The 115343-nt window shown below is 70.9% G+C and carries 93 protein-coding genes; 51 read left to right on the top strand and 42 right to left on the bottom strand.

Annotated features, from left to right (window positions below; translation table 11 throughout):
* Positions 1–37 precede the first annotated feature (37 nt).
* The 3 genes from ACIG5F_RS18400 to ACIG5F_RS18390 form a co-directional block, all read right to left on the bottom strand.
* Complete coding sequence (locus ACIG5F_RS18400; RefSeq protein WP_396518915.1) at positions 38–1621, bottom strand: antibiotic biosynthesis monooxygenase; 1584 nt, start codon at positions 1619–1621, stop codon at positions 38–40.
* Between the two features lie 90 nt (positions 1622–1711).
* Positions 1712–3619, bottom strand: a complete 1908-nt coding sequence (locus tag ACIG5F_RS18395) for a thioesterase domain-containing protein (protein ID WP_396518914.1) — start codon at positions 3617–3619, stop codon at positions 1712–1714.
* Complete coding sequence (locus ACIG5F_RS18390) at positions 3616–4842, bottom strand: NAD(P)-binding domain-containing protein (RefSeq protein WP_396518913.1); 1227 nt, start codon at positions 4840–4842, stop codon at positions 3616–3618. The genes ACIG5F_RS18395 and ACIG5F_RS18390 overlap by 4 nt, the downstream gene beginning before the upstream one ends.
* A 350-nt stretch (positions 4843–5192) precedes the next feature.
* On the opposite strand from ACIG5F_RS18390, the gene ACIG5F_RS18385 reads away from it, so the two are divergent.
* The 5 genes from ACIG5F_RS18385 (at position 5193) to ACIG5F_RS18365 (ending at position 13883) form a co-directional block, all read left to right on the top strand.
* The gene (locus tag ACIG5F_RS18385) at positions 5193–6143 is read left to right on the top strand and encodes a GNAT family N-acetyltransferase (protein ID WP_396518912.1); all 951 of its coding nucleotides are present in this window, start codon (positions 5193–5195) and stop codon (positions 6141–6143) included.
* A 121-nt stretch (positions 6144–6264) separates the two neighbouring features.
* Entirely contained in the window at positions 6265–8265 is a 2001-nt protein-coding gene (locus tag ACIG5F_RS18380) for a phosphocholine-specific phospholipase C (protein WP_396518911.1), read from the top strand.
* Positions 8266–8273: 8 nt separating this feature from the next.
* Positions 8274–8957 carry a GNAT family N-acetyltransferase gene (locus tag ACIG5F_RS18375; RefSeq protein WP_396518910.1) on the top strand — a complete coding sequence of 228 codons (684 nt, stop codon included), beginning with the start codon at positions 8274–8276 and terminating at the stop codon, positions 8955–8957.
* A gap of 112 nt (positions 8958–9069) precedes the next feature.
* Positions 9070–11976, top strand: a complete 2907-nt coding sequence (locus tag ACIG5F_RS18370; RefSeq protein ID WP_396518909.1) for a BTAD domain-containing putative transcriptional regulator — start codon at positions 9070–9072, stop codon at positions 11974–11976.
* Between the two features lie 89 nt (positions 11977–12065).
* A complete protein-coding gene (locus tag ACIG5F_RS18365) occupies positions 12066–13883 on the top strand; it encodes a M1 family aminopeptidase (RefSeq protein WP_396518908.1) in 1818 nt (605 codons plus the stop codon).
* Between the two features lie 70 nt (positions 13884–13953).
* Here the strand turns inward: ACIG5F_RS18365 and ACIG5F_RS18360 are convergent, their stop codons facing one another.
* Positions 13954–14679, bottom strand: coding sequence for a S1 family peptidase (locus tag ACIG5F_RS18360; RefSeq protein ID WP_396518907.1), 726 nt, complete (start codon positions 14677–14679; stop codon positions 13954–13956).
* Positions 14680–14944: 265 nt separating this feature from the next.
* On the opposite strand from ACIG5F_RS18360, the gene ACIG5F_RS18355 reads away from it, so the two are divergent.
* The 4 genes from ACIG5F_RS18355 (at position 14945) to ACIG5F_RS18340 (ending at position 17766) form a co-directional block, all read left to right on the top strand.
* Positions 14945–15292, top strand: a complete 348-nt coding sequence (locus tag ACIG5F_RS18355; protein ID WP_396518906.1) for an STAS domain-containing protein — start codon at positions 14945–14947, stop codon at positions 15290–15292.
* A gap of 5 nt (positions 15293–15297) precedes the next feature.
* Positions 15298–16851 (top strand): SpoIIE family protein phosphatase, encoded by a 1554-nt coding sequence (locus tag ACIG5F_RS18350; RefSeq protein ID WP_396518905.1) that lies wholly within the window; start codon positions 15298–15300, stop codon positions 16849–16851.
* A 16-nt stretch (positions 16852–16867) separates the two neighbouring features.
* Positions 16868–17311: a pyridoxamine 5'-phosphate oxidase family protein gene (locus tag ACIG5F_RS18345; RefSeq protein WP_396518904.1), complete on the top strand. Its 444-nt coding sequence runs from the start codon at positions 16868–16870 to the stop codon at positions 17309–17311.
* A gap of 65 nt (positions 17312–17376) precedes the next feature.
* Positions 17377–17766 carry a PPOX class F420-dependent oxidoreductase gene (locus tag ACIG5F_RS18340; RefSeq protein WP_396518903.1) on the top strand — a complete coding sequence of 130 codons (390 nt, stop codon included), beginning with the start codon at positions 17377–17379 and terminating at the stop codon, positions 17764–17766.
* Here the strand turns inward: ACIG5F_RS18340 and ACIG5F_RS18335 are convergent.
* On the bottom strand, positions 17763–18437 hold the full coding sequence (locus ACIG5F_RS18335) for a TetR/AcrR family transcriptional regulator (RefSeq protein WP_396518902.1): 675 nt from the start codon (positions 18435–18437) through the stop codon (positions 17763–17765). The genes ACIG5F_RS18340 and ACIG5F_RS18335 overlap by 4 nt on opposite strands.
* Before the next feature lie 792 nt (positions 18438–19229).
* The gene (locus tag ACIG5F_RS18330; protein ID WP_396518901.1) at positions 19230–20330 is read right to left on the bottom strand and encodes a DUF222 domain-containing protein; all 1101 of its coding nucleotides are present in this window, start codon (positions 20328–20330) and stop codon (positions 19230–19232) included.
* 123 nt (positions 20331–20453) lie between these two features.
* On the opposite strand from ACIG5F_RS18330, the gene ACIG5F_RS18325 reads away from it, so the two are divergent.
* Genes ACIG5F_RS18325 through ACIG5F_RS18310 form a run of 4 tightly spaced genes read left to right on the top strand, consistent with a single transcriptional unit; the run spans position 20454 to position 24081 of the window.
* Positions 20454–21836, top strand: coding sequence for a ferric reductase-like transmembrane domain-containing protein (locus ACIG5F_RS18325; protein ID WP_396518900.1), 1383 nt, complete (start codon positions 20454–20456; stop codon positions 21834–21836).
* Between the two features lie 11 nt (positions 21837–21847).
* Positions 21848–22099 (top strand): hypothetical protein, encoded by a 252-nt coding sequence (locus ACIG5F_RS18320; protein WP_396518899.1) that lies wholly within the window; start codon positions 21848–21850, stop codon positions 22097–22099.
* A 9-nt stretch (positions 22100–22108) separates the two neighbouring features.
* Positions 22109–22795, top strand: a complete 687-nt coding sequence (locus ACIG5F_RS18315) for a response regulator transcription factor (RefSeq protein ID WP_396518898.1) — start codon at positions 22109–22111, stop codon at positions 22793–22795.
* Positions 22792–24081, top strand: a complete 1290-nt coding sequence (locus ACIG5F_RS18310; RefSeq protein ID WP_396518897.1) for an ATP-binding protein — start codon at positions 22792–22794, stop codon at positions 24079–24081. Before ACIG5F_RS18315 ends, ACIG5F_RS18310 begins: the two co-directional genes overlap by 4 nt.
* On the opposite strand, the gene ACIG5F_RS18305 is transcribed toward ACIG5F_RS18310, so the two are convergent.
* The 4 genes from ACIG5F_RS18305 to ACIG5F_RS18290 form a co-directional block, all read right to left on the bottom strand.
* Complete coding sequence (locus tag ACIG5F_RS18305; protein ID WP_396518896.1) at positions 24065–24370, bottom strand: hypothetical protein; 306 nt, start codon at positions 24368–24370, stop codon at positions 24065–24067. The genes ACIG5F_RS18310 and ACIG5F_RS18305 overlap by 17 nt on opposite strands.
* 40 nt (positions 24371–24410) lie before the next feature.
* Positions 24411–25562, bottom strand: coding sequence for a DUF5624 domain-containing protein (locus ACIG5F_RS18300; protein WP_396518895.1), 1152 nt, complete (start codon positions 25560–25562; stop codon positions 24411–24413).
* A gap of 1 nt (position 25563) precedes the next feature.
* Entirely contained in the window at positions 25564–26643 is a 1080-nt protein-coding gene (locus tag ACIG5F_RS18295; RefSeq protein WP_396518894.1) for a hypothetical protein, read from the bottom strand.
* 74 nt (positions 26644–26717) lie between these two features.
* A complete protein-coding gene (locus tag ACIG5F_RS18290) occupies positions 26718–27638 on the bottom strand; it encodes a LysR family transcriptional regulator (protein WP_396518893.1) in 921 nt (306 codons plus the stop codon).
* A gap of 114 nt (positions 27639–27752) precedes the next feature.
* Here ACIG5F_RS18290 and ACIG5F_RS18285 point away from each other — a divergent pair, with 114 nt between their 5' ends.
* The 5 genes from ACIG5F_RS18285 to ACIG5F_RS18265 all read left to right on the top strand — a co-directional run bounded on the left by ACIG5F_RS18285 (position 27753) and on the right by ACIG5F_RS18265 (position 31971).
* Positions 27753–28628 carry an amidohydrolase family protein gene (locus ACIG5F_RS18285; RefSeq protein ID WP_396518892.1) on the top strand — a complete coding sequence of 292 codons (876 nt, stop codon included), beginning with the start codon at positions 27753–27755 and terminating at the stop codon, positions 28626–28628.
* 285 nt (positions 28629–28913) lie between these two features.
* Positions 28914–30110, top strand: a complete 1197-nt coding sequence (locus ACIG5F_RS18280) for an FAD-dependent monooxygenase (RefSeq protein WP_396518891.1) — start codon at positions 28914–28916, stop codon at positions 30108–30110.
* Complete coding sequence (locus tag ACIG5F_RS18275; RefSeq protein WP_396518890.1) at positions 30107–30517, top strand: RidA family protein; 411 nt, start codon at positions 30107–30109, stop codon at positions 30515–30517. Before ACIG5F_RS18280 ends, ACIG5F_RS18275 begins: the two co-directional genes overlap by 4 nt.
* Positions 30518–30544: 27 nt before the next feature.
* Positions 30545–31354, top strand: coding sequence for an SDR family NAD(P)-dependent oxidoreductase (locus ACIG5F_RS18270; RefSeq protein WP_396518889.1), 810 nt, complete (start codon positions 30545–30547; stop codon positions 31352–31354).
* A gap of 38 nt (positions 31355–31392) precedes the next feature.
* A complete protein-coding gene (locus ACIG5F_RS18265) occupies positions 31393–31971 on the top strand; it encodes a TetR/AcrR family transcriptional regulator C-terminal domain-containing protein (RefSeq protein ID WP_396518888.1) in 579 nt (192 codons plus the stop codon).
* Here ACIG5F_RS18265 and ACIG5F_RS18260 read toward each other — a convergent pair.
* A complete protein-coding gene (locus tag ACIG5F_RS18260; RefSeq protein ID WP_396518887.1) occupies positions 31968–33629 on the bottom strand; it encodes a CocE/NonD family hydrolase in 1662 nt (553 codons plus the stop codon). The two genes, ACIG5F_RS18265 and ACIG5F_RS18260, sit on opposite strands and share 4 nt — an antisense overlap.
* Before the next feature lie 349 nt (positions 33630–33978).
* Between ACIG5F_RS18260 and ACIG5F_RS18255 the strand changes: the two genes are divergently transcribed.
* Entirely contained in the window at positions 33979–36165 is a 2187-nt protein-coding gene (locus ACIG5F_RS18255; RefSeq protein ID WP_396518886.1) for a LuxR C-terminal-related transcriptional regulator, read from the top strand.
* Here ACIG5F_RS18255 and ACIG5F_RS18250 read toward each other — a convergent pair.
* The 5 genes from ACIG5F_RS18250 to ACIG5F_RS18230 form a co-directional block, all read right to left on the bottom strand.
* A complete protein-coding gene (locus ACIG5F_RS18250) occupies positions 36162–38882 on the bottom strand; it encodes an AAA family ATPase (RefSeq protein ID WP_396518885.1) in 2721 nt (906 codons plus the stop codon). The genes ACIG5F_RS18255 and ACIG5F_RS18250 overlap by 4 nt on opposite strands.
* A gap of 73 nt (positions 38883–38955) precedes the next feature.
* On the bottom strand, positions 38956–39582 hold the full coding sequence (locus tag ACIG5F_RS18245) for a response regulator transcription factor (RefSeq protein ID WP_396518884.1): 627 nt from the start codon (positions 39580–39582) through the stop codon (positions 38956–38958).
* A 252-nt stretch (positions 39583–39834) separates the two neighbouring features.
* On the bottom strand, positions 39835–40515 hold the full coding sequence (locus ACIG5F_RS18240) for an NADPH-dependent F420 reductase (protein WP_396518883.1): 681 nt from the start codon (positions 40513–40515) through the stop codon (positions 39835–39837).
* Positions 40516–40631: 116 nt separating this feature from the next.
* Positions 40632–42245: a thiamine pyrophosphate-binding protein gene (locus tag ACIG5F_RS18235; RefSeq protein WP_396518882.1), complete on the bottom strand. Its 1614-nt coding sequence runs from the start codon at positions 42243–42245 to the stop codon at positions 40632–40634.
* Entirely contained in the window at positions 42242–43003 is a 762-nt protein-coding gene (locus ACIG5F_RS18230; RefSeq protein WP_396518881.1) for a cyclase family protein, read from the bottom strand. The genes ACIG5F_RS18235 and ACIG5F_RS18230 overlap by 4 nt, the downstream gene beginning before the upstream one ends.
* 50 nt (positions 43004–43053) lie before the next feature.
* Between ACIG5F_RS18230 and ACIG5F_RS18225 the strand changes: the two genes are divergently transcribed.
* Positions 43054–43686: a hypothetical protein gene (locus ACIG5F_RS18225; RefSeq protein ID WP_396518880.1), complete on the top strand. Its 633-nt coding sequence runs from the start codon at positions 43054–43056 to the stop codon at positions 43684–43686.
* 43 nt (positions 43687–43729) lie between these two features.
* Positions 43730–44269, top strand: coding sequence for a DinB family protein (locus ACIG5F_RS18220; protein WP_396518879.1), 540 nt, complete (start codon positions 43730–43732; stop codon positions 44267–44269).
* Here the strand turns inward: ACIG5F_RS18220 and ACIG5F_RS18215 are convergent.
* Entirely contained in the window at positions 44202–45878 is a 1677-nt protein-coding gene (locus tag ACIG5F_RS18215; RefSeq protein WP_396518878.1) for a carboxylesterase/lipase family protein, read from the bottom strand. The genes ACIG5F_RS18220 and ACIG5F_RS18215 overlap by 68 nt on opposite strands.
* Positions 45879–46091: 213 nt before the next feature.
* On the opposite strand from ACIG5F_RS18215, the gene ACIG5F_RS18210 reads away from it, so the two are divergent.
* Complete coding sequence (locus ACIG5F_RS18210; RefSeq protein WP_396518877.1) at positions 46092–46754, top strand: LuxR C-terminal-related transcriptional regulator; 663 nt, start codon at positions 46092–46094, stop codon at positions 46752–46754.
* Here the strand turns inward: ACIG5F_RS18210 and ACIG5F_RS18205 are convergent.
* Both ACIG5F_RS18205 and ACIG5F_RS18200 read right to left on the bottom strand, forming a co-directional pair.
* Positions 46734–49514, bottom strand: coding sequence for a BTAD domain-containing putative transcriptional regulator (locus ACIG5F_RS18205; RefSeq protein ID WP_396518876.1), 2781 nt, complete (start codon positions 49512–49514; stop codon positions 46734–46736). The two genes, ACIG5F_RS18210 and ACIG5F_RS18205, sit on opposite strands and share 21 nt — an antisense overlap.
* 81 nt (positions 49515–49595) lie before the next feature.
* On the bottom strand, positions 49596–51131 hold the full coding sequence (locus ACIG5F_RS18200; protein WP_396518875.1) for a CocE/NonD family hydrolase: 1536 nt from the start codon (positions 51129–51131) through the stop codon (positions 49596–49598).
* Positions 51132–51319: 188 nt separating this feature from the next.
* On the opposite strand from ACIG5F_RS18200, the gene ACIG5F_RS18195 reads away from it, so the two are divergent.
* The 8 genes from ACIG5F_RS18195 (at position 51320) to ACIG5F_RS18160 (ending at position 57607) form a co-directional block, all read left to right on the top strand.
* Positions 51320–52753, top strand: a complete 1434-nt coding sequence (locus ACIG5F_RS18195; protein WP_396518874.1) for an MFS transporter — start codon at positions 51320–51322, stop codon at positions 52751–52753.
* Entirely contained in the window at positions 52750–53121 is a 372-nt protein-coding gene (locus tag ACIG5F_RS18190; protein WP_396518873.1) for a DoxX family protein, read from the top strand. The genes ACIG5F_RS18195 and ACIG5F_RS18190 overlap by 4 nt, the downstream gene beginning before the upstream one ends.
* Positions 53122–53230: 109 nt before the next feature.
* On the top strand, positions 53231–53917 hold the full coding sequence (locus ACIG5F_RS18185; protein ID WP_396518872.1) for an alpha/beta fold hydrolase: 687 nt from the start codon (positions 53231–53233) through the stop codon (positions 53915–53917).
* 62 nt (positions 53918–53979) lie between these two features.
* Positions 53980–54942 (top strand): phosphotriesterase, encoded by a 963-nt coding sequence (locus tag ACIG5F_RS18180; RefSeq protein WP_396518871.1) that lies wholly within the window; start codon positions 53980–53982, stop codon positions 54940–54942.
* Positions 54943–55046: 104 nt separating this feature from the next.
* Complete coding sequence (locus ACIG5F_RS18175; protein ID WP_396518870.1) at positions 55047–55352, top strand: antibiotic biosynthesis monooxygenase family protein; 306 nt, start codon at positions 55047–55049, stop codon at positions 55350–55352.
* Entirely contained in the window at positions 55349–56098 is a 750-nt protein-coding gene (locus ACIG5F_RS18170) for a cupin domain-containing protein (protein ID WP_396518869.1), read from the top strand. Before ACIG5F_RS18175 ends, ACIG5F_RS18170 begins: the two co-directional genes overlap by 4 nt.
* Positions 56095–56547: an ester cyclase gene (locus tag ACIG5F_RS18165; protein WP_396518868.1), complete on the top strand. Its 453-nt coding sequence runs from the start codon at positions 56095–56097 to the stop codon at positions 56545–56547. Before ACIG5F_RS18170 ends, ACIG5F_RS18165 begins: the two co-directional genes overlap by 4 nt.
* Position 56548: 1 nt before the next feature.
* Positions 56549–57607, top strand: coding sequence for an alkene reductase (locus ACIG5F_RS18160; protein WP_396518867.1), 1059 nt, complete (start codon positions 56549–56551; stop codon positions 57605–57607).
* On the opposite strand, the gene ACIG5F_RS18155 is transcribed toward ACIG5F_RS18160, so the two are convergent.
* Both ACIG5F_RS18155 and ACIG5F_RS18150 read right to left on the bottom strand, forming a co-directional pair.
* Positions 57586–58026, bottom strand: coding sequence for a MarR family winged helix-turn-helix transcriptional regulator (locus ACIG5F_RS18155; protein WP_396518866.1), 441 nt, complete (start codon positions 58024–58026; stop codon positions 57586–57588). The two genes, ACIG5F_RS18160 and ACIG5F_RS18155, sit on opposite strands and share 22 nt — an antisense overlap.
* A gap of 12 nt (positions 58027–58038) precedes the next feature.
* On the bottom strand, positions 58039–59418 hold the full coding sequence (locus tag ACIG5F_RS18150; RefSeq protein WP_396518865.1) for an FAD-binding oxidoreductase: 1380 nt from the start codon (positions 59416–59418) through the stop codon (positions 58039–58041).
* Between the two features lie 351 nt (positions 59419–59769).
* Here ACIG5F_RS18150 and ACIG5F_RS18145 point away from each other — a divergent pair, with 351 nt between their 5' ends.
* From ACIG5F_RS18145 to ACIG5F_RS18130, 4 genes are all read left to right on the top strand, one after another.
* A complete protein-coding gene (locus ACIG5F_RS18145; RefSeq protein WP_396518864.1) occupies positions 59770–60594 on the top strand; it encodes an alpha/beta fold hydrolase in 825 nt (274 codons plus the stop codon).
* Between the two features lie 332 nt (positions 60595–60926).
* Positions 60927–62102 (top strand): FAD-dependent monooxygenase, encoded by a 1176-nt coding sequence (locus ACIG5F_RS18140; protein WP_396518863.1) that lies wholly within the window; start codon positions 60927–60929, stop codon positions 62100–62102.
* Positions 62099–63226 carry an NAD(P)/FAD-dependent oxidoreductase gene (locus ACIG5F_RS18135; RefSeq protein WP_396518862.1) on the top strand — a complete coding sequence of 376 codons (1128 nt, stop codon included), beginning with the start codon at positions 62099–62101 and terminating at the stop codon, positions 63224–63226. The genes ACIG5F_RS18140 and ACIG5F_RS18135 overlap by 4 nt, the downstream gene beginning before the upstream one ends.
* On the top strand, positions 63157–63459 hold the full coding sequence (locus ACIG5F_RS18130; RefSeq protein ID WP_396518861.1) for a hypothetical protein: 303 nt from the start codon (positions 63157–63159) through the stop codon (positions 63457–63459). The genes ACIG5F_RS18135 and ACIG5F_RS18130 overlap by 70 nt, the downstream gene beginning before the upstream one ends.
* On the opposite strand, the gene ACIG5F_RS18125 is transcribed toward ACIG5F_RS18130, so the two are convergent.
* Both ACIG5F_RS18125 and ACIG5F_RS18120 read right to left on the bottom strand, forming a co-directional pair.
* Entirely contained in the window at positions 63460–64443 is a 984-nt protein-coding gene (locus ACIG5F_RS18125) for a helix-turn-helix transcriptional regulator (protein WP_396518860.1), read from the bottom strand. It abuts the gene before it with no gap.
* Positions 64444–64501: 58 nt separating this feature from the next.
* Positions 64502–67549 (bottom strand): NACHT domain-containing protein, encoded by a 3048-nt coding sequence (locus tag ACIG5F_RS18120; RefSeq protein WP_396518859.1) that lies wholly within the window; start codon positions 67547–67549, stop codon positions 64502–64504.
* Positions 67550–68058: 509 nt separating this feature from the next.
* Between ACIG5F_RS18120 and ACIG5F_RS18115 the strand changes: the two genes are divergently transcribed.
* Together ACIG5F_RS18115 and ACIG5F_RS18110 are read left to right on the top strand one after the other, a co-directional pair.
* Positions 68059–69453, top strand: a complete 1395-nt coding sequence (locus ACIG5F_RS18115) for an amino acid permease (protein ID WP_396518858.1) — start codon at positions 68059–68061, stop codon at positions 69451–69453.
* A gap of 20 nt (positions 69454–69473) precedes the next feature.
* A complete protein-coding gene (locus tag ACIG5F_RS18110; RefSeq protein WP_396518857.1) occupies positions 69474–70190 on the top strand; it encodes a DNA alkylation repair protein in 717 nt (238 codons plus the stop codon).
* Here the strand turns inward: ACIG5F_RS18110 and ACIG5F_RS18105 are convergent.
* From ACIG5F_RS18105 to ACIG5F_RS18090, 4 genes are read right to left on the bottom strand one after another with little or no spacing between them, the layout of a single operon-like run.
* Positions 70164–70232 carry a hypothetical protein gene (locus ACIG5F_RS18105; protein WP_396519187.1) on the bottom strand — a complete coding sequence of 23 codons (69 nt, stop codon included), beginning with the start codon at positions 70230–70232 and terminating at the stop codon, positions 70164–70166. The genes ACIG5F_RS18110 and ACIG5F_RS18105 overlap by 27 nt on opposite strands.
* A 32-nt stretch (positions 70233–70264) precedes the next feature.
* Positions 70265–71080 carry a carbohydrate ABC transporter permease gene (locus ACIG5F_RS18100; protein ID WP_396518856.1) on the bottom strand — a complete coding sequence of 272 codons (816 nt, stop codon included), beginning with the start codon at positions 71078–71080 and terminating at the stop codon, positions 70265–70267.
* Positions 71077–72042, bottom strand: a complete 966-nt coding sequence (locus tag ACIG5F_RS18095) for a carbohydrate ABC transporter permease (protein WP_396518855.1) — start codon at positions 72040–72042, stop codon at positions 71077–71079. The genes ACIG5F_RS18100 and ACIG5F_RS18095 overlap by 4 nt, the downstream gene beginning before the upstream one ends.
* Position 72043: 1 nt before the next feature.
* Positions 72044–73318 carry an extracellular solute-binding protein gene (locus ACIG5F_RS18090; protein WP_396518854.1) on the bottom strand — a complete coding sequence of 425 codons (1275 nt, stop codon included), beginning with the start codon at positions 73316–73318 and terminating at the stop codon, positions 72044–72046.
* Positions 73319–73521: 203 nt separating this feature from the next.
* Here ACIG5F_RS18090 and ACIG5F_RS18085 point away from each other — a divergent pair, with 203 nt between their 5' ends.
* Positions 73522–74724 (top strand): RNA-guided endonuclease InsQ/TnpB family protein, encoded by a 1203-nt coding sequence (locus ACIG5F_RS18085; RefSeq protein WP_396518853.1) that lies wholly within the window; start codon positions 73522–73524, stop codon positions 74722–74724.
* 46 nt (positions 74725–74770) lie between these two features.
* On the opposite strand, the gene ACIG5F_RS18080 is transcribed toward ACIG5F_RS18085, so the two are convergent.
* Positions 74771–75721 carry a carbohydrate kinase family protein gene (locus ACIG5F_RS18080; RefSeq protein WP_396518852.1) on the bottom strand — a complete coding sequence of 317 codons (951 nt, stop codon included), beginning with the start codon at positions 75719–75721 and terminating at the stop codon, positions 74771–74773.
* A 107-nt stretch (positions 75722–75828) separates the two neighbouring features.
* Between ACIG5F_RS18080 and ACIG5F_RS18075 the strand changes: the two genes are divergently transcribed.
* From ACIG5F_RS18075 to ACIG5F_RS18065, 3 genes are read left to right on the top strand one after another with little or no spacing between them, the layout of a single operon-like run.
* Complete coding sequence (locus ACIG5F_RS18075; RefSeq protein WP_396518851.1) at positions 75829–76581, top strand: DeoR/GlpR family DNA-binding transcription regulator; 753 nt, start codon at positions 75829–75831, stop codon at positions 76579–76581.
* Positions 76578–77933, top strand: coding sequence for a 6-phospho-beta-glucosidase (locus ACIG5F_RS18070; protein WP_396518850.1), 1356 nt, complete (start codon positions 76578–76580; stop codon positions 77931–77933). Before ACIG5F_RS18075 ends, ACIG5F_RS18070 begins: the two co-directional genes overlap by 4 nt.
* Complete coding sequence (locus ACIG5F_RS18065) at positions 77926–81024, top strand: alpha-mannosidase (protein WP_396518849.1); 3099 nt, start codon at positions 77926–77928, stop codon at positions 81022–81024. The genes ACIG5F_RS18070 and ACIG5F_RS18065 overlap by 8 nt, the downstream gene beginning before the upstream one ends.
* Positions 81025–81041: 17 nt before the next feature.
* Here the strand turns inward: ACIG5F_RS18065 and ACIG5F_RS18060 are convergent, their stop codons facing one another.
* Positions 81042–81866, bottom strand: coding sequence for a helix-turn-helix domain-containing protein (locus ACIG5F_RS18060; protein ID WP_396518848.1), 825 nt, complete (start codon positions 81864–81866; stop codon positions 81042–81044).
* A 112-nt stretch (positions 81867–81978) separates the two neighbouring features.
* On the opposite strand from ACIG5F_RS18060, the gene ACIG5F_RS18055 reads away from it, so the two are divergent.
* The 6 genes from ACIG5F_RS18055 to ACIG5F_RS18030 all read left to right on the top strand — a co-directional run bounded on the left by ACIG5F_RS18055 (position 81979) and on the right by ACIG5F_RS18030 (position 91136).
* Entirely contained in the window at positions 81979–82572 is a 594-nt protein-coding gene (locus ACIG5F_RS18055; protein ID WP_396518847.1) for an NADPH-dependent FMN reductase, read from the top strand.
* Between the two features lie 75 nt (positions 82573–82647).
* Positions 82648–84321, top strand: a complete 1674-nt coding sequence (locus ACIG5F_RS18050) for an FAD-dependent oxidoreductase (protein ID WP_396518846.1) — start codon at positions 82648–82650, stop codon at positions 84319–84321.
* A complete protein-coding gene (locus ACIG5F_RS18045; RefSeq protein WP_396518845.1) occupies positions 84318–85745 on the top strand; it encodes an ATP-binding protein in 1428 nt (475 codons plus the stop codon). The genes ACIG5F_RS18050 and ACIG5F_RS18045 overlap by 4 nt, the downstream gene beginning before the upstream one ends.
* Positions 85742–86086, top strand: coding sequence for a UBP-type zinc finger domain-containing protein (locus ACIG5F_RS18040; RefSeq protein ID WP_396518844.1), 345 nt, complete (start codon positions 85742–85744; stop codon positions 86084–86086). Before ACIG5F_RS18045 ends, ACIG5F_RS18040 begins: the two co-directional genes overlap by 4 nt.
* 69 nt (positions 86087–86155) lie before the next feature.
* Complete coding sequence (locus ACIG5F_RS18035; protein ID WP_396518843.1) at positions 86156–89830, top strand: Ig-like domain repeat protein; 3675 nt, start codon at positions 86156–86158, stop codon at positions 89828–89830.
* A 61-nt stretch (positions 89831–89891) separates the two neighbouring features.
* The gene (locus ACIG5F_RS18030) at positions 89892–91136 is read left to right on the top strand and encodes a cytochrome P450 (RefSeq protein WP_396518842.1); all 1245 of its coding nucleotides are present in this window, start codon (positions 89892–89894) and stop codon (positions 91134–91136) included.
* 136 nt (positions 91137–91272) lie between these two features.
* On the opposite strand, the gene ACIG5F_RS18025 is transcribed toward ACIG5F_RS18030, so the two are convergent.
* The gene (locus ACIG5F_RS18025) at positions 91273–92286 is read right to left on the bottom strand and encodes a tetratricopeptide repeat protein (RefSeq protein WP_396518841.1); all 1014 of its coding nucleotides are present in this window, start codon (positions 92284–92286) and stop codon (positions 91273–91275) included.
* 160 nt (positions 92287–92446) lie between these two features.
* Positions 92447–93019, bottom strand: coding sequence for a chloramphenicol phosphotransferase CPT family protein (locus ACIG5F_RS18020; protein ID WP_396518840.1), 573 nt, complete (start codon positions 93017–93019; stop codon positions 92447–92449).
* Between the two features lie 161 nt (positions 93020–93180).
* Between ACIG5F_RS18020 and efeU the strand changes: the two genes are divergently transcribed.
* A complete protein-coding gene (gene efeU, locus ACIG5F_RS18015; protein WP_396518839.1) occupies positions 93181–95121 on the top strand; it encodes an iron uptake transporter permease EfeU in 1941 nt (646 codons plus the stop codon).
* A gap of 13 nt (positions 95122–95134) precedes the next feature.
* Positions 95135–96304 carry a Dyp-type peroxidase gene (locus ACIG5F_RS18010; RefSeq protein WP_396518838.1) on the top strand — a complete coding sequence of 390 codons (1170 nt, stop codon included), beginning with the start codon at positions 95135–95137 and terminating at the stop codon, positions 96302–96304.
* Here the strand turns inward: ACIG5F_RS18010 and ACIG5F_RS18005 are convergent.
* Positions 96219–96869 carry a phosphatase PAP2 family protein gene (locus ACIG5F_RS18005; protein WP_396518837.1) on the bottom strand — a complete coding sequence of 217 codons (651 nt, stop codon included), beginning with the start codon at positions 96867–96869 and terminating at the stop codon, positions 96219–96221. The genes ACIG5F_RS18010 and ACIG5F_RS18005 overlap by 86 nt on opposite strands.
* Before the next feature lie 167 nt (positions 96870–97036).
* Positions 97037–98407, bottom strand: coding sequence for an FAD-dependent oxidoreductase (locus ACIG5F_RS18000; RefSeq protein WP_396518836.1), 1371 nt, complete (start codon positions 98405–98407; stop codon positions 97037–97039).
* Positions 98408–98712: 305 nt separating this feature from the next.
* Here ACIG5F_RS18000 and ACIG5F_RS17995 point away from each other — a divergent pair, with 305 nt between their 5' ends.
* Entirely contained in the window at positions 98713–99126 is a 414-nt protein-coding gene (locus ACIG5F_RS17995) for a ribonuclease domain-containing protein (RefSeq protein WP_396518835.1), read from the top strand.
* 76 nt (positions 99127–99202) lie between these two features.
* On the opposite strand, the gene ACIG5F_RS17990 is transcribed toward ACIG5F_RS17995, so the two are convergent.
* The 7 genes from ACIG5F_RS17990 to ACIG5F_RS17960 form a co-directional block, all read right to left on the bottom strand.
* Positions 99203–100780, bottom strand: a complete 1578-nt coding sequence (locus tag ACIG5F_RS17990) for an alpha/beta hydrolase (protein WP_396518834.1) — start codon at positions 100778–100780, stop codon at positions 99203–99205.
* A gap of 90 nt (positions 100781–100870) precedes the next feature.
* On the bottom strand, positions 100871–102058 hold the full coding sequence (locus tag ACIG5F_RS17985) for an ATP-grasp domain-containing protein (protein ID WP_396518833.1): 1188 nt from the start codon (positions 102056–102058) through the stop codon (positions 100871–100873).
* A 3-nt stretch (positions 102059–102061) separates the two neighbouring features.
* Positions 102062–103309 carry an ATP-grasp domain-containing protein gene (locus tag ACIG5F_RS17980; protein WP_396518832.1) on the bottom strand — a complete coding sequence of 416 codons (1248 nt, stop codon included), beginning with the start codon at positions 103307–103309 and terminating at the stop codon, positions 102062–102064.
* Positions 103310–103320: 11 nt separating this feature from the next.
* Entirely contained in the window at positions 103321–105042 is a 1722-nt protein-coding gene (locus tag ACIG5F_RS17975) for a hypothetical protein (protein WP_396518831.1), read from the bottom strand.
* A 37-nt stretch (positions 105043–105079) separates the two neighbouring features.
* Positions 105080–106300: an ATP-grasp domain-containing protein gene (locus ACIG5F_RS17970; protein ID WP_396518830.1), complete on the bottom strand. Its 1221-nt coding sequence runs from the start codon at positions 106298–106300 to the stop codon at positions 105080–105082.
* A complete protein-coding gene (locus ACIG5F_RS17965; RefSeq protein ID WP_396518829.1) occupies positions 106297–107529 on the bottom strand; it encodes an MFS transporter in 1233 nt (410 codons plus the stop codon). Before ACIG5F_RS17965 ends, ACIG5F_RS17970 begins: the two co-directional genes overlap by 4 nt.
* Positions 107530–107804: 275 nt before the next feature.
* Positions 107805–111179: a phosphodiester glycosidase family protein gene (locus tag ACIG5F_RS17960; RefSeq protein WP_396518828.1), complete on the bottom strand. Its 3375-nt coding sequence runs from the start codon at positions 111177–111179 to the stop codon at positions 107805–107807.
* Positions 111180–111695: 516 nt separating this feature from the next.
* Between ACIG5F_RS17960 and ACIG5F_RS17955 the strand changes: the two genes are divergently transcribed.
* Positions 111696–112499 carry a family 16 glycosylhydrolase gene (locus ACIG5F_RS17955; protein WP_396518827.1) on the top strand — a complete coding sequence of 268 codons (804 nt, stop codon included), beginning with the start codon at positions 111696–111698 and terminating at the stop codon, positions 112497–112499.
* Positions 112500–112589: 90 nt separating this feature from the next.
* Here the strand turns inward: ACIG5F_RS17955 and ACIG5F_RS17950 are convergent, their stop codons facing one another.
* On the bottom strand, positions 112590–113339 hold the full coding sequence (locus ACIG5F_RS17950) for an MHYT domain-containing protein (protein ID WP_396518826.1): 750 nt from the start codon (positions 113337–113339) through the stop codon (positions 112590–112592).
* A gap of 249 nt (positions 113340–113588) precedes the next feature.
* On the opposite strand from ACIG5F_RS17950, the gene ACIG5F_RS17945 reads away from it, so the two are divergent.
* A complete protein-coding gene (locus ACIG5F_RS17945; RefSeq protein ID WP_396518825.1) occupies positions 113589–113984 on the top strand; it encodes a hypothetical protein in 396 nt (131 codons plus the stop codon).
* A gap of 87 nt (positions 113985–114071) precedes the next feature.
* On the opposite strand, the gene ACIG5F_RS17940 is transcribed toward ACIG5F_RS17945, so the two are convergent.
* Entirely contained in the window at positions 114072–114644 is a 573-nt protein-coding gene (locus tag ACIG5F_RS17940) for a ferric reductase-like transmembrane domain-containing protein (protein ID WP_396518824.1), read from the bottom strand.
* Positions 114645–115343 lie beyond the last annotated feature (699 nt).

Raw genomic sequence — 115343 nt, 5'->3', positions numbered from 1 at the left:
GCCGGCGGTCGAGATCATCCACCGGCCCAGCACGCGCCTACCTCGGGCGGCGGCCCTTGGCGATGGCCAGCGGGTCGCGGTCGGGGCGCGGGACCTCGACGTCGCCGAACAGCTCCCGCTTCTCCGCGGCGGACAGCTCCACGTCCGACTCGGGCGGGGCCTCGCGCCTGCGCTCCGACGAGGCCTGCGGCTGTTCGACCTCACGCTCGGCCTGCCGCTTGCGGCCCCAACGGCGGCGGCCCGACCCACCGGCGGCCAGCCGGAGACTGGGCTGCTGCCAGTCGGACTCAGCCGGCCGGACCGGCTCCGGCGGGTTGCCCACGGCTCGCTGGGCCGCCTCCCTCAGGGAGGCTTCCCGTTGCGCAGCCTCGTGTTGCGCCGCCTCACGCTCGGCCGCTTCCCGCTCCGCCTGCTCGTACTGGGCGATCTCCCGCTGGGCCGCTTCCCACTCGGCCCGCTCCGCCGCCTCACGCTCGGCGGCCTCGCGCTGGGCCATCTCCCGCTGGGCCGCTTCGCGCTGGTCGGCCAGCCGCTGCTCGGCCTCCCACTTGTCCATCTCCCGCTGGGCGCGTTCCCACTGGACCGTGCCGGGGCCGGGCAGCGGCTGGGAGTGCGGCACGGGATCGAGCGCGCTCGGGGCCGGACCCCAGCCCGACTCCCGCGCGACCAACTCGCGGAACTCCTCGTCCCACTGGTCCGGCTCCCACTGCGCCGACGCCCGCTGCGCGCGGTCGATCCGCGGCGGGTCGACGCGGGGCGGCGTGGGCCGCGGGCGCTCGACCGGAGGCCGGGGCGGCTGCTGCATCTGGGGGCGCTCGTACTGGCCGGACCGCTGCTGCTTCTGCTGGGCGAGGTCCCGCATGCGGGCGGCGTCCATGACCTGGGTGGCGTTGACCGGCGTGTCCTCGGGACGGGGCGCCTCGTACTGGCCGGACCGCTGCTGGGCCGCCAGTTCGCGCATCCGGGCCGCGTCCATCACCTGCGTCGCGTTGGCCGGGACCTCCTCGGGGCGCGGCTTCTGGTACTGGCCCGACATCTGTTGGGCCACCTGGCGGATCCGCGGGTCCATGACCTGCGTGGCGTCGGCCGGGACGGGCTCGGGGGCGGGCGGCACCTCGGGCCGGACGTGTCGGCCCGAGGGCTGCTGGGCGGAGGGCTGTTGGGCGGCCAACGGACGCATCCGCGCGCTGACCTCGGCCGCCTCCACCGGCACGGTCTCCGGCTCGACCGGCGCGGGATCCCGCCGCCGAGGCGCCCTGGCCGCCGGGGCGGCCGTCGCGGTCGGCTGGCGCCGGACCGGCTCTACCGGCGACACGTGCTGGCCAACCTCGTGCTGGCCGACCTCGTGGTGGGCGTCCGAGCGGGTGGCGAACTTCTCCACGTACTCGATCCACCGGGCGTACGCGTGCGACTGCTCCCATTCGGTGAGGGAGTCCTGGTCCTCGAACCGGTAGAAGATCTGCCAGTCCCGACCGGTCGACGTGGTCCCGGTGACGCCCGCGCCCAGATAGCCCCGCTGTGCCGCGGCCGTGCCGAGCAGCGCGGTGGCCGACACGGAGAACTGGCTCGCACGCCCGCGGCGCACGTGATAGCTCAGAGTGACAGTGATCGGCCCGCTCATTCCCGCGGCACACCCCTTTCACAGGTATCCGAGCGGGTATACGCGCCTTCCCCGAACCCGGTTCAGGGAAGGCCGCGACTTTTTCGTGACTCAGACGGCCGGCCGCCGGGTGAGCGCCCGCAGCCGCCGCCACAAGGCATTTCGCCGCCGGGCCGCCAGCAGCCGGCCCCGCTCGGCCAAGCGCGGGGCGCGGACCGGCAGGTCGACGCAGTCGGCGTAGGCGGTGGACTCGTGCTCGACCGGGAACAGGGCGATGACCTCGCCGACCTCGCGGGGCGCGTCGAACAGCAGGTGGCAGGTCGGGGTGACGCGGGCGTTGAGCTCGATGAACCAGGCGGTGCCGTCCGCGTCCGTCACGAAGTCCAGGCCGCAGAAGCCGCTGAGCTCGAAGCGCCGCACGACCCGCCGGGCGGCCTCGGCCATGCCCGGATGATCGATGACCCGAACCACCGCCGACGGCCCCCGCAGCTCCTCGGCCAGCACGACCTCCAGGCACACCAGGGAGAGCACCTCGCCGTCGAGGCAGGCCACGGTGGCGATGGCGTCCTGGCCGGACCGGAACTGCTGCACGTTGACGGTCGGCCGCCGGCGCAGCACCAAGGAACCGAACGACTGGAGCTCCCGGTTCACCAGCGCCCGCTTCACGGCCACGTGCAGCGGCGGGGGATTGGACAGGGAGCGCCAGATCCTGGACAGGGAGCCGGAATCGCTGACCGCGGCGACCCCGCGGCCGCCGGAGCTGCCGTCGGTCTTGAGCACGAACGGCAGCGCCCACTGCATCAATGCCTCGACGTTGCCGACGGTCGCGGTTTCCGGCGCGTCAACTCCGGCCGCGCGGGCGGCCTCGGCCACCTCGGTTCGGGAGGTCATGCGCGTCCAGTCGCCCAGGGATCGGGCCAGCACCTGGTCGTGCGTGTGGGAGTGCAGGCGCCGCAACAGGACCAGCGACCGCTCATCGTCGCACAGCACCAGGTCCGGCTGGGCGGCGTCGATGGCGTGCTGGATCGACCGCAGCGGCCGCGACCGGTGCAGCGGATGATCGCCGGCCAGCCCGTCCACGACCTCCACCGGATGCCCGGACGGCCGGCAGGTGTGCACGGTGAAGCCGGCCTCGACCATCGCGTCGGCCAGCCGCGCGGCCGAGAACCACCGCATGGTCGACACGATCAGCACCCGCTCGAAGCCCGGCGCGGGGCGGACTCCCGGGCCCGCGTTGATGTCCCGGCCGATGCCGTCGGCGACCGCGGCGGCCGACGCCGGATCGCTCACGATGGTGAGGTGGTCGCCGACGATCCGGCGCACGGACAGCTCGCGGGCCAGGCCCTGCCAGCATTCGGCGGTGTCGCAACCGAAATGCCGGTTGTCGGTGGCGGCCAGCACCGTCACGGCCCCGTCGTGGTAGGCGGGGCGGTAGCGGGGCATCGCCGCGTACGCGCGACGGCCGGCGTCGGTCTCGCCGGTCGACACCGCGGTCGCCTCGCCGCCGGAGGAACGGCGGGCCAGCCGGCGCACCAGTCGCTGGCCGCGCAGCCCGAACTCGGCAACGGCTTGCCGTGGCGGCAGGTGCGAGATCCGGGACAGCTGGTTGAGGCCGCGCCGGCGCATCGCCACCAGCCACAGCCGGCGGTTCCAGTACCGCTCGTCGAAGATCGCCTCGATCAGGAACAGCCGCCCGATTCCCTTGTGTCGCTGGGCCATCTCCCACGCGATCAAGCCGCCGAAGGAGTAGCCGCCGAGATGGTACGGCTCGTCGCCGAGCACCTCGCCCAGCGCGGCCACCATCAACTCGGCCATGCGCTCCACCGTCTCGATGGCCTCGCCGCGGTCGTCGAGCAGCATCGGCGCGGCCACGTACACCGCCTGTGGCCCGGTGTAGCCGGCGATCACCCCGGCCAGCTCGTCGGGATCGCCCTCAAGCCCCGGCACCAGCACGAGAACGCCCGCGGATCCCTCGCGCACGAGGTCGATCCGCACCCCGTTCGCCTTGTAGACGATCAACGGACCAACCACCGCCTCCGCCGCGGCCGGGCCTGGGTCAGCGAGACCGGCGCCCCGGCCCGCTTGGCCAACCGGAAGGCGATGCGCGGGGCCACGTACTCCGCGCCGACCATGAACCGCATCAGCGGGCCGAAGGTGTCCACCGCCGCCGGGCCGACGAAGTACAGGCCGGGCACGGAACTCTCGAACCACTTGGACACCATCGGCATCCGGGAGTGGGTGCGCACCGCGCGGCGCAGGTCCTCGCTGAGGAAGCCCAGCCGGGCCAGATCCGGGTAGTAACCGGTCGCCGCCACAACGTGATCGGTCGTCACGGTCTGCCCGCCGCGCAGCGACAGCTCGATCCGGCCGTCCACCTCGCGGGCGCCGGTGATCGGCCGGCCGAGGTGCGTGCGCACACCGGCGTCGAAGCGGGCTTTCATGTGCCACGGGGACTTCGGGCCCAGATGGGTGCGGATCAGCCGCAGCCGCAGCTCGCCCGGCAGGAACCGGAACACCGACGGCACGGCCTCGCACAGCCAGTTCCGCAGCCCCGGGCCGACGCCCGAGGACGGGCTGCGCAGTTTCTCCCACAGGCCGCGAGGTTCGGGTTTTCCGCCGAACTTCACCACGTTCGCCCGGGCCACCAGCTGCACCGTGGCTCCGGCCTCGGCCAGCAGCACCGCGGTGTCCACGGCCGAGGAGCCCGCGCCGATCACCGTGACGTCGCGGCCGGCGAAGGCGCTCGGGTCGCGCACGTCGAAGGTGTGGCTGACCCGCCCGGCCGGCAATCCGGACAATTCCTTTGGCAGGCGGGCGAAGTGGCTGATGCCCACCGCGCACACCACCCGGTCGGCCCACACGTCTTGACCGTCCGTCAACTTCAGCCGGAAGCCGCTGCGCTCGCGGGCGAGGCCGGACACCAGCACCTCCTCCAGGTCCGGCACGAACCGGCGCTGGAAGTCGGCCGCGTAGTCGCCGAACACCGCCAGCGGCACCGGGATATCGGTGTCGTGGTAGGGAATTCCGTGATCGGCGCAGTACTCGGCCAGCGTGCCGACGGCCTTCGGCCCGTACACGTTCGACGCGAAGCCGTCCGACTTGAGCAGCATCCCGGCGGGCATGTGATCACGCCACGTGTCCAGCGGGATACCGAAAACACGTGTGTTCACACCGTAGTCACGCAGATACGCGGCGATCGACAGCCCGTACGGACCGGCCCCGATGACGGCAACGGATGTCACGCGACCTCCACTGTGGATGAGATTTGCGCGTGAAGTCGCCGCCGCTGACGCCCGCGTTACCACCGGCGGGCCGACCCTTACCCGACCCATGCTCGGCTACGCCGAACAGCGCCGGAGCGTGCCGCCAACGGCACGCACGGCTACATCCGGGTCACCGCGCGCCACCCGGAGTAGCCGCAGGCGTGGGAAGTTCGCCCGGAACCCCGCGCCCGCGCAGCGATGCGCCGTTGGTCTCCGTCACGAAGCACAGCGTGATCGCGCCGCCGGGACTGCCCGACCTTCCACGGCGGAAACCTCGGGACCGCCAAATGGTTCGACGGCGTAACGGCGTCCTGGCACAGTGACCCGGCATGGAGGACTCCGCGGTTGTGACCGCCGAGGACGTGCGGCTCATGCAGGGGCTGGCCGAAAAGGTGACGGCCCTGCGCCTCGAGCTGGTCAACAGCGACGCCTCGGTCGGCGAGCTGGCGTGGATCTGGGGCAAGGGGCACGCCAAGATCGGCGCGAGCTGGCGGCGAGAGCTGTGGTTCGCCGGCCGGGATCTGGTCGCGTGGGGTTGGGTCACGCTGCCTCACCGCCGCCCGAACGGCCAGGAGATCACGCAGGCCTCGCTGGCGTACCAGGTGCATCCCGACCACGCCGAGCTGGTGGACGAGGTGATCGCCTGGTACGACCGCGGGCCGGCCGTCGACCGCACCCTGCTCGCCCAGGCCGCCGACGACGTCGGCCGGCAACGCTGGGGCGCGCACGGCTACGTGACCGATCCGGCCGCGCTCGACGACTGGACCCAGCTCAACGTGCGGGACCTCGACGACATCGAAAAGCCCGTGCTGCCAACGGGATTCCGGTTCCGCAACGCCGACGGGGCCGGCTCGGCGGCGGCCGTGCGGGCCCATGTCGACGCCTGGGGCTCGACCATCTACGACGCCGAGTCCTACGAAGGCGTGCGGCAGACCTGGCCGTATCGCGGCGATCTGCACGTCCTGGTGGAGGCCCCCGACGGCACCATGGCCGCCTCCGCGATCATCTGGCTGGACGAGGCCAACAAGACCGCCGAGTTCGAACCCGTCGGGACCCATCCCGGGTACCGGCGGCTCGGTTTGGGCCGGGCCCTGCTGCTGCACGGCATGGGGCTGGCGCGGGAGGCCGGGGCCAACCACATGACCGTCGTCTGTCTGGGCGCGGCCGCGCATCCCAAGGCCCGGGGCCTGTACTACAGCGTCGGGTTCCGGAAGTTCTCCCAGGACGTCTCGCTGATCAAGCCCGCGGCCGCGCGACCCGACGATCTGCGCGAGACGTGACGCCGAAGGGTTCGGGCCCGGTCGGACGCATTTTTGGGATGTTCACCTGACGTTCCCTGGACACGCACCGTGACCTTCGGTCGACTGATCCGGACCGCGCGGGCGCTGGGAGGCAGGGGCGATGGGCGAGATCAGTCGACGGACATTCCTGGCCACCACGGGGGCGGCGGCTCTCACCGGGCTGGCCGCCGAGCGGGCGGCCGCGGCCACCGGCACCATCGCCGACGTCAAGCACATCGTGGTGCTGATGCAGGAGAACCGCAGCTTCGACCACTACTTCGGCACGCTCAGGGGCGTGCGGGGCTTCGCCGACCGGGCCACGATCCAGCTGCCCGGCGGGTACTCGGTGTTCAACCAGCCCAACGGCGGCGGGCGGCAGTACCCGTTCGCGCTGCGCGGCACGGCCAGCAACGCCGAGACCCTGGCCCAGTGCCAGGGCGACATCGCGCACTCGTGGTCGGACCAGCACGCGGCCTGGAACCTGGGCCGGATGGACAGCTGGATGGCGGCCAAGAACAAGATCGGCTGCCTTGGCTACCTGGACCGCGGCGACCTGCCGTTCCACTACGCGCTGGCCGACGCCTACACGATCCTCGACGCCTACCACTGCTCCGGCCTGACCGCGACCGGCCCCAACCGGACCTTCCTGTTCAGCGGCATGATCGACGCCGCCGGCCAGTACGGCTCGCCGGCCAACGACGGCGGCGACGAGTCCGGGCTGACCTGGCCGACCTACGTCGAGGCGCTGCAGAACGCCGGCATCAGCTGGCGGGTCTACCAGAACGCCAAGGACAACTACGGCGACAACGCCCTGGCCTACTTCAAGCAGTTCACCGGCGCGGCAACGGGTTCGCCGCTCCAGGTCCGGGGCATGAGCAGCGTGCCGGCCAAGACCGGCAGCACCCCGGACGACATCCTCGCCGCCATCAAGGCCGACGTGCTGGCCGGCGCCCTGCCGCAGGTGTCCTGGGTGGTGACCGACCAGATCACCTCCGAGCACCCGATCGGGCCGCCGGTCAACGGCGAGCGCTTCGTCAGCGGCCTGCTCCAGGCGCTGGCCGCCGATCCGTCCACTGTGGACAGCACGGTGCTCTTCCTGAACTACGACGAGAACGACGGCTTCTTCGACCACGTGCCGCCGCCGTCGCCGGCCGCCGGCGCCGCCGGCGAGTTCGTCGGCAGCACCCCGGTCGGCCTCGGCTTCCGGGTGCCGATGATCGTGGTCTCGCCGTGGAGCCGCGGCGGCTGGGTCAACTCCGAGGTCTCCGACCACACCTCGGTGATCCGGTTCATGGAGACCTGGTCGGCCGCCATCGGCACGCCGGCGGTCTGCCAGCACATCAGCGCGTGGCGGCGGTCCGTCTGCGGCGACCTGACCTCGGCCTTCGACTTCGCCAACCCGGTGCACGGCCTGCCGTCGCTGCCCACCCCCGGCTCGGTGATCAGCGCCGCCACCTGCGCCCTGCTGCCGAACCCGTCGCCCAAGACCAACGCCTTACCCGCGCAGGAAGCCGGCACCAAGCCGGCGCGGGCGCTGCCGTACCAGACCAATGCCTCCATCTCGTCGTGGCTCTACTCCGGCAGCACCGTGCAGCTCAACATCACCATGACCGACGACGGGGCCAAGGCCGCGCATTTCTCGGTGTACGCCAACAACTTCCGCACCGGCGGCCCCTGGCAGTACACCGTGCCGGCCAACGGCTCCACCACCGACTTCTTCAACTGCGGCAGCGGCTTCGGCAACGGCCAGTACGACTTCACGGTCGTCGGCCCCAACCGCTTCCTGCGCCGCGTCCAGGGCGACGCCAACGGCAGCGCCAAGAACGTCGAGGCCCGCTCCCGCATCGCGGTGACCGCCAGCACCGGCAAGCTCGCGCTCTGGCTCGACCTGGTCAACGGCTCTGGGTCCACCGTCACCTACACCGTCACCTCGAACAACTACCGCACCGACGGGCCGTGGACCTACCAGGTTCCCGCTGGTCAGACCGTCAGCGACTACTTCAACGCGGTCGCATACAACGACGGCTGGCACGACTTCACCGTCACGGTGTCGGCCGACAGCACCTGGTCGCGGCGTTTCGCTGGTCACATTGAGACCGGTGCGGCCAGCGTCACGGGATGATCGTATGTATGAACGACTCGCTGGCGGCGCTCGACAACCCGGTGCTGACGTCGCTGACCGGGCCTCATGCCCATTTCGCGCAGGCTCGCGGCCGGGTGCTCCGGTACCCGGCCGACGTGGCCCCGTTCGTCGCGCTGCCCGACGAGCCCACCGCCGCCGACTGGCGTGACCTGGCCGAACTCGCCGGCTCCGGCGCCGAGGTCACCGTCACCGCCGGTGCCGTCGAGCAGCCGGCCGACTGGTCGGTCGAGTTCGACATCCCCGGCGTCCAGCTGGTCGACAACGGCATCGCCGCCGCCCCGTTCGAGCAGGCCGTGCGGCTGGGCCCGGCCGACGTGCCGGAGATGATCGACCTGGTCGAACGCACTCGTCCTGGCCCCTTCCTGACCCGCACCATCGAGCTCGGCGCCTATCTCGGCGTCCGCAGGGACGGCGTGCTGGCCGCCATGGCCGGGGAGCGGATGCGGCCGCCGGGCTGGACCGAGATCAGCGCCGTCTGCACCGACCCCGCGTTCCGGGGCCAGGGGCTGGCCACCCGCCTCGTGCTGGCCGTCGCCCACGGCATCCGGGCCCGGGGCGAGATCCCGTTCCTGCACACCGCCGCCGAGAACGTCGGGGCGATCAGGTTGTACGAGTCGTTGGGTTTCGTGGTGCACCGGAAGCCGGTGTTCCTGGTGACGCGGGCGCCGTAGCGGTCGACGCTGGCCTGGTAGTCCACTGAGTGGTACTCGAATGGGGCGGAACGCCTAAACTCCTGCGGAGAACGGCTGCGAGGGCCGTCGGTCGAGGCATCGGGGTACGCGCGTGGAGCTTCGGTTGCTGGGCACGGTGCGGGCCATCGTGGACGGTCGGGAGGCCACGCTCGGCGGCCGGCAGCAGCGGCTGGTGCTGGCCGTGCTGGCGCTGCACGTCAACCAGCCGGTCGCCGTCACGCGCATGATCGACTGGATCTGGCCCGACCCGCCCCGCCGGGCCGAGCACGCGGTCCGGGTGCACGTCTCCCAGCTGAGATCGGCGCTGGCCGAGGCCGAGATCCTGGCCCAGGGCCCGGCCTACGTGCTGCGGACCGACCCGTCGTGCATCGACGTCCACCGCTTCCAGGACCTGGTGGACCGGGCCAAGGACGCCGAGGACGAGGCCCGGGTGGCGCTGCTGGACGAGGCCCTGGCCCTGTGGGAGGGCCCGGCGCTGGCCGACGTCGCCGACCCGGAGCTGCGGGACCGCCTCTGCGGCGGCCTGCAGGAGCGCCGGCTGCTGGCGGCCGAGGACCGCTACGACGCCATGTTGCGGCTGGGCCAGGGCCGGGACCTGATCCACGACCTGACGGCGTACGTGAACCGCCATCCCACCCGCGAGCGCCCGGTGGGCCAGCTGATGCTCGCCCTGTACCGGGACCGGCAGCAGGCGCTGGCGCTGGAGGTGTTCCGGCGGACCCGGGAGATGCTGGCCGAGGAGCTGGGCATCGACCCCGGCCCGGAGCTGCACCGCCTGGAGCTGGCGATCCTGCGCAACGACCCGACCCTGGACCCGGCGGCGGTGCGGCTGGACGTGCCGGCCCTGCTGCCGGCCGGCGTCGCCGACTTCACCGGCCGCGAGGCGCACCTGCGGCGGCTGGACGAGGACACCGCCGGCGGCGACGCCGTGGTGATCAGCACCATCGCCGGCGCCGCCGGCATCGGCAAGACCACGCTGGCCCTGCACTGGGCCCACCGGGCGCGGCCCCGGTTCCCCGACGGCCAGCTCTACGCCAACCTCGACGGATTCGCCGTCGGCCCGCCGCTGCGGCCCGAGCAGGTGCTGTTCCAGTTCCTGCGGGCGCTGGGCGTGCCGGCCGAGCAGGTGCCGGCCGACCTCGCCGAGGCCTCCGGCCTGTACCGGACGGTGCTGGCCGACCGGCGGGTCCTGGTGGTGCTGGACAACGCCGCCAGCGCCGAGCAGGTGCGGCCGCTGCTGCCGGCCAGCCACACCTGCGCGGTGCTGGTGACCAGCCGAAACCGCCTGGACGGGCTGGTGGCGATCAACGCCGCCCGGCGGATCAGCCTGGACGTGATGGCTGCCGACGAGGCCATGGACCTGCTGGCCCGGATCCTCGGCCGGGGCCGGGTCGACGCCGAGCCGGAGGCGGCCGCCGAGCTGGCCCGCGGCGCCGCCTACCTGCCGCTGGCGCTGCGGATCGCCGCCACCAGCCTGAGCAACCACCCGGGTCGGCCGATCGCCGACTACCTGGCCGAGCTGCGCGGCGAGGGCCGGCTGGACGCGTTGGAGCTGGACGAGACCGTGGCCGTGCGGTCCACGTTCGCCTTGTCCTACGGCCAGCTGAAGCCGGAGGCGCAGTGGGTGTTCCGGCTGATGGGCCTCGCGCCCGGCCTGGACATCTCCGCCGACGCCATGACCGCCATGGCCGGCCTGCCGCGGGCCCGGCCCCGCCTGCTGCTGGACCAGCTGGCCACCACGCATCTCGTGGACCAGCCGTCCTACGGCCGCTACACCTTCCACGACCTGCTCCGCGACTACGCCCGTGAGACGGCGATGGCCACCGACTCCGGCAAGGACCGTCAGGCCGCGCTGGACCGGCTGTTCCTGCACTACCGGCGGACGGCGGTCGCCGCGGTGGAGTCGCTGTATCCCGGCACGCTCCGGATCGTGCGCAGCGGCGACCTGCCCGACCCGGTCACGTTCGACGAGCCGGCGCGGGCGCTGGCGTGGCTGAACACCGAGCGGGCCAACCTCGTCGCCGCGGTCGAGTACGCCGTGCGCCACGGCCGCTGGCGCGCGGCCTGGGAGTTGGCCGACACGCTGCGGTTCTACCTGCTCAAGAAGTCGCTGCGGGTGGAGTGGCGGATCATCGCGGAGGCCGGGCTGACCGCCGCCGAGGCCGACGGCGACGCGCGGGCCATCGGCGCCATGCACTTCAGCCTGGGCTACCTCGCCCAGGACCACGACGAGGCCCGGCGGCTGTTGACCATCGCGCTGCGCAAGCACGAGGAGACGGGCTGGCTGCACGGCCAGGCCGGCGTGCACTCCCAACTCGGCGGGATCGAGGAGGACCTGGGCCGCCTCGACGCCGCCGTCGAACACCGCGGCCGGGCCGTGGAGCTGGCCCGGTCGGCCGGCCTGCGGCAGATGGCCAGCGCCGCCCTGCTCAACCGGGCCATGACCAACCTGATCCGGGCCGAGTTCGACGAGGTCGTCAAGGACGCCACCGAATCGCTGGAGCTGGCCGACCGGCACGAGTGGAACGACGGCCCCGGCCACGCCCTCTACTGCCTGGGCCTGGTCGCCAGCTTCCAGGGCCAGCACGAGGAGGCCCGCCGGCGGTGCCAGGAGGCCGTGGACGCCTTCCACCGCACGCAGGCGACCGGCGACGAGGCCTCGTCGCTGGCGCACCTGTCCTTCGTGCTCGCCGGCGCCGGCGACCACGCCCAGGCCCTGATCAAGGCCCGTGAGGCGGTCGCGCTGGCCGAGCAGACCGAGCCCCGCATCCTGGCCCTGGCCCTCAACGCCGTCGCCGAGGCGCGGACCGGGCTCGGGGAGGACGCCTCCGACGATCACCGCCGGGCGCTGGCCCTGGCCCGCGAGATCGTGGCCCGGCACGAGGAGTGCCGGGCCCTGCTCGGCCTGGGCGAGCACGCGGCGGCGCTGGAACTGGCCCGGCGGTACGGCTTCCGCCTCGTCGGCCGGCATGTGCTCGATTTGTCACCGGAAGCGTAGAAACAGTACTGATGGCGGGTGTTGGCCGGTTGGCCGATTAGGGACCCTTCCAGATGGCCCCGATGGACGGGGCCATGAAGGGAAAACCCATGAGTCGCAGGGTGTTCTGCGCTGCCCTCACACTGGCGGCAGGTCTGTTAGGCGTAGTCGCGGTCGCCCCGTCGGCCCAAGCGGCCGCGTGCGGGGACCAACTGATCGGCAACGGCGGCTTCGAATCCGGGAGCACGCCGTGGACCGGGTCGACGGCGGCGATCATCGCCGGCACCACGGCCCAGCCCGCCCACGGCGGGACCCGGTTGGCCCGGCTGGACGGCACCGGCGCCACGCACACCGACACCCTGTCCCAGTCGATCACGCTGCCGTCCGGCTGCTCGTCGGCGACGCTGACCTACTGGTCGCACATCGACACCGCGGAGACCACCACCAGCACCAAGTACGACACGCTGGCGGTGCAGATCGGCTCCGACACCCTGGCCAGCTACTCCAACCTGGACAAGAACACCGGCTACGCGCAGCGCACCGTGGACGTGACGCGCTACCTCGGGCAGACGGTGACGCTGACCCTGACCGGGCGCGAGGACTCCAGCCTGGCCACCAACTTCGTGCTCGACGACTTCGCGCTGAGCACCGGCGCCGGCGCGCCGCCGGCCACCGACTCGACCCGCACGCCGATCAACCCGGCGTACACCGCGAGCCTGACCTCCAACACCGCCGGCGACACCTGGACCGGGCACCAGAGCGTGACCTTCACCAACGGCTCGCCGACCGCGCTGCCCGAGGTGTACCTGCGGCTGTGGGACAACTACCACGGCTCCTGCCCGAGCACGCCGATCACCGTCACCAACCTGACCGGCGGCACGGCCTCGGCGCTGACCGTGGGCTGCACGGCGATGAAGGTGACGCTGCCGTCGCCGCTGGCCCAGAACCAGTCCGCCACCATCGCCTTCGACCTGAGCATCGTGGTGCCCAGCGGGGCCGATCGGTTCGGCCACGACGGCGCGTACAACATGATCGGCAACGCGCTGCCGGTGCTGGCGGTGCGGGACGGGTCCGGGTGGCACCTCGACCCGTACACCAACAACGGCGAGTCGTTCTACACGGTGATCGGCGACTTCGACGTGACGCTGACCCACCCGACGAGCCTGCTCACCCCGGCCACCGGGACGTCGACCGAGACCACCAGCGGCAGCACCACGACCACGCACGCGGTGGCCACCAAGGTGCGCGACTTCGCTTGGGGCGCCGGGCCTTTCGCCAAGATCAGCACCACATCCGGCAAGGGCGTGCGGGTCAACGTCTACTCGGCGAGCGGAATCTCCACCAGCAGCGCCAACTCCATGCTGTCGCTGGCCGCCGACGCCGTCGACGTCCACTCGGGACGCTTCGGCGACTACCCCTACGGTGAGCTGGATGTCGTGCTGGACAACAACTTCTGGTTCGGCGGCATGGAGTACCCCGGCTTCGTGATGGACCTGGTGTCCACTGTGGCGCTGCCGCACGAGATCGCCCACCAGTGGTGGTACGGCATCGTCGGCGACGACGAGTACAACACTCCTTGGCTGGACGAGGGATTCACCGACTACGCCACCGATCTCTACCGTGGCGTCACGGGTTCCGGCTGCGGCATCACGTGGCAGTCCACCGCTGAGAAGCTCACCAACTCGATGGCCTACTGGGACGCGCACTCGTCGCGGTACTCCTCCGTGGTCTACACCTACGGCAAGTGCACCCTGCACGACCTGCGGCGGCTGATCGGCGACACCGCGATGACCACCCTGCTCAAGTCCTACGCCCAGTCCCACTGGTACGGCGTCTCCACCGTGGCCGAGTTCAAGGCCGCGGCCCAGGCAGCGGCCGGCTCTACCGACCTGACCTCCTTCTGGACCACCCACCGCGTCGAAGGCTGACCCGTTTTTGTGTCATGAAGGGCCCCATACTGACGTTCAACGTCAGTATGGGGCCCTTCATGACGTCAGTTCAGCCGGCCATCTGCTGGCGGATCCAGGTCGCCACGGCGTCGATGCGGGCGACGACCTCCAGGCCCGGCTGCGGGCAGGGCGGGCCGCTGTCGACGATCGCCACCAGCGTGCCGGTCATGTTGTCGGCGGAGGTGAAGAACGGGCCGCCGGAGTCGTCCGGGCACGGGCTGTTCTCCACCGTGCGCGGCACCGACGGGTCCACTTCGAGAGTGTTGGCGTTGATGCGGGCCACCGTGAACTGGCCCCGCTTGAGGTGGTCGGACGGCGCGCCGCCGGCCGCCGACAGCGACCCCCAGCCGGCGAACTGGAGGGGCAGGCCCAGCGTCGGCGGCTGGTCGGCCAACGCGATCGGCGTGATGTCGGTGATCGGCGTGTCCAGCCGGACCACCGCCAGGTCGTTGACCGGGGACTGGCGCACGTCCACCACCCGCGCCGATTCGCCGCCCGGGTCGCTGTCCTTGAGTTTTCCCACGGTCACCGTCATGTGATAGCGGGGTGCGCCGCTGACCCGATTGTTGTTGACGTCGTGAAAACAATGTCCGGCCGTCACCACCCATTCCGGCGCCACCAGCGAACCGCTGCACGCGCCGCTGCGTAATCCGCCGGCCGGGGTGGGAATGTCCGGTGAGGTGAGTTTCGCGTTGAACGGCAGGATCGGTTTCGGCTTCGGTGTTGTCGTGGTCGTCGCCACCTGGGTGTGTTCGGCGCTACCAGCGGTGATCACCGAGTTACGGGGCGCGTCGTCGTGTGCCGGCTGTGATTGCGTCGTCACGGTGTAGGTGCAGGCCGCACCGGCCCCCAGGACCGCCGCGATCGCGAGCGTTCCCAGCCGTGGTCTGCGAGAAGACGTCACGTGTATCAAGTACGGGGATTGAGCCGAAAAGGTTGTCGGTTTGGCGGAAATGGGTGCCCGGTCACGGGCGGAACTTCCCGAACGGACAGGGTTCGCTCGATCGGTGGGCGGGCGGCGCAGGGGGCATGATAGTCGGGTGACCAGCTTCAGCAGTCCGAACGTGGTCGTCGAGCGCCCGGCCGGCGACATCGCGGTGGTGCGGGTGGCGGGGGAGGTCGACATGGTCACCGCGCCCGGGCTGGAGAGCCGGGTGGTGGAGCTGCTGGGGGAGCGGCCGCGGCTGCTGGTGATCGACCTGACCGAGGTGCGGTTCTTCTCCTCGGCCGGGCTGGCCGTGCTGGCGCTGGCCCACCGCGCGGCCGACGCCCGCACCCAGCTGCGGGTCGTGGCCAACGACACGGCGGTGCTGCGGCCGCTGGAGCTGACCGGCCTGACCGAGGACCTGTCGATCCTGCCGGACCTGACCGCCGCGATCGCCGGATGAGCGGCGTGGATCCGCTCAGATGGCGCGGCCTGGCCAAGGCCGAACAGATCTCCGGCATCCGCCGGTCGGTCGAGGACTGGTGCGAGCGCGCCGGGCTGCCGGTCGACCTGGTCCAGATGGTGTCGCTCGCCGTGTACGAGGCGATGGCCAACGTCGTCGAGCACGCCTACCGCGACGACGGGCCGGGGGCACTGGAGCTGGACCTGCGGCACGAGGGCGGGGCCGTGGCGGCGATGGTGGGCGATGAGGGCCACTGGCATGTGACCACGCCGGCCGAGCAGCGGCATCGGGGCCGGGGGCTGGCGTTGATCGAGCGGCTGGCCGAGCAGGTGACGGTCATGCCGTCGCCGCAGGGCACCACCGTGCGGATGCGGTGGCCCATCGGGCCGTCGGCCCGCCTGCGGTTCCTGGAGGCGATGGCTGACACCGAGCTGGCCCGGCTGGACGCCGACGAGGTGCTGCGGGAGCTGCTGAGCCGGGTGCGCGACCTGCTGTCCGTGGACACGGCCACCGTGCTGTTGCACGACCACGCCGGCGATCACCTGGTCGCCGCCGTCGCGGTCGGCCTGGAGCGGGACGGCAGCCGGCCGGTGCGCGTGCCGCTGGCCGAGGGCTTCGCCGGCCTGGTCGCCGTCGAGCGGGTGGCGATGACCACCAGCCAGGTCGACCCGCCGTCGTTGCTGGCGAACGGGATCCGCGACCTGGCCGCCGCGCCCATGATCGCCGACGGCGCCCTGGTCGGCGTGCTGCGGGTCGGGGCCAGGGACCGCGCCTTCGGCGACGAGGACCTGGCCCTGCTCCAGATCGCCGCCGACCGGCTGGCCCTGGCCGTGCAGGCGCACGCCTCCAACGCCGAGAGCGCCGCCACCACCGCCCTGCAACGCAGCCTGCTGCCCAGCAGCCTGCCCGCGATCGCCGGGCTCGACTTCGCCGGCCGCTACGCCCCCGGCGCGGAACTCGGCGTCGGCGGCGACTGGTACGACGTTTTCCCGTTGGCCCACGGCCGTATCGGCATTGTCATCGGCGATGTCGCCGGGCACGGTTTTCCCGCCGCCGTCGTGATGGGCCGGCTGCGCAGCGCGCTTCGGGCCTATGCCCTGGACAATGACGACCCCGAGGTGGTGCTGGACAAACTCGACCGCAAGGCCAGCCATTTCGAGGCCGGGGTGATGGCCACCGTCGCCTATGCCGTCGTCGAGCCGGCCGCCGGCCGCCTGACCCTGTGCCTGGCCGGTCACCTTCGCCCCGTGCTGGCCGTTCCCGGCCTGCGCGGCGAGTTCGTCGACGCCCCCATCGACCCGCCCATCGGCTTCGCCCTGCGCGGCCGATCCCGCCGTACCCACATCGTCGACATCCCGCCCGGAGCCACCGTCTGCTTCTACACCGACGGCTTGGTGGAGCGCCGGGACCGGCCCATCGACGTCGGCCTGTCCGAGCTGCTCGACGCCGTCGCCGCCGTGCCGTCCGAGTCCGTCTGCGCCGAGCTCATGGCCGAGTTCGTCTCCGGGCAGCCCACCGCCGACGACGTGGCGCTGCTTGTCATGCACCGCACCGGATAGCTGCGATAGTGGGCGCATGACGAGTTGGCAGGACGTCGAGCGGTCCGCGCCGGAGTTCGCCGCCCGGGTCCGGGCGCTGTTCGACGCCCACAGGCACAAGACCATCGCCACCCTGCGGGCCGACGGTTCGCCGCGCATTTCCGGCATCGAGGCCGTGTTCGAGGACGGCGAGCTGGCCTTCGGCTCCATGCCTCGGGCCCGCAAGGGCGTCGACCTGCGCCGGGATCCCCGGTTCGCCCTGCACAGCGCCACCGTCGATCCGGTCGACGGCGCCGAGAAGGACTGGCCCGGCGAAGCCAAGATCGCCGGCCGCGCCATCCTGCACGAGGGCAAGGACAGCGACCGCTTCGTCGTCGACGTCACCGAGGTGGTCCACACCCACCTCAACGAGGCCGCCACCCTGCTCGTGGTCGAATGGTGGACGCCCTCTGCGGGCTTCCGCCGTGTCGAACGCGAGTGACAGACCCCTGACGGCCTGGCTCGCTATGCTGCTCCGGAACTGGTGTTCCACTCTCGGGAGGCGTTGTGGCGGTTGGACTGCCGGCCGATGTGCACGATCTGCTGGATTCGCCCGAGGTGGCCACTTTGGCCACCATCGAGCCCACCGGCCAGCCCCAGCTCTCCGTGGTGTGGGTCAAACGCGACGGCGACGAGGTTCTCGTCTCCACCGTCCGTGGCCGCCGCAAGGCGTCCAACCTGGAACGTGACCAGCGGGCGACGCTCCTGGTGCACGCCAAGGAGAATCCGTACCGCTATGTCGAGATCCGGGGCACCGTCACCCTGGTCGACGATCCCGGCGGCTCCCTCATCGACGAGCTGTCCCACCAGTACAAGGGCTCCGGCTGGACTTTCGATGCGCCCGGGACCGAACGGGTGATCATCCGCCTCACCCCCACGAAGGTCGTCGTGCACTAACGCCTTCGCATGTTCAGCAGTTCCGCGTCCGTCAACGCCGGCGCCGGCAGCGCTGAGGGTTTGTCCCGGTCCTGCGCCAGTCCGTCCAGGATGAATCCCAGCGCTCTCCGGTAGAGCTGCGGGCTCTCCGCCCCGCCGAAGGCGATCGTCGCCTGCACTCCCAGCGACAGCACCATCATGTCGCTGGCCTGGAAGTCCCTGCGGAGCACCCCCGCCCGCTTCGCCCTCCTGACCAGCTTGATCATGTGGACGCCCATCGTCTTGTGGTTGTCCTCCAACAGCTCCGCCAGCCTCGTCGGCGGTGTTCCCCGGGCCCATCCCAGCGATTCCGTGTACCCGCCCGTGATCAGCTCCCGCATGCCCCGATCGTTGGCCAGCTCCAACGTCGACTGCTCGAAGTACTGCACGAAGCCCGCCCAGACGTCGGCCGCCTTGCTCGCCGCCTCCGCCATCTTCTCCCCGGCGTGGATGCGGTCGACGTAGACGTCGTAGATCAGGTCGTCCTTGTTCGCGAACCGCCGATACACCGTGCCCACGCCCACCCCCGCGTGCTTGGCGATGTCCGCCAGCGTCGCCCCCAGCCCCCTGGCCGCGAACACCTCCGCCGCCGCCGCGAGCACCCGCTCCAGATTCCCCCGCGCGTCGCTCCGCAACTGCCCCTGATCCGCCATACCACCAGGCTATCCGATGCCCCCGCCCACCCCCTCCCGCCGCGCCGGAATCCCTCTTCCGCTTCCCGCTCGCGAGCATCCGTCGCCATGGCGGAGGGACGAAGGGGCAACAGCGGAGGAACAACCGGGAAGGCGATGGAGGGTCGATGGCAGGCAAACCAGAAGCATCGCCCCAAGCCAGCCCATGAACACGCCCCACGACATCCGACCGACATACACAGCACCAGCCCGCCAAACAACGCGACTGACACCCCTCCCCAGCCACCCCCCAACCGCCACCGGACCATCAAACGCCACCAGCCAACCCAGCCACCCACCTAGCGTGACCACCAGACGCCACCACCCAACCCGCCAAACAACGCGACTGACCCCTTCCCCGGCCACCCCCAACCGCCACCGGACCATCAAACGCAACCAGCCAACCCAGCCACCCACCTAGCCGGACCACCAGACGCCACCACCCAACCCGCCAAACAACGCAACTGACACCCCTCCCCAACCGCCACCAAACCGCCGCCCAACCACCAAACGCCACCACCCAACCCACCAAACAACGCGACCGACACCCCACCCAGCCACCCCCCCAACCGCCACCGAACCACCAAACGCCACCACCCAACCCAGCCACCCACCTAGGGTGACCACGGTCTCGGGTGGCAAGGCTGCGACGGCCCCTGCAATCTCTGACACAGATCCGGCCGTCGTAGCCGCGGCAGCGGCGTCCCCAACCCACCAATCTTCACAGCAACACGTCTGCGCCCCGCCGCCCCCACATCAAACCCCCACCCCACGTCAGAACGGCGGCTCCTCCACCGGCTCCGGCCGCGTCACATACCTCTGCCCCCACCGAGTATCAATCGTCGTCGTCCCATCATCGGCGATGCCGATCTTCGCGTCAGTGGCGTGCTTGTACCGATGATGCCGCCGATCCAACGGCCCCAGATTCGTCCCCGTGCTCTTCCCCTCCGGCCACGCCACCGCATGATCGATATCGCACGACCTAGACGGATGCGAACAACACGGCATCACACACGTCCGATGCCGGGCACGGATGAACCGATCCACCTCCGCCGTCGGCCGATAGACCCCCGGGCTGTACTCCACCAACCGACCAGCCTCATCAGTCAACAACCGGTGAAACACCGTCCCCGGCTCCGCCATCAAATCCCGCACCACCTCCGCCGGAATCACCTGCCCGGTATCCAACTGCCCCGGCCGCTCATCGACACCGAGTAGCGCCGTGATCGGCACCGTGACCTGGATCAACGTCTTCGACCCGGCGCTCTTGGGCTCCTGCAACACCAACGACGCCAACACATCCGCCCGCACCGCGTCCATCGACCGGCCGTTCTTCGCCTCCCGACGGGCCAAGTGGTCGATCTTGGCGTACATCGCCCTGGCGACCTCCACCGGCAGCTCCGACTTCAACACCGCCATACCATCCTCAGTGTCATACACCACGACATCGCGCCCCCGACGCCGCTGCGCACACCGCCGGGCAAACCCAGTCGGATCCGCCCGCTGCAACCGGCCCTGCACCGACCGGCGAAGCTGCTGACAACACCGCCCCTCCGCCGTCTCCAACGTCCGCGCAACAGCCTTCTGAGCGACCTCAAGACTGTAATGCTCAGTGGGATCAACCAGACCATGAGCGGACCACTCACTGATCACCCCAGCCTCCATCGCATCCAGCACCCCAGGAAAGTCCCTGGCCACAAGGGTCGCGAAGTCGACGAGGCTGGAAGCGTTGGTGAACGACAGTTGCAGAGCCATGGCGATGTCATGGACGGCCCACTCGTCGACGTTGAGCTCGGAGATCAACCGCAACCGCTCGGCCTGGAGGCGACGAATGATCCGTTCCAGTTCGATCAAACGAGCGAGTTTCTCTTCCACACCAGCGATTCTACCCGCCCCGCAAGATCGAACTCGAACCACGAATGGGTGAAACCCACTGGGGCACAAGGGAAGGAGAGAGTTCTTAGGGCTGTCACAAGAATGCCGAGAAGGATGGCGGCCATGACGACGCAACGGATACCGCGCACGGCGGTGGCGCGGCCCAGGGTGAGCTTCACCTGGGCGGATGTGTTCGGACCGCTGGCGATCGGCACGGTGGTCGTGGCGGTGTTCATCTGGCTGTACCAGGAGGGTCTGGCCAGTCTGACCACAGTGGACACTGGCCTGGGCTCGCTGGCCTCATTGACGGGAGTGGTGGCGTCGGACCTGATGCTGCTGCAAGTGGTGATGCTGGCCCGAATCCCGCAGGTGGAACTGGCCTGGGGCCACGACCTGCTGGCCCGACGGCACAAGCTGCTGGCCTACTGGTCGTTCTGGCTGATGATGGCGCACATCCTGCTGTTCACGGCCCAGCGCCTCGGCCGCGTGGGCGGCTGGGACGGCGCGGTGATGTACGAGCTCTACATCCACGAGTCCTGGCTGCTGGCGGCGACGGTGGGCACGATCATGCTGATCGGCGTGGTGATCACGTCGATCCGGGCGGCCCGGCGCAAGCTGCGCTACGAGTCCTGGCATCTGCTGCACCTGTACTCGTACCTGGGATTGGCCCTGGCCCTGCCGCACCAGATCGTGGACGGGGCGGACTTCCACCGCACCTGGGTGATCGTCTACTGGTGGACGCTGTACGCGGTGGGCCTGGCGCTGATCATCTGGTGCCGGATCGGAATCCCTTGGCGGCGCTCGACAAAGCACCAGATCCGGGTGGCGGGCGTGACGCACGAGGCCCCAGGAGTGGTCTCGGTGCACATGCGGGGCAGGGATCTCACGAAGCTGCGCACGCGATCGGGGCAGTTCTTCATCTGGCGCTTCAAGGACGGTCCAGGATGGACGCGGGGAACCCCGTACACGATATCGGCCGCGCCGGATGACCGGAACCTGAGAGTGACGATCCGCGAAGCGGGGCCGAAAACGGCCAGGGCAAAGCATCTCAAGCCCGGCACGAAGGTCTACATCGAAGGTCCATACGGGACGATGACCGAGCAGCGCCGCACCCACCCGAGGATGCTGATGATGGCGGCGGGCGTGGGCATCACGCCGATCCGGGCGCTGCTGGAGGACACCCGCTACGCGCCGGGCGAGGCGGTGCTGCTCTACCGCTACACCGATCACCACGACGCGGTGCTGGCCGGGGAGATCGACGAGCTGGCCCGCATGCGCGGGGTCGAGGTCCGGCACCTGGTGGGCCCGCGCCGGCACGACGGCAGCTGGATTCCCACCGCGACAAGGCTTTCCGACGCGGACGCGCTCAAGCAGCTGGTCCCGGACGTCGCCGACTGCGACATCTTCGTCTGCGGCCCGACGCCGTGGATGAAGTCGGTGGAACGGGCCGCGACCGCCGCCGGCGCCAGCCGCAAGCAGATCCACACCGAAGACTTCGCCTGGTGAAAGGGAAAACCATGAAGAAGATCACCGTCTGGCTGACGGCCACGGCCGCCGCGATCGCCCTGGTCATCGGCTACCAGCTCAACGTGGCCGGGGTCGGCGGCAAGGAGGGGGACGGCGGCGACCCCCCGGCGGCCGCGACCGCGCCGGCCGACCCCTCGGCAACCGGAACGGCGACCGGAACCCCGGCCCCGACCAGCACCGCCAAGTCCGATTCGGACGGTGCGAACACCGACCATACCGGCAAACCCGGCGAGAACAAGTAGCCTGTGGGCATGGTGTCCCGCACCCCGCCGGACGTCCTGGTCGTCGACGACGACCGGGGCGTCCGCGAGGCGTTGCGCCGAGGGCTGGCGCTGGAGAACTTCACGGTGCGCGAGGCGGCCGATGGGGCCGCCGCGTGCGCGGAGATCGCGGCCCGGCCGCCGGCGGTCGTGGTGCTCGACGTGGCGATGCCGGGCATGAGCGGCATCGAGGTGATGCGCCGGCTGCGGGCCGAGGGCTGGACCCTGCCGGTGTGCATGCTGTCGGCCCGGGACGAGGTGGACGACCGGGTCGCGGGCCTGGCCGCCGGGGCGGACGACTACGTGGTCAAGCCGTTCTCGGTGGCCGAGCTGGCGGCCCGGCTGCACGCCATGGTCCGCCTGCACGAGCGCCGTGACGACGCGGTGGTCACGGTCGGCGAGCTCGTCGTTGACCCGGCCCGCCGGCTGGCCACCCGCGACGGCCGGGACCTGGAATTGACGGCGCGGGAGTTCGACCTGCTGCTGGTGCTGGCCCGGCACGCCGGCCAGGTGCTGAGCCGGGTGCAGCTGCTGGAGCGGGTGTGGGGCTACACGTGGGAGGTGGACACCAACGTGGTGGACGTTTTTGTCGGGTACCTGCGCCGAAAACTGGAGGCCGGCGGCCTTCGCCGGCTGCTGCACACGGTTCGGGGCGTCGGCTTCGTGCTGAAGCCGTGAAGCTGCGAACGCAGCTGGCCCTGGGGGTGGCGCTGGTCGCGCTGGTGGTCATCGGCCTGGCCGGGTTGGTGATCGCGCTGCGGATCCAGCAGCAGGACCTGACCCAGGTCGACCAGGACCTGTCGACGCGGGTGGCCAAGGTCGGGGTGGACGCCTGCAAGGCCGGCAGCGAGGACCGGTCGAAGCTGGCCGCCGGCAGCCAGACGCTGGTGCGGGTGCTGTCCAACGGCTCGGTGATCGCCTGGTACGGTGACGTCCCGAGCGGCACGATTCCCGCGCCCACGCTCGGTTTCAGCACCGTGCCCATCGGCGAGGACTGGTGGCGCTCCTACGCCGAGAACGTGCCGTGCGGACAGGTGCAGGTCCTGGAGAGCCTGGCGCCGGTGGACGAACGGCTGGCCGCCAACGCCCAGGTGATCGCCGGGGTGGCCGGGGTTGCGATGGTGTTGGTGTGCCTCGGGGTTTGGCTGGTCGCCGGGCTCGTTCTCTCGCCCCTGCAACGACTTCGGGCCGGGGCCGCGCGCATCCGCACCGGGCACGACCTGGAGCACCGTCTGCCGCCCGTCCGCCGGCCGCAGGAGGTCGCCGAGCTGTCGGCGACCCTGAACGAGATGCTGGACGGGTTGCGCACCAGCATGCTGGCCACCCGCCGGTTCACCGCCGACGCCGGGCATGAGCTGCGAACTCCGTTGGCCAGCCTGGGAATCGACCTGGAGAGCCTGCGGCGCAATCCCGACCTGTCGGCGGAGCAGCGGGCCGCCATGCTGGCCGCGATGACCCGGGAACACTCGAGGGTCGTGGAACTGTTGGAGGGCCTGCAAACCCTGGCCCGTGGCGACGCCGGCGCGCTGCCCACCCGCGTCCCGGTGGACCTGGGCGAGCTTGTCGGCAACTGTGTCACACAGGCCCGGCGACGGCATCCCGCCACGGATTTCCACCTCAGCGCCACCCCAGGGCCGATGGTCGACGGCTGGCCCGAGGGGCTGCGGCTGGCGGTCGACAACCTGCTCGACAACGCGGCCGTGCATGGCGCGCTCAGGGTCGACGTCACCCTCACTGCGAACACCATTTCCGTGTCAGACAACGGTCCTGGCATCCCGGCCGAGCTCCGTGACGACATGAAACGGCGGTTCGTGCGGGGGCCCGAGACCAGGGCCGTCGGCTCCGGTCTCGGGCTCGCGCTGGTGGATCAGCAGGCTTGCCTGCACGGCGGCGTGTTCACGCTCGACCGGTCGGACGCCGGTGGCCTGAAGGCCACGATCACCCTGTCTACAGCTGGGGAATGATGTAGGCGCAGGCGTTCTTGGCCGCCGCCCACGCGTCGTCGGCGACGCCCGGCGGCTTGGTCGGGCCGCCGCCGGGGAACTGCGGCCCGGTCGGCCGGGGTGCGTTCGGGTCGGGCGGCGGGATGCTCGGCACGCCGGACGGCACCGGCATGCCCTGCTTCTGGAGACAGGAAATGTAGTCGGCGTAGGCGTCCTTGCCGTCCACCCGGGCAGGCGGCGCAGAAGGCGCCGAGCCGCACGCGGCGGCGAACAGCGCCATTCCGGATATCGTCACCACGATTGCTCGCATGGGCCCAGTGTGGTGGCGGTTCTTGTGACAATCCTAAGACCTAAGAGGACGGATAGCGCACGCCGGTCAGCCCCGGCACGATCACCTTGGCCGGATCCCAGTCGGCCTCGGCCAGCGCCGCGACGGCTAGGTCGACGACCGCGCCGGACAGCAGCTGGCGGGGATCCTCCAGCACCACGCGCAGCCGGGTGACCAGGGAGTGCATGTCCTCGGGCGAGTGCACCACGGGCATCTCGCTGACCTCGGTGACGGCCGGGTCGCTGACGTCGGGGAACCGGACGCCCTCGGGGGAGTAGCGCGGGTAGCCGGCGAACATGAGCTCGCCGAGTTCCACAGTGGCCCGGGTGCTGCACCAGATGGCCCGCAGCTCGTGCTCCAGGGCGGCCACCTCGGACAGGTCGCCGTCGCGCGGGGTGGCGAACACCGGCGCGTGCGGCGCGATGTACATGCGCTCCAACGGAAGTTGGTGCCCGGAGGTGCCGAGGACCATGGTGGCCACGCTGCTGGTGTTCCAGGTGACGCCGGCAGTGGTGCGGCCCTGCCGGCCGGCGATCAGCACCATGGTCCGCGACCAGTCGAGGTTCTGGGACCGCAGCCAGCGGCCGATCCGGAAGCTGATGTCCATGCCGGCCAGGAAGAACGTCGCGACCATCATGTGGTTGATCGGCACCGGGCCGCCGTCGAGGTAGTCGTCGCGCAGCGTCTCGGCGGTGAGGTACTCCTCGTCGGCCAGCGCCTTCTCCAGGTAGCGGGCGGTCGCCACGCAGGTGTAGTCGATCATGTCGGCGATCTCGTGCTCCCGCCCGCGAAACGCCTCGACCTGGATCAGGTCGCGCCACAGCTCGGCGCTGTTGGCGGTGCGGGACCGGCTCACCTCGGCCAGCAGCCGCTCGGCGTCGGGACGCCACACGTCGTCGCCGAGGCGGGTCCGCAGGTGCACAAGGCTGGCCACCGCCGGGCCGAGATGGGACACGCCGGTCAGTTCCTTGAAACCCTTGGGCGACAGGCGATATCCCTCGACCACGGGCGGCCGGCCGCCGCCGGGATAGAGTGCGAAGTCGGCGCCGGTGGCCACTAGCAGCGGGGCGTCCCTGGTGTGCTCGGCATACGAACGCCCCAGGTGCCGGCCGATGGCTTCGGCGTCCCGGGTGTAGGTCGTGAACAACTTGACCAGCTGCGGATCCTCATACATGTCAACGGCTCTCGAGTCGGTAGATCACTGTCTCGGCCGCGAAGCGGACGTCGGCGGTCAGCGAGTTCGACACCGCGACCAGCGGTCCGTCCACATCGGGCAACACCGCGGCGTCGGTGCCGCCGGTGGTCGGGAACTCGGCGACGACCACGAGTTTGCCGTTCTGCCACTGGTAGAGCTGCGAGTTCAGGGCCGTGGTCGGCTCGGTCCGCGGTCCCTGGATGAAGTTGACCCGCAGGATGTGCGGGAAGTGCACGGCGAACTCCCGGGCGCCCAGCCCGTCGAGGACGTCGTGTTCGACGAACCGGTCGCCGTCCCAGCGCAGCAGCCGCGACGGGCTCTCGATGCAGGCGACCAGCAGGTAGTCCTCGTCGTCGGCGTGGAAGGTGGCGAAGGCGCGGCCGTGCCGGTCGGCGAGGTCCTGGTGCGGCACGAACTTGGCGCCGTCCCAGCGGTAGAGGCGAGAGGGGTCGACGTGGTCGGCGTGGGCCAGGAAGTCGTGGCCGCCGACCGAGAAGTGGTGCCAGTTGTACGCCCACTGCGAGGGAATCTCCTGGAACGGCACAAAGGCATCACCGTCCCACTCGAAGATCACCGAGGGCCGGTTGCGGTCGACGGTGGCCGGCGTGGCCACCCCCTGGGCCAACGCGAGGAAGTGCCGCCCGTCCTGGATGAAGTGCCGCCACTGCTTGGCCGCGAAGGTGGAAACCCGTTGGAACGGAACGAAAGCCGATCCGTCCCATTCGTACACGATGGACTCGGTCTCGTACTCGTACGGTCCCTGCCCGTGGCGAATGCTGGCGGTGGCCAGGAAGGCCCGGTCGCCGACGCGGAAGAACTCGGCGTCCTCGCCGCCCGGGGCCGGCACCCGCTGGAACGGCTCGTAGCCGTCGGCGTTTCGGCGCAGGATCAGCAGATCGGTGTCGCTGTCGCCGCCGTTCATGCTCGGCTCCCGGCCCGGCACGTCGTAGGCCAGCTGCGGAATCGCCAGCAGGGACAGGCCATCCACGTCGAACGGCTCCACGGCCCGTGCGCCGGAGGTGGGGATCCGGGACCACTCGGTGAGGCGGGCTGCGCACATGCGCTCCAGTACAGACCTCCGCTCCGGCCGCCGGCAAGTTAGCCGACGTAACGAAGGTCAACGCTGAGCGTAAATCACCGTGACGGCTGTCCGCCGGGTAGCTCAGCGGCGACGGCCCGTACGGCGGAGATCACCGCGGCCAGTCGGGGGGACAGGTGCTCGCCGTCGCGAGCCACGAGAACGTTGTGCCGCACGGTGTCCAGGCCGGTGATGCGCAGCCGGGAGACCTGGCCCTCGCCCGCGGCCGGGGTCAGCTCGGGGGCGACGGTGACGCCCCAGCCCATGCTGACCAGGCCGAGGGCGGTGCCCACGTCGTCGACCGTCGCGGCGACGCGGGGCTGGAAGCCGGCGATGGCGCACATGCTGGACACGAGCCGGCCCAGCGCGCTGTCCGGGATCATCACCCACGAGGCGTCGCGCAGCTGGTCCATGGTGCAGCTGACCGCGTCGGCCAGCGGGTGGCCGCTGGACACGCACAGCCGCAGCGGGTCGTGGCCGAGCACCCACTCGCGCAGCCCGGCGGCCGTCCGCCCGTGCGAGTCGCCGTACCGGGAGATGATGACCATGTCGAGCTGGTCGCGCCGGACCGACTCGGGGCCGGCCTCGTCGGTGGTGCTGGCCAGCCGCATCTCGATCTCGGGGAAGCGTCGCCGCACGTCGGTCAGCGCGCGGCTCATGATCTTGGGGCCTTCCCGGAACGGGACGCCGATCCGCAGCAGCCCGGCGACCTCGGTGTCGGCCCCGGCCAGCGTCGCCTCGGCGGCACGCATCTCGACCAGGATGCGCTCGGCGTGATCCACCAGCACCCGGCCCATGGGCGTCAGGGTGACGCGGTTGCCGGCCCGGTTGACCAGCGCCGTGCCGGCCTCCGCCTCCAGGGCGGTGAGCTGCTGGGACACCGCCGACCTGGTGTATTGCAGCGCGCGGCCGGCCGCGGCGATCGAGCCCTCGGCGGCGACGGCCCGCAGCATGATGAGTTTCCGGACGTCGAGCACGCGTCACATCCTCTTACGCTGGATGCGTCCGATAGTAACGTCAATTTACTTGAGGGCACCAGTCCGGTCTCGCTGTACTCGCTCCGGGGCGTCGACTTCCCGAAGGAGCAGACCGTGAGGCCAGCCTTCGCGCACACGCTGCCGATGCGTGCCGCCGAGACCAACACCAAGCCGTCGTTCGCCATGCCGGCCGGCAGCTGCGACACGCATTTCCACGTGTTCGAGCGCGGCTACCCGCACATTCCCGAGCCCCTCTACACCTTCCCCGACGCCACGCTGGGGCAGTACCGGCTCGTGCTCGACTGGCTGGGCATCGAACGGGCGGTGCTGGTGCAGCCCACCTACTACGGCACCGACAACCGGCTGCTGTTGGACGTGCTCGAGGCCGAGCCGAAGCGGTTGCGGGCCGTGGCGCAGGTCGAGGACGACATCACCGACGAGGAGCTGGACGAGTTCCACGAGGCCGGCGTGCGGGCCATCCGGCTGGACCTGTTCGCCCGCGCCGACTGGTCGGTCGGGGACCTGATCTCCTACATCTGCGCCGTCGCCGCCCGCACCCGGCCGCGCGGCTGGCATCTCCAGTTCTACAGTCCCGGCACCGTCGTCCGGTCGCTGCTGCCGTTCCTGGCCAGTTTCGAGGACGTCTTCGTGATCGACCACATGGGCTACATGAAGGAGTCCGACGGCCTGACCCGCTTCGACTTCGACCGCCTGCTGACCGTCATGGACGGCGGCCGCTGCTACATCAAGCTGTCCGGGCCGTACCGGGTCGCCGGCGACAAACCGCTGTCCAGCATCGCCTCCCTGGGCCGGGCCCTGGTCGCCGCGCGGCCCGACCGGCTGATTTGGGGCTCCGACTGGCCGCACCTGCCCAACGGCCAGCGGGACACCGGCGAACTACTCGACCTGCTGGCCGACTGGGCCCCCGCCGAGGCCACCCGCCGCCAGATCCTGGTCGACAACCCGGCCCGCCTCTTCTTCGCCGACTGACCGCCCCGCCCACGCGTCCCACCTCCCACCCCCTCTTCTCTCCTCACCTCTCGCCCCTCTCTCACCCCCACCTCTTGCGCCACATGTGGACCACATTCGCCTCCAGAAGTCGAATGTGTGCCACATGTGGCGAAAAGGGGAGGAGTGGGGAGCGTCGGGGGTGGGGAGCGTCGGGAGGGGAGTCGGGAGTGGAGAGGGTGGGAGAGGGTCGCCCTTGACTTTTGGTCGACGACCAAGTTGACTAGAAATTGGTCGGCGACCAAATCTGGAGGGAGGTGGGCGGCCATGCGGGTGTTGATCTCGGGGGCGAGTGTCGCAGGGCCGGTGCTGGCGTTCTGGCTGGTGCGGCACGGGGCGTCGGTCACGGTCGTGGAGCAGGCGCCGAGCCTGCGCATGGGCGGCCAGCTGGTGGACCTGAGGGGCAAGGCGTCGCACGAGATCCTGAAGAGGGCCGGCCTGACCGAGGCGGTCCGGGCGGCGAGCGAGGCGGCGGAGGGCCTGTCGCTGGTGGGCAGGGACGGCCGCCGGCAGGCGACGGTGCGGTCGAGCGAGTTCGGCGGCAACGGCCCGGTGGCGGAGATCGAGATCCTGCGCGGCAACCTCTCCGAGGTCTTCTACGAGCAGACCCGCGAGGACGTCGAGTACGTCTTCGGCGACCGGATCGCCGGCCTGGACGACCGTGAGGACGGCGTCCACGTCACCTTCGAGCGCGGTCCGGCCAGGGTGTTCGACGCGGTGGTCGGGGCCGACGGCCTGCACTCGGGGGTGCGCCGCCTGCTGTTCGGCGACGAGAAACCGTTGCGGCACCTGGACATGTACCTGTCGTTCTGGACGGCGAAGAACCACCTCGGCCTGAAGGGCTGGACGGAGGTGTACTCGGAGCCGGGGCGGACCGTGCTGATGCGGGCGATCCGCGACAACACCGCGGTGATGGCCGCGGCGGCGTTCGTGTCGCCGGCCTTCCAGTACGACTACCGGGACCTCGGCGCGCTGAAGACGGTGGTGCGGTCCCGCCTGGCCGGCATGGGCTGGGAGGCCGACCGGCTGCTGGCGCAGATGGACGACGCCGGCGACTTCTACTTCGACTCGGCCAGCCAGGTCCTCCTGCCGTCCTGGTCGAAGGGACGGATCGGCCTGGTCGGCGACGCCGGCTACTGCGCGTCCCCGTTGTCCGGCCACGGCACGACCATGGCGCTGGTCGGCGCCTACGTGCTGGCCGGCGAGCTGGCCCGCGCCGACGGCGATGTCGCCGCCGGATTCCGGGCCTACGAGACGCGGCTGCGGCCGTGGATCGAGCAGATCCAGCGGTTCGCCGAGGGCAACGGCGTGTCCATGGCCCCCAAGACCGGGCTGGGGATCTTCGCCCGCCGCGCGGCGCTGCGGCTGGTGGAGCTGCTGCCGAAGGTCAATCTGCCGCGGGCCGGCACGGGCCGGCTGTCCGACGGCTTCCAGCTGCCCGACTACGAAAGGAAAACACCGTGACCGTGGAGCGACTCAACCCGGCGACGATGCCGCCGCCGGTGGACGACACCAAGTACAGCCACGTGGCCATCGGGCGCGGTTCGGCGGTGGTGGCGATCGCCGGCCAGATCGCCAACGACGCCAACGGAGACGTGGTCGGCATCGGCGACTACGAGGCGCAGGCCGAGCAGGCGTTCCGCAACTTCGCGGCCGCGCTGGCCGCGGCCGGGGCCGGCCCGGACGACCTGATCAAGAACACCATCCACGTGGTCGGGCACCGGCCCGAGCTGACCGAGTCGATCTTCGCCGCCGGGCGGCGGGCGTTCGGCGGGAACTGGCCGCGTTCGGCCAGCACCTACCTCGGGGTCGCGGCGCTGGGACACCCCGACTGGCTGATCGAGATCGACGGCATCGCCGTCATCTCCTGAACAGACACCGTCTGAAAGGACAACACAATGGCCAAGACATGGTTCATCACCGGCGCGTCCAAGGGCTTCGGTCGCGAGTGGACGGAGGCCGCGCTGGAGCGGGGCGACCGGGTGGCCGCGACCAGCCGCAGCGCCGGCGCGTTCGAGGACCTGGTCCGCGACTACGGCGACGCCATCCTGCCGATCGAACTGGAGGTCACCGACCGGGAGGCGGTGATCAAGGCGGTGCAGCGGGCGGTCGACCACTTCGGCACGCTGGACGTCGTGGTCAACAACGCCGGCTACGGCCTGTTCGGCATGGTCGAGGAGGTCAGCGAGCAGCAGGCCCGCGAGCAGGTCGAGGTCAACCTGTTCGGCGCGCTGTGGGTGACGCAGGCGGCGATCCCGTTCATGCGCCGCCAGGGCTCGGGCCACATCATCCAGGTGTCCTCGATCGCCGGCGTGTTCTCCCTGCCGGGGTTGGGGATCTACCACGCATCCAAGTACGGCCTGGAGGGCTTCACCAACAGCCTGGCCGCCGAGGTGAAGGGCTTCGGCATCAAGGTCACGCTGGTGGAGCCGGCCGGCTACGCCACCGACTGGGCCGGGCCGTCGGCGGTGCGGGCCGAGCAGCTGCCGGAGTACGACGAGTTCCGCGCGGCCATGGCCCGCCCGTCGGGCAAGCGCGGCGACCCGCACGCCACCCGGGCGGCGATCCTGACCGTGGTCGACGCGGCCGAGCCGCCGCACCGGATCTTCTTCGGCCAGGGCGCGCTGCCGGTGATCACCAAGGAGTACGAGGGCCGGCTGGCCGAGTGGCGGCAGTGGGACGAGGTGTCCCAGGCCGCGTTCGGCTGAGTTGTACCCTGACCAAGACGAGAGAAGGGGTGACCCGAGTGCGCTGGACCCAGGACGACGTGATCTCCGCCGCGTTCGCCACGCTCGAGCAGGAGGGGCTCGAGGGGCTGTCGCTGCGGGGAGTCGCGCGGGCGCTCGGGGCGCACCTGAACTCGGTCAGCTGGTACGTGAAGACCAAGGCCAGCCTGATCGAGAAGATGGCCGACACCATCGTCGGCTCGGTCAACGTGCGGGACCTGCCGGCCGATCCGCTCCAGCAGGTGCGCACGGTCATCGGCCGGTACCGGCGGGCCATGCTCAGCCACCGGGACGGCGGCCGGCTGGTCGCCGGCACCTACACCTCCGGCGACCGCACGCTGCGGGTGGCCGAGGTGATCGTCGGCGGCCTGCTGGCCGCCGACTACACCGAGGAGGAGGCGGCCCGGCTGTGTTGGGCGCTGGTCTACTTCACCCTCGGCCTCACCCAGGAGCAGCAGACCCCGCCGCCGGCCGGCAAGGAGCCGGACACGACATGGGAGTCGTATCCGGCCCTGGCCAAGGTCGGTAAGAGCCTGTTGGTGCACGACTCCTACGACCTGCGCTTCGACTACGGCGTGGCCCGTCTGCTGGGGCTCTAGGAGGCCGGCCCCCAGTTCCGGTTGCTGGTGCGGAACTGGTTCGGCGACGCCAGCGGCACGGTCAAGGTCGCACTCCGCACGGTGTACACGCCGCCGGCGAGGGCGGCTCGTTCCTGCGGGGTCGGGGCGATCTGGAGATGGAAGTCTGCCGGCGGCTGGCCGGTCAGCACCACCTGAAGCCGTTGGCCCGGCCGGATTTCCGTGAAGTTGGCCAGCAGCGGGATGTCGTAGCGGGTGAGCCGGCCGACCTCCACCGGCTGCTGGCTGGCCCGGGTGAACGGGTGGCTCGGGTGCAGCAGTGCGCCGCCGGCGCCGTACCAGCTGCTCGACGGGTCGAGTTTTCGTTGGCTGCCAAGGAGTATCCCGTCGGCCTGCTTGACGACGGAGCCGTCGGCGGCGAGCACGTTGAGCGTCGCCGACAGCTCCACCTCGGGGGCGGTCGAGGTCGCGTAGACGGTCAGTGTGGACGGGCCGTCGAGCACGCCGGTCAGCGGCGGGGTGGTGTAGGTCAGCGAGCCGGAGGCCTGGGCCAGCGTGCCGGCGGTGTCGAAGCGGAACGACCGGGCGCTCGGCGACGGCGGCCAGGCGGCGGTGTCGACCCAGCGGTCGGTGGCGTTTTCGAAGAGGTGCAAGGGGGTTCGCGTGTCGGCCATGCCGGTGCGCGCGCCCTTGAGCCAGGTGTCGAACCACTCCAACCGGATCGATTGCAGCGAGGCCTCGGTGACGTGCTCGCCGTGCGTCCACGGGCCGACGATCGCCTGGTAGCGGCCGGTGACCGGCTGGCCGGCGGTGATCGGCGCGGTCAGCGGCCGGTGGAAGTAGGCGTTCTGCGCGGCCACATAGGCGCCGAGATTGCCGCCGGGGAACAGGTCCTGCCAGCCGGCCTCGGTCAGCGCCGGCACGCCGTTGGCCACGATCCGCGGCATCAGCTGCTGCACGTCGAGGTCGCGCCAGTACTCGTTGTCGTACGCCCGCGGGCCGCCGTTCGCCTGCTGGGCAACGGTGACCGACTGCGGATCGGTGGCGGGGTCGTCCTCGGGGCCGCGCGGTTCGGCCCGGCTGATGCCGGCGATGAAGGTGGTCGGAATGCCGCCGTAGGCGGTGAGATCGTCGTAGAAGTCGGAATCCGTGCAGAACGGCGTGATCGCCTTGAGCGCGGAGTCCCGCCCGACCGCGGCGGCGGTGAACCACTGGTCGACGCCGAGATACGAGCAGCCGTCCAGACCGACCCGGCCGTTCGAGCCGGGCAGCGTGTGCGCCGCCCAGTCCACCAGCTCGGCCCCGTCCCGGCCCTGCCGCTCCCCGAACCAGTCCAGCTGCCCGCCCGACGCGCCGGTGCCGCGAACGGCCGAGGCCACGTAGACATAGCCGCGCTGGACGAAGTACGTCCCGGTCGCCGCCGGGTCGGAACGCCCGGCGCCGTAAGGGTTCTGGGTCAGCAGCACGGGGAACTCGCCGGCCGCCCGCGCCCCCGTCGCCGGGTCGGTGGGGTAGACCACCTCGACCGAGATCCGCACGCCGTCGTCCATCCGCACCGTGGTGACCGTCGGGGCGCTGACCCCGTACGTCGCTGGCTCCGGCTGCCACCCGGCCGGCGCGGCCGGTGCGACGCCGGCCGTCAGCAGGGTGACGAGGCCCGCGAGGGCCGCTGCTCTCATCACAGTCTCCCAAGATCGCGGAATAACTGTTCCGGATCGTAACGACCGCTGACTGAGGGTGCTGTCAGCTCTCCGGAAGCGTCAAGTTGGTGATCTTGACCGGGCTGGCGACCCTCGTAGACGTGGATGCTCAGGTCGCGGGGCGAGGCGGGGGAGGCCGGTCGGGGAAATCCCGTACGGACCGAACCGGCCGGGCGGTCGATCGGGCAGCCGATGTCGGACTTTTGTCTCTCGAGTTGTTTCGGCCCCGATTGGGTGCATCTTTTTCGGGGCCTGCTGCGTATCTCGCTCGCCAGGGTTTAGCCTTGAAAGTATCGGTTCGGTTTGTTCTGGGGGAACGGAACCTGTGATGACTCGAAGCCATCTGATGGCGCGTGGTCGCGACCGCGAGCTCACGGCGCTGCTCGGCGGGCAGTGGCGCGACGGCCGGCACGGCCGGCTCGTGGTGCTGCGTGGACCGGCCGGGATCGGCGTCAGCACGATGTTGTCGGCGGCCCGGCGGGCCCTGCGGGCCGAGGCCGTGTCGGTTGTCACCGCTGGTGACGGCCACGGCGTGGCCGCGGTCGTCGCCGGGTTGTGCGACGAATTCGAACACGTCGGCGGGCTCGACGCGGTGCGCCGCCTGCGGGAAGTCATTGGCCGGCCGGGCGCGATGCCGCGCATTGCCGTCGAGCTGGGTTGTGTGTTCGATCGGATTGCCCGGAACGGCCCGGTCGTTTTTCTGGCCGATAACGCTCAATCAATTCCCGCCGCGGTTGTGCGGGCCGTTCGCCGGCCCGGCTGCCTGGTGATCGCCGGCTGCCACGACGGGGCGGCCGATCTGCTGGCGCTGGCCGACGACGTGATCGAACTGGGGCCGCTGCCCGACGAGGTGGTCGGGGCGATCCTGGACCGGCAGCTGGCGCAGCCGCTGGACGACGGGCTGACCGCCGCGCTGCGGACGGCGCTGGGCCCGTGGTTCGGCAATCCCGGCACGGCCACGGACACCCTGCGGGCGCTGGCGGATCGGCTGGTCGAGCACCGCGGCCGGATGTGCCTGCGGGATCCGGACAATCCCATCGTGCTGCCAGCCGACCACGAGCTCCTGGCCGCCATGGGGCGGATGGGCGCGCTGGCCGGGCGGCTGACCGCGGTGGTCGCGGCCCGCGGCGAGCTGGACGTGGACGAGCTGCCGCCGCTGCTGGCGGTGCTCGGCGGCGACATGGCTGCCTGCGGCCGGACGCTCGACCTGCTGGTCGAGGCCGGTGTGCTGGTGGCCGACGGGTTCCGGGTGCGGCCGGCCTGCCCGGCGCTGGCCGCCGCCGTCCTGGCGCTGGCCGACGACGTGCACGCCGTGCTGGCGGCCACGGACTCCTCGCCGGCGGCGCTGGCCACGCACTTTCAGCACGTGGATCACGGCCCGGCCGACGCCTCATGGCTGATCGACCTGGCCCGCGACGTGGAGCCGCTCAACCGGGCCGGGGCGCTACGCCACTATGTGACGGCGTTGCGGTTCGGGTGGCCGGGCGCTGCGGTGCTGGACCGCGTGCTGGCGCTGACCGTGCGAACCGGTTGGTACGACTGGGTACACCGGATCGACGACACCTGGCCGAGGCCGAGCGACCTCCCGGCGGTGACCCAGGCCGGCCTGTACGCGGTGTCCTGGCTGGCGACCGTCCACACCGGACGGTCGCTGTCCCCGGCGGCATGCGCCTGGTTCGACCTGACCGCGCAGACCCGAAGCGAGGTGTGCTCGATCGGCGACGCCGCCAGCCGGCTCCAGCTGATCTCCAGCGCCGAGATGGAGCTGGTGCGGCTGGCCATGGAGGGCGACGCCGAGGCCTGCCGGGCCCGGTGCGGCGACCGGCCGGAGTTCACCGAGCTGGTGACCGCCGGCCGCCTCGGCGACATCGCGTCCGTGCTGGAAATCGTGCTGGGGGAGCGGTACCAGGTCCCCCAGCACGGTCCGGCGACCGTCTACCAGCGGCTGCTGACCGGCTACCTGGACGGCGACTGGGCCACCGCCCTGTCCTCGGCCCGTGAGCTGGAACTGCACGGCGCGCCCTCGGCGCGGGCGCTGGCGTTCGGCCGGATCATCGCCTCCGAGGTGTGCCTGCTGCGGGACGAGATCGACGCGGCCGAGCAGTGGCTGGCCGACGTGACGCCCGACCGGGACAACGAGGCGCTGCACTACTACGCCCAGGTCGACATCCGGTGGCGCAACGGCGATCTGGCCGGGCAGGAGCGGCGGCACGACGACGTCTCGGTCGGGCTCGGCTGGCTGATGGGGCGGGCCGAACAGGTAGGCCTGCGGCCCAAGCTGCTCAACCAGTTCCAGGCGCGGGGCCTGGCCCCGCCGCACGCGCCGCTGCGGGAGGACTTCACCGCGACGGAGCTGGAGGTGATCGCCATGGTCCGGCAGGGCCGCACCAACCAGCAGATCGCCTCCGCGCTGGGCGTGCGCCCGAAGACCGTGGAGATCTACCTGACCCGGCTGCTGGCCAAGACCGGCACCCGGTCCCGGGTGGAGCTGATCGCCGCCAGCCTCAGCGCTTAGCAGTCGAGCTCGCCGGTCAGCTGAGCGTTGGCGAGCTCGGCCCGGGACTGGTAGCCGATGCGCTGGAACAGGCGGCTGAGCCGGCCCTCCACGCTCTTCTCGGTGGTCTCCAGCAGGGACGCGACCTCGCGGTTGGTCAGCCCCTCGGCCACCAGGCGGGCCAGCAGCCGCTCGTTCTCCAGCACGGTCTCCTGGCGCCCGGGCACGGTCACCCGCTGGGCCCGCATGAGCGTGCGCAGCAGCGCGCGCGGCACCAACGCGCCGAGTTCCCCGTACAGCTCGTACGCCTCCAGCAGCAGGTTCCGGTCGCCGAGGCCGTAACCGCAGACCACGGAGAGCGTGCCGGCGAGCTCGGGCAGCTGGTCCCGCCGCCGGGCCAGCCGCATGGCCTCGGCGGCCGCGTCGACGTCCCGCAGCACCGCGATGCGGCCCATCAGCAGGTTGCGGCGGGCGCGGCCGGTGCCGGCGAGCTCGGCGTCGTGCACGAGGTCCAGCAGGCAACGCCGGGCCGCGTCGGTGGCCCCGACGGACAGGTCGAGCTCGATCAGCCGCCAGCGCAGCTCGTCCACGCCGACGACCAGCTGGTGCCGGGCGGCGTACTCGATGCCGTCGGTCAGCACCTGCCGGGCCCGCGCCGGATCGCCGAGCAGGCGGGCCAGATCCGCGTCCGGCCCGGCCAGCAGGTGCTCCAGCGACGCCGGCTCGGCCCGGGCCATGGCCAGCATCCGGCGGGCCCGGTTGGGCAGGCCGCGGGCGATGAGGATGCCGGTCAGGTGCTGGTGGGCGGCGACCCGGGCCCCGGTGGTGGTGGTCGTGTCCGGGCCGGCCAGCGCCGGCCGGCCCAGCTCCAGCGCCTCGTCCCAGCGGCCGGACAGGCTGGCGTGGGTCATCCGGTTCAGCGGATTGAGCTGGCCCGTGGTCAGGCCGTTCTCGGCCAGCACCCGGCGGGCGGTGCCGAGTTCGCCGTACAGCAGCCACACCCAGTTCCACGTCGCCGCCACGAGGACCTTGTGCCGCGGCTCCTGCCACAGGGCCAGCCGCGGCGCGTGTTTGCAGTCGAGCTCGAAGTCCGCCCAGCGCCCCAGAAGCCCGGCGCCGGAGCTGAGCATCAGCCCCATCGACGCCGTCGTCGCGCCGGTCGACAGCCAGTCGGACCGGAAGGCGGACAACAGGTCGTGGGCCTCGGCCGACCGGTCCAGCAGGGCCAGCGCGGCGGCCCGGGCCACCAGCTGGTTCGTCTCGCCGCCCGGGGCCGAGCGCCAGCCGGTCTCGGCGAACTCCCGCAGCGGCTCCTGGCCGACGCTGAGTTGCAGGCCGACCAGTTCGATGATGGTCAGTTCCAGCAGCGCCCCGGTCGGATGGTGGTCCACGTCGCGGGTCAGCGCGATCCGGGCGTTGGCCACCGCGCCGGCCGAATCGCCGGCAATCGTGCAGCCCGCCGCCTGCCGGTACGTCGCCTGCGCGCGCTGGTCGGGATCGGTGCTGCGCTCGGCGGCCGCCCCCAGCCAGCGGACGGACGCCGCGGGCTCGGTGACCAGATGCGTGCTGCCGCCGTCCAGCAGCTCCTCGGCCGCCCGCGCCGGGTCGACCAGCCGGCCGGCGGAGACGAGGCGGTCCAGCCGGTAGCGGTGATCGGGACTGTGCGCACTGCCCTGCCAGATCGCCGTCACGGCCAGCGCCGACAGGCTGCGCGCGTCGTACGGGCCGAGGCACGACAGCAGCGCCGCCGCCAGCAGGGGAGCGCGGAACCGCCAGGGGCCTTCGAGCAGCAACCCCTCCGCCCGCAGCGCGGTGAGCACGGCCAGCACCTGCTGTTCGTCGGCCTCGATCGCCTCGGCGACCAGCCCGACGGCGGCGTCGCCGAGCGGGTGGAACACGGCAAGGGCCTTGCCGATCTCCCACACCAGCGGGTCGTCCCGCTGGAACTGGCGCAGCACGGGGCTGTCGGCCGGCAGCACCGGGGACTGGTCGGGCGGCACCAGATAGGCGTGCTGGTCGATGATCCTCAACGCCCCGGAGCCGCGGTGCCCGGCCACCGCCGCGAGCACGAGGGCGGGAATGCCACGGCAGTCCCGGTGCACGGCGGCGCGCAGGTCTCGTGACGGCAGCGCCTGCAACGTGCGGGTCAGCAGCAGCTCGGTTTCCTTGCGGCGCAAGGGACGCAGCCGCACCTCGGGGAAGGAGGCCTGGACGGTCGTCGGCGTGCGGTGGGCGCAGACCACGCGGATCCCGGTCTCGGGCATCGACTCGGCGACGGCCAGCACCGTCTCCAGCGACTGCGGGTCGAGCCACTGGGTATCGTCGATCAGCACGGCCAGCGGGCGGCCGGCGCCGGCCAGCGCGAGCAGCAGCTGGGCCAGCTGGGCCTTGGCCAGCACCGGCCGGGTGTCGGCGTTGGCGGCGGGCAGCCACTGCCGGCGCAGGCCCAGCAGTTCGTTGCCCAGCCGCAGCAGACCGGCCCGGGGCTGGGCGTGTTCGGGCTCGGTGAGCCGGAAGTCGACGACCGTGACGTTGCGCCTGAGCAGCTCGGCGCGCGCCGCCGCCAGCAGCGCGCTGCGGCCGATGCCGGCCGGGCCGGTGACGAGCGTGATCGGCGCGGTCGACGCGAGCACCTCGGCCAGCGCCTCGTCGCGACCGACCAGCCGTGGCCCGTCTGATCGGGGTGTCGGCATCAGTGCCGCCGGCCCGAGGAAGACGACACGTGCGTGTTCGGCCACGAACGGTTCACCCGTCCAGTATGGCCACGTCGCTGACGCCGGTCGGCACGGGCGGCCGGTGGATCGGGCACGCTCAGAGCAGGCCGCTGCGCATCGCGTACCCCACGGCGTGCGCCCGGTTGCGCAGCCGCAGCCGCGCGTTGATCTCCGAGAGCACATTCTTGATGGTGCGCTCGGAGTACGACAGCTTGCCGGCGATCTCGTTGGTGTCAAAGCCTTCCGACACCAGCCGCAGCACGTCGGTCTCGCGCGCCGACAGCGTCGACAGCGCGACGCCGCCCGGATCCAGCGACGACCGGGACAGCTGCCCGACGTGATCCAGCAGCTGCCCGAGCACGTCGCCGGGCAGCACGCCCTCGCCCTTCGACACCGCGGTGATCACCGACACCAGCCGGTCCCCGGTGGCCTCGGCGCGGCGGATCACCGCCGCCACCCCGCACTCGATGGCCGTGCGCAGCGCCGGCGGCTCGAACCGGCCGACCACCAGCGCCGTCCGGGATGCCTTGCCGTGCCGCAACCTGCGCAGCAGCCGCACCGTGTCGTCGCCGATCTGGTCGACCACCACGAGCGTCACCGCGGCCCGGTTCTCCTCGCCCGGGGCCACCAGCTCCACCTCCGGCCGCGGCCGGAGCTGGTGGGCGATCCCGGCCCGCAGCACCGGGTCTTCCGCGTAGGTCGCCACCGTGACCCTGACTCCCATGATCCGCTTTCCTCCCTGTGGGCCATCGCCCGCGTACGACCCCGACCTCCCGCGCCGACTGTGATCAGCCAAGCATCGGGAGCGGCCCGGTCGCCATGGTCGCGGACCAGCGGTGGGGGTTTCCCCCACGAAGGCCGGGCTCGGCCGTTCGGGTGAGTCGAGCATCCACAAAGGACGGCACACGCGCGGGCCGACGAGGTCGCGAGTGCGGTCGCGTTCCTCGCCGGCCTGGCCGGTGACGGCGGCTCGGATTCAGCGGGTGGCGGCGTCCAGCGCGGCCCGGATCACCTCGGTGGAGGCCGGGGTGGCCTTCGCGGTGGCGAGATCCGTGGAGCCGCCGGAGTACGGCGGGCCGTACACGGGGGTGCCGGGCTGGGAGCGCCAGCTGTCGGCGAGCGTGCCGTAGGCGACGGCGTCGTAGCCGAGCAGGTCCAGCAGTTCGGCGGCGTGGGCGACGGCGGCCTGGTCGTCGCCGGCGATCGGCAGGGCGCTCCGGTCGGACGCGCCCTTCGGACGGCCGAGGGCGGCCAGGTGCTCGAAGTAGATGTTGTTGAACGCCTTGACCACGTTGGCCTCGGGCAGATGGGCCTGGAGCAGCTGGGAGTCCGTGCTCGCGCCCTCCTTGAGCGCCGGGATGTCGCCGTCGCGGTCCGGGTAGTAGTTGCCGGTGTCGATCACCGTCTTGCCGGCCAGCGGGGCCACCGGCACCTGGTCGACGGCCCGCAGCGGAATGGTCACCACCACCCAGTCGCCGGCCGCCGCGGCCTGCTCGGCCGTGCCCGCCCTGGCCAGCGGGCCGAGGTCGGCGACCAGGTCCGCGAGGGTCTCCGGGCCGCGCGAGTTGCTCAGCACCACGTCCAGGCCGGCGTCCACGGCCAGCCGGGCCAACGCGCCGCCGATGTTGCCACTGCCGATCAGTCCAAGAGTCGCCATACCTCGGTCAAGTGCCGGCCCCGGCGAGGTATTCCGGTGTGGCGGGATTTCGCGCATGGTGAACGGGCCGGTGGTGGGGACGGGCTCGATCGCCGGCCGTGTCGCGCCGAAGCTGGTCAGTGGCCGTGGAAAGCCTCGGCCAGCCACCATGAGCCGCCGTCGTCGGTGATCTTCGCGTCGATCACCAGCGGCGCGTCCCTCGGCCCGTCGAGCCAGTCGCGCACGGGTTTGAGGTCGGCGACCGTCCGCACGGTCAGCCCCGTGCAGCCGAATCCGCGGGCGATGGCGGCGATGTCGGTGGGAGGGAAGCGAACCGTGGCGTGGTCGCCGTCGAAGTGGTGCACCTCCGCGCCGTAGGCGGCGTCGTTGTAGACGACCACCACCAGCGGCAAACCCAGGCGCACGGCCGTTTCCAGCTCGCCGGCGGCCATGTGGAAGCCGCCGTCGCCGAGCGCAGCCACCGGCAGCCGGCCCGGCTGGGCGACGGCGGCGCCGATGGCCGTGGCCAGGCCGAGGCCGATGGACTGGAACGCCTGGGTGAAGCAGAACCCGAACTCGTCGGGCACGCCCAGGTAGGCGCTGGGATAGCCCATGAAGTTGCCGGAGTCCACGGCGACGATCCGCTCGGCCGGCAGAATCCGGTCCAGCTCAAGGGAAAGCGTGCGCGGGTCGATCTGGTCGGCGGTGGACTCGTCGGTGAAGTCGGCGGCCGACCAGCGGGCGCGGGCGGCGATGCGTTCCCGGAGTTCGGGGGAGCGGTAGCCGGTTTTCCGGCCGAGACCGGCCTGCACGGCCCGGGCCGTGACCGCGGCGTCGCCGATGACACCGACGTCGATCTTCCGGTGTGCGCCCAACGCGGCCTCGTCCAGGTCGACCTGGGCCAGCCGGGCGTCGGGGCCGAGCAGCCGGCCGTGCCGGGTCGTCCAGCGGTTGAGGGCGCAGCCCCAGCCGACGACCAGGTCCGCGCCCCGGATGAGCTCGGCGGTCAGCGGGGAGGAGAAGCCGCCGGAAATGCCCAGGGACCAAGGATGATCGTGGAACAGTCCATTGGCGACGGCCGAGGTGGCCAGCAGCGCGCCGGCGGTCGCGGCCAGATCGGCCAGTTCGGCCGCGGCCCCGCGAGCGCCCCGGCCGGCGATGAACACCGGTCGTTCGGCGTCGGCGACGAGGGCGGTCAATGCCGTGACATCGGGCGTCGAGGCGGTCGGAAGTTCCGGTGTCGCAACGGGTTCGAAGGCGGGGACCGGCATCGCCTGGACGTCAAGCGGCAGGTTGAGCACCACCGTGCGGCGTTCGAGCAGCGCTGTCCGGTAGGCGCGGACCGTGTCGGCGACGGCCGTCTCCGGGCTGTGCACCCGCTCGGGGATCGCGCCGACCGCGCGGACGAGTGCGTCCTGGTCGATGCGGAAGTTGTTGAGGGGATCGGAGTCCGGCGTGTCCGCGGTGAGCACGAGCAGCGGCGTCCGGCTCTTGGCCGCCTCGCCGATGCCGGTGACGGCGTTGGTCAGGCCGCAACCCTGGTGCGTGGTGACGATCCCGACCCGGTTGCCCATGCGGGCGCAGGCGTCGGCCGCGGTGGCGGCGCAGCCCTCGTGCCGGGTGGCGTGGAAGGGCACACCGCCGGCCCGCAGCGCATTGGTGACGTGGAAGTTCCCGCTGCCCACCACCCCGAACGCCGGACCGGCCCCCAGCTGCGCCAGCACCCGGCCCACCGCATCGGCGACGATCATGACCGCTCCACCAGGGCGTAGACCCGGGCCGGACTGCCCGAGCCGCCGACGATCGGCAACGGCGACACCACGATCACGCTCCCGGTCGGCGGCAGCAGCGCCAGGTTCCGCAGTTGCGTCAGCCCGCACTTGCCGGCGCCGAGGATCCGGTCGTGGCACGGGAACATCGGCTCCATGCCGGCGGCCTGGCCCGCGTCCGTGCCGACGGTCTCCACGCCGAAGCCGGCGATCGCGGACTCGGCCAGCCACTGCGCGCACTCCGCCGACACGCCCGGGGTGTGCGTGTCGTTGAGGAAATCGTTCTGGTCGCCGGAACGCGCGTCCCATCCGGTGCGGTACAGCAGCCAGCCGCCGTCCGGCAGCGGGCCGTGCTCGTGCTCCCAGGCCTTGATGTCGTCCACTTCGAGCAGAAAGTCCGGATTCTCGGCGACCTTGGCCGAGGCGTCCAGCACCGCCGCCGGCGCGACGAACGTGCCCAGCGGAATCTGGTCGACGCTGGCCCCGTCCCGGCCCGACAGCCAGTGGTTCGGGGCGTCGACGTGCGTGCCGACGTGCTCGCCGGTGTGGATGTCGTTCCAGTACCAGCGGGGGCCGCGGTCGTCGTAGCGGCTGATCTCCTCCAATCGGAAACTGGCCGTGTTGGCGAACGGCGGCGGCAGCGTCAACACCGGTGTGCTCGCCGAGAGCGGGGCCGTCAGGTCGAGGACCTCGACGGCGCCGGTCCGCAACGCGGACAGCAGGCCGGCCAGCACGGGCATGGGAACCTCCTTGACTGGGAACATTCGGATCCTCTCCTAACCTTGCACCCATGACCACTGCCAACCCGTCCGACCTGGCGGCCTACCGCAGAGCCGTGCAGGCGACGGTGCGCCGCGCGGCCGACGACTTCCGCCGGCTCGCCGACGCCCTGGACGCCGCGGCGACCGAGGTCGACCGGGGCGCGGGGCCGCATCCCGCGTCCGACCTGGCCCGCACCGTGATCCAGCAGATCCAGGCGGCCGGGGCGATCGTCGACTACGCCGGGCTGTTGCGGGCCGCCGCCGACCACGACGCGTTGATGGCCGGTTTCACCGGTTTGTCCGCCCCGCCGGTGGTGGCGTCCGGGACGTCGAGTCGGGTGCCGCGGCGGGCGCCGGCGCCCGCCGCCGCTGCGCCGGTCGTGTCGGTCACGCCGAACACGTTGTGGGTGGATGAGGGGCGGTTCCTGTGGGTCACGGGGATCAGCGGCAAGGGCACCGCCGTGGAATGCTGGGCGTGGCGGGACCAGACCAACGTCCGGCTGCGGCCCACCACCGTGCCCGCTGACCAGTTCGACGGCGGATACCGGCTGGCCGACGAGCAGGAGTACCGGCGGGCGGCGCAGATCATCGCCGCGCTGCGCGGGGCCGGGGTGGACGTGTCGGCGATGCGGCCGCTGCTGGAGTACGCCAAGAAGTCGTGATCGAGGACAGTAGTTGTCCTCGATTGGTCGTAGCGTCCCGGGCATGAACTGGAACCAACTGCTCATCGACCAGGCCGACTGGCACTGGCAGAACCAGCTGCGGCCGCGACTCGAAGGCCTCACCGACGCCGAGTACCGGTGGGAGCCGGTCGCCGGGGCGTGGAACGTGCGGCCGCGGGGGAGCGGCGCGACGAGCATGGCCGCCGGGAGCGGGGATTTTGTCGTCGACTGGGAGTATCCCGAGCCCGACCCCGCCCCCGTGACCACCATCGCCTGGCGCATCGGGCACATCGTCGTCGGCGTCCTCGGCATGCGGGTCGCGTCGCATTTCGGCGGTCCGGCCATGGACTACTTCAGCCACGACTACCCCGGCGACGCCGCCACCGCGTTGGCCCAGCTCGATGCCGGCTACAAGGCGTGGATCGACGGGGTGCGAACCGTGGACCTGACGGTCAAATGCGGCCCGGCGGAAGGGCCGTTCGCCGAGTACACGATGGCGGAGCTGGTGCTGCACATCAACCGTGAACTGTTGCACCACGGGGCGGAGATATCGCTGCTGCGGGATTTGTACCGGTGGCGGTAGCGCCGTTCAGCCCGGCCCAGAAGCCGAGATCGTGCTCCTGGGCGAAATCCCCGAAGACGTGCGAGCAGGCAGCCGGCGCCCGATTGCCTGCCGGCGGCGTGTCGCAGGCGACCAGGGACATCATCTCGCCCGGCGCCGGCCGGTACCTCGGCCAGGCCGGCCCGCCGACGCCGTTCGGGTCGCCCGAGGCGGCGAACCGGCCCCAGTAACCGATCATCTGCCGGGACAGCTCCAGCTGGTCGTCGTCGTAGGGCAGCGTCTGGCCCAGGTAGTCCCAGAGGTAGCCGAGATCGTCGTTGTGGACCGCGCCGCCGAACGGGTAGTCGCGGGCCGGCGGCCCGGCCTGCTGGGCGAGGAAGAGCGAGACGTAGTGCGGGGTGTCGCTCTCGGCGAACTCGTAGGCGTAGGTGGGAACCCACTTCGACAGCGTGGCCATGAGCTGCTGCCGGGCGTACATGCTGGAGCCGTTCTGCGCGGCCGACCAGGCCTGGCCCGGCGTCGGGTACGCGCTCAGCGGATACTCGGCCAGCACCTTGTCGGCGTTGGCGCCGTAGGCCGCGCGCACGGACGCCTCGTACTGCGCGGCGGTCATGGGGGCGCCGAGGTAGTCGTACGCCTGGAAGGTGAACAGGCTGCGTTCGGCGTCGGTCTGACCGATCAGCACCGGGACGCGGTTGAAGTCGCCGGTCTGGATGACCGCGCCCGGGTCGGCCGGGAAGGCGGCGCCGCCCATGGAGGGAGCGACCGGGGCCTTCTGTTGCGCGGCAAGCAGATCCGCGGCGGGCGCGGCCCGTAGACAGGCCAGCACGTCCACTGCGCCGCCGCAGCCGACGGCCTGCGCGAAGGCCTCGCTCTGCGCCTGGCCGGTTGCCGCGGGCAGCAGGCTACAGCCACCGCCGCTCATCAGGACCGCGCGCGAGAACAGCCCCTTCGCGGTGGGCGAGGCGAGTTGGTTGCACACGGCCCCGGCGCCGGCCGACTGGCCGAGCAGGGTCACGTTCGCCGGGTCGCCGCCGAAGCCGGCGATGTTGGCGTGCACCCAGCGCAGCGCGGCCTGCTGGTCGAGAAACCCGTAGTTGCCGCCGACGAGCGGGGGCAGGTTGAGCGTGCCGAGCACGCCCAGGCGGTAGTTGACGGTGACGACCACCGCGCCGGTCTGCTCGACGAACTCGCGCGGGTTGTAGTCCTGACCGGCCCCGTTGACCAGGCCGCCGCCGTGGATCCAGACCAGCACGGGCGTCCGCGCGGGCGCGTTGTCGGGGGCGTAGACGTTGAGGGACAGGCAATCCTCGGTGGTGACCGCCTTCTCGTAGCCGGGATCCCAGGTGCTGTTCTGCGCGCACCGGTCGCCGAAGGCGGTGGCGTCGCGCACACCTGACCAGGCCGGGACCGGGCGCGGCGGCTGCCAGCGATTCGCGCCGGACGGATCGGCCGCGTAGGGAATGCCCAGCCATTGTGTGTAGCCGGTGCCCTGGACGCCGCGGACCTTGCCGGCGGCGGTCCGCACAATGGTCGGGCTTTCGTGGATTCCGGACGCCGAATACGGGGCGGCGGCCGGGAACACCAGGCCCACAACGCCGGCGACGGCCAGCAGGGCGGTCGTTTTCACTCGATTCCCCAGAGTTTATCGGTGAATTGTGTCGTGTGGTGGAAACGTAACAGCGGAACCTGTCGCCCAGCTGTTGTCGGCCGCCGGTTGCCTGCGCGGACACTTCGACGCGCACTTTCGGACACACCCCGGCCATTGCCGCGTAGATACCGCGTAGATGCGGCCATGATCGTATAGGGCGACTACTGGACGTCCGTGAAGGAGCAAGGGGATATGTCCGTACCCCTGTATGTCTGTCCTGAGCCGGAGTCGGCGCGTCGGACCGTGGTGGCGGTGGTGTCGCCGGAGGCGGACCAGCGTCAGCGAGTGTGGGCCCTGCTGGCGGGCCCGGAAGTGGTGCGAGGCGACAACCCGCGCACGGCGGACGTGGTGCTGGCGGTGGCGGCGACGGTCACCGACGAGTTCATCGAGGACCTGACGGCGGCCTGGCGGGCGGCGGAGAACCCGGAGCAGGCGATCGTGCTGGCCACGGACGCGGTCCGGGAGGGCCAGCTGCCGGCGATCTTCGGGGCGGGGGTGGCGGGCATCGTGCACATCCGGGACCTCAACGCCCGCACCGTGCACGGCATCGTGCACGCGGTGGCCACCGGCCAGGCGCTGCTGCCGAGCCGGATCACCCGCTGGCTGATCGAGGAGCAGCGCATGCTGCAGCGCAACATGATGGCCCCGGTCGAGGTGCAGCCCAACGGCCTGACCAGCCGCGAGGTGGACGTGCTGCGGCTGGTGGCGGAGGGCATGGACACCTCCTACATCGCCACCAAGATGAACTACTCGGAGCGGACGATCAAGAAGGTGCTGGCCGACCTGATGCGCCGGCTGGACCTGCGCAACCGGGCCCACGCGGTGTCCTACGCGCTACGGCGTGGCGCTTTCTGACTCGACGCCGAGCCGGAAGTGGACGGCGATCGACTCGCGCTCCTCGTCGGTGAGGGTGGCGGTCAGCACGTCGTAGCGGGCCCGGAGTTCCTCGGACCGCGCGGTGTTGCCGAGCCGGGCGTGCACGTCGACGAGCCGGCGGAGCACCCCGGCCTGGTCGGTGAAGCTGTTGGTCCTGGTGTGCAGGCTCAGCGCCTGCTCCAGCGTGTCGGCGGCGAGCTGCGGCTCGCCGGCGACGAGATAGGAGATGCCGAGCGTGCCCAGCGCCTCGCCAAGGCCGTAGAGGTCCGCGACGGTCTCGAAGATCGCGACGCTCTCCCGGCCGAGGACGATGGCCCTGGCCGCGTGGCCGGTCAGCATCTCGTACCAGGCGGCGGCGTTGAGGCTGCCCGCCAGCCCCGGTTTCCAGTCCAGGTCCCGGAAGATCGCCACCGCCTCGCGGGTCAGCGCCAGCGCGCCGAGGTCGTCGCCCTGCAACTCCACGATCCACGAGTGCTGGCGCTTGCAGTAGGCCTCCTCCATGTGGTCGCCGGTGGACTCGAAGAAGTCGGTCGCCGCCTTGATGTGCGTCTCGGCGGCGGCGTAGTCCTTGAGCAGGGTCCACGCCCGGGCCAGGCCGCGATGGGCGTACGCGACGCCGACGGGCTCGCCAGCCAGCTCCGCGGCCTTGAGCGCGGTGGTCTGCACGGCCAGGCTGTCCCGCCAGTGGCCCTGGCGGTCCTGGAAGTGCCGGATGCACCAGGCCAGCCGCCACGCCGTCGCGGGGTGCCCGTGCCGGCACGCCTGCTCGATGAGCTCCAGCACGGTGGTGTACCGCTCGGACAGCCAGTCGAAGGCGGCCTTGTAGTCGGTGAACGTGTCCGGCTCGGGGGCCAGGGGCTCGGGCGCGCGAAACGGCGGCAGGTGGTGGTTCTTGGAGAACATGGCCGCCACGCTGGACGTCGACCGCAGGTAGTAGTCGAGCAGCCGGGAGAACGCCGGCTTCGCGTCCTCCTCGTGCTTGGCCAGCTCCTCCGCCGCGGCCGCGCGGATCAGGTCGTGCCAGCTGTAGCGCCGCGGCCCGGGCTGTTCGATCAGGTGCGCGCCGATCAGCTCCTCGACCAGCGGCGCGACCACGGATCGCTTGGCGCCGAACAGGTTCGCGGCGACGGCCAGGTCGAACGCCATGCCGGGGTGCAGCGACAGCATCCGGAACAGGCGGGCCGCCTCCGGGGACAGCGCGATGTACGACCAGGAGATCACCGACCGCACGTCCAGGTCGGGATCGGGGCTGGCGAAGGCGTCCAGCGAGCTGTGCGCGTCGGCGAGCTCGTCGACGATGCCGGCCAGCGGCAGGCGGGGCCGCAGCGCCGCGCGGGCGGCGGTGATCGCCAGGGCCAGCGGCAGCCGCGCGCACTTGGCCACGATCTGCCGGACGGCGGCCGGTTCGGCGTCGACCCGGCGGCTGCCGAGCCGGGCCCGCAGGAACTGCTCGGCGGCCGCCGGCGACAGCAGGTCGAGCTCGATAACGTGCGCACCGGTGGCCATCACCAGCTGGGTCAGCATGGTCCGGGTCGTCACGATCACCGCGCAGCGGGCGTTGCCCGGCAGCAGCGGCAGCACCTGCTGGGAGTCGCGGGCGTTGTCCAGCACGATCAGGCAGCGCTTGCCGGCCATCACGCTCCGGTAGTACGCGGTCTGCGCGGGCAGGTCGTCGGGCACCTGCGCGGTCGGCACGCCCAGTCCCTCCAACAGGGATCGGATCGCGGTGCTCGGCGGCACGGGGGACATGTTGTGGTAGAAGCCCTGGAGGTTGACGAACAGCTGGCCGTCGGGGAAGTCGGCGGCGATCAGGTGCGCGACGTGCACCGCCAGCGTGGTCTTGCCGATGCCGGCGGTGCCGTGGATGAGCGTGACCGGGGCGGCCGCCGCCAGGGCGTCGGCGACCTCGTCGTCACGGCCGCTGAACGCCATCACGTCGCTGGGCAGCTGGGCCGGGATCGGCGTGTACGCCGGCTCGACCGGCTCGGGCGCGTGCAGCAGGGTCGGGTCGGAGCGGAGCACCCGCTCGTGCAGCTCACGCAGCCGCGGGCCGGGGTCGATGCCGAGCTCGTCGGCCAGCCGGCGGCGGATCCGGTCGTAGACCTCCAGCGCCTCGGCCCGCTGGCCCAGCCGGACCAGGGCCAGCATGAGCAGCTCGTGCGAGCGTTCCTGGAACGGGTCGGTGGCGATCAGCTCGTGCAGCGCCGCCACCGTGCGGTCGGCCTGGTCGAGTTCCAGCGCCGCCTCGCACCAGTCCTGCACGGCCGTGAGCCGCTCGCCGGCCAGCCGGGTGCGTCGGTCCTCGAAGTACTCGCCGCACAGCCCGGCGAAGGCGTCGCCGCGCCACAGATCGATCGCCGCACGGAGCCGGTCGGCCCGCTCCCGCGTCGCCTTGTCCGACCTGGCCTCGTCCACCAGCGCCTCGAACCGGCGCAGGTCGATCACGTCCGGCGCGGTGCGCAGCAGGTAGCCCTGGCTCGACGACTCGATGCGCGCGTCGTCCCCGTTCAGGATCTTCCGCAGCCGGTAGACGCACGTGCGCACGGTGCCGTAGGCGCTGCTGGGCTGGCGGTCGCCCCAGATCGCCGCGGCGATCTGCTCCACCGGCGTCGGCGTGCCGGCGTTGAGCGCGAGCACCGCCAGCGTCGCCTGTTGCTGCGGCGGGCCGGACTCGAGGACCTCCGTGCCTAGTTCGACGCGGACCGGGCCGAGCAGGCGGATGGTGAGGGCGGGCGTCATATGTGCTGAACTCCCAGGCCGACCTCGGCTAGTTGGCGTGGCTGGGCAACTGTAGTCCGATCGGACGGGCGTGACGAATTCTCAGGCCACCGGAACCGTCAACAGTGCACGAGAGCACGCGACGCGGTAGTGGACCGGTTCGGGATGCGCCGAGTAGCGCGGATACGCGCCGCCGGACAGTTGCAGGCGCAGTCGGCTGCCGGCGCGAAAACGGTGCGCGCACTGGCCGAGTTCGACCTCGCCCGGCCCGGACAGCCAGGTGAAGGTCTCGGTGACGTTCCACGACCGGCCGCGACTGTCCACTTCGCACAGTCGTGCGAACAGCGGGGCCGTCGTGCCGATGTCGATCCGCAGCCGGGGCGCGCCGACGATCTCGGTGTCGTGGTCGAACGGGGCGGAGGTGAAGACGACGACGTCGGCCCGCTGCTCCAGCTTGGTGTTGTCCTGCCGGCCCGCGCCGGGCGACATGTGCCGTCCCCCGACCGAAGGCGTGGGATCGTCGGGGTTGTAGTCGAACTCGACGGCGCCCTGGCCGGGCGACGCGGTGAGCAGACCGGTCGAGTCCACGCCGTACACCCGGTCGGTGGTGGCCGGCGGCCACGCCGCCAGGGACCGCCACTGGCCGGCCCCGGTGACGTGCACCCGGACCGGGGTTTTACGCCTCGGGGCGGCGCCGGCGATGTGCTGGTCGAACCAGGCCAACGCCTCCGGATCGACGACCCGGGCCGCCTTCACGGCGGTGTCCATGTGCGTCCACGGGCCGATCGTCAGCGCCACGTCGGGATTGTGCTCCCGCAGCCGGCGGTACTGCTCCAGCGTCTGGTCGACGAAGACATCGTGCCAGCCGCCGACCAGCAGCACCGGGATCTTGGTGTCCCGCAGCGCCGACGGGGCCTGGTAGGGCTGCCAGAACGGGTCCTCGATGTCCTTGTGGTCCAACCACTGCGTGAACCAGGGGGCGCCGGCGACCGCCGTCGCCGACCGCGCCCGCAGGGCGGCCGCCACGTGCCGGCGGGCCGCGACGACGGCGCGCATGCCCTGCCGCTGGGCCACCATCGCCGAGCTCCAGCCGAAGAAGTCGCCCAGCGCGAACGAGCCCGTGCCGCGGATGACCCGCCGGAAGTCGTGCGGGCCGACCAGAACGACGGCCGCGCGCAGCTCCGGCGGCGGGTCCTGGAGCAGCGCCCACTGGGCCCAGCCGAGGTAGGAGCCGCCCAGCGTGGCCAGCGTGCCGGTGAACCAGGGCTGCGTCCGCAGCCACGCGACGACGTCCTGGGCGTCGGCCGCCTCCTGGGCGATCGGCCGGAAGTCGCCGGTCGAGCCGCCGGTGCCGCGCACGCTCTGGATCAGCGTGTGATAGCCGCGCGCGGCCAGCATTCGGCCGTGCAGCAGGCTTTCCGGCAGACCACGGGGATACGGGGTGCGGATCAGCACGGTGCCGTAGGCCCGGTCCATCGGGGCGTAGTGATCGGTGACCAGCTCCGCGCCGTCACGGGTGGGCACACGCAGGCCGCGCTGCACGGTGTACGCCGTGCGCGCCGGCGGCAGGCCCAACAGCAGCCGGTGGACCACGCCGAGCGCACGAGCGGACAGGCCGGCCGGCTTGGCCTCGGACATGCGGTGTCCCACCCTTCGGAATAACTGTTCCGTGACAGTATCACCGAGGCGGAGGCCGGCCGCAGTTAGAACTGCTAACGCCGTCGGACGCAAGTCGTAACGCGGACGTCCTTGTCTGTCAACCGAACGGTCGGTCTACTGGGCGACCAGTGTGGACAGTGTAGTCCGGTCCCGGGAGAGGAACCGCCATGGACCCCGCAGTCGCGGTCTCGCAAAGAAACCTGGCCTTGGCGTCAAGACCCTTCTGGCTCACCGCGGTCGCCCTGCTATGGCCGGCCCAGCTGGTCAACATGTCGCAGGCGATCGCCACCGTGGCCCAGGCCCAGGTGGCCCAGACGTTCCACACCACCCAGATCGTCTGGTTCAACGTCGTCTACGCGCTGATCGGCACCCTGCTGCTGCCCTTCGCCGTCAAGCTCAGCGACATGGTCGGCAAGCGCAAGGTGATGCTCGCGCTGGTCCTCATCGGCCTGGTCGGCGACATCATGTGCGCCCTGGCCACCTCCTACGACGTGCTGCTGGTCGGCCGGGCCGTCGCCGCCTTCTACGTGCCGGTCGCCGCCCTGGCGCTGGCCGCCGCCCGCGACGTCGTGCCGGCGGCCAAGCTGCCCGGCATCACCGGCGCCATCGGGGCGGCCCTGGGCGGGGTCGTCGCCGTCGGCCCGCTGATCGCCGGCTGGCTGCTGGACGGCTTCGCCTTCCACGGCGCCATGTGGTTCATCGCCACCTGCACGGTCATCGGGCTGGTGCTGATCGTGACCGTGCTGCCGGAGACGCCCCGGCACGCCGACCGCGGCGGCTTCGACTGGGCCGGCGGCGTGTTGCTGGGCCTGGGCGTGCTCGCGGTGATGTCCGGCATCGGCCGGGGCTCGGACCTGGGCTGGGCCAGCGGCCAGGTGCTCGGCCCGGTCGCGATCGGCCTGCTGGTGCTGGTGGGCTTCGTGTTCGTCGAGCGGCGGGCCCGCAACCCCATCCTGAACCTGTCGATGCTGTCGCGCCGGAAGGTCGCCACCGTGCTGACCGCCTCCTCGCTGATCCAGGGCACCGCGCTGGCCGCGCTCGGCGTCATGACGGTGGTCATTCCGCTGTACCCGAGCATTCCCGGCGTCTCCGACGGGCTGGGCTGGACCGCCGTGCACGGCGCGCTGGTCAACCTGCCGGCCGGCATCGTGATGTTCGTGATCGGCTCGCTCGCGGCCTACGGCTCCCGGCGCTTCGGCAGCCGGACCATCTGGCTGGCGGCGGTGCCGGTGATGATCGTCGGCCTTGTGTTGCAGGCCTTCTTCCACCGCGACGCCACACAGATCATCAGCACCGGCGTGCTGGCCGCGCTGGGAGCCGGCATCGTCTTCGGCTGCACCCCCATCCTGGTGGTGGAATCGGTCTCCACCAAGGAGCAGGCCCAGGCCAGCGGCATGTCGCTGATGATCCTCGGGCTGGTGGCCACCTTCGCCGCGCAGATCACCTTCACCGTGTTGAACGCCAGTTCGACGGTCTCCCAGGGCACCGCCTTCTACCATGAGGACGGTTACCGCAACGCCTATCTGGCCCTGGCCCTGATCGTCGCGATCGGCTTCGCGCTGTCGTTCGTGATGCCCCGCAAGGAGACCCGCTCGGAATGATCGTCGTGGAGTGGCTGGCCTCGTTGCTGCTGGCCGGTTTGCTGGTCCCGTCGGCGCGGGGCAAGCTGGCGCGCGACGAGCGCCAGGTGCTCGGCATGCGGGCGGTGGGCTTTCCCGTGGACAAGCTGTGGCTGCTGGCCGCCGCGGAGTGCGCCGCGGTGGCCGGCCTGGTGGTCGGGTTGTTCTGGTGGCCGGTCCGGGTGGCGGCGGCGGTCGGCCTGATCGGCTACTTCGTCGGGGCGCTGGCCTATCTGCTGCGGGCCCGGGTGCCCAAGGCCGAGCCGTTCGTGTCGGCCGGGGCGTTCCTGCTGCTGACCTGTTTCCTGTGCGGGCTGACGTTTTATGTGCACCTTGGGACACCGTCGTGACCCCCAGGTGCCAGCGGCCCGCGCGGGCCCGGACTTCGCGGCCCGGCCGAACTAGGGTGTCGACACAGATGATCATGACCCCGCATGGTCGTCCGTGAGGAGTACGCGAATGTCCGTGAGACCGAACAACGTCGTGCTGGTGCACGGCGGCTTCGTCGACGGCGCCGGCTGGGAGCAGGTCTACCACCTGCTGCGGCGGCAGGGCTTCGCCGTCAGCGTCGTGCAGCACCCCACGCTGTCGCTGGCCGGCGACGCCGCTGCGACCACCCTGGTCCTCGACAACCTGGACGGCCCGGCCGTGCTGGTCGCCCACTCGTACGGTGGCGCGGTCATCAGCGAGGCCGGCGCCCACGAGAAGGTGGCCGCGCTGGTCTACATCGCCGCCTTCGCCCCGGACAAGGGCGAGTCGGTCAACGATCTGATCGCCGACCCGCCGCCCGGCGCGCCGGTGCCGCCGATCCTGCCTCCGCAGGACGGGTTTCTGTTCCTGGACAAGGAGAAGTTCCACGCCTCGTTCGCGGGCGACGTGGACGAGGACCGGGCCGCCTTCCTCGCCGACGCCCAGGTTCCCTGGGGCGTCGAGGCCCTGGCCGGCGTCATCACCGAGCCGGCATGGCGGCACAAGCCGACCTGGTACCTGGTGACCACCGAGGACCGGATGATCCCGCCGCCGGCCCAGCGCCAGATGGCCGAGCGGGCGGGGGCCGCCGTGGCCGAGGTCGCCGCCAGCCACGCGGTGTACGAGTCCCAGCCGCAGGCGGTCGTCGACCACATTCTCAGGGCCGTCAACGGCTGATCGGCGGCCGGCGGAGGATCCCCCGGTCCTCCGCCGGCTTCCCCATCGGGTAAGGAGATTCGGTGTCCGCAGTGGAGACGGTGCGTGGCCGGGTGGACGGCCGCGCGCTGGGCCGCGTGCTCATGCACGAGCACGTGTTCGTCGTGAACGAGGAGTACCGGCGCAACTATCCGGAGTCCTGGGACGAGGAGGCCCGGTTCGTCGACGCCGTGACCCGGCTGCGGGAGCTGAAGGCCCGCGGCGTCGACACCATCGTCGACCCCACCGTGCTCGGGCTGGGCCGGGACGTCTCCCGGCTCACCCGGATCAACCACCACGTTGACCTCAACATCGTGGTGGCCACCGGGGTCTACACGCTGCGGGACGTGCCGTTCGTGTTCCGGTACCACGGCCCCGGCACGCTGCTGGGCGGGCCCGAGCCGATGGTGGACCTGTTCGTGCGGGACATCACCGAGGGCATCGCCAACACCGGTGTCAAGGCCGCGGTGCTGAAGTGCGCCGTCGAGGACGAGCTCACCCCCGGGGTGGAGCGGGTCATGGTGGCGGTCGCCGAGGCCCACAAGCGCACCGGCGTCCCGATCATGGTGCACACCTCGCCGACGGCCCGGACCGGCTCGGCCGCGCTGGCGGTGTTCCGGCGCGAGGGCGTCCGGCCCGAGGCGCTGTTGCTCAGCCACAGCAACGACACCGCCGACGTCGACTACCTGACGGAGCTGGCCGACAGCGGCGCGTACCTGGGCATGGACCGCTTCGGGGTCGACGTCCTGCTGCCGCACGAGGATCGGGTGAACACGCTCGTCAGCCTGGTGGACAAGGGATTGGCCGACCGGATGGTGCTGTCGCAGGACGCCTCCTGCCACATCGACTGGTTCCCGCCCGGCGCGCGCGAGGCCGCCCTGCCCAACTGGCGCTACACCCACATCCTCGACGACGTGCTGCCGGCGCTGCGGGCGGCGGGGGTGTCCGAACGGGACATCGACCTGATGCTGGTCGACAACCCGAGGCGGATCCTGGCTGGCGCATAGCGCATTCACAGCGCCGGCCCGTTGACACCACCGCGCCGCTGCGGCCATGATGAGTGCACCGAATACATATAGATCTATATGTAGTGCGCCGAGGGAGTCGCGTCATGGCTGGGGTCGTGTTCATCAACTGCTTCGAGGTCCCGGTCGGCCGCGAGGAGGCGTTCCTCGAGCTGTGGGAGCAGGTCGACAGCCACATGCGGCAGCACCCGGGCTTCCAGTGGCGGCGGTTGCACCGCTCGCTGGACGACAACGCCCGGCTGCGGTTCGTCAACGTCGCCGGGTGGGACAGCGCCGAGCAGTCCGACGCGGCCCACGACGAGCACTTCCGCGAGCTGGTGGCCAATCCGGCGTGGCGGGAGTTCCCGTCATCGCCGTCGCTCTACAGCGTCACGCGCGAGGATCACGCGTGAGCGTTCGGGTCGTCGCCAGCCGAGATCTCACCCCGGCCGAGGTGCCGGGGCACTCGTTCCGGATCATCGCCGACGGCGACGCCACCGGCGGCGCCTACAGCCTCACCGAGGCCTCCAGCCCGGTCGGGGCCATGGTGCCGCCGCACGCGCACGACGACGCCGTCGAGTGTTTCTACGTCATGTCGGGCACGTACCGGATGACCGTCAGCGGCCGGGTGCACGAGGCCGAGCCGGGCGGATTCGTCCTGGTGCCCAGGGGATCGCCGCACAACTTCGAGGTGGTCGGAACCGAGCCGGCGCGGGCGGCGGTGCTGTTCGCGCCGGCCGGCTTCGAGTCGGTGTTCCGGTCCATGCCCGAGATCTTCGGCACGCCGGGCGAGCCCGGTCCACTGTGGACGGCGATCAACGCCCGGCACGGCACCCGACTGGTGGAGCCCGGCGACGACATCGGCCGGCCGGTGGTGGTCGCGTCGACCGGCTCGAGCGGGCCGCTGGTCGGGCCGGGAGAGACCGAGACCGCGGTGAGCGTGGGACTGTGGCTAGACCCGACCTACGGCCGGCCGTGGACGATCGAGCCGGGCACGGCCGTGTGGATCATGGAGGGGCGTTACCGGTTCGACGTCCCCGACTGCTCGTACGCCCTGCGGGCGGGCGAGTTCATCGAACTCACCGAGGGCGCGCAGGCCCGGGCACTGGCCAGCGGCAGCCGCGCGCTGTACATCAGAACAGGAGTCGCCCCGACATGACAGCCGCCGTCGACCGAGCCCTCGCCGACCCGACGCTCACCGCCGAAGAGCGGGCCAACCTGGAGTTGGTGCTGCACTTCCGGAGCGTGCCGTTCGCCGAGCGGTCAAAGTACACAGTGGACGGATTCAAGCCGCAGCGCTTCGGCATGGCCAACCTGGCCGAGGTCGCGCCGCCCGGATCGGTCACCTACAACGGGGAGTCCGTGCCCGACCGGGTGGACGAGATCGACGACATCCTCGTGCGCGGCGACCGGGTCTGGGCCCGGTGGACCCTGCGCGGCACGCATCTCGGGGAGCTGCAAGGCATTCCGGCCACCGGGCGGGCGATCGCCGTCACCGAGATCGGCCACTGGCGGGTCGAGGACGGCCTGATCGCCGAGGCCTGGTTCATGGTCGACGAGCTGGCCCTGCTGCGCCAGCTCGGCCGCTGGCCGGGCGCGCAGGACTGACGTGCCCACCGCGTTCGACTCCGTGCAGCTGGGCAGCCGCCGGCTGGGCAACCGGATCGCGATGGCCCCGATGAGCCGCAGCCGCGCGACCGGCCCGCAGGCCCTGCCCAATCCGTCGGCCGCGCTCTACTACCGGCAGCGGGCCTCGGCCGGATTCATTGTCACGGAGGGAATCCAGCCCTCGCCGGCGGCCCGCGGCTATCCGGCCACGCCCGGCCTGCACCTGGCCGAGCAGGTGGCGGCCTGGCACGAGGTGACGGACGCGGTGCACGAGGCCGGCGGGACGATCTACGCGCAGCTCATGCACGCCGGCCGGATCGGGCATCCCAGCCTGCTCCCGGCCGGCGCGCCGCCGGTCGCCCCGTCCCCGATCGCCGCCGACGCCAAGGTGTTCACCCCGGCCGGCCTGCGATCCTGTGTGCTGCCGAGGGAACTCACCGAGGACGGCATCGTCCGCACCATCGCCGACTTCGCGGTGGCCGCGACCAACGCCGTGGCCGCCGGCTTCGACGGCGTGGAGATCCACGGGGCCAACGGTTTCCTGATCCACCAGTTCCTGTCCGACAACGCCAACACCCGGACCGACAGCTGGGCCGACGGCGTGCGGTTCGCGGTCGCGGTGGCCGGGGCGGTGGCGGCCTCGATCGGGTCGCGGCGGGTGGGATTCCAGATCTCGCCCGGCAATCCCCACAACGACATCGTGGAGGCCCACACGCACCGGGTCTACCCGGCGCTGGTGTCCGAACTGGACGGACTCGACCTGGCCTACCTGCATGTCACCGAGGGGCCGGACCGGACCCTGACCTCGCGGCTGCGGTCCCGCTGGTCCTCGGTGTTCGTGCTCAACCCGCACACCCCCGACGGGCGGACCGGGCCCGAGCACCTGGCCCTGATCGAGGACGGGTCGGCCGACCTCGTCTCGTTCGGCAAGCTGTTCCTGGCCAACCCCGACCTGCCCCGGCGGCTGGCCGGCGGCGGCCCCTACACCGAGCCGGATCCGTCCACTTTCTACGGTGGCGGCGATCGCGGCTACGTCGACTATCCGGCGCTGCCGGACTGAAGGCCCCGCTTCGTCTCCCGAAGCACGGTCAGCAGCCGGGCGCGGTCGCGCTCGGCGATTCCGGCCGCGTCGAACGCGGCCGTCAGCCGCCGACGCCACACCGCGCGCAGCGACTCCAGGTCCCGATCTGCCTGTTCTGACGGGAAAAGCCGCACGGCTCGACGGTCGCGCTCGTCGGTCTCCTTGACGATCAGCCCGCGGCGGACCAGCGAGCGCACGGTGGCGCTGACATTGGCCTGGTGCATGCGCGTGCGATCGGTGAGGAAGACGATCCCGCAGCCGGGGAACACCGTCACCAGCCGCAGGACCGTCAACTCCGAGGTCGGCAGGTCGACCAGGCCCGCCTCGCCGGCGGCCCGCAGGTTGAGCACGTCGGCGACCTCGAAAATCAGCTCCGGCAACGCTTCCAGCTCCGCCACCGGATCATTGAATCACACCGTGACGGGGACGTTGCCCCGGAACACCGAGTCCGGGTCGAGGCGGCGCTTGATCTCGCGCAGCCGGGAGTAGGTGGGCTCGGGGTACACGCTGTGGGCGCGATCCGGCTCGGCGTCCAGGAAGTTGATGTAGCCGGCGTCCGAGCCCACCGGGTCGAACGCCTGGTAGGTGTCGCGCACCCAGGCCACGTGCGCGTCGCGGCGGGTGTTGTCGGTCCACGCGCCGACGATGTTGAGGATGTAGGCCGCGTCCCGGTGGGCGAACGCCGTGGCGTTGCGCTCGACCCGCCCGGCCGCCCCGCCCAGCCGCAGGATCTCGATCTGGGAGTGCGGGCCGGGCACGGAGTTGCCGGCCTCCGACAGGGCCTTGATCGCGGTTTCGTCCACTGTGGTCAGATAGCGGGACTTGTTGTAGTTGCCGCGGCCGTGCGGGTGCAGGTCGTCCTGCATGGTCTGCACGGCGGTGTAGGGCATCCGCGTCACCCGGGACGTCAGCGGCCCGCCGGCCCCGACCAGCCAGCGCATCGGGGCCTCGCCGGCCTCCAGGTCGCCCGACCACACCGCGTCGATCATCACCACCGGCCGGCCGACGATCTCCGGCGGCAGGCCGGGAATCGGCGGGGCCAGCCGGGTGATGCAGATGCTGGACATGGCGTCCGGCACGGTGTTCATCGTCTCCACGTAGTGCTCGACGCCGCGGGCCAGGTCGTCGATGGCGAACACCGCCTGTCCGAACAGGACGTCGCGCAGCGGGTGGTTGCCCAGGTCGAACCGGGTCACCACGCCGAAGTTGCCGCCCCCGCCCCGCAACGCCCACAGCAGGTCGGCGTCGTGGTGCTCGCCGGCCTGCACGACGCTGCCGTCGGCGGTGACCACCTCAGCCCCGACGATGTTGTCGCAGGTCAGTCCGAAATTCCGGAAAGTCCAGCCGAATCCGCCGCCCAGGGCCAGGCCGCCGAGGCCGGTGTGCGAGACGACGCCGGCCGGCACCACCACGCCGGCCCGGGCGTTGGCCGTGTCCACGTGCCGAAGCAGGCTGCCGCCGCCGGCGTGGGACACGCCGCCGTCCACCGACACCTCGCAGATGGCCGACAGGTCGATGGTCAAGCCGTTGTCGCAGACGGACAGTCCGGCGACCTGGTGCCCGCCGCCGCGAACCGACAGCGGCACACCGACCTCCCGCGCCGCCAACACCGCCGCCGACACCTCGGAACTGTTGCGGCAGAACGCCACCAGCGCCGGATGCTTGTCCACTGTGCCGTTCCAGACCCGCCGCGCGTCGTCGTAGCCGGCCTCGCCGGGGATGACGGTGTGGCCGCCGAAGGCGTGCCCCAGCGCCGACCGCAGCCTGGCGCCGATACGGTCGTTGTTCATCTGTGCTCCCGATTGTGCTTGTGCCGTCCGGTGAGGGGTCCGCCGAGCCCTCATCCGGAACAGCTGTTCCGCATGGGTCGGGACTCGACGGTCACGTCCGGCAGATGCGACGGGAGCGGGGCAGTGCGGACACCCGGCCTCCATGAAGTAACTGGAACCAGCATCTCCGCTTACTGGATGCCGTGTCAAGGAGTTTCGGGCCGGTTGATCGAGCGGTGATCTAAGCTTAGGCTACCCTAAGTTTGATGGGCTGGAGGGGAGCGAGATGATTCCGAGCGGCATCGACGGCCGGACCTTCCGCGCGGTGACCGGCGGTGGGCGCCAGCACGGCCTGGCTCATCTGGCGGTGCGATGAACAGCCAGATGCTGACCACCCGTGACGGCCGCGGCCTGTACTGCCGGCGGCTCGGGCTTGTCGACGCCACGCCCACGGTGGTGTTCGAGGCCGGCCTGGCCGGGACGTGCTCGTACTGGGCGCCGGTGCAGACATTAGTGGCCAAGTGGGCCCCGACCGTGGCGTATGACCGCAGCGGCCTGGGCCTGAGCGCGCCGGATCCCAAACCGCGCAGCCTGATCCGCATGGCCGAGGACCTCGGCGACGTGCTCGACCAACTCGACGGCCCGTTCGTCCTGGTCGGACACAGCTGGGGCGGGCTGATCGTGCGCCTGGCCGCCGCGGCCGCGCCGGAGCGGATCAAGGGGCTGTTGCTGGTCGATCCGTCCGACGAGTCCTGCGACTGGGCCTTCCGCCGCTCCGTGCGTCGGGCCGAGCAGGTCAGCCAGGCCGCCAGCAGCCTGGCCGCTCGCCTCGGGGTGCTCCATCTCGCTTATGGGTCTCTGCTTGAGGCATTGCCCGAGGACGCGCGGGCGGAGATGCGGGCCAACGCCTTCACCACCGCCGCGATGCGCACCCGTGCCGCCGAGCTGGCCGAGGTGCCCGAGGGCCTCCGCATGATGCGCGACCGCCCGCCGCTGCTCCCGGACATTCCCGTCACGGTCGTCTCCGGCGCTCGTGGCATGACCAAAACCGTTCGGGCGGCGCTGAACGAGGCCCACCAGCACCGGGCCTCGCAGTCGACGCGCGGCCGTCACGTCTACGCCAGCGAGTCCGGCCACATGATCCCCACCGACCAGCCGGCCCTGCTGGCCCAGGAGCTCAAGCGGCTGATCACCTGACCACGCCTGGCTGCGCCGGATCCCGCCCTGCCCAAGGACCTCGCCGCCGAGCAGTGGGCTCTGGTCGAGCGGGCGGGTCGCTGTCAACCCCCAAGGTCTTGGGGAGGCGGGGCCGGGGCGGGACGTCCACGATGAGTCCATGGCGTGGGGAGGGGCGCGGCGGTGGTGCTGGTGATCGGGGCCGTGGCGGCCACCCTGCTGCCCGGCCGGCGAGGATGTCTCGCGAATGGCGCGCACGTGACTGGCCACGGATACTCGATCTTCTGGGATGTCACGTGGGGTGTCCTCCTGCACGCCGCGGGGCTCGGGCTGGACCGTGGGGTGGAGCGGCTGTGGCGATCAAGGTGATCATCTCCGGGGCGGGCGTGGCGGGACTGGCGCTGACGCACTGGCTGGCCCGGGTGGGCGCGACGACGGTGACGGTGGAGAAGGCGTCGGAGTTCCGGCCGGTGGGCCACTACATCTCGCTCAAGGGCAACGGGGTGGAGATGGTCCGCCGGATGGGTGTCGAGCAGTGGTGCGAGCAGCGGGCGGCGCCGCTGGAGGAGCTGCGGATGTTCACGGCGGACGGCCGGTTCATCCGCAACGAGCACACGGCGGCGTTGTCCAAGGCCCTCGGCGGCTACATCCTGTTCCGGCGTGCGGATCTCCAGGAGGCGTTGTACGGCCTGGTGCGCGCGCGGGCGGACATCCGCTTCGGTGTCCACATCGGACAGGTCGAGGCGGGGCCGGACGGGGTGGCGGCTCGGCTCAGCGACGGCACCGTGGAGCATGCGGACCTGCTCGTCGGGGCGGACGGCATCCACTCGCACGTGCGTGGGCTGGTGTTCGGGGACGGGTTCGAGAAACCCTTGGGCGGGCACTACATCACCACCACGCAGCGGATCGATCACGGCCTGCCGCCGGTGATGCACTCGTACCTCAGCGTCGGCAAGATGATGACCCTGTACCCGGTCGCGCCGGACGTGGTGTCGGCCGTGGCCTACGTCGGCGAGGCGGCGGGCGCGCCGCCGCGAGTAGGCGTGCGGGAGTATCTGCTTGACAGCTATGCGGAATTCCCCGACGCTGTGCGCAACGTGGTGAGCGCCATCACTCCCGGGGACTTCGTCTTCTCCGATGTGATCGCGCAGATCGAGATGCCCCGCGCCACCGGGGATCGCTGCGCGCTGGTCGGGGACGCGGCCCACTGCCCGACTTTCCTTTCCGGCATGGGCAGTTCGCTGGCCTTGCAGGACGCGCATGTGCTGGCCGGCTGCCTCGCGCGTGATCCCGGTGACCTGCCGGCCGCGCTCACCCGCTACGAGGCGATGATGGCGCCCATCGCCCGCCGCTACCGGGAGAGCGCCCGCAGCGCGCACGCCCTTTTCCTTACGCAGAGCCGAATCAAGGCCAAGGTGCGCGACATCGGGTTGCGCCTGGCACCGGACCGGGTTTTCGAACGGCAGGCCCGCACGTTCATCGCGGCCGAGCAGCCGCTGGCGGACCTGCCGGTTGGAGGGGGCACATGAAAGACGTCGACTACCTGGTGGTGGGGGCCGGGGCGATGGGGATGGCGTTCGTGGACACGCTGCTGTCCGAGACCGACGCCACCGTGGCGATGATCGACCGCTACCACCAGCCCGGCGGGCACTGGACGGTCGCCTATCCCTACGTGCGGCTGCACCAGCCGTCCGCGTTCTACGGCGTCGGCTCGACCGAGCTGGGCAGCGGCCGCGTCGACGAGGTCGGCTGGAACCGGGGCCTGGCCGAGCTGGCCACCGCTGGCGAGATCTGCGCGTACTTCGATCACGTTATGCAGCAATGGTTCCTGCCGTCCGGGCGGGTCGATTACCATCCGCGCTCGGAGTACGAGGGCGACGGGCGGTTCCGGTCGCTGGTGACGGGGGAGCGGTCCGAGGTCCGGGCCGGCAAGATCGTCGACGCCACGTACATGAACGTTGTCGTGCCGTCCATGCGGCCACCGGCGTTCGAGGTCGCCGAGGGGGTGGCGTGCCTGCCGCCGAACGACCTGACCACGCTGGCGGGGCCGGCCGCGCACTACACCGTCGTTGGCGCGGGCAAGACCGGGGTGGACGCGTGCTTGTGGTTGCTGCGCAACGGAGTTGAGCCCTCGGCGCTGACGTGGATCATGCCTCGGGACGCCTGGTACGTCGACCGCGCCCGCATCCAGCCGGGGGCGGCGATGGCTCGCCGGCGCAACGAGGGGCTGAACGTCCGCAGCGCGGCCATCGCGCAGGCAACGTCCATTGAGGACTTGTTCGATCGGCTGTGCGCCAGCGGGGATCTGCTGCGGCTCTCGGACGAGGTGCGGCCGAGCATGTTCCGCTGCGCCACCGTCACTCAGGCTGAACTGGCGCAGCTTCGGCGAATCGCCGATGTGGTGCGGCTGGGCCGGGTTCGACGTCTTGGTGTCGCCGAGATCGAACTCGATCACGGCACGGCGCCGGCGCGTCCGGGCACCGTCTACGTCGACTGCACCGCCGACGGGCTGGCCTACCGTCCGGCGGTCGACGTCTTCGACGGCGATCGGATCACGCTCCAGTCGATTCCACCTGCCAGCAGGTGTTCAGCGCCGCGCTCATCGGCCACGTCGAGGCGGCGTACCGGGACGAGGCGCTCAAGAACTCCCTGACCAGGCCGGTTCCGCATCCCAACCTCGACACCGACTGGCTGCGCACCGGCATCGCCACCAACCGTCAGCTGGCGCGCTGGGCCGCCGAGCCGGGCATGGTGGAGTGGCTGGCCGGGTCCCGGTTGATGCCGCTGTTCAGCGACGCCGAGGCCGCCCGGGCCATGATGGCGATGCTGCCGGCCATGGTGTCGGCCGAGAACGAGGCGTTGGAGAAGCTGCTGGCCGACGCGTGATCAGCCGGCCAGGGCCGCCACCAGTTCGTCCCGGCTGCTGGCGCCCGTCTTGCGGTACAAGGATTTCAGGTGCTCGTTGACCGTGTGCACGGACAGGTCCAGCTGCCGGGCGATCTGCTTCGGCGCCGACGCCCCGTAGAGGCGGGCCACGACCTCCCGCTCGCGGGCGGTCAGGCCGTACCAGTCGGCGAAGGCCGGCAGCATCCGCTCGCCGGTGGCCGGCTGGAGGACGATCGCCACCTCGTCGCCCAGCAGCTGGGCCTGCAACGCCACCCAGTGTCCGTAACTGGCCGCCGGGCCCACGATCGGCGGCGGCTCCGGCGATGTGCGGGCCCGCAGGGCAAGGAACTTCAGGCCCGCCTCGATCACCCAACTCGGGCCGGCCTTGTCGTCCCACAGCAGGTCCAGCCACTGCCGGGCCTCCGGCGTCGCCACCCGGATCCGGCCGTCCCGGCCCAGCAACGCCACCCCGGCCATCGGCGTCGGCCCCGGCGGCACCAACGGTGCAGCCGTCACATACCGCCGCAGCAGGTCCACCAGCCCCGGGATCAACTCCGCGATCGCCACCGTGTCCTTGTCGCTGAACGGTTTTGTGCCCTCGCCCCGCAGCAGCCCGATCGTGCCCCACACCCCTCGCGGCGTTCGCAGGGCCACCCTCAGCTCGCCGCCCACCCCGTAGTCGTGGAATATGCGACCGCTCGCCACCACCGCCCCCGGCACCGCCTGCCGCTCCAGCACCTCGATCGGGTACGGATCGTCGCCCACCGAGATCCCGTGGTACAGCGCCCGGCCGAAGTCCGGCTCGTATCCGTGGACGAAGCTGAACGACCCCAGGCCGCCGTGCGCGCTCGGACCGTATCCCACCATCCGCAGCCCGTCGTGCCCGACCAGCGGCTTGATCACCGCCGAGACCGCCGCCCCCAACTCGCCCGACGTGAGCCCCGCCACCGGCAGCCCCGCCAGCTCACGCACCACCTGCTCCATGCCGCCACTGTGATCACGTCGCTGCCCGTCGGCAACACGATTGCCCTTTGAGGCGCCCTCACGGCACCGCGAGCAGGATCGTCTCGGTGGGCGGCAGTTCGCCGTCGGCCCGCGCCCGCATGACCATCGTGCCGGCGGCGATCTCGCGCAGGGCAAGGCCCAACTCGGGATCCTGCTGTACGACCGGCTCCCCGGCCAGGCACAGCGCGGCGAACCGGAGCACGATCGCCGCCTGCTCGGTCATCGGGGCCTGGCGGCCGACGATCGGGGCCGCCAGCGCCGCGAGCGCGGCGGCGACCCTGCCGGTCCACGTGGTGCGGGGATCCTCGTGCTCTCGCCGCAACCTGTCGATCACCGCCCAACAGGCCTTGGAGACCTTGTTCTCCATGGCGCTGGGCGATGCCGCGTAGCCGGCGTCGGCGATCCTGGCATGCCGGACGAACTCGTCGGCGAAGGCGCGTTCCACCGACGTGATCTTCGCGTGGCCCCGCAGCAGGTGGCCGAACGACTGGGACAGGACGGTGCCCATGATCTGGTCGGGGCCGAGCGGAGCGTCGACACTCTGGTCGAACGCGAGGACGGTGGCGAGCGTCGGATCGAGCGCGGCGACCAGCTCGTCGGCGATCTCCATGCCCAGCGACAGGGCCTCGGCGCGATCATGCCCGCGCCCGTTCGCGATGGTCTCGACGATGCGCAGAATGTCGATGAACGGCCCCTGCAGTTCCGGGAACCCGACGATGTGCGCCGCCCGGGCGAGCGCCTCGTGGAGCCGGTCCGGCCCGGCGCGCATGGCCGACCGGACTCTGGTCTCGGCCACGTCGGCGCCGACGTCGCTGGTCCGAGCGGCGTTCTCGGCCCGCTCGCGGGCGGTCTTGATGGCGGTCTCGAGCTCGCCGGCCATGTCATGGACCTCGATGATCGTGCGCAGCAGCAGGAGCCGCACCAGATCGGGCATGCGGTCGGCTATGTCGAACCGCACCTGCTGGATGAGCTCCGTGCCGCTGATCGCGTACTGTGCGGTCCGGGCCGAGGACGACCAGAAGAACGGCTCGTCGGCGCTCGGATCCAGCCAGATGCTGCACGCCTTGGCGTTCGGCGCGGACGCGGCGACGGCTCGTCGCACGTCGCCGTTCTCCAGCTGCATACGGGTCACCGGCCGGTAGACGGTCTTGTTCTCGGTGATGGCGCTGGCCCACTCGGCGAAAGCCAGGGCGTCCGAGGCGTGCACCCCGACCACCAGATGCTCGTCCGGCCTGGACGGGTCGAACGCGTCGGGCTCGGGACGGCCGGTGTCCTGGCGGAACAGCCGGTAGATCCGGTTGGTGACCGGACGGGCGCACACGAGGCCGGTGTCGGTCCGCACCAGTTGGCGGAGGTGCCGGATGACCACCACGGCCGTCAACAGTCGGCGCTGCTCCGCGCTCGTGTCCGGGCTGAACGCGGTCGCCAGCAGCGCCTCCAGCTGGTCCCGCAGGTCCGGATCGAGCTCGCTGCTCTGATCGACGCAGTCAAACGCCAGCGACAGCGCCGGCACACTGGCCGAGTCCAGGCAGGCCAGCACGATCTCGTCGGCGTCGGAGCGTGCGGCGTACAGCAGGGTCGTCTCCCGCCACCACACGTTGTCGACCTGCTCGGCGAGCACCTTGGTCAGGCCGCGGTCACGGATGTGACTGGCCGCGAGGTACTCCTGGAACGTCAGGTGCGCGAACGAGTACTGGCCGCTCTCCCGCTCGACGATCAGCCCGTTGGAGCTGACATCGGCGAGGAAGTCGTCGGGCGTCAGGTCCCGCGACACCCGCCGCAGCGCGGGTCTGATCAGCGTCAGGACGTCGGCTCGGGGCAGGTCCCGCACCTCGCGCTCCATCATGGTGAACGCCAGCCGGCGCAGCAGCACCTCCTTCTTCTCGCCGGAGACCTCCTCGTGGAGTTTCTTCGCCTGCTGCCGCCGCCACAGCATCGACTGGCAGATCTCGCCGTACAGGTCGACCCGGCTGCCGGGCAGCGCGTTCCGGTGCTGGTGCACGTTGGCGATCATGGTGAGCAGCAGCGGATTGACGGTGAGCTCGTACAGCGCGGGGGCACGGTCCAGCCGTTCGAGCAGGTCGGACGCCGCCTCGCCGGCCCTGGCCGCTACCGTGTCGGCGTCGGCCCTGGTGGTTTCCCTCTCCAGCGCCAGGTACCAGCGCCGCACGAAGCGGCGAACCTGCTCGGAGTTGAAGTTGCAGACCTGGAGCACCTTGGCATTGGCGATCGTGGCGGCGCGGTACCCGGCCGGCCGCGAGGTGATCACGAAGTCGTTCTTGGCGTACCGCATGACCTGGGCGTCGACCCACTCGGCGATCACCAGGCGGTCCTCCGCGCGCGCCACCTCGTCCAGCCCGTCGAGCAGCACCAGGCAGCGGCCGGCCCGTAATCGTGTCTCGAACCAGCTGCCGGGATCCTGCAAGCCGTGCCGGGTCACCGCCATGCGGATCAGCACCGGCAGCTCGATGTCAGGGTTCCGCACGATCTGCCCGACGTGATCCCGCAGGTAGAGCAGCACGGGAATGGGGCGCCGTCGCCCCCGGTGCCGGATGCAGGCTTCCCGGGCGGTGTGCCGCAGCAGCGTGGTCTTGCCGCCGCCCGGCGCGCCGACCACCGCCAGGATCTGGGGGCTCGGCAGGTCGAGGAAGTCACCCAGCTGGTGTCGCACGGCGACATCGGCCGGCACCTCGGCCAGCAGATCGGCCCTGACCGTGTGCGGGGTGCCCGGCGCCACCTTCACGTCCACGTAGACGTCGTCCAGCTCGGGTGTGAAGAAGCCCGTGAAGGTGAGCCCTTTGGCGTCGGAGTAGCGGGAGTCGCTCAGCACCTTGTCCCGGTATGCGCGCTCGAAGCGGGCGAGACGACGGCTCACGGCCGCGTCCATTCGGTCCAGGAGCCAGGACCTTCGGCGTTGCACCAGGTCGCCGACCAGACCGCCGGCGAAGGCCCCGACGGCGGCCAATCCCTCACACACGAGCAGCAGCGCGCCGCCCAGCACGGGCTGGCCGGCGAAGAAGCCGGCGGCGCCGGGTATCGCACTCACCACGAACAGCGCGATTCGTGCCGCGACCTTGCCAGCCACCTGGGCCTCCTCGTCGTCCGCGAGCGAACCAGGGTGGCACAACCGGGGCCGAGGTGGCGGAGGATCGCGCGATACCGGTCACGGGGTTCGACGTCGGCGGGGAGAAGTCCAAGCGCATGGTGTTCTGGGCCGACAACTCGCCGACGGCATCAACGCCGGCCTGCGGTACGCGGGCATGACGGTTGAGGAGTCGGGGGAGCGGCACTGGCGTTTCCGGTGCAGTGACGGCATTGGCGGCCCCGCCTTCGACGATCTCGTGTTCACGGCACGGATCGAGGGCTAGCGTTCCCCATACAGTCGGCGCGTCAGGTGAACAGCGGCGGCGGGGACAAGTTCGACCGAGTGATCCGGCTGAGCGAGACAGAGGAATACTCGACAGCCGCCGGTCTTTCCACTGCGGCGCTTGTCACAGCCCCCATCTCGCGTGACGTCGTCCCAACGGGCAGTCGACCTCGCCCGCCGGGACCGCACCACCGCGCAGGACACCGTCGTCTGCTAAGGATTTCACCATGAGTTCTGAAGTCGCCGCCGATCCGGGGCTGGTCGCCGGCCTGCGCCAGCGCCACCTCACCATGCTCGCGATGGGCGGGGTGATCGGCTCCGGCCTGTTCGTCGGCTCCGGCGCCGGTATCAAGCTGGCCGGCCCTGGCATCGTGCTGTCGTTCCTGCTGGCCGGCACGCTGGCCATGCTGGTGATGCGGATGATGGCCGAGATGGCCGCGGCCATCCCCACCAGCGGCTCGTTCTCCGTGCACGCCGGACGGGCGTTCGGGCCGTGGGCCGGGTTCACCATCGGCTGGCTGTACTGGGCCACGCTGGTGGTGGTGCTGGCGGTCGAGTCCACCGCCGCCGCGATCATCGTCAACGGCTGGCTGCCCGACATCCCGCGCTGGCTGCTGGTGTTCGCGTTCATGGCCGTGTTCACGGTGGTCAACCTGGCCGCGGTGTCGAGCTTCGGCGAGTTCGAGTTCTGGTTCGCGCTGCTCAAGGTGGCGGCGATCGTGATCTTCCTGGCGCTGGGTGTGCTGGCCTTCTTCGGGCTGCTGCCGGGCACGCGTTTCGTGGGCACGGCCAACCTGCTCGGCGACGGCGGCTTCCTGCCCAACGGGTGGCAGGGCGTGGTGTCCGGGCTGCTGGCGGTGGTGTTCACCTTCGGCGGCCTGGAGGTCGTGACCATCGCGGCGGCCGAGTCCGACAATCCCGCGTACGCCGTCGGCCGGGCCGTGCGGGCGGCGGTGCTGCGGATCTCGGTGTTCTACATCGGCTCCATGCTGGTGGTCGTCACGCTGCTGCCGTGGACCAGCGTCCAAATCGGACAGAGCCCGTTCGCGGCGGTGTTGACGCACATCGGCATCCCGGCCGCCGGCCAGATCATGAACGTGATCGTGCTGCTGGCCCTGCTGTCCGCGCTGAACACCAACATGTACGGCGCGGCGCGCATGATGTACTCCCTGGCCCAGCGCGGCCAGGCCCCGCGCGCACTGACCACAGTGGACCGTCGTGGCGTGCCGTATCCGGCCGTGGCCGCGTCGGTGGTGTTCGGCTTCGTCGCGGTGGTGCTGAACGTGCTCTGGCCCGACACCATCTTCCAATACATGCTCGACGCCGTCGGCTCGGTGCTGCTGCTGGTGTGGATCATCGTCGCCTGCGCGCAGCTGCGGCTGCGCCGGGAGCTGGAGCGCACCGCCCCCGAGAGCCTGACCGTGCGGATGTGGGGCTTCCCGTACCTGACCTGGGCCGCGCTGATCGCCATGGTGGCGATCATGGTGCTCATGGTCGCCGACCAGAGCGCCCGCAGCCAGCTGGCCAGCTCCGGCATCCTGGTCGTGGTGGTGCTGGCCGTGTCCCTGTGGTGGCGCCGGTCTCGGGCCGCGGGGGCGTCGACAGAGACTCTCCGACCATAGGTCCGGGTAGGTTGGGCGCTGTGAAGGCAGCGGACGTCACGAAGGCGCTGGCCGAGGTCGCGGATCCGGCGACGGTCGACAGCAAGGCCCGGTTCTTCAAGGCCGTGCCCGGCGGCTACGGCGAAGGCGACCGGTTCCTCGGCGTCACCGTGCCGGATCAGCGGAAAGTGGCCCGGCGGTTCACCGACCTGGGGTTGGACGAGGTCCGCACACTGCTGATCACCGGTGCCCACGAGGAGCGGCTGACGGCGCTGTTCATCCTGGTGCGCAGGTTCGGCCGGGCGGACGACGTCGCCAAACGGGAGATCATCGACCTGTACCTGGCCAACACGGCCGCGGTGAACAACTGGGATTTGGTCGACTCCTCGGCCTTCCAGCTGCTGGGGGAGTGGCTGATCGACCGCGACCGGAGCCTGTTGGACGAGCTGGCGGCGTCGGATTCCCTGTGGGAGCGGCGTATCGCCATCATCGCGACGTTCGCGTTCATCCGCCGTGACGATCACGAGTGGACGCTGCGCATCGCCGACCGGCTGGTGGACGACCGCCACGACCTGATCCACAAGGCGGTCGGCTGGATGCTGCGCGAGGTCGGCGACCGGGACCGCCAGGCCGAACTGGCCTGGCTCACCCGGCACCACCGCACGATGCCCCGGACGATGCTCCGCTACGCCATCGAGAAGTTCGAACCCGAGCTGCGCAAGCGGTTGATGTCACCAGGCGCCGGCAGTCCACCGTGACGATGCGGCCCATGCCGGCGCCGAGTACGCGCCCCAGTCCACGAACACGCCGAACTTGGCGTCCTGGAACCAGTTCACCCGCGCAGCGCCCCCTCGGTCGCGCCGGCGATGAAGCCCCGGGCGAACAGCGCGAACACCGCCACCATCGGCACCGAGGCCATCAGCACGCCGGCCATCAGCATGCTGTAGTCGGTGTTGTGGCCGACGTTGAGCTGGGCCAGCGCCACCTGCAAGGTCAGCCGGTCCGGATCGGTCAGCACGATCAACGGCCAGATGTAGTCGTTCCACGCGTTGACGAACGCGTAGATGGCCAGGAACGACAGGGCCGGCCGCATCAGCGGCATGGCCACGTTCCAGTACTGGCGGAAGAAGCCGCAGCCGTCGATGCGGGCGGCGTCCAGCAGCTCGTCGGGCACACCGCCGCTGATGTACTGGCGCATCCAGAAGATGCCGAACGCGTTGGCCAGCGCCGGCGGCACGAGGGCCTGGAGCGTGCCGACCCAGCCGATCTGGGACATGATGATGAACTGCGGCAACGTGCCCAGTTGCAGCGGCAGCATCATGAACACCAGCAACAGTCCGAACAGGACCCGCCGGCCGGGGAAGTCGAACTTGGCGAAGGCGAAGGCGGCCAGCGAGTCGATGAGCACCACCAGCGCGGTGGTGACGCCGGCGACGATCAGGGTGTTGAGCATCGACCCGAAGAAGTCCACGTTGGCCAGCACGTTGCCGATGTTGTCCAGCAGGTGCGAGCCGGGGGTGAGTTTGGGCGGGCTGTGGTAGATGTCGGTGGTGGTGTTGGTGGCCATCACCACCGTCCACATGAACGGGAACACCGAGATCAGCACGGCCACGAGCAGGATCGCGTGCGTGCCCCAGCGCCGGGTCATGCCTTCCGTCCCCGCTGCACCAGCCGCCAGTTCACCACGACCAGCACGATGATCAGCAGGAAGAACGCCCACACGATCGCGGCCCCGTAGCCGTAGTCGTTGTTCATGAACGCTTCCTGGTAGAAGTACAGCAGCGTGGTCAGGCCGGCCTGACCGGGGCCGCCGAGGCTGGCGTTGGCGGCGTTGGTGCCGAACAGGACCTGGGGCTCGCTGAAGCTCTGCAACCCGTTGATGGTGGAGATCACCACGGTGAACAGGATGATCGGCCGCAGCATCGGCAGCGTGATCCGGAAGAACGTGCCGACCGGGCCGGCCCCGTCGATCCGGGCCGCCTCGTGGATCTCGGGCGGAATCGCCTGTAGCCCGGCCAGGTAGATGATCATGTTGTAGCCGGTCCACATCCAGGTCATCAGCAGCGCGATGACCACCTTGATTAGCCACGGGTTGGTCAGCCACGCCACCGGCGGGATGCCCACCGCGCCCAGGATCGCGTTCACCAGGCCGAAGTTGTTGCTGAACACCGCCCCGAAGAAGATCGTCACGGCCACGATGGACGTGACGTTGGGCAGGAACAGCGCGATCCGGTAGAAGCCCTTGAACCGCCGCACCGAGTGCACCAGCGCGGCCAGCACCAGCGCGCCGAACAGCGTCGGCACGGTCGACAGCACCCAGATCGCCAGCGTGTTGCCCACCGAGTGCCAGAACACCGGGTCCCGCACCAGGAACTCGAACTGTCGCAGGCCCACGAACCTCATGTCGTCCAGGCCGTCCCAGTGCTGGAAGGCCAGGAACAGCGAGAAGAACACCGGGAACAGCGAGAACACCGCGAACACAAGGTAGAACGGGGAGATCGCCAGGTACTGCCGCCAGTGGGACAACACGCCGCCTCTGGGTGGCAACGCCTCGACCGGCGGCGTGCGCCGGGGCCGCAAGCGCGGCCGCGTGGCCGTGCCGGTCGCCACCTCAGCTCACCCCCTGCCGCTGGGCGACCTGCTTGGCCTGGCCGACCGCGTCGTTCCAGGCGGCGTCGGGGGACTTGCCGCTGGCCTCGATGTTGGTCAGCTCCGTGCGGTACGGGGCCATCACGGCCGCGTCGGCCGGGGCCTCGTAGCTGATCGGGATGTTCTCGGCCGCCGGCCCGAACACGTCGATGGTGCTCTGGCCGCCGAAGTACGGGTCGCCCGCGGTCATCGCTGGCAGCTTGTAGGCCGCCGGCGCGGCCGGGAACAGCGCCGCGTCGGTGAAGCCGCGCACGTCGTTCTCGGGGCTGAGAATCCAGCTGATGATCTTGAACGCCTGGTCGGGATTGCGGCACTGCTTGGGCAGGGCCAGGAACGAGCCGCCGTCGTTGGCCGGCCCGCCGGGCATGGGAGCGACCCGCCACTTGCCCTTGAGGTCGGGGGCGGCCTGCTCGATGTCCAGCGCGTGCCAAGCCGCCCCGAGCTCCACGCCGAGCGTGCCGGTGGCGATGGCCGCGTTCCAGCTGGGGTCGTCGACCTTGCCGTCCAGGCCGGCGGTGAAGCCCTTCACCGCGGTGTTCCAGGCGGTGCGGATGTGCTCCTGGTCGCCGATGAAGTGGTTGTCCTCGTCGATGAACCGCTTGGTGCCCTGGTTGACCACGATGCTGAACAGCTCGGGCAGGTTGCGCATCGGGAAGGCCTTCGGCACGGCCCGATGCAGCTGGGCCCCGGCGGCGAAGAAGTCGTCCCAGGACTTGACCTGCGCCGCCACCTGGGTCGGCTCGGTCGGCAGCCCGGCCTGCTCGAACAGGTCGACCCGGTAGTACATGCCGGTCGGGCCGATGTCGATGGGAAAGCCGAGCTGCTTGCCCTCCGGCGTCTGCGCCCGCTTGGTCTTCCACGCCAGGTACTGCGAGGACAGGTTCTTGAAGCCGAGGTCGTTGAGGTCGAGGAACCGGCTGGCGCTGGGGATGAACGAGGCCATGTCCTCGCCCTTGATGCCGGTGATGTCCGGCACCGAGCTGCCGCCGGCGGCCAGTGTGGTGACCAGCTTCTGCTTGAAGTCCCCGCCCACCGAGTTCGCGGTCAGCGCGATGTCGGCGGCGAAGTGGGTCTTGGCGTCGGCCACCACCTTGTCGCTGAGCCCGCCGCCCCAGTACCACAGGGTCAGCTCCTTGCCGGTGGCGCTGGAGCCGGAGCTGCCGCAGGCGGCGGAGAACCCGGCCGCGGCGGCGGTGAGCGCCGACGCCTGGAGGAATCGTCTGCGGGAGAGCTCCATCAAAACCTCTCAAAGGGACTGTCGTCGTCAAGTGACAGGGAGAGTGAGCTGTCCCGAGTGGACAGAGGCAGCCTGTATACTGCAGTCGTGTCTGGGGTATTGGCCGCTCGCGCCAGCTGCTGGGACGACATGGAATACCAAGTAGCGTGGTGTTCCACGGGTCGGCGAGCTGTTGTTGCCGACCCGGTCAGGTCGGGCCGGCAGTGAGACGGTCGTTCAAGTTCCTGTTGCGCCCTACCAGCAAGCAAGCCACAGCGCTGACGCAGATGTTGGTCGATCACTGGTCGCTCTACAACGCGGCCTTGCAGGAACGGCGTGATGCCTACCGGCATGTCTCGAAGACCACGGTCCGCTACGGCGACCAGTCCGCGCAGCTCAAGGACATCCGCGCGGTCGATCCCGAGCGGCAGGGACGGTGGTCGTTCTCCAGTCAGCAGGCCACCTTGCGCCGCCTGGACAAGGCCATGCAGGCGTTCTTCCGCCGTGTGAAAGCCGGCGACAAACCTGGCTACCCCCGGTTCCGTGGCGTGAACTGGTTCGACACGGTGGAGTTTCCCAAAGACGGCGATGGCTGCCGCTGGAACTCCACCCCCAACGACTCGATCACCCGTGTCCGGCTCCAAGGCGTCGGACATGTTCGGGTTCACCAGCATCGTCCCGTGCTGGGCGTGGTCAAGACGGTCAGCGTGAAGCGGGAAGGCCGCCGCTGGCACGTGGTGCTGGCCTGTGACGAGGTGCCGGCCGCGCCGCTGGCCGTGACCGGTCGCCACATCGGTATCGATCTGGGCGTCGCCCACTTCCTGACCATCAGCGACGGCACACACGTCCCGAACCCGCGCTACGCGCGCGCCGCCGCCGACGCGCTGGCACGAGCGCAGCAGGATCTGTCCCGTTGTGTACGAGGCTCGGGTCGGCGGAGGAAGGCCCGGCGTGTGGTCGCCACGGTGCACCGCAAGATCTGCCGTCAGCGGCTGGACCATGCCCACAAGGCCGCCTTGGCCCTGGTGCGTGGCGCGGATGTCATCGGCCACGAACGCTTGCGGATCGTCAGCATGGTCCGTGCCCCGAAACCCCGGCCCGATCCTGACCAGCCGGGCGTGTTCGCGCCGAACGGGGCAGCGGCGAAGGGCGGGTTGAACCGCAGCATTCACGACGCGGGTTGGGGGGTGTTCCTGGGCATCCTCGCGCACAAGGCTGAAAGCGCCGGTCGGCGACTGATCCCGGTGGACCCCCGCGACACCTCCCGCACGTGCCCGCGTTGTGGCCACGTGTCCAGGGACAACCGTGTCAACCAGGCCGTGTTCAGGTGCGTAGCGTGCGGGCACACCGCCAACGCGGACGTGAACGCGGCGGTGAACATCGCACACAGGGCCGGGCTGGTCCTGCGCGAAGCCCCGGCGGCTTAGCGAGAAGCCACCGGGTTGACCTGGTGGAGGAGTCACAGGCTCGCTCCTACTCGTGCGGGAGGTCGTCGAGGAAGGCGTAGTTGTTGTCATGACAACGCCACGGCGCCAGCTCGGACCAGCGGGGCGCGGCGGTCGCGCCGCCGATCCGCTGCACGGAAAGCGCGGCGACCAGGGCGGCGAAGCGGAGGCGGTCGGCCAGCGGCAGGCCGGCCAGGGTGGCGTGGACCAGGGCGGCGCCGAAGACGTCCCCGGCCCCGGTGGTGTCGACGGCGTCCACGGGAACTCCCGGCACGGCGGCGGTTTCGCCGGTGGAGCCGTCGATGGCCAGCGCGCCGTCAGCCCCGCAGGTGACGACGGCGAGCGGCACCAACTCGGCCAGCTTGGCCAACGCCTTCTCGGCGGTGTCCGCACCGGTGTAGGCCATGGCCTCGCGGTCGTTGGGCAGGAACGCGTGACAACCGGGCAGTTGAGCCAAAATCGCCGTAGGGTGCTGCGACGCCTCCTCCCAGCCGGCGGCGGCGAACACGAGCGTGTCCTGGGCGATGGCCTTGCCGATCCACGCTTGCGGTGCCGGCCCGAGATGGGCGACGGCGGCGCGGGCCGGCGGGGGCGTGGCGATGAGGTCGTCGGGAGACAGCGGCGACGGTGAGCCGTGGGTGATCAGCGCGCGGTCGCCGTCGTACGCGAGCGACACGGTGAGCGGCATCGGCCAGTTCTGAACTCGTCGGGACAGTTCGAGGTCCACGCCCTCGGACGCCAGTTCCTGCCAGCACAGGCCGCCGGTGACGTCGTCCCCGAAGGCCGCAGCCAGCGACGTGCGGCTGCCGAGCCGGCTCAGCGTGACGGCGAAGTTGGCGATGCCGCCCGGACTTGTGCCGCGCTCGGCGGCCCACACCTCGGCGCCGGCGGCCGGGGCGGCGGGCAGCCCGGCGAAGCCGATGTCGTAGAAGAGCAGACCCGACAGGAAGACGTCGGGGACCGCGGGTGGTGTTGCCACTACGTTGCCTTCTGTCCGCTCGAAGTTGAGCTAGAGACTGCACCGCGTGCACAAGAATGGCAATAGCTGCGTGACTTTGAGCGAGTTTGCAGAGTAGGGTCCCAGCTGTGCTTCCCGCCCGACGACACGAGCTGATCCTGCGCGCACTGCGCTCGGACGGCCCCAGCACGGTGACCGCGCTGGCCGACCTGCTGGCCGCCAGCCAGGCGACGATCCGCCGTGACCTGCTCCAGCTGGAGGAGGAGGGCCTGCTGCGCCGGGTCTTCGGCGGCGCGGTGCCGATGAACGGCCACGACGATCCGTTCGCCGACGTCGCCGACGTGCGCGTGGAGGCCAAGGACGCCGTCGCGGCGCGCTGCGCGTCGATGGTGCGGGACGGCCAGACCGCGCTGCTGGACATCGGCACCACCGCGCACCGCGTCGCCCGCCACCTGCGCGGCCGCTCGCTCACGGTGATCACCAGCAACCTCGCTGTCTACGAGGAACTGGTGGAGGACAAGGACATCCAGCTGATCCTGCTCGGCGGCGTGGTCCGCAGGGACTACCGGTCGCTGGTCGGCTTCCTGACCGAGGACAACCTCCGCCAGGTGCACGCCGACATCCTTTTCCTGGGCACCAGCGGGATCCGGCCGGACGGGCACGTGCTGGACACGACCGCGGTCGAGGTGCCGGTGAAGCGGGCGATGATCGCCGCCGCCGAGCGGGTGGTGCTGGCCGCCGACGCCGGGAAGTTCCCCGGCGCCGGCATGGCCCGGGTGTGCGGGCCGGAGGATCTCGACGTCGTGGTGACCAACGCGCCCGCCGACGCGGCGACGGGCGATGCGCTGCGCGAGGCTGGGGTGGAGGTCGTGGAGGTATGAGGCTGACGATCCTCGGCGGGGGTGGCTTTCGGGTCCCCCTCGTCTATCGGGCGCTGCTGGCCGATCGGGGCCAGGGCCGGGTCACCCACGTGACCCTGCACGACCTGGACCCGCGCCGGCTGGACGCCATCGTGAAGGTGCTGCGGGACCAGGCCCGTGGCCACGACGACGCGCCTGCTGTTGACGTGACAACAGACCTGGACGCGGCGGTGACCGGGGCCGACTTCGTCTTCTCGGCGATCCGGGTCGGCGGCCTGGCCGGCCGGGCCGCCGACGAGCGGGTGGCGCTGGAGCTGGGCGTGCTGGGCCAGGAGACGGTCGGCGCCGGCGGCATCGCCTACGGCCTGCGGACCATCCCGGTCGCGGTGGACATCGCCCGGCGCATCGCCCGGCTGGCCCCGCAGGCCTGGGTCATCAACTTCACCAACCCGGCCGGCATGGTCACCGAGGCCATGGCCGCGCACCTGGGCGGCCGGGTGATCGGCATCTGCGACTCGCCGGTCGGGCTCGGCCGGCGTGCCGCCCGGGCGCTGGGCGTGGACCCCGAGCGGGCCTGGCTGGACTACGCCGGCCTCAACCACCTCGGCTGGCTGCGGGCGATCCGGGTCGACGGCGTGGACGTGCTGCCGCGGCTGCTGGCCGACGAGGACGCGTTGACCTCGTTCGAGGAGGGCAAGCTCTTCGGCGCGGACTGGTTGCGCGCCTTGGGTTGCCTGCCCAACGAGTACCTGCACTACTACTACTTCAACCGCGAGGCGGTGGCCGGGGCTCGGGCGGCGGAGAAGACGCGCGGCGCGTTCCTGCTCGACCAGCAGTCCCGGTTCTACGAGCGGATGCAAGCGCCCGACACGCCCGCGTTCGCGACCTGGGACGCCACCCGGCTGGAGCGCGAAGTCACCTACATGGCGGAGAACCGCGAGGCGGTGGACGCCGGCGAGCGCAACTCGTGCGACCTGGACTCCGGTGGCTACGAGAAGGTCGCCCTGGCCCTGATGCGGGCGATTGCCCTGGACGAGCGGACGACCCTGATCCTCAACGTCCGCGGCCGGGGCGCGCTCACGCCGTTGGACGACGAGGCCGTGGTCGAGACCAACTGCCACGTGGACGCCAACGGGGCCCGGCCGATCATCGGAACTCCGTTGGACGCCAACGCCGCCGGCCTGGTCACGACGGTGAAGGCGGCGGAGCGGGACGTCATTCGCGCCGCCACGACCGGCGACCGGACCGCCGCGCTGCGCGCCTTCGCCCTGCACCCCCTCGTCGACTCCGTCGCCATCGCCCGGCGGCTGCTCGACGGTTACCTGGCCACTGTCCCCGGCCTGGACTACCTGCGTGAGGAGAGCCGTGTTTGACGACCGCAAGCAGGTCGAGGACCGCCTCGATCGCGTGCTGAAGCAGCGCATCCGCCCGGCCGTCTACGGTGCGACCATCCCGTTGACGCTGACCGCCTGGCACGTGCCGGACGAGCCGGCGCCGGTGGCCGAGGCGCTGGCCGCGTCGTATGAGCCGTTCGCCGTGGGGGAGCGCTGGGGAAAGCCGTGGTCCACCAGCTGGATCCGCGCCGTGGGCACCGTGCCGGCCGAGTGGGCCGGAAAGCGGGTGGAGGCCGTGTTCGATCTCGGCTTCATCGGCGACTGGCCCGGCGGGCAGGCGGAAGCCTTGGTCTACAACGCTTCCGGGCAGCCGGTGAAGGGCATCGAGCCGCGCAACCAGTACGTGCCGGTGTCCAACCCGGCCACGGGCGGCGAACCCGTCGAGCTTTTCCTTGAGGCGGCGGGCAATCCCGACATCCTGGCCAACGGATTCATCCCCACTCCGTTGGGGGACAAGCTGACCGCGCCGCCGGACCCGCTCTACACCTTCGCCCGCGCCGCCCTCGCCGTGCTCGACGAGAACGTCTGGCATCTGGTGCTGGACATCGAGGTCGCGAGCGAGCTGATGGGCCAGCTGAGCGAGCACGATCCCCGCCGGCACGAGCTGCTGCGGTCACTGAGCCGAATGCTCGACGCCCTGGACATTGCCGACGTCTCCTCGACCGCCGCCGCGGCCCGGGCCGAGTTGAAGTTCGCGCTGTCCCGGCCGGCCCACGCCAGCGCCCACACCCTGTCCTCGGTGGGGCACGCGCACATCGACAGCGCTTGGCTGTGGCCGCTGCGGGAGACCGTTCGCAAGACCGGCCGGACGTTCTCCAACGTGACGGCGTTGGCCAAGGACTACCCCGAGTTCGTCTTCGCGTGCTCGCAGGCGCAGCAGTACGCGTGGGCCAAGGAACACCACCCCGCCGTCTACGCGCGGATGCAGGAGGCGGCCAAGGCCGGCAACTGGGTCCCGGTCGGCGGCATGTGGGTGGAGGCCGACGGCAACCTGCCCGGCGGCGAGGCCTTGGCCCGGCAGTTGGCGCACGGCAAGCGGTTCTTCATCGAGGAGTTCGGCGTCGACTGCGAGGGCGTGTGGCTGCCCGACTCCTTCGGCTACACCGCGGCGTATCCGCAGCTGGCCAAGCTGGCCGGGATGAGCTGGTTCCTCACCCAGAAGATCTCCTGGAACCAGACCAACAAGATGCCGCACCACACGTTCTGGTGGGAGGGCATCGACGGCAGCCGGGTGTTCACCCACTTCCCGCCGGTCGACACCTACAACGCGGTGTTCTCCGGCGAGGAATTGGCCCACGCCGTCCGCAACTACGCCGACAAGGGCGGGGGCACGCGGTCGCTGGTGCCGTTCGGGCACGGCGACGGCGGTGGCGGCCCCACCCGGGAGATGATGGAGAAGGCGCGGCGGCTGCGTGACCTCGAAGGCTCGCCGAAGGTGATCGTCCAGGACCCCAACACCTTCTTCCGCGAGGCGCAGGCCGAATACCCCGACGCGCCGGTGTGGTCGGGGGAGCTGTACCTGGAGCTGCACCGGGCCACGTACACCAGCCAGCACCGCACCAAGGCCGGCAACCGCCGCAGCGAGCACCTGTTGCGGGAGGCCGAACTGTGGGCCGCCACCGCCGCTGTGCGGACCGGTTTCCCTTATCCCTACGAGGATTTGGACCGGCTGTGGAAGACGGTGCTGCTGCACCAGTTCCACGACATCCTGCCCGGCAGCTCGATCGCCTGGGTGCATCGCGAGGCCGAGGCCACCTATGCCCGGGTCGCCGAGGAGCTCAACGCGATCATCGGCGACGCCTCGGCGGCGCTGGCCGGCGGATCCGATACGCCGTGGGTGCTCAACGCCGGCCCTCGCGCCCGTACGGAAGTCGTTGCGGCGCCAGCGGAACTGGCCGCCAACGGGCAGAAGCTGGCCGACGGCACGGTCGCCGTTCTCGTGCAGGCTCCGGGATCCACCGCCGCGCCGCTGACCCCGGCGCCGCCGCAGCCGTCGGTGATGGTCAGCGAACGGTTGCTGGACAACGGTCTCGTCCGGGTCGAGTTCGACGACGACGGTCTGTTCTGCTCCGTCTACGACCTGGTCAACGACCGTGAGGTGCTGGCCCCAGGCGCGCGCGGCAACCTGCTGCGGTTGCACACCGATTTCCCGAACCATTGGGACGCCTGGGACATCGACAAGCACTACACCCACCAGTACACCGACCTGACCGCCGTGGAGTCGATCACCGTCGTCGAACGCGGGCCACTGGTCGGCGCGCTGCGCGTCGAACGCCGCTTCGGCTCGTCCACCCTCGTGCAGACCGTGCGCCTGCGGGCCGGCTCGCCGCGCATCGACATCGACACCGAGATCGACTGGCATGAGCGCGAGAAGATCATCAAGGCCACGTTCCCGCTGGACGTGCACGCCGACCGCTCGGCCGCCGAGATCCAGTTCGGGCACGTCTTCCGGCCCACCCACACCAACACCAGCTGGGAGGCCGCCCGCTTCGAGGTCTTCTGCCACCGTTGGGCGCACGTCGCCGAGCCCGACTACGGCGTCGCCGTGCTCAACGACTCCACCTACGGCCACGACGTCGGCCGCACCGCCCGGGAGGACGGCGGCACCACCACGACCCTGCGCCTCAGCCTCGTCCGCGCCCCTCGCAGCCCCGATCCCCAGGCCGACCAGGGCTTGCACCGCATGACCTACTCACTGCTGCCCGGCGCCACCGTCGCCGACGCCGTCGAGGGCGGCTACGCCCTCAACCTGCCCCTCCGCGTCGTCCCCGGCTCCGCCGCCGCGGCCACCAAGTCCGCCTTGGTCGCAGTCGACGGTCGCAAGGCCGCCGTGGAATCCGTCAAGCTCGCCGACGACCAGTCCGGCGACGTGATCGTCCGCCTCTACGAATCCCTGGGCACCCGCGCCGACACCGTCCTGCGCCCAGGCTTCCCCGTCGCCCGAGCCCAGGTCGTCGACCTCCTGGAACGCCCCCTCGACCAGGATCTGCCCCTTGAACCGGACGGTTCAGCACGCCTGCGCCTGCGCCCCTTCCAGGTGCTGACCCTCCGCCTGACGCCGGTGGCCTAGCGCGGAGACGAACAGCGTCACGAGATGGACCGGAGCCGGCGGCCGAACGAGGCGATGGCCTGGGCCGTCGCCTCGTTCGCGGGGAGGAAGACGACCAGTTGCTGGGCGTCCGCGGTGAGGTCGAGCGTCTCGCGGAGCAGGTGGAGCTCGGGCCCCGCCGGGTGGTGGAGGCGGAGAACTCCGCGCTGCGGCATCACGTGACGGTTCAAGCGGCTGGTGAAGTCGGGGCCGGCCACGGGGGCGAGTTCCGCGGCGAGCCATTCGGAGCTCTCCAGGGACGGCGCGAGCCACAGGTCGAAGGCCTGCTCGTCAGCTATGTCCGCCCAGTCGGCGAAGAAGGTCCGGGCCCGAAGATCGGTGAAGACGTAGCGGGTGAGGTTCGGCACCTCGGCGTCGAGCAGTCCGGTTCCGCTGGTCACCGCCGCGAAGCCGCTGGTGTGGGCCAGGATGTCGCCCAGGCGGTTGGTCACCACGGCGATGCCCGGCTCCAGGAGGCGGAGCGTCTCCAGCACGGACGGCCGCACCTCGCGGCGCGGCGGTGCGGGCCGGGTGTGGGCGACGCACGCGCCGCCGGCGATCTTCGTGAGGTAGCGCAGGTGGTTCCGTTCGGCCGGGTCGAGGCTGAGCGCGTCGGCGAGGGCGTTCACCACCGCCACCGACGGATTGCGGTCGCGGCCCTGCTCGATCCGGGTCAGGTATTCGACGCTGATGCCCGCCCGCGCGGCGAGATCCAGGCGGCGCAGGCCCGGTGACCGGCGCCGGCCGCGGTCGGGCAGGCCCAGCGACTCCGGCTGGATGCTGTCGCGCTTGGCCCGGATGAAATCCCCCAGCGGCGTGCCCATGGCATGAGCCTAGTTCGCGGCCGGCCGGTCGCCGAGAGCTCAGGGTGGCCCCGCGGGGGCCAGCCTGAGCACGGTCTGGTTGCGGCGCCGGGACGGCCGCATCGTGGTGGGCATGAACACCAAGCACAGGCTGCTGATCATCGTGGGAAGCGTCCGGGAAGGACGGTTCGGCCCGGTCGTGGCCTCCTGGGTGGCCGAGCACGCCGGCCACCACGGCGGTTTCGACGTGGAGGTCGTCGACCTGGCCGACATCGACATCCCGCTGGCGCTGCCCGCGGCGTCGCCCAAGCACGCCGGCGAGGACTACCCCCGCCCGGCCGGACTCGCGCCGCTGACATCGGCTCTGGCGGCCGCCGACGCGTTCATCGTGGTCACGCCGGAGTACAACCACAGCTATCCCGCGTCGCTGAAGGCGGCCATCGACTGGCACTTCACCCAGTGGACGGCCAAGCCCGTCGCCTTCGTCAGCTACGGCGGCGCGGCGGGCGGCCGGCACGCGGTGCTGCACCTGGAGAACGTGCTGACCGAGTTGCACGCGGTGACCATCCGCGACGGCCTGGCCTTCCCGAACTACTTCACCGCCTGGCAGGACGGCCGTCCGCTCGACCCGCAAGCCGCCGGGTACGCCAAGACCCTGCTCGACCAGCTGGCCTGGTGGGCGGGCGCGCTCCGATCGGCCCGCGAGGCCGCCCCCTATCCGGCCTGAGCTGACATTCGCAAGCGTCAGACAACGGTCGTATGGTTGGCGCGTGCACAGACGGCTCATCAAGAAGGCGGTCGCGTGACCGCGCCGACCCGACCCGCGCGGACCGCGATCCTCACCGTCGACGACGATCCCGGCGTCTCCCGGGCGGTTGCCCGCGACCTGCGCCGCCGCTACGGCGACCAGCACCGGATCCTGCGCGCCGAGTCCGGCAGCCAGGCCATGGACACGTTGCGCGAGATGAAGCTGCGGGGCGAGCTGGTGGCGGTGTTGGTGGCCGACTACCGGATGCCGGACATGAACGGCATCGAGTTCCTCGAACAGGCCATGGACCTGTACCCGTTGGCCCGCCGGGTGCTGCTGACGGCCTACGCCGACACCGGCGCGGCCATCGACGCGATCAACCTGGTGGACCTGGACCACTATCTGCTCAAGCCGTGGGACCCGCCGGAGGAGAAGCTGTACCCGGTGGTGGACTCGCTGCTGGACGCGTGGGCGGCCAGCGACCACAAGCGGGTGCCGGAGACGAAGGTGGTGGGCCACCAGTGGTCGGCCCGCTCCTCGGAGGTGCGGGAGTTCCTGGCCCGCAACCAGGTGCCCTACCGCTGGTACCAGGTGGACGAGCCGGAGGGCGAACGGCTGCTCGCGGCGGCCGGCGCGGACGGGCGCACGCTGCCGGTGGTGGTCACCACCGACGGCGAGGCCCTCATCGCGCCCACCGACGCCGCCCTGGCCGACCGGGTAGGTCTGAGCACCAAGCCGTCCGAGCGGTTCTACGACCTGGCGATCATCGGCGGCGGCCCGGCCGGCCTCGGCGCGGCGGTCTACGGCGCGTCGGAGGGCCTGCGAACCGTGCTCATCGAGCGCACGGCCACCGGCGGCCAGGCCGGCCAGAGTTCGCGGATCGAGAACTACCTGGGCTTCCCGGACGGCGTGTCCGGCGCGCAGCTGGCCGACCGGGCCCGACGGCAGGCCACCCGGTTCGGCGCGGAGCTGATCACCACCCGGGACGTGGTGGGCGTGGAGATCAACGGCTCGGCCCGCACGGTGCGGTTCGCCGACGGCGAGGCCATCGACGCGCACGCGGTCATCCTGGCCACCGGCGTCTCCTACCGGCAGCTCATCGCCCCCGGCCTGGACGAGTTCACCGGCCGCGGCGTCTACTACGGGTCGGCGCTGACCGAGGCCACCAACTGCTCCGAGCAGGACATCTACATCGTCGGCGGGGCCAACTCGGCCGGCCAGGCCGCAGTGTACCTGGCCCGCACGGCCCGGTCGGTGACGATCGTGGTGCGGGCCGAGTCGCTGACCGACTCCATGTCGCACTACCTGATCCAGCAGATCGCGGCGATCCCCACCATCTCGGTGCTGACCTGCACCGAGGTCGTCGAGGCGCACGGCGGCGAGCACCTGGAGAAGATCTCGTTGCGGCACAACGGGACTGGCGAGGTCCGCACCGTCGACGCCTCGTTCCTGTTCGCCTTCATCGGCGCCGCCCCGCGCACCGACTGGCTGGACGGCGTTGTGGCCCGCGACGACCGCGGCTTTGTCATCGCCGGCCCCGACCTGGACGTCGAGAAGGCCCTGCGCGACTGGCCGCTGGACCGGCCGCCGTACCACCTGGAGACCAACGTGCCGGGCGTGTTCGTGGCCGGCGACGTACGCTGCGATTCAGGCAAACGGGTCGCCTCCGCCGTCGGCGAGGGGGCCATGGCCGTGATGCTGGTGCACCGTTATCTGGAGCGGACATGAGCCCTCTGCCGTGTGACATCGCCGAGCTGCGCACGCTGTTCCTGTTCGAGAAGCTCGACGAGGAGCAGCTGGAATGGCTGTGCGAGCACGGGCACATCGAGCATTTCGAGCCCGGCCCCGTCTACCACGAGGGCGACCCGGCGACCTGCTTCTACGTGATGATCGAGGGCGGCCTGGCCCTGTCCCGGCGGGTCGGCGAGGAGGACGTGGAGATCACCCGGACCACGGCCCCCGGGGTGTACGCCGGGGCGTGGCGGGCGTTTCTCGGCGACCGCGTGCCGCAGACCTACGACGGCTCGATGCGGGTCACCGAGCCGTCCCGGTTCTACGTGCTCGACGCCGACCTGTTCGAGCAGCTGATGCGGGACTGGTTCCCGATGGCGCTGCACATGCTGGAGGGCCTGTTCTTCGGCATGCAGAACACCCAGGCGGCGGTCGGGCAGCGGGAACGCCTGCTGGCCCTGGGATCCCTGTCGGCCGGCCTGACTCACGAGCTCAACAACCCGGCCGCCGCGGCGGTGCGGGCCACCTCGGCGCTGCGCGAGCGGGTCGCCGGCATGCGGCACAAGCTGGGCCTGATCGCCGCCGGCCCGTACGACCGGATCGCGCTGGGGACGCTGATCAAGCTCCAGGAGCAGGCCGTCGAGCACGTGGCCAAGGCCAAGCCGCTCAGCCCGCTGGAGGCCGCCGACCGCGAGGACGAGCTGGCCGACTGGTTCGACGAGCACGGCATCGCCGGCGGCTGGGATCTGGCGCCGACCTACGTGCAGGCCGGACTGGACGTGGCCTGGCTGGACGAGGTGGCCGACACCATCGACCCGTCCATCCTCGAGGGCGCGCTGCGCTGGCTCAACTACACCATCGACACCGAGCTGCTGATGTCGGAGATCGAGGACTCCACCACCCGGGTGTCCACCCTGGTCACCGCGGCCAAGCAGTACTCGCAGCTGGACCGCGCGCCGTTCCGCCCGGTCGACGTGCACGAGCTGCTGGACTCCACCCTGCTGATGATGGGCCGCAAGATCGGCGACGGCGTCACCGTGGTCAAGGACTACGACCACAGCCTGCCCGAGGTGCCGGTCTACGCCGCCGAACTCAACCAGGTGTGGACCAACCTCATCGACAACGCCATCGCCGCCATGGACGGCGTCGGCACGCTGACCGTGCGCACCGCCCGGGACGAGGACCGGCTGCTGGTGGAGATCGGCGACACCGGTCCGGGGGTGCCGGCGGAGATCAAGAGCCGCATCTTCGAGCCGTTCTTCACCACCAAGCCGGTCGGCTCGGGCACCGGCCTCGGCCTGGACATCTCGTGGCGCATCGTGGTCAACAAGCACCACGGGGACCTGTCCGTCGAGTCGGCGCCCGGCGACACCCGGTTCCAGGTGCGGATCCCGCTCACCACCCAGGAGGCGACCTCATGACCGTTGCCGGCATCGACCCGTCCGTGCCGCCGAGCGGAACCGGCTGCGTCGAGTGCGACGCCGCCGGCGGCTGGTGGGTGCACCTGCGCCGGTGCGCCCAGTGCGGCCACATCGGCTGCTGCGACTCCTCCCCGGCCCAGCACGCCAGCGCGCACGCGGCGGCCACCGGGCATCCGTTCATCCGCAGCTTCGAACCGGGTGAGGACTGGTTCTGGAACTACGAGACCGAGCAGGCCTACGAGGGCCCTGAGCTGGCCGAGCCCCAGCACCACCCGGTGGACGCCGCTGTGCCGGGGCCGGCGGGGCGGGTCCCCGCCGACTGGCGCAGCCACGTGCACTGAATGCCCTAACGGGCAGCGATCGGAGCAAGGGGAACGCACGGGGCAATTCGGACGATAGTTTGCCGCCTTGTGCGACGGACACTCACAACCACGCTGATCGCGGCGGCGGTGCTGATCAGCGGCTTCACGCCGCTGGCGCACGCCGCCGACGGCGGCGCATCGGCGCTGGTGGCGGCCGAGATCTCGTTCCACACCAACGATGAGGACAAGGACGACGACACCCACGTCCACGTCTCCGTGGTGGACCAGGACAACGTGGAGGCCGCGGTCCTCGACGGCGACCTGGGCCACTTCGACGACAACAGCGACCACGGGCCGTACCAGTTGCAGATCAAGAACCCCAGCTCCTGGTACGCGCTGCGGGCCGGCGCCACCACGATCACCATCGACCCCAACGGCGACGACACCTGGCGCTTCAACTTCGCGCTCGACCTGCACTTCGCCGACGCCACGCTGCGGCTGGGCGACCACATCAACGGTGTGGAGATGTCGGACGAGCGCACGGTCGACAGCTGGAGCATCCTGCCCGACGTCGGCGGCTACTACGGCCGGATGGACTCCGGGTGGATCCCGCAGCCGCACACCGTGGCCGAGTCGGTCCAGTACGGCCAGGCCCGCCGCCTCCCGCCGGTGCTGTGGGAGGCTTGCGTCTCGGCCGAGCACAGCGGCCGCGGCGAGGACTACATGACGCACCTGCTGGCCGAGACCAGCCTGCTGCGCACCATCGAGGACCCGGACGGCCGGGCCGAGCTGACCAGGGCGTTCGCCGGCGAGAAGCCGCCGATGAGCGACCCCTCCGGCATCTACCGGGACTGCCTCGACCGGCTCGCGCCCGGCTGGCGGCTGCCGGCGGCGGGCCTGCCCGACCCGCTCAACACCCTGCCCGGCTGGACCAAGGTGATCGCCGACGTCCGCCTGATCCCGCCGCTGACCGGAAAGCCCGGCACCGACTCGGTGCCCGGCTGCCGCGCCAGCGGCGGCCCGACCGACGAGTGGGACTTCACCATGGCCCTGCTCATGCGGGTCTGGGGCCAGCTGGGCCAGGAGTCGGCCAAGACCCTGTTCGGCTCGGACGACCAGGCGGCGCTGGCCAAGCTGCGCGAGGACGTCGCCGCCCGCGCCTGGCTCCAGGGCTCGGTGGTCCGCGAGGACGAGACCGTCTGCATCGTGACCGGCATTTCGGTGCCGGAGACCGAGAACCACCAGTTGCTGATCCGCACGACCCGGTTGCTGCACAACGAGTCGACCCTGCCGCTTGCGCCGGTGCCCGCCGACACCTACGTCTCGATCTACGACAAGGACGGCAACCGGGACAACAACGCCAACGGCGTCGCCGCCTACGTGCACAACAAGGTCAACGACGTGATGGCGCACGACTGGCTGGAGTACAACGCCCGGCCGTACTCCCGCTACCAGATGCTGGCCCTGCTCAACCTGCACGACTTCAGCACCGACGCCAGCATCCGCGCGGATGCCAAGCGGGCCTTGGACTTCCTGGCGCTCAAGCAGTCGGCGGAGTCCATGGACAACCGGCGGCTCGCCCCGTTCCGGCGCAAGCTGGAGAAGGCCTCCGACCTGACCATGCAGATGGACCCGGTCGGCCCGATGTTCCAGGTGTGGGTGGGCGGCCTGGCCGAGCCGGTGAGCCCGCAGGCCGGTGGCGGCGGCTACTCGGAGGAGATGACGCTGGCCGCCAGCTCCGGCTACCGGCCGCCGGACTGGATGGCGGACCAGGCGTTCAACCGCCAGCACCGGGACTTCCTGGCCTACTTCAACGGCCAGGACCAGCAGGAGGCGGCCTACGGCGGCCCGGACTTCACGCTCACCGGCGGCGGCCACCGCACCCAGTGCCCCTATCCGATCGAGGGTTTCTGCCCCGGCGCCGGCAACGACAACGGCTCGGTCGAGACGAACGTGCTGATCCCGCACCTGAGCCGGGCGCCCGGCAGCAACACCGAGTTCCCGCCGTCCTACAAGGACGCGGTCTGGCTGGAACGCGGCCTCGTGAACATCAACTACGGCAGCTGCGTCGACCGGAACCTGGCCTGCGGCGGCAGCTTCCAGGTGTCGCCGACCGTGGTCAAGGACTCGCCCGAGTGCCGGGTCACCTTCCCCGACAAGGACGTCGCGTTGCGGTTCGACGCCTCGTGCTCGAGCGCCGAGCGCAACTACGAGGGCTCCTGCTTCTTCGTGTACGGCGGCAACCGGTCGGCGGTGCCGGAGAAGATCGAAACCGGGTCGATCGGGGTGGGCTGGCTGGTCACGCACACCTGCGACCCCAACGCCACGGATGCCGCGCGGGCCACGGCCTTCACCGGCTTCCAGCAGTTCGAGCGCGGTCCGGGCAAGCCGGTGGGAACGGCGATCAACTGCGAGCAGAATCCCGATCCGCACGTGCCCTGGTACTACCGCTACAACCTCGCCATGACCCTGCCGCCGGACAACACGGTCGACCTGACCAACGTGACCCAGGGACGCAAGGCCGCGGTCGGCTATGCCCAGTGCGGGTCGCCCGGATACGCCCTGAGCACCGATCAGCACCAGGGCTATCCCGGCGCCGGCCCGATCAGCGGCGACCTGACGCTGGAGCACGGCAAGTTCCCGACGACCAGCACCACGCTGGCCGCCGCCGCGAATCCCCTTGTCGGGGACCAGATTCCGCTCACCGCCACGATCGCCGGAGCGGGCTCGGGCACGGTGACCTTCCTGGACGGCTCCACGGTGCTGGGGACCGCCCCGGTCGCCGGCGGCGTCGCAAAGCTCACCACGGCACCGCTATCCGTTGGGGCGCACCGGCTTCGCGCGGTCTACGGCGGCGACGCCACCCATGTCGCCAGCGTCGGCGAGGTCACGGTCACGGCCGGCGGCACCGCCAACCGGGCCCAGCAGTTGGTCAGCGAGGCGAGTCAGCTGTGGGCGCAGGGCAAGCAGGCCGAGGCGGCGGCCCGTGGACAGGCCGGCATCGCGCTGATTCGCCAGCTGGCCAAGGACAATCCGGCCTACCGGGACGCCCTGGGGCAGTGGATCATCTGGCCGGTCGCCACCTACGTCGGCATCAGCGGCCACCGGGACGACGCCATCGCGCTGCTACAGGACGCGGTCGGGATCTTCACCCAGCTGGAGAAGGAGGATCCGGCCAGCCACCCGTACCGCTACCGCCACGCCAACGCGCTGATCAGCCTGGGCGTGCAGTACTGGGACAAGGGTGACGGGCCCACCGGCACCGCCCGGGTGCTCGACGGCATCGCCCTGGCCCGCCAGCTGGCCGCCGACGATCCGGCCTACCAGGAGACGTTCGGTGAGTGGATCATTTCGCCGGCCAGCACCTACCTGGCCGCCGGCGGGCGACTCGACGAGTCGATCACGCTGTTGCAGGAGGCCGTCGGCGTCTTCGAGAAGCTGGAAGGCACCGAGCCGGCCAATCACCGGCACCGCTACGACCACGCCAACGCCCTGATCAACCTGGGGCAGCGGTACTGGGACAAGGGCGATCACCCCACCGGCACGGCCCGGCTGCTCGACGGGCTCAAGGTGGCGCGGCAGCTGTACGCCGACGACGCCGCGTACGGAGACGCCTTCGGGCAGTGGCTGTTGCGGCCGGGGACGTACCTGACCGAGCGTCCGCAGGCGATCACGCTGGCCCAGGAGGCGGTGTCGGTCTACACCAAGCTGAACAGCGCCGACCCGGCCTACGGGCCGAAGCTGGCCGCGGCCAAGGCCCGGCTGGCCGAACTCCAGAAGTAGCCTTTACGCCCGCGGCCCCTCGCGCTACCGTTTGGATGCAAACGAGTAGCGGGAGGGCGCCGTGGGCCACGTCGACGTGGATCTCGCTGACCTGGACCTGTTCGAGCGCAACGCGGCCTGGCCGGTGTTCGCCCGGCTGCGCCGCGAGGCTCCCGTGCACTGGAATCCCGAGCCGGCCCCGAACTCCGGCTTCTGGTCGGTGACCCGGCACGCCGACATCGTGGCCGTGGACCGCGACACCGAGACGTTCACCTCGACCAGGTTCGTCAACCTTGAGGAGGTCGACGACGACCAGATCCGCATCCGGCGGTCCATGCTGGAGTCCGACGGCGTGCGCCACCGGGCCCTGCGCAAGCTGCTGCTGCGCGAGTTCGGCGGCCCGGCCCTGCGCCGCTTCGAGGACTTCCTGCGCGACCTGACCGCCGTGACCGTGGACGCCGCGCTGGACAAGGGCGAGTTCGACTTCGTCACCGAGGTCAGCGCCGACTTCCCCATCCAGGTGCTGGCCCGGCTGCTCGACGTGCCCGAGGGCGACACCGGGCAGCTGATCAAGTGGGGCAACCAGATCATCGGCAACACCGACCCCGAGTACGCCGAGGTCCTGTTGTCCGACGCGGAGAGCGAGCGCTACAGGAACCTGCCGTTCCGCTCGCCGGCCTCGCTGGAGGTCTTCGAGTACGGCCGCGCGCTGGCCCGGCAGCGGCGTGGCGGGGACGGCGAGGACCTGGTCAGCAAGCTGGTCAACCGGGTGCCGGTGGACGGGGAACCGTTGTCCGCCACCGAGTTCGACAACTACTTCCTGCTGCTCGTGGTGGCCGGCAACGAGACCAGTCGGCACACCATCAGCCACGGCATGCACGCCCTGCTGCACCATCCCGACCAACTCCGCCTGCTGCAAGAGGATCCGTCGCTGATCCCCGGCGCGGTCGAGGAGATCCTGCGGTGGGCCAGCCCCGTCTACCATTTCCGCCGCACCGCCACCCGGGACGTCGAACTCGGCGGCCAGCCGATCCGGGCCGGCGACAAGGTGGTGATGTGGTTCGCCTCCGGCAACCGCGACGAGGCCGTGTTCGACGACCCCGACCGCTTCGACGTCACCCGCTCGCCCAACCCCCACGTCACCTTCGGCAAGAACAGCCCGCACTTCTGCCTCGGCGCCAACCTGGCCCGCCTGGAGGTCCGGCTGATGTTCGAGACCCTGCTGCCCCGCCTGAAAACCGTCGAGCCGGCCGGTGAGGTGACCCGGGTGCGCAGCAACTTCGTCAACGGCATCAAGCAGTTCCCGATCCGGGTCAAGGCCGCCTGACGTGCGGGCGCTGTGCGTGGCGCACGACGCCATGTCGAGTTCCGGCCTGGTCGGGGAGGCGCTGCGCGAGCACGGCTGGCAGGTCGACGAGATCACCGTCGTGCCCGCTGCTCACCCGCTCAGTACCGGGGCCGTCTCAGGTCCGTTGCTGGAGAACTGCCACGGCCTCCTCGATCCGACCGAGATCGATGAGGTGCCACGCCAGAACGCTGGAGTCGATGGGGGCGTGCGCTTCCAGGACTGCGACAGCCTCCTCGGTCCGGCCGGTCGCGGCGAGAAGCTCGGCGATGGCCCCCGCCGCGTACCAGGCGCCGCCCTCGGGATGCGCCCGTGTCTGTTCGATTGCGTCATCGAGCAGGCCGCCGTCGGCCATGAGCCGAAGCCGTATCCTGAAGTACTCCCACTCTTCCTTGCCGTCGCGACGTGTCTTGAGGACGTCGAGGTAGGCTAGGCCATCCCGGGCACGGACATTATCGGCGCACAAGGTGCACAGCATGTCGACGATCCAGTCCTCGCCGCCGGACGAGTCCGCGAGCATGCGCATCACCTCGATCGCCTCGTCGACCCGACCATGCCGAGCCAGAAGCTGCGCCAGCTGGACCGAACCGTGAACCTGACGGGCCGTTGAACCGCCCAGCGTCCGGTACACCGCGATCGCGCCGTCCACGTCTCCGCGCTCCTCCAGCACCTCGGCCAGCCGCTGAGCGGCGTGTCCGTGGCACTCGGACACCGCGTACTCCCGCAGCTCCTCGATCCGGTCATGCCGGGCCAGCAGGTCGGCCAACTGGTCGTGGTTGTTCACGGACTTGATGTGGCGCCGGGTGTGCAGCAGGGCGATCGCCTCGTCGACTCGGCCCTGACGTTCGCGGATCGTGGCAAGCAGGCTGATTGCCGTGTCCTCGTCGAGGCCGTGGAAGCCGGGAGGGCCGTCGCATCGGTGCTCAGCTGGGATACGTGCGACCAGCAGCACCGCGATGTCGTCGTCCCTGCCCATCTCCTTCGAGATCTCCACGAGGGCGTTGGCCAGCAACCAGTCGTCGATCCCGGCGCTCAGCAGCGCGAACGCCTCGTCCTGGTGCCCGTGCCGAGCCAGCAGCCGCCCAAAAAATCTCGTGGGGAGCCGTTCGCCCTGCGTGTACGGCCGGACCAACGCGATCGCCTCCGCTGCCCGCCCCCAGCTCTCCGGGTCCGGTAGTCGAGATCAGCGGCATCCATGCCCGGGCACACTAGCCACGACCACCGACATCGACGTGCGGCCTCCGATCGGAGTAGTCAAGACCTGGGGCGCGGTCCCGCCTGATCATCAGCTCTCACTCTTGCGGCGCGCGGGCGCGGCGGAGGCGATCGAACGCCCTGGGAGGGCTGATCGCATCGAGGCGGTCGGCGATGTCGCGGGCGCAGTCGGTGGCGCTGCGGTGGGTGGTGTCCACGATGATGTCGTTGTCCCCGTGGGAGAAGACGCGGGTCTGCGAGGCGGCTAGACCACGGGGACGGTCGCCGCGCAACAGCTCCCGTCGGTCCAGTTCCTCCTCGGAGCAGCGGACGTCGACCAGGGTGACGTCGTATCGGTCGAGAACGTCGAGGAGGTCGTCGAGGCGCCACGGCTCGCTGAGCGGGTAGTCCATGACGACGTCGTTCCCCGTCGAGGCGAGGGCCGCGATGACACGGTGGTAGCCCTGTCGGGTGCGTCGCAGCATCTCCTGGATTTCCGTCTCGTCGAGGACACGGGTGTGCTGCGTCGACCGCATACCGCTCACGGCGTCGACGGGGACGAGGAACCAGGGGTCGGGCAGCATGGCCAGCAGCGCGTGTCCGATGCTCGACTTGCCCGAGCTCGACGGACCGTTGAGGAGGATGACTCGGCCTGGGGTCCGTGACGGCACCGCTCAACTGTAGCCAGGCAATGCCGTGGCGCAGCGCCGGACTGGCCAACGACCACGCTCAACTGAAGCCGCATATCGCCTTCCGGGCGTCTGGACACGCATCTACAGCCGTGTAGTATCCGGCTGGGTTAAGTAAGCCTTACCGAAGGAGAGGGGCGGCAGTGGGGCTGGACGGGCTGCCCAACCTGGTCATCGGCCTGCGCGAGGGGCTGGAGATCGGGCTGGTCGTGAGCATCCTGCTGGCGGCCGTGCGCCGGACCGGCCGGGGCCACGGCACCGGGCCGGTGTGGCTGGGCGTGCTGTCGGCGGCGCTGCTATCGCTGGGGTTCGGCGCGGTGCTGGCGTTCTCCCGGGCCGAGCTGACCATCACCGCGCAGGCGGTGTTCGGGGGCGTGCTGAGCCTGGTCGCGGTGGCCCTGGTGACGTGGATGATCTTCTGGATGCGCCGGGCGGCCCGGGGGCTGTCGGGGGAGCTGCGGGAGAAGATCGGCCAGGCGGCGAGCACGGGGGCGCTGGTGGCGACGGCGTTCCTGGCGGTGGCCCGCGAGGGCCTGGAGACGGCGCTGTTCCTGTGGACGACGGTGCAGGCCTCGGGCGACACGGTGGCGCCGGTGGTGGGGGCGGCGGTCGGGCTGGGGGTGTCGTTCCTGCTGTGCTGGCTGATCGTGCGGGCCAGCGTGCGGGTGAACCTCGGGGTGTTCTTCTCCCGCACGGCGGTGCTGCTGATCGTGATCGCCGCTGGGGTGCTGTCCTACGGCGTCGGTGAGCTACAGACGGCGGGATTGGTGCCGGGCCGGGGCTGGCTGGCCTTTGATCTGTCCACAGTGGTCTCGACCGACAGCTGGTGGGTGTCGTTGATCACCGGCGTCACCAACCTCGCACCCCGGATGACCGTGCTGCAAGTGGTGCTGTATCTGGGATATCTGGCCACGGTGCTGACGCTGTTCCTGCGCAAGCCGGCCGCCGAGGCCGCTCCGGTCGTCGAGCGAACGGCCCGTCGGCTCCCGCGCTGGGCCTACGCGGTGGCGGCGGTGGTGATCCCCTTGCTGGCTGTCGGCGGGTTCGCGCTGTTCACGCCGGCGGCGAGCGGTTCGTCGACGCAGGTCACCGTGACGGCCGAGGGCTGCGCCAAGGACTGGGTCGGCACGACCGCCGGCACCTCGACGATCACCGTGGTCAACAACTCCGGCCACGGCGGGGAAATCTATCTGACCCGGGCCACCGACGGCGGTGTGATCGGCGAGATCGAGGGCCTCGGGCCCGGCACCCGCCGGTCGATCACCGTCGACCTGCCGGCCGGCCAGTACGGCTGGCGCTGCCTGGTGCCGGGCGAGCTGGACCAGGTGTCCCCGGTCGCCGCGGTCAGCGGCGCCGCCGGCGGACCGGCGGTGCCGGCGGTCAAACCCGTGTCGGACAAGGACCTCCAGGGCCCAGCGGACTCGTTCACGTCCTACCTGTCCGATCAGCTGACCCTGTTGGACGCCCAGACCGGCGACCTGGCGGCGAAGATCGGCGACCCCGAGCAGGCCCGCGCGGCCTGGCTGACGGCGCAGTTGACGTGGGAGCGGCTGGGCGCGGCGTACGGGCAGTTCGACGACCTCGGTGTGGCGATCGACGGTCTGCCGCAAGGACTTCCGCACGGTGTCGACGACCCCGGCTTCACCGGCCTGCATCGCGTCGAATACGGCCTCTGGCACGGGCAATCCGCCGCCGAGCTGGCGCCGGTCGCCGCCAAGCTGCACGACGACGTGCGGGCCCTACGGGCGAAGCTGACCTTCGACCCGACCGACTTGCCGTTGCGGGCGCACGAGATCCTCGAAGACGCCCTCCGCCGCCACCTCAACGGCGTGACCGATCAGGGCTCCAACACGGTGTTCTCGTTGGTGGGCGCGGATGTGGAGGCCACCAACGCGGTGCTGGACCGACTTGCCCCGCTGCTGGAGGCCCGCAGGCCGGGACTGGTGGCCACGGCCCGCGGCCAGCTGGCGGCGATCACCAGCGCCCTGGGCACGGGCAGCCGCCCGGTGGTGGACGCCCGCGTCGGGGCCGCTGTGGAGACGCTGTCGGCCGTGCCGACCCTGCTCGAAGTCCGTGCTAGCTGAGGGAGTTCCTGTCATGTCGTTGAGCCGTCGCCGCTTCCTCCAGGGCACCGGCGCCGGAGTCGCCGGCACGGCGCTGATCGGTGGCCTCGCCGCCGCCGGGGCGCAGGCGGACACCGTTGCCGCGCCGACGGTTCCGCAGTCCTACCCGTTCCACGGCCCACACCAGGCCGGCGTTTCCACCCCGCCGCAACGGTTCTCGACGTTCGCCGCCTTCGACGCCACCGCCGCCGACCGGGCCGCCCTGACCGCCATGTTCCAGGCGCTGACCGAACGCGCCCGGTTCCTCACCGCCGGCGGCGCCCCACCGGATCTGGGCGTCGGCGCGCCGCCCGCTGACAGCGCCGTGCTGGGGCCGGAGGTGCCGGCCGACGGCCTGACCGTGACAGTCTCCGTCGGCGCCTCCCTGTTCGATTCCCGTTATGGGCTCAGCAAACCGCCCGGGCTGTCGACCATGCCGACCTTCCCGGACGACGCACTGGAGCCGGCCTGGTGCCATGGCGACCTGATGCTCCAGATCTGCGCCAACAACGTGGACACCGTGCACCACGCCCTGCGTGACCTCACCCGCCACACCCGTGACGGCATGCAGCCTCGCTATCGCTTGGACGGCTTCGCCTCCCCGCCGCGCCCCGCCGGCACGCCGCGCAACCTCATGGGTTTCAAGGACGGGATCTCGCAACCGGGGGAGGACGTGGTGTGGCGGCCTGAGGGCGGCACCTTCCAGGTGGTGCGGTTCATCCGGATGCTCGTGGAGTTCTGGGACCGGGTGTCGATCTCCGAGCAGGAGCGCATGTTCGGCCGCCGAAGGGACAGCGGCGCGCCGCTGGACGGCAGCGTCGAGGCCGACATCCCGAACTACGCCAAGGATCCCGACGGCAAGGTGATCCCGGTGGACTCGCACATCCGGTTGGCCAACCCGCGCACCCCCGACACCGCCGGCAGTCGCATCCTGCGCCGGCCGTTCAACTACGACCGGGGCTTCCAGCCCAATGGAACCATCGACGCCGGGCTGTTGTTCTGCTGCTATCAACAGGACATCGGCCGGCAGTTCGAGGCGGTGCAGAACCGGCTGGCCGGGGAGCCGCTGACCGACTACGTCACTCCGTTCGGGGGCGGCTACTTCTACGTGCTGCCAGGGGTGCAGGACAATTCGGACCACTACGCCAGCGCACTGCTGCGGTGACCACTGCCACCACCGTGAGGCCGAGCAGCCAGCCGCCGACCACGTCGCTGAGGTAGTGCACTCCCAGGGCCATGCGGGTGAAGCCGGTGACGATCGGCACCGCGACGGCGGCAACGATCCAGATCGGTTGTTTTCGGGGCCACGCCAACATCAGCAGCATCGCGCAGCCCATCGCCGAGGTGAGGGAATGCCCGGACGGGAACGACTCGCCGACCGCGTGCGACACCGGATCAGTCCAGTGTGGACGTTCGCGGCCGATCAACGACTTGAGCCCGCTGTCCGCTATCGCCGCCACTACCAGCGTGACCACGACCCAGGCGGCCAGCGCCTTGTGTCGTCGCCACCACAACCACGCCGCCACGATGATCAACAGGGTCCGGAACGTCCACGGGCCGAAGGCATCCGTCCACAGCTGCATGGCGGTGACCGCGGCGGGATTTCCCACCGCCCATCGGTGCAGCCCCACGGCGACGGCCTGATCGAGCCCGATCACCGGCGCGAACGAGAACACCACCGCGAGCGTGACCACGACGCTGGCCGCCGCCAGCAGGGCTGTTGTCTTCACGGCATAGGACGTTACCGGTCGGTCAGAGCCCCGGCACCAGCAGGAACCGTTGCTGGGCGTGGCGTTCCACCGCGGCCCGGCTGTAGAGCAGCGGGAACGTGCCCAGCACGACGCGAGGTCACGGTAGTGCGGGCTGCCCTTTCCAGCGGGAGCGGCCGAGGCGAGCCCTACTGTCCTGAGTGGATGGTCAAGTCGAGTCGGGAGGCGGTGAGCATCTCCGGCCGGTCGACCACCTTGATGCGCTCACGCTCGTACGGCGCGCCGAGAGCCCGCTCGTAGGCGTCGAGATTGCGCCAGCCCCACCACGTCGTGAACTCGATCCGGCGCGCCTTCAGATAGGTCACCACGGCCTCGGGGTCGGGCTGGACCGCCGGCCGCAGGCTCGGGGCGTCGGCCAGCAGCGCGGCCACGGTCTCCGACGAGCAGCCCTTGGTGTGGCCGATGAGCCCGATCGGGCCGCGCTTGATCCAGCCGGCGGCGTACACGCCGGAGACCAGGCCGCCGTCGAGGTCGAGAACACGGCCCTCGTTGTGCGGGATCGTGGCCGTGACATGGTCGAACGGCAGGTCCGTCAGGTGCGAGGAACGGTAGCCGACCGCCCGGTAGACCGCCTGCACGTCCCAGTCGTGGAACACCCCGGTGCCGCGCACGGCGCCGTCGCCGGTCAGCTCCGTGCGCTCGGTGCGCAGGCCGGTGACCTTGCCGTCCGCGCCGAGGATCTCCGCCGGTGCGTGGAAGAAGTGCAGGTGCAGGCGGCACGGGCGGTCACCGACGTCCCGGATCGCCCAGTCCTGCAAGGTTTTCACCACCATGTCGACCTGCTTGGACGAGCGGATCGCCGCGATGGAGGCGTCGTCGAACTCGATGTCCTCGGGGTCGACGATCACCTCGACGGTGGGGGAGTGATCCAGTTCCCGCAGCTCCAGCGGCGTGAACTTGGCCTGGGCGGGGCCGCGCCGGCCGAACACGTGCACATCGGTGACCGGGTTGGTGACCAGGCCGGCGTACACGTTGTCGGGGATCTCCGTGACCAGCATCTCCTCGGCCGATTTGGCCAGCACGCGGGCGACGTCCAGCGCCACGTTGCCCACGCCCAGCACCGCGACCGACCGTGCGGTCAGCGGCCAGGTCCTGGGCACGTCCGGGTGGCCGTCGTACCAGGAGACGAAGTCCGCCGCCCCGTAGCTGCCGTCGAGGTCGATGCCGGGGATGTTCAGCGGCTGGTCCGCCGTCGCGCCGGTCGCGAACACCACCGCGTCGTAGAACTGGCGCAGCTCCTCGAGTTTGAGGTCCGTGCCGAAGTCCACGTTGCCGAACAGCCGCACGCCGGGCTTCTCCATCACGCGGTGCAGCGCGTCGACGATGCCCTTGATGCGCGGGTGGTCGGGGGCGACGCCGTAGCGGATGAGGCCGAACGGGGCCGGCATCCGCTCGTAGACGTCCACGCTGACGCTGGCCCCGGATTTGACGAGCGCGTCCACGGTGTAGATCCCGGCCGGGCCGGCGCCGACCACGGCGACTCGTAGGGGGCGGCTCACTGGTGGCTCCTGACGTGGGGGCGGCGAACGATCACCCCACACTAAGGTAAGGCTTGCCTAAGTTGCGATGTGATCTCCGCTACCGTGCGCCCGCGCGCGTCGCCGCCCGGCAACGGCCCGCGAAACGGATGTTGAACAATCCTCGATCTTCTGGGTAACCGGTCCGCCGATAGCCGACATTGCCGCCATTGCGGATCTTTCGATTCACAGAAGTGAGCATCCCTGTCAACCGCAACCGGTTCCGTTCGCGCGCCACCGTGTTTACGGTCCATGTCACTCGTTCCCGACATGGAGGTTCCCTGCGCGTGAAGAACCGACCTCGCCCCACCTGGACGAAGCGGCTCACCCTGACCCTGACCGCCCTGCTTCCCCTGCTCGGTCTGGCCCTCGTCGCCGCGCCCGCCGCGAACGCCACCGTGCACGGCTCGTGCTCCATCTCCGGCTGCTCCGCCGCCGTCTCGGCCAACAACACCTGGCAGTCCCTGGGCTATCCCAGCACGCGTGGCTGGGTCGACTGGCCCAACGGCCAGTGCAGCTACGCCGGCGGCACGTACTACAACGACGACAACCAGCTCCCCAGTGGTGACTCCTTCCAGGAGTTCGACGTCTACCCCCGGGCTTGTGGCGCCCACCGTGACGCCGCCCGCATCGTGGTCGACATGGACAATGGAGAGGTCTGGTTCACCCCCGACCACTACAGCAACTTCTACGAGCTGTAGGCCGTCTTCTCGCTGACCCGTGCCGCCCTTGCTGGGGCGGCACGGGTTTTTGCGCTGGGGGTTTTGTGGGTGGGTATTAGGCAGGATCGAACGGCTTGTGGTCGATGGGGCAGGTCGCGCCCTCAGCCGGCAGCACCCCGGAGATCAGGTACTGCCGCTTCGCCTTCTCCGCACACGTGCTGTGCACGTACATCGTGCTGTGGCCGGTGCCCTCGACCACGAGCAGCCGGGCCTTGGCCAGCTCGGCGATGCCGTCCTTGGCCCCCTTCAACGGAGTCTGCGGGTCGATGCGGCTGTTGATCACGAGGATCGGCGCCGCCGTCGGCCGGTTCCAGGGACCGCGGTAGGGCTGCACGGCCTGCTGCGGCCAGTAGGCGCAGGACATCATGTCGAAGACGCCGATGCGGCCGAAGTAGGGAACCCGAGCGTCCTCGCTGACGGCGAGCGAACTGTAAACGGACTCGGCGGTCGGCACCGTGCTGTCGGCGCACTGGATCGCGTTGAACGCCTCCGACGAGTTCCCCAGATACGGCTCCCCCTTGACCGAACCCGCAGCAGCAAAACCAACAGCCCCGCTGGCCTCGTAGATCGCCTGGAGCTGCCGTGCGTCGTCCGGCCAGTTCTCGGGCTTGAACAGGTCCCCGGACAGGTTGATGATCGCCGAGTAGGTCCACGCGGTGGTGGTGCCGTCGGCGTTGGTCACGGTGATCGGGTGCTGCCGGGCCCGCTCGGTGAGCGTCTGCCACTTGGCATGCACGTCACCGGACGAGAAGGCGCAGTTGGCGCCGGCGGCGGCGCATTGGGTGAGGAAGGACTCGAAGGTGTCGGCGATGCCGGTGGCGACGTCCTGCCGGGTGTCGACGGGCAGGGTGGCGCCGACGGAGCCGTGGCCGGTGGCGCTGCCCTGGAAGTCCATGGTGCCGTCCATGACCAGCGCCCGAACCCGCGCGGGGAACAGGTTGGCGTAGATGGCGCCGATGTGGGTGCCGTAGGAAATGCCGTGGTAGGTCAGCTTGGCGTCGCCGACGGCCCGCCGCAGCAGGTCGATGTCCCGCGCGGTGTTGATGCTGTTCATGTACGGCAGGAGGTTGCCGGCCTGCTGCTGGCAGCGGTCGGCGAGGTCCTTGGACGCTTGGTAGAAGGCCGGCTCGCCGCTGGGGGCGCCGGGCATCTCGGGGAAGGCGGCGAAGTACTGCTCCTGCTCGGCGGCGGTGGCGAAGCAGCGCACGGCGGTGCTGTGGCTGACCGCGCGCGGATCCCAGGACACCAGGTCGAACCGGGCCCGCAGTTCGTCGGAGAACAGCCAGGGCCAGGTGGCCCGCAGCCGCAGTCGGTCCACTCCGGACGGTCCGGGGCCGCCGAAGTTGACGAACAGGGTGCCGATCCGGTGGGCGGGATCGCTGGCCGGCAGCTTGATCACTGCGAGGTCGATTTTTGTGCCGTACGGGGCGTTGTAGTCCAGCGGCACCTTGGCCGTCGAACACTGGAAGCCGTCGGCGCAGTCGGCCCAGGTCAGGCTGGGCGTCGGCGCGAGATCGGCGAGCACGTCGGAGCCGTCGGCCCCGGCGGCCGCCGTCGCGGGCAGCACGCCGAGCGCCAGTCCCAGCGCCGCCGCGACCGCGGCGACTCGGCGTCTTGTCCTGTCGAATGGCACGTGGAGATCTCCTCACGGGTCGTATCCAGCCAAGCAGACGCCGTTCCCGACGTCCTGGTTGTACGTTTCCGCGAGGAGTCACGCCTGGCTTCAGGCGACCTCCACCGACACGGAATCGGCCAAACGGCGCAGTGTCCGCTCCACTGCCGGACCGTCCGCGCCGCCGACGACGATCACACCGTGCCGGTCCGCCGATCCCCGGACGGGCCCGATCACATCACCGGCTCGCACCGACAGATCGGCGGCTATCACGGCGGGATCGGCGAGCACCTCATCCCAGCCGCGCACCGACAGCACCGATCCCTCCGGCAGCACGAGAAACTCCACGCCCGCGGCGGCCCGCACCTCAGGCGCCGCAAAGCCCGGCTCTCCGAACAGGTCGTCCATCAACGCCCCGTACAGCTCCAGCCCCGGGCGAACGTGCTCGACCATGGCATGAATGAAGTCCCCGCCGGGCCGGGCGTGCACCTCGCCGAGCACGATTTCCGTGCCGTCAAGCCAGAACTCGACGTGGAACACCCCGTGCGTCAGGCCCACCGCCGTGACCGCCCGCTCGACCTCCGCCCGCGCCGACTCGACTGAGGCCGGCATGCGGTGACCGGTCTCGACAAAGCCGGCCCCGGTGGTCTTGGCTGTCAACGCCAACACGACCGGCCGGCCCCCGACGAACAAGCCCTCGGCCGAGAACTCGGGCCCGGACACGAAAGTCTCGATCAGGAAAGGCACCCCCGCCGGCAGCAACTCCAGCGCGGCCGGCAACGCCGAGACACCGTCCACAAGGGACACGCCGACGCTGCCCATGCCGTCCCGAGGCTTGACCACCCACGGACCGTCCGTCCGCGCCAGAAACGCCTCCGCCTCGGCCAAGTCCGCGACCACCGCGCACGAAGGCTGATGGAACCCCTGGGCCCGCAACGCTTCCCGGCACAGGTCCTTCGTCCGGACAGTCCGCACAACGTCAGGATCGTTACCGGCGAGACCGAGCACGGCCGCGGCGGCGGCCACGGACTCCACGCACATCTCACGGAAGGTCAGCACCGCGCCGATATCGACCCGCGTGGCGGCCCATTCCCGCACGGCGGCGGGGGAGTGCACGTCCACGGCCACGCTCTCCCCGACCAGGCCGGAAAGATCGGCCTTGGCCAGGTTGGCCGCCGTGTCCGCGCCGAGCACGTGCACCCCGCGCCGACGGGCCTGGTCGCTGAGCCTGCGCATCTGGTCCCGGCCGTGCGGCGTCACCGACGCACAGCCGAGCACCAGCAGAGTCCGGTCGGCCATCGGTCAGCCCGAGATCCGCGTGGTCACCGCGTCGACGGCCTTCTCCAGCGTCGCCCGCACCGACGAGGCCGAGTCGCCGACCGCCAGCACCGCGCCGATCGTGCACGACATGTAGTCGGCCGGCGGCAGCTGCACCTTCGCGCCGACCGGCCGCTCGATGATCGCGTGCCGGACGCCGGGCACCCCCAGCGCGTCGGCCAGGCCGTCCACGCCCTCGAACACACCGGCCTCGGAGGCCATGATCTTGCGCACGCCGGAGTGCAGGACCGCTTCGCCGAGCACCGGCGCGGAACCGGTGGCCACGCGGATCACGTTCTCCGCGAACGGAACCCCGGTGGCCAGGCCGACCAGGTGCGAGGTGATGAAGTCCCCGCCGACCCGCGCGGCGATCTCCACCAGCTTGGCCGTGCCGGCCGGCGACACCATGCACTCCAGGTGGAACGTGCAGTCGTCCAGCCCCAGGCCGCGGACCACGGTCGTGGTCAGCTCCCGCACCGCGTCCACAGTGGACTCGGGAAGGCTGCTGGGGAAGGTGTGCGCGACCTCCAGCCGGAACGGCTCGCTGGTCTCCTTGTCGGTCACGCCGGCGATGTGGATCTCGCCGCCGCTGACGAAGCCCTCGACGCTGTGCTCGGTGCCGACCAGGAACTCCTCGACGATCAGCTCGCCCGAGTTGTCGGTGAACACCTTGTCCACCTCGGGCCGGGTGTAGCGGATCAGCTCGTCGAAGGCGGCCCGCAGGTCGTCCTCGCCGCGCAGCACGAAGATGCCCTTGCTGCCCGAGGCCGAGGTCGGCTTGAGCACGGCCGGGTAGCCGATCTCGGCCACCGCCTTGGTCAGCTCGGTCCACTCGGTGACACGGGCGAAGCGCGGGATGGCCTCCGGGTGGTCGAGCAGCGCCTGGCGCATCAGGAACTTGTTGCGCGCCGAGCGGGCCGCCGGCAGCGACGGGGCCGGCAGGCCGAGCCGCTCCGCGATCCGGCTGACCGTCTCGACATCACGGTCGGACCATGTGACCACACCGGCGATCTCGTGCGAGGCGGCGATGGCGTCCACCGCCGCGTCCACGGCGGCCGCGTCGTAGGTGTCGACCTTGTGCACCACGCGAACGATGCGCTCGGGCATGCCGGCGGGCACGCTGTCGGCGATCAGGGCGACGCCGAAGCCCTGGCGGTGGGCCGCCTCGATCGCCGCGCCGTGCTCCAGATGGGTGCGGCGCGTGTTGAGGAAGATGACGACGGGCTTGGGCATGGACCTGTTCCTCACTCGGCGATCGCGGGCTCTGAAGTGTACCTGGCCTGGTACCACGGGTTGTCGAAGTCGGTGACGCACGGATCGTGCTGGCCCGTGGCGAAAGCGTCCACCCGGGCCTGGTAGAGACTGCGCAGCACCTCGCCGACCGCCGTCGCCGCCCGCAGGTCGTCCATTGTGTACGGTTCGCCGAACGCCCGCATCAGGCGGAAGTCGTGCAGGCCAGGGCGATGCGCGCCGGCCATGTCCACGCCGAACGGCACCCGGATCGCGTAGCGCACGCCGTTGGCCACGTGGCCGGTGTGGTGCTGGTCGGACCAGTCGGTGACGTCGCCCATGGTCGGCGCGAAGAACCAGTCGCGGTCCCCGGCCCGCTCGTGCACGCCGATGCTGTGCGGCAGGTAGTGCCAGCCGTTGTAGCGCATCCGGGCGCTGATCGCCCGCAGCACCTGGGGCAGTTCGTGCGGCACGTGGGCGAACTGGCCGGCGAAGCCGGCGCTCGGCGTCACGCAGCAGTAGAAGGCGTTGGTGGTCCAGGAAAGCGCCTCGGTGCTGTCGGCCGCGACCGTCGCCGCCAGCTCGCCGACCCGGCGCGGGCCGCGGGACATGCCCACATCGGACGCGGTGGCCTCGGTGGCCACGAGCACCAGTTCGTGCAGGACCTGCTCGAAGCGGGTGCCGAAGCCGTCGGCGCCCGTGCCGTGCAGAACCGGCATCGCCTGTTCGCACGCCGCGAGCACGTCGGCGAAGTCCTTGGGGGCCGGGCAATCCAGCTCCATGGCCAGCGTCCGCAGCACCGGCTCGGGGAGGTCGGCCACCGTCACCGGGTCGTGGGCCAGCAGCTCCTGTTTGTTCAGGTTCAGGCCCTGGATCATGCGGTACGGCCGGACCCCCGCGGCCATGGCGGTCACCCGGCCCCGGGCGCTGGCGTCGGCCAGCACGTGCAGGGCCTCGCCGACCGGCAGCCCGTCGGTGACCGGCTCGTCGACGCCGTAGCCGGCGACCTTGTTGCGCAGGAAGGGAAGCAGCCGGTCCGTGCGCAGCTGGGTGCCGCTGAACTCCTCGGCCCGAACCGCCGGCCCGGAGGTGATCAACGCGTGCACGCAGGCCAGGAAGGCGGCGTCGAACACGTCCCACTCGGCAATGTCATTGCCCTGCAACGTGTTCAGCACGCAGCGCGGCGATTCGGCGCGCAGGGACTTGCCGACCAGGTTGCTGGCCTTGCCCAGGTTGGTGTAGCAGTTGGGGCCGGTGTAGAGCAGCACGGGCGCCATGTGCAGCAACGACAGCCGCACGCGTTCGATCATCGCGGTGATCCGCTCGGCCGGCAGGCCGACCAGCCACGCCTTGAGCTCGGCGGCCTCGGCGATGTCCTGTGCGGACAGTCGGGCCAGCTCCTCGTCCAGCCCGGCCGGACGTTCCGTCCAGGCCACCACGCCGATCGGATGGGCGTCGCCGGTGTCCCGGTCGCCGATGACCAGCCGCCCGGTCGTGGTCAGCGCGAGCCGATCGCCCCGTTCGGCCTCGCTGCCCAGCGCCGCGCCGGCGGATCTGGCCGCGCCCAACAGGTGCTCCTCGGCGCGTGTCAACGCGCGCAGGCCGATCTCGACCGGCAGCCGGCCGCCCAGCGAGGCGGCGTGCTCGGCGGCCTCGGCCACCGAGGTGCGGCAGGCGGCCTCCACGGCAACCGCCTCGACCAGTGCGGAAAAGCCTTCAGAGCGCAGAATACCCACGTTGTCCCCCAGACGGGTTTACGGGTGAAGTGTGGCCTCAGGCCAGCCGTACGACCACGGTGCGCGCGGCTTCGACCGCGCGGTGCTCGGCCTGCTCGGCGGTGTCGCCCACGGCGATCACCGACCCGACGCGGTCCCACGACGAGCGCAGGTCCGCGATGCGGTCGCCGGCCTTGCGCAGGACGTCCACCCTGCGCACGCCCGGCCGAGCGCCGGCGGCGTCGACCCCCTCGACGCCTTCGATCACACCTGGTCCGCCGGCCAGGAACCGGATCGCGGCCCCGCCGGTGGCCTTGGCCGGGGGCGCGATCACGACCCCGGCCAGCAGGCGCAGCCAGTGTTCGGTCAGATTGGTCTCGTAGGCCAGGTCGATCAGGTCCATGATCTTGTCGCCCGGCGGCCGGCCGGCACACTCGATGAGCACCGGACCGGACTCCGTCCGCACCCACTCCGCGTGCAGGATGCCGCTGTCGAAGCCCACTGCCGCAACGAGTTGCGCCACGGCGTCGGCCCACGGCGCGAGATCACCGTCGTCCCCGGGCACAACGTGGCCGACCTCGACCGGCCGTGGACCGGGCGCGGTGCGCTTGGCCGTGACGTTGAGGAACACGACCTCGCCGCCGGACACCAGGCACTCGGTGCTGAACTCCGGGCCCACCAAGCGATCCTCGACCAGGTACCGCCAGTGCATGGGCCGCTTGGCCAGTTGGTTGCCCTCGTCGGCGCCGGCGCATTCCCGCCAGGCGGCCTCGACGTCCGCCCCGGCGTCGAGCAGCACCACGCCCAGACTCGCCTGCCGGCCAGCCGGCTTGACCACACACGGCCGGCTGCCGGCGAACGCGGCGATGTCCGCTGCCGACGACACTTCACGGAAGGCGGGGCCGGGCATGCCGGCCGCGGTGGTGGTCTCCCGCAGCAACAGCTTGTCCCGCAACACTGTGGCGGCCTTGACACCCGCGCCCGGAAGGCCGAGTTGCTCCGCCGCCTGAGCGGCGGCGACCACGGCGTACTCCAGGCCCGGGGCAACGGCGTCCACATCGGACACGCCGGCGACCACGTCCAGGAACTGCTCATCCTGCTGGTAGCGCCCGAAGACGACCTCGGCCAGGCAGGAGTGCTTGGCCGCCTTGGCGGCAAGACCCTTGGCCTCCCAGAGATCCCGCTCCTCCAGGACCACGACCTCGACCGCCGGCGACACGCCGTTCAGCGCGGCCAGCACGCCGTCGTTGTAACCGATCAGCAGCAGTCGAGTGGTCACGAGGCCTCCGAGGTCACGCGGGAACGCAGGTAGCTCAGCACGCAGGCAACGCCGACGACGGCCAGCACGCCCCAGTACACCGGGCGGGCCCCGAACTGCGCGGCGGTCAGGAACAGCGCGCCGCCGGCGAAGCCGCCCAGCGACTCGCCCGCGGTGGCCGCGACCTGGCGCAGGTTGAACAGCTCCACCATCGGCCGGTCGCCAGGGATCGCGCTGAAGGCGGTGTTCACGGTGGGGGTGAAGAAGGTCTCGGCCACCGAGAACACCACGACCGCGGCGTACGCGCCGATCAGGGCCGTTCCGGCCGCGCCCATCACCGCGAAGCCGGCGGCGAAGATCGTCACCCCGACCAGCAGGAAGCCGAACGGCGTGGCCCCGGCCGACAGCCGGCGCTGGGCGTAGGCGGTGACCGGGATCTGCACCGCCACCACGAGAATCGCGTTGGTGGTGAAGAAACTGGCCCGCAGCGCCGCGTTGTCGGTCAGCTCGGCGACCTGAAGCGCGATGGCCGAGAAGAACTGGGCGTACAGGAAGCTGCCGACCGCCGTCACCACCGACACCCGCCGCACCACCGGATCCATGACCACGACCTTGAGCAGGCCCAGCCGCAGCGGCGGGCGCACGTCGTGATCACCCGGCCGCAGCCCGGCCGGCACGGTGACCGCGACCAGACCCGCCGCCAGCAGGTACATCGCGGCCACGGCCAGCATCAGCGTGACGTCGAGGGACTGCGCCAGCAGGAAGTTGGCGACGATCGGGCCGAGCGCGGCCGAGACGTTCACCGCCACCTGGACCGCGGAGAACACGGTGTTGCGGGCGGCCGGGCTCTCCAGCGCCATCGCCACGTACACCCGGGCCATCAGGCCGTTCGTGCTGATGCCGGTGCCGGCCAGCAACAGGCAGACCAACACGCCCACGCTGCCGGGCGCGATCGGCAGGGCCGCGAAACTCGCCGCGGCCAGAATGAGGCCGCCGGTCATCGCGTGCCGGATGCGGGTGCGGTGCAACAGGCCGCTACAGAACAGCGACGCTCCGCGCACGGCGAAGTTGAACAGGAACAGTGAAATTCCCACATACAACGGGCCGGTGCCGGGATGAAGTCTTTCGACCAGCAGCGGAAGCACCGGCAGAACAGCGAAAAAGCCCAGGTGGGACAATAAATAGTCCAACACCACGGGCACACTGACCCGCCGCAGCGCGCCGTCCGCGCGTTGGTTCTCGATGACCACCGATACCCCGCCGATTCCCCAGAGCCGGGTCCCCTCCCGGCCGCGAGAGATTGTGCTGAGCTGGGGGAAGGCGGCGCAAGGTGCGGCTATGTGACGTAAATCCCGGTGACGGCAACGGGAGTACGGGACGTGCGGCCGACCGGGGCAATGCCGTCCATATCGTGGGAATTCGGGCCCTTTCGCTCGCCCCAATGGGCGGGTCTGCTAACGGTATTCTTTAGTCACCGCCGGACTGCCCGTTCACACCTTGCGCGCGGGCAGTCCGGCGAATATGGCTACGACACCGTGACGGTCACCGAACCGGTGATGCCGCCACTGGTCACCGAGACCACGACCGTGCCCGGCCGATGCGCGGTCAGCATTCCCGTGCGGGCGTCCACCGTCGCCACCCGCGAATTGCTGGACGACCACACGTGCGAGGCCGGATCGGCGATCGGCATCACCAGCGGCGGCTGGTTGTCACCGCCGACTGCCGTGCCGCTGGCCGTCAGCTGCTCGGCGCCGCCGACGGGGAGGGTTGGCTGGGGCGCGGTGACGCCGATCGAGGCCAGCACCGGCTCCACGCTGAACTGGAAGCCGCCGTCGCCGGTCACGTGCAGCAGGGCGAAGTTGTAGAAGCCGCCCTGCTCCGGCGGCGCGTACGGCGGCATGCCGAGATCGGCGATGGTCAGCTGGGGAATGCCGCCGTGGGCCGGATCGGTCGGCATGCCGCCGGGATCCAGGGTCTGCTCGGCGAAGCCGCGGGAGTGCCCGTAGACCATGATCACGTGCCGGTCGGGATGGGTCTGCTGGTAGCGCTGGATCAGCCGCACGTACATCTTCGCCTCCCACCGGTCGCCGAACTGGCTGTTGGCCACCGGATGCGGGTCGTAGGCCGGCATGTGCGTGACCACCGCGACCGCCCGGCTGGTGGTCGCCGACAGCTGCGCGACCAGCCACGGGTACTGCGCCTCGGCCGGCACACCGTACTTGTCGGACGACAGCAGCCCGCCGTGCGCGCTGTCGGTGACGATCACCTGCGCCGCCCCGAACTGGTAGGCGTAGTGGGTGTCGCCGAAGGCGGCGGTGAAGTTCCCGTTCTCCGGCAACGCCCCCTGGCTGATCTCGTGGTTGCCGACCGCGTCCCGGAAGGGCAGGCCGAGCGAGCCCATGGTGTCCTTGGCGTAGGCCAGATCGACCGGCAGCCCGTCGTCGGACATGTCGCCGAGGAACTGCGCCACCGTCGGCCGGGCCTGGTCCGGCAGCGTGGGCAGGCGGTCGGCGATGGACCGGATCACGGTGCGGCTGGCCGAACCCGGGTCGTTGGCGAGCAGGTGCGCGTCGTCTCCGGCCAGCAAAGTGTTGCCGGAACGGCTGAACCGCGCGGAATCCTCGGTGTACTGGAGCCACGACGGGTTGTGCGGGATGGCGACGTAGGGCGGGTTGGCCACCGGTCGCGGCGAGTAGAGCGCGGTCAGCCCGCTGACCTGGAGCGTGCCGCTGACCGTGGTGCTCGGGTTGACGGCGAGGAAGTCCAGGTAGTTCAGGGAAAGCGGGAACTGGGTGGCCGGCGGGACCTGCGCGGTGTAGAAACGCCAGCCCTGCCAGGTCACGGTGGTCTCGGCCAGGGCGGTGGCCTGGCCGTTGATCTGCACGTACTGCTCGTGCAGGATCAGGCCGTTGCGATCCCCGTTGACCCACAGGCCGATCGCGGTCGGGTTGGCCCCGCCGTCCGCGCCGATGGTGATGTCGTTGTTGTCCCAGAACACCAATTGCTTCACGCCGGGGCCGGCCGGCACGGTGTAGGTCAGCTGCAACGAGCCGGGCGCGTCGATGCCCGGCGGCAGGGGACCGGCGCCCAGGCTCATGGTCGCCGGCATGCCGGTAGTGTTGCGCAGCCGCCAGTTCGCCACGTCGGACAGGTCGGCGACGACCTTGCTGCGGGAGCCGACCGCCACGCTGGCGGCGGCCGTCGCGTTGCCGACGGTCGCGGTCAGCGTGGCCAGGCCGACGCCGGTGGCCGCCGCGGTGAACAGGCCGTCGGCGCTGATCGTGCCCAGTTCGGGTGGGTTGACCGACCAGTGCGCGGCCGAGGTGGGAATGTCTACTTGGGACGGTTGACGGTCCGCGCCGAGCACCGACCCGGCCTCGCCGGTGGAGGTCTTGCCGGACAAGGAGAACTGCCGGCTCACGCCGTTGGTGAGATCGACCTGGGCGGGGGAGACCGACAGCGATCCGAGCCGGCTCACCGCCCGCAGCGGCTGGGTGCTGACGGCCCGGCCGTTACGGGCGATGATCACGCCGAGACCCGGGTGGTGCACGGTCAGCTTGCCGCCCGACCAGTCGGCGAGACCGGGCGGAAGCACCTGCACGGAGGTCGACCCGGCGGCCGGATTGGCCCGCTGATCGATGGCGTATACCGGAACGTCGATACTGCCGCCGCGCACCGTGGTCACCGGCTTGCCGCCGTTGACCACCACGCTCGTGGCCGAACCGGGCGCCGATGCGGTGCTGTAGACGAACAAGCCGTTGGCCACCGCCCGTTCCTTGCCGTCCGACGGCGTGTTCAGCACGGAAGCCTTGGTGCCGCCGGGTTTGCGTCCGATCATCTCGGTCGAGCCGCCGCCGTCAAGCAGCAGCGCCGAGTACGCGCCGAGCTGGACCAGGTAGCCGGCGACCTGCGCCGGCGTTACGCCCAGCGCCGTGGTCTCGCCGGTGCGGCCGTCGAGGGTGACGAGGAAGGCGTGCCGGCCGTCCTTGCTCAGGCCGACCGCGGTCTCCGGGTTGACGCCGCTCGGCGGCGTGCCGGTCGGGTCGGTGTAGACGGCCCCGTCCTTGACCAACTGGGTCGCGCCGCTGAGCAGCTGCTTGAGGTCGTTGTCGGGGCTGATCCGCTCGGTGATCGCCATCCGGTCGCCGACGTGCGCGGTCGAGGCCAGCCAGGCCCCGCCCGTCCCGCCGCCGGCCAGCCCCTCGATGCCGGCCGGCAACGACGTCACGCCGGTGCTGACCGCGTCGACGACGAGGGTCGTTCCGTCGAGGTGGCCGGTGACCAGGGTCGCCGGGGCGGCCAGGGCCGTCGCGCCGAGAGCTGGGGTGATGCGGGTGATCTGGCCGGCGGCCTCGTCGTTGACGACGTTCACCGAGGCCAGCGGGGAACTCGCCGTGCCGTCGGCGACCGTGCCGGCGTAGGTCTGGGGGCCGATGACCATGCTGCCGTCGGCCCGCACGCCCAGCTGGGCGTTGTAGTTCGGGCGGGGGCTCTTGAGCACGCGGCCCTCGGTGATCACGCCGCCGAGCGGCCGGCCGCTGGCGTTGATCTCGAAGTAGTCGCCGTTGACGCCGGCGACGGCGTGGGTGCGGGCGGCCATGGAGCCGATGGTCTCGTCGGCCGGATAGGTCAGCGTGTCGCCGGCCTCGACCACGCCGAGGCGGACGTTGGGATCGGTGAGGTCGACGTCCATCACCTGAGTGGGCTGCCGACCGCTCACGGCGTCGAGGGTCTCGGACCGTTCGGTCACGCCCTGGGTGATCGTCATCGTCGGCGTGGTGGTCTTGTCCACCACCAGGTTCCACGCGGAAGGCGTGGCCGGCAACCAGGAACCGCCGCCGTTTCTGTCCGCTGTGGACTCCTCGGCGGCGACGGGGCCGGCGAGCAGGGCGCCGGACACAAGGGTGACCCCGAGTAAGAGGCTGGAAGTTTTTTTCCAACAACGATGGCGCTGAGGCATGCCGACTCCTCCGTCGAGCCATTCGGTCAGCTCACCTCAGCACTGCCAAGTGTCGCCCGGATAGCCGCCAGACGAAGGAAAGCGGTGCGAATGGCGAACCGTCCGCGCCGTGGCGACAACTGTGAAAAGATCTCCGTCAGCCGGATGGCGTTGGCCGTGGCGGCCACAGGTCCGGTGCCTTGGACACCGGTAGCTGCGTCTTCCCATCGCGACTGTCCACTGTGACCGGTAACGGCCCTCCGTGTTCCGACGATGTGAGAGGCGCACATCACGCAACGGTGGGTGGAGGCAGTTGGGCGAGCTCTCCGGCCTGCCCGAGCTGACCGGGCGAACGCCCTTGCCGGCGGGCGCGATCCGGTGGTTCACTCGCCTTGCCGCCACCGGCCCCGCCAGGCCTCCCTTTTCGTTGGCACAAGGGACGGGCCGCTCGCACTCGTCCCGCTCATGGAGGTCGACGTGCGAAAATCCCTGCTGACATGTGCCGCCGCCCTGCTGCTGGCCCTGGCCGCTCCGGCCGCGTCCACCGCCGCACCCGCGGCGTGGAAGCTGACCTGGTCCGACGAGTTCAACGGCGCCGCCAACAGCGCTCCCGACGGTGGCAAGTGGAACTACGACACCGGCGGCAGCGGCTGGGGCAACCAGGAGCGGGAGTACTACACCAACTCCCGCAACAACTCCTTCCAGGACGGCAGCGGGCATCTGGTGATCCAGGCCCGCAAGGACGACGCCGCCTCGCACCGGTGCTGGTACGGCACCTGCCAGTACACCTCGGCCCGGCTGCTCACCTCGGGCAAGTTCTCCCAGACCTACGGCCGGTTCGAGGCCAGCATCAAGATCCCCGGCGGGCAGGGCGTGTGGCCGGCGTTCTGGGCGCTGGGCACCAACATCGGCTCGGTCGGCTGGCCGGCGTGCGGCGAGATCGACACCATGGAGAACATCGGCAAGGAGCCGAACCTGGCCCACGGCAGCCTGCACGGCCCCAACTACAACACCACCGGCACCTACAACCTGGGCTCGCCCTTCTCCGCCGGCTACCACACCTTCGCCGCCGACTGGTATCCCGACCACGTCGCCTTCTCGGTGGACGGGCACATCTACGACACCCGGAACCGGCCCAGCTCTGGCTGGGTGTTCGACCACCCGTTCTTCCTGCTGCTCAACCTGGCGATCGGCGGGAACTGGCCGGGCGACCCCAACTCGGCCACCGCGTTCCCGGCCAAGATGCTCGTCGACTACGTGCGCGTGTACACGGCGGCCTGAGGACCGAAGCGGACCCGGTGCGCGGCGCCGGGTCCGCCCCGGCAGTGCCGATCGAGGACGGTGCCACCGATATCGCGCTGACCCGTCGGATCAGCGCGGCGCGGGACGGTGACCGCGCACGTCGATCGGGTCCGGGACGCTGGCCATCAGGGCCCACAACAGCCCACCCACGGCCAGCGCGGACAACGTGAAAACCGGGAACACGACGGAGAACACGCCGGCGCCGGTCGACGGGGCCAGACTCATGTCCATCCGGACGCTGGCCGCGGCCATGCCGGTGTAGTGCATCCCGGTCACCGCGACGCCCATGGCCAGCCCGGCGAGCACCATGGCACCGGCGCTCTCGACCCGCAAGGTGAACCAGAACGCGACCGTCGCGGCGGCGATGGCGATGCCGGCCGAGACGGCCACGAGCGCGGGGTTGTAGGAGAGCTCGCCCTGGAACTCGACGGCCGCCATGCCCACGTAGTGCATGACCGTCACGCCGATGCCCGCGACGATTCCCGCGCAGATCAGCCGGATCACGGTGAACCGCGCCAGGGTGACGATCGACAACCCCAGGTACACCACCAGAATCGACAGCACCGCCGACAACACGGTGAGCGGCACCGAATACGTGACGGCACTGCCGCCGATGGTGAAGTCCAGCATGGCGATGAAGTGCATGAGCCAGATGGCGATGCCGCCGATGGCCACCGCGCCCAGCGCCGTCCAGGCCACTTCGTGCGACCGCTCCTCCGCCGCCCGGGCCCGCTGCGCGCAGGCCAGTCCGATCAGCGAGCCGACCACGGAGGTCACGTAGGCCAGGAACAGGATCCAGCCGGGGCTACCGTGGCTCATGTGGTCGCCTCACAGCCGAAGTGCTGGCGTTTCGCCGCTCCCGTCGTGTCCATGTTTACCCCGTTCCCCGATGTCGTGCCGCCGAACGGCGGCATGCCCGGGTTGACGCGGCGGCAACGCGAGCGGTTCGAATCCGCGCGCAGATGTCACTCGGACGGTCCAGTGCCGTCCTGCTTGGACGATCAAATAGGACTTGCGGCCGGCGTGAACTAGCATCTCGGGGTCCTGTCGGCCGAAGGGATGGATGTCATGGGTCGGGCCGCGCCCCCGTGGTACGTGTTTGCCTTGTCGTTGCTGGGTTTGCTGCTGGTGGTCGTCGCCATTGTCGGCGTCGGCCTGCCGTCCGCGCTGCCGCAGCGGCCGGCCGTGCCGACCTACGAGCCGCCGCCGGCGCCGACCGGTTCCACCTCGGTCACCAGCCAGACTTCGGCTCCTGTGGTGTATGCGACCGGCACGTCGGCCATGAGTCGACCGGTGTCAACCACGACCGTCACCACCACAACCCCGGAACCGGTTTCGCCGCCTGTCAGCAACACGACCGCGCCGTCGCCGACGACGACCACGATCCAGTACGTGACGACGATCTACGGCGAGCCGACGAGGTCGCCGTGCTGCGATGGCGGTGGCGGCGGGCACCATCGCTGAACCGTGGTGCTTTTCGACGGCGGGTCTCGCCCAACCACGCCTCCAGCGCGCGGATGCGGCGGCTGAAGGCGTGGTTGGGTCTTGGCTTCAGGTGCGGCTGAGCACGCCGGCGTCCACGAGTTTGTTGCTCGGCACGAAACGCAGCACCGACAGCACCACGGTCGGCACCAGCAGGGTCACCCCGGCCAGCCAGAGAATCGACAGGTGGCCGTTGGCCGCCGCGCCCAGCCACGAGTGCACGATGGTCAGGCCCACGGCCAAATAGGCCGTCTGGTGCAGGCGTAGCCAGCGGCGGTAGACGAAGAACCTGACCAGGCCGGTGGAGATGAGGATCGTCGTCATCAGTTCCAGACCGACGATGCCCAGGGCCCAGCGGACCTTTCCGCCGTCGATCAGCGGAATGAGGATGTTGCCGACGCCGAAGATCTCGTCGGAGTCGGTGAGGAAGAGAAAGGCCGCCGCGTGGATGCCGCCGAAGGCGAGCGTGAAGGTGGCCAGGATCATGTGGGTGCTGCGGACGGCCTGCCGTCCGGTCAGCTTCGACACCCAGCCGGTGGCGGTGAAGATTCCCCAGATGAGGGTCAGGCACATCAGGCCGTAGGAGAGCCGCGCCCCGACCTGGGCGACCTCCCGCACCCCGGTGTCATGTCCGGAATGCACCAACTGTGCGTAAACGATGAAATGTGACATTCCCACGCTCCCCAGAGTGCGGTCCAGCGCCGGGCGTGTGCCCGGATTGCGCTTGTGCTTCAACGATCTCGTGCTTCAACTGCTTGGTACGGCTTCACCGACAACGCTGTGGTGGGAATATCGGTCGGCGGGTCCGTGGCGGGTGGGCCGGGGTCGGCCGGCCGGCACCCGCCGGTTCTCGGTGGAACGGCGGCTCGCTGTTCCGTCGCTAGGTACGGTCACGCGATCGCGGCGGTTCACCCTCTTTGCTGTGCGTCTTTGCTGTGCGTCCCGACATCGGCGGCTCGTCGGCCCGGTGAGCGTAGGTTCACCGGGGCTGCCAGCTCAAACCGCGTGGCTGAGAGAAACTCCACACGGTGGGGTGGGGGTGTGTGGCGGTGCCGGTTGTGTGGGGCGGGAACGTGAAGGCGGGTCATGTTTGGTTGGTGGGGTGTGGGTGTGCTTCGGGTGCCCGCGCCGCGCGGTTGCCGGGGGTGGGGATTGCGGTGACAGGTGGGGGGCGTTGTTCGGATTGGGGGGTGGGGTGGTTTGGGTTGGTGGCGGCGGGGTGAAGTCTGTTTGAGGGGTGAGGGGTCGTTATCCAGCTGACTCCGGGTGGATTTTACGCGGAGACCTCTGGGCGATGGCGTATCAAGGCGCTATCGGGCAGGCTCCGCCTGCCTCGATACG

Source organism: Kutzneria sp. NPDC052558 (assembly GCF_044547355.1).
In the GTDB taxonomy this organism is placed as follows: domain Bacteria; phylum Actinomycetota; class Actinomycetes; order Mycobacteriales; family Pseudonocardiaceae; genus Kutzneria.
Note: the sequence above shows the minus strand (reverse complement) of the source record. Positions and strands in the feature narration are given on the sequence as shown.

Coding starts and splice junctions, on each gene's coding strand:
- ACIG5F_RS18195 (WP_396518874.1), top strand. CDS start 51,320: ATGGACCCCGCAGTCGCGGTCTCGCAAAGAAACCTGGCCTTGGCGTCA.
- ACIG5F_RS18220 (WP_396518879.1), top strand. CDS start 43,730: ATGAACTGGAACCAACTGCTCATCGACCAGGCCGACTGGCACTGGCAG.
- ACIG5F_RS18380 (WP_396518911.1), top strand. CDS start 6,265: ATGGGCGAGATCAGTCGACGGACATTCCTGGCCACCACGGGGGCGGCG.
- ACIG5F_RS17950 (WP_396518826.1), bottom strand. CDS start 113,339: ATGAGCCACGGTAGCCCCGGCTGGATCCTGTTCCTGGCCTACGTGACC.
- ACIG5F_RS18060 (WP_396518848.1), bottom strand. CDS start 81,866: ATGGGCACGCCGCTGGGGGATTTCATCCGGGCCAAGCGCGACAGCATC.
- ACIG5F_RS18205 (WP_396518876.1), bottom strand. CDS start 49,514: ATGACGCCCGCCCTCACCATCCGCCTGCTCGGCCCGGTCCGCGTCGAA.
- ACIG5F_RS18125 (WP_396518860.1), bottom strand. CDS start 64,443: ATGGAGCAGGTGGTGCGTGAGCTGGCGGGGCTGCCGGTGGCGGGGCTC.
- ACIG5F_RS18230 (WP_396518881.1), bottom strand. CDS start 43,003: ATGCCCGTGCTGGCCGGCCTGCTGTCCGCGTTGCGGACCGGCGCCGTC.
- ACIG5F_RS18115 (WP_396518858.1), top strand. CDS start 68,059: ATGAGTTCTGAAGTCGCCGCCGATCCGGGGCTGGTCGCCGGCCTGCGC.
- ACIG5F_RS18150 (WP_396518865.1), bottom strand. CDS start 59,418: ATGAACAACGACCGTATCGGCGCCAGGCTGCGGTCGGCGCTGGGGCAC.
- ACIG5F_RS18365 (WP_396518908.1), top strand. CDS start 12,066: ATGAGTCGCAGGGTGTTCTGCGCTGCCCTCACACTGGCGGCAGGTCTG.
- ACIG5F_RS17980 (WP_396518832.1), bottom strand. CDS start 103,309: ATGCCCAAGCCCGTCGTCATCTTCCTCAACACGCGCCGCACCCATCTG.
- ACIG5F_RS18040 (WP_396518844.1), top strand. CDS start 85,742: ATGACCGTTGCCGGCATCGACCCGTCCGTGCCGCCGAGCGGAACCGGC.
- ACIG5F_RS18325 (WP_396518900.1), top strand. CDS start 20,454: ATGACGACGCAACGGATACCGCGCACGGCGGTGGCGCGGCCCAGGGTG.
- ACIG5F_RS18345 (WP_396518904.1), top strand. CDS start 16,868: ATGACGAGTTGGCAGGACGTCGAGCGGTCCGCGCCGGAGTTCGCCGCC.
- ACIG5F_RS18295 (WP_396518894.1), bottom strand. CDS start 26,643: ATGTGCGCAGCCCGCCTCACCGAGTGGTCCCGGATCCCCACCTCCGGC.
- ACIG5F_RS18375 (WP_396518910.1), top strand. CDS start 8,274: ATGAACGACTCGCTGGCGGCGCTCGACAACCCGGTGCTGACGTCGCTG.
- ACIG5F_RS18320 (WP_396518899.1), top strand. CDS start 21,848: ATGAAGAAGATCACCGTCTGGCTGACGGCCACGGCCGCCGCGATCGCC.
- ACIG5F_RS18090 (WP_396518854.1), bottom strand. CDS start 73,318: ATGGAGCTCTCCCGCAGACGATTCCTCCAGGCGTCGGCGCTCACCGCC.
- ACIG5F_RS18165 (WP_396518868.1), top strand. CDS start 56,095: ATGACAGCCGCCGTCGACCGAGCCCTCGCCGACCCGACGCTCACCGCC.
- ACIG5F_RS18010 (WP_396518838.1), top strand. CDS start 95,135: ATGTCGTTGAGCCGTCGCCGCTTCCTCCAGGGCACCGGCGCCGGAGTC.
- ACIG5F_RS18385 (WP_396518912.1), top strand. CDS start 5,193: ATGGAGGACTCCGCGGTTGTGACCGCCGAGGACGTGCGGCTCATGCAG.
- ACIG5F_RS18200 (WP_396518875.1), bottom strand. CDS start 51,131: ATGTCCGAGGCCAAGCCGGCCGGCCTGTCCGCTCGTGCGCTCGGCGTG.
- ACIG5F_RS17945 (WP_396518825.1), top strand. CDS start 113,589: ATGGGTCGGGCCGCGCCCCCGTGGTACGTGTTTGCCTTGTCGTTGCTG.
- ACIG5F_RS18210 (WP_396518877.1), top strand. CDS start 46,092: ATGTCCGTACCCCTGTATGTCTGTCCTGAGCCGGAGTCGGCGCGTCGG.
- ACIG5F_RS18300 (WP_396518895.1), bottom strand. CDS start 25,562: ATGTATGAGGATCCGCAGCTGGTCAAGTTGTTCACGACCTACACCCGG.
- ACIG5F_RS18240 (WP_396518883.1), bottom strand. CDS start 40,515: ATGGCGACTCTTGGACTGATCGGCAGTGGCAACATCGGCGGCGCGTTG.
- ACIG5F_RS18175 (WP_396518870.1), top strand. CDS start 55,047: ATGGCTGGGGTCGTGTTCATCAACTGCTTCGAGGTCCCGGTCGGCCGC.
- ACIG5F_RS18245 (WP_396518884.1), bottom strand. CDS start 39,582: ATGGGAGTCAGGGTCACGGTGGCGACCTACGCGGAAGACCCGGTGCTG.
- ACIG5F_RS18185 (WP_396518872.1), top strand. CDS start 53,231: ATGTCCGTGAGACCGAACAACGTCGTGCTGGTGCACGGCGGCTTCGTC.
- ACIG5F_RS18190 (WP_396518873.1), top strand. CDS start 52,750: ATGATCGTCGTGGAGTGGCTGGCCTCGTTGCTGCTGGCCGGTTTGCTG.
- ACIG5F_RS17985 (WP_396518833.1), bottom strand. CDS start 102,058: ATGGCCGACCGGACTCTGCTGGTGCTCGGCTGTGCGTCGGTGACGCCG.
- ACIG5F_RS18335 (WP_396518902.1), bottom strand. CDS start 18,437: ATGGCGGATCAGGGGCAGTTGCGGAGCGACGCGCGGGGGAATCTGGAG.
- ACIG5F_RS18045 (WP_396518845.1), top strand. CDS start 84,318: ATGAGCCCTCTGCCGTGTGACATCGCCGAGCTGCGCACGCTGTTCCTG.
- ACIG5F_RS18100 (WP_396518856.1), bottom strand. CDS start 71,080: ATGACCCGGCGCTGGGGCACGCACGCGATCCTGCTCGTGGCCGTGCTG.
- ACIG5F_RS18225 (WP_396518880.1), top strand. CDS start 43,054: ATGACCACTGCCAACCCGTCCGACCTGGCGGCCTACCGCAGAGCCGTG.
- ACIG5F_RS18055 (WP_396518847.1), top strand. CDS start 81,979: ATGAACACCAAGCACAGGCTGCTGATCATCGTGGGAAGCGTCCGGGAA.
- ACIG5F_RS18315 (WP_396518898.1), top strand. CDS start 22,109: ATGGTGTCCCGCACCCCGCCGGACGTCCTGGTCGTCGACGACGACCGG.
- ACIG5F_RS18070 (WP_396518850.1), top strand. CDS start 76,578: ATGAGGCTGACGATCCTCGGCGGGGGTGGCTTTCGGGTCCCCCTCGTC.
- ACIG5F_RS18270 (WP_396518889.1), top strand. CDS start 30,545: ATGGCCAAGACATGGTTCATCACCGGCGCGTCCAAGGGCTTCGGTCGC.
- ACIG5F_RS18280 (WP_396518891.1), top strand. CDS start 28,914: ATGCGGGTGTTGATCTCGGGGGCGAGTGTCGCAGGGCCGGTGCTGGCG.
- ACIG5F_RS18145 (WP_396518864.1), top strand. CDS start 59,770: ATGAACAGCCAGATGCTGACCACCCGTGACGGCCGCGGCCTGTACTGC.
- ACIG5F_RS18255 (WP_396518886.1), top strand. CDS start 33,979: ATGACTCGAAGCCATCTGATGGCGCGTGGTCGCGACCGCGAGCTCACG.
- ACIG5F_RS18260 (WP_396518887.1), bottom strand. CDS start 33,629: ATGAGAGCAGCGGCCCTCGCGGGCCTCGTCACCCTGCTGACGGCCGGC.
- ACIG5F_RS18305 (WP_396518896.1), bottom strand. CDS start 24,370: ATGCGAGCAATCGTGGTGACGATATCCGGAATGGCGCTGTTCGCCGCC.
- ACIG5F_RS18135 (WP_396518862.1), top strand. CDS start 62,099: ATGAAAGACGTCGACTACCTGGTGGTGGGGGCCGGGGCGATGGGGATG.
- ACIG5F_RS18235 (WP_396518882.1), bottom strand. CDS start 42,245: ATGATCGTCGCCGATGCGGTGGGCCGGGTGCTGGCGCAGCTGGGGGCC.
- ACIG5F_RS18400 (WP_396518915.1), bottom strand. CDS start 1,621: ATGAGCGGGCCGATCACTGTCACTCTGAGCTATCACGTGCGCCGCGGG.